Origin of the sequence: Pseudocolwellia sp. AS88 (genome assembly GCF_030551755.1) — a bacterium.
In the GTDB taxonomy this organism is placed as follows: Bacteria; Pseudomonadota; Gammaproteobacteria; order Enterobacterales; family Alteromonadaceae; genus Pseudocolwellia.
Genome location: NZ_JAUPEC010000015.1, coordinates 1 through 111,452 on the forward strand (window position 1 = coordinate 1; position 111,452 = coordinate 111,452).

Here is a 111,452-nt window from a genome sequence, read left to right on the forward strand (position 1 = left end):
TTAAAATATAAAACGCCCAATGAAGTACATCAGGCGTTTTAATTAAATGACTGTCAACCTATATTAGGACGGGTCATAATTTTAAAAGTGATGATTTTGGCAAAGGAACATTAGTTTTTCTTCCCTATGAGCCAACTTATTTAATATTTATTATTGAATTCTGAGGAAATACTAGAGATATATTTTGATTCAGAATATAAAAAATATTAACTAGCCTGCTTCAATATTTAACATTCAGTATATTGAAGCAGGTCAGATCACAATCTATTGGTTCCTAAATAGTTGATACCATAAACTATAATCTGCTCTAGAAATAGTACCATCATTATCTAAATCAGCTGTTGCCACGTAAGACGCGTCTCCATCTGAACTCCCTAAAGCGTCTCGTATTATCATCATATCCATTCTATCAATAGCACTGTCTCCATTTAAGTCACCTGTAGGGGCTGAAATAGTAGTAGGCTCTTCAATTATGAAATTGACACTAAAATTATTCACAGACCATTTATTTCTAGTGTTGTCTGTTGCATTACCAACACCAAGAGTTAACTCTGTCACAGCATCAAAACCACCATATGTTAAGCTTAGTCCGGCTGGTGTATCTGCCATTTTTTCTCCGTCGGTAGAATTACTAACACCATTAGCGGTTACTAAAATACGATCATGAGTTGACTGCCCATTGACGATCTCTACACTGTTGAATGACAACTCAGTAATATCAGTCTCTTTCAAATCTCCGCCATTAGCAGCAAAATTAACAATTCGAAGATTGGAAATCGAGTCAACAAATTCAGTATCACTTCCTTTAAATAAATAGTCATCACCTATACCCCAACTAGTATTTGTAGATACACCTCCTGAACTACCACTGGCAATATTTCCACCATCCATTGGGGTAGCATCAAAGGCAATTTGGAAGGTTGCCAATCCATCAGGTGCCGCTTGAACTCCAGAAATCATAGTCGCAATATTGTTTACACCATAATCAGTGTCAGGTGTTGCAAAAATTTGCGTGTTACCGCTGTAGGGATAAATACTCGGCTCACCGCCCACTACCAGCTTAACCCAGCGTTCAGTTGTACCTGATGCATCTATCGCTTGAATTCTGAATTGATATTCAGTATTTTCAGTTTCTGTTGGCGTGCCTTGCAGTAACCAAGTACCAATATTGGACTCGTCTTCCACAAGTGTTAACCAAGCAGGTGCGCCATCAGCAACATCTAATAAACGTAAAGTGACGGCATCTCCTTCAGGATCCCAAAAGTCCACACCTTCAACCAATTCACGAGAATAAGGTTGAGAAAAAATAGCATCAGGCAATGCGGTATCGGCACGAGCCCAATTAGGCGCACCAGGCTGTTGATATAAACTTAAATGATCATCCATCAAGGTTAACTGTGCAATTCCCCATTCGTTAACAACAAAATTTTCACTAACACCACTATTTTTAGCAACTAATGGTACGCCCCAACTAATTGCGCCACCGGCTTTGGTCGCTTCCAAGTTCCAAAGCTTAAACTCTTCATCAGTTAAGGCTGGTGTATTACCACCATTCCAGCTAGTGGTACTCATTGGTGGATCAAAATGACCAACAACTTTATCGTCCCAATCCCAATCATTGACTTCATTACCTATATGCACATTGCCATTGGTTTCTGTAATTTTTTGAATATGTGCATAGTTTCTGTCATATAAACCGTTGTCATGATTACCTATTACCCGACCGCCATTATATGGATGACCAAACATGTAATCATCATGACGGGTTGCTTCAGAAAATGGATTTAATGATTCGGTAATACGCTCTGGACCATTATTGAATGCAACAGCTGCATGAGAATTACCTGCACGAGCAGCATCGGCAAAAGCTTTAAAAATCAATTGATCATCAGGATTACCATTAGTTGATATATCGCCATAAGTCACCATAGTCTCGCCAGAATCAAACAACCAAGAATCGATTAGATCACCGTATCGCTCTGAATATACTTTAAGCACAAATTCAGCATAAGCGAACATATAAGGTCTATCAGGATATCCTTCTTTATAGTGATAAGTTTGACTATTTAAAAAAGCCTGTACCTCTGGATCAGTATCACAATGTTCTTTCCAACGTTCAGTTATATCAGGAAGCGAATCAGGATTCGGAATATCTTCCTCGCGCTCAAGCATATTAGAACTATTCACATACGCTTGAGTTTTCATGCCTGCGTTTTTGATAGATAATAACATTTCATAAAATGGGTCTGTAGCAGCTTCAGCTCTAGGCACAATAAGGTTGATAATATTACCATTTTCATCGGTATCTCCTTGCCAGAAGCTCTCAAGTAAATCATGGGGCGCAAGATGAACCGGAGAATAAATATAAGACTCACCAAGATGCACTTGAATATAATCTATTGTTTTTAGATCTTTTATTTGGTCAATAAAATAATCAATAACAACACCTTCAGCAACGCCGTTACCTAAAAGAGCAGGCTTCCAATTAATTCCCCAAGATCCCCGTAAAAAATATGCGCGATCTTCGGTCGCGATTCCATCAACAGTCACTTCAACGCTGTCAACAGACCATTTATTCGTTGTTTGATTTGAACTATCACCTGCTTCTAATCTAACAGACGTTATTGAAGGAATAACGCCCTCTAACAACTCTAAATTTATTGTTTCTGAATCAAGCGATAAATTGCCTAAATCATTACTAACCGTATTATTCGTTACAATTTTTACCGCATCTTTATTAGGGCTTTGTCCATTCACAAAAGTGATATGGGTGAAGGCTAAACCTTTAAAATCATCAACGGTTAAAGTCCCGCCATTAGCATTAAAATTAACAATACGTAAATTATCAATATCAGCATATTCTGTGTCACTCCCCTTAAACACAGCATCATCCCCTATTCCCCAACTAAAAGTAGTAGCAGCACCAGCAGAAGAACGACTTCTCACATTTTGTCCTGTAGGAGGTGTTACATCAAAAGCGACTTGGTATGTAGCGAGACCATCCTCTGCTGTTTGAACAGATGAATACATGGTAGCGACCGAATCATTACCATAATCAGTGCTCTCTGTAGCTTGTATTTGAATGGGAGTTACAGCAGCCATTACATTCGTTGTAAAAATGCATGCAAGTGCAATTGACGTTAATTTAAGACAGTTATTCATTTATCATCCTCGTTATTTTTATAATTGGATATTTAAATAATACACATCAAGCATGTGTTTTTAAATATAATAAACACAAATATAAAATTAACATTTAGATAAAAAAAATACAACTTATTAAAAAAAACACATACAAAAATGTATTAGCTATTATTCAACCTGATCTTGGGATAAGCGGATGGAGTCAATTAAAGTGATTATGTACTTATAACTATCTAAACTTTAAGTGTAAATTAAATTTACACTACACTTATCAACCCGAGCTCAGGTTATTTAATTAAACTTCCCATATTAAAAAAATAGATATTATTACTAATAATCATACTGAAAAAAGGTACTAACTAAATGTAAATTAACTCGTTTGAATCATTAAAAATTCATGTCTTTTGTGTTTGAATAAGTTTATTTAATCTGAGAGGAATATCTTAGAGAATTTGGAAGTGGGTTAATGGTATTAACAAATTAACACGTTCACTATCTAATTTAAGTAGGGATTAAAAGCTGGTAAGGGTGAAAAAAAATCATCACATAATTACAAAAAAACACTCGGCCATTCTATTTTTATCACATGTCCTAATATTACCCCCCCTTCTGAGCAATTCTTTTTTGTTCACAAGTAGCCGAATTTTCTTCTGAAACCTTCTCTAATTCTACCTCTGAAGGGATATGGTCAATAATGGGTTTATGTTCGGCTTTAATATCTTTAGCTAGATGGAATTTATTATTGTTTCTTTTTCTTTTATTTGTTTTTTCAGAATCCATCAAAATAATGAATACACCACCTCTAGGTTCAACACTAGTAACACTAGTTGTATGTATAGGGTTTTGTGATATTTGAACTCTACCGCTTTGTGTAGCTACTGCATGACCATACTTTGTAGTTGATCTAGAACAGCCGTCTGATCCCGAGTTACCCTTAATAAAGAACGCATCGTAACCCTGCTCTTCAGCTAAAATAGCAGCATGATATAAGGCCATGCTTTTTGCTTGTTTTCTTGTAGATACTTCATTTAATCTAGCTGTTATACGATATTCTTTTTCACTTATTTTTTCTTGGGTCACTCCCAAAGGAATTTCACGCCAGCTTAATCGATAATCTCTCTCAACGGATTTAGTTAAATGATAAGGTATTGGGGTTTGGCTGCAGGCACTTAAAAATAAACAAATAAGAAGTAATTTTATCGGAGATGATTTCATTTATAATATCCATTTTATTATTTAATGTATTATTCGACTCAGGTTTAAAAATTTCACAAGTTAGATGAATAATTAGGTGCGGAGATTAAAAAGCCAACTTATCTTCTCTGCTCACACTCTTTACTCGCTTCAGCTCGGTTAGACGAAGTAGAATGAATTAGGTTTATTTGCAAAGTGGTTAAAACAGGAGTGCGGTCAATATTGGTTTCAGTGGGTTTCCAGTTTCTTGTCTTCAACGCCACTATAACATATTCATCAAAAGGCCTTTCGGATATGATTTTTGAATTTTATAACTACTCATTTTCCCTTCTTCATTAATAGCAACTAAGACTCTAACACAACCTGACTGCGATTTTTTAGGTCTATTTCTGAAGTAAGTTTATCCGAATAGTTGAACTTTCCAATATTTATGGAATAGCATTTTTTGTTTATTTAAAGGTACCTTCTTTCCATCCTTGGTAGTTAAATCTAAATACTGACTAATGGGGATTAGGTTTTTGTTTTCAGGAGGCGTATTTGAAGAACAAGCCACCAAAAAAACACTTAAGAGTGTTAATAAAACGTGTTTGTTCATCCTTGGTTCCTTGTCATCCTGTTATTATAATTTTTTGATAACATTTAAGATAAATACATCTGTTAAAAGTGTTTAACAGATGTATTTCTAATTGGATTTACTTTTTGAAACGCTCAACATTTTGTTCTTGAGTACCTAGACCATCAATACCTAGTTTCATTACATCCCCTTCTTTCAAGTATTTAGGTGGATTAAAACCAAACCCAACACCAGGAGGTGTACCTGTACTAATAATATCGCCTGGTTGTAAGCTCATAAACTGGCTGATATATGAAACAAGGAATGGTACTTTATAAACCATAGTACGAGTATTTCCATCTTGTACACGCTCACCATTAACTTCTAACCATAAGCCTAATTCGTTATAGTCTTTAACTTCGTCGGTAGTGACTAAATATGGACCAATTGGACCAAAAGTGTCACACCCCTTACCTTTACACCATTGACCTTCTTTCTCTATTTGATATTCACGCTCAGATAGATCGTTAACTACACAGTAGCCAGCAACGTAATCTAACGCGTCTTCTTCTGATACATATCTAGCTTCTTTACCAATGATCACGCCTAGCTCAACTTCCCAATCAGACTTCTCAGATTTTGGCGGTAATAATACAGTATCATTTGGTCCGATAAGTGATGATGTAGCTTTCATAAACAATACAGGCTCTGATGGTACAGCCATACCAGATTCAGCCGCATGATCCGCATAATTTAAACCAACACAAATAAACTTACCAACACGTGCTATAGGTTGTCCAATACGAACACTACTATCAACAACAGGTAAAATACTTAAATCAAGAGCTGCTAACTTTTCAGCAGTACCATCGTTAAAAATATCACCATCAATATCGGCAACATGTGCTGATATATCTCGAATAACACCATCATTATCAAGTATTGCTGGTTTTTCTTGTCCTACGTTACCTACACGAAGTAATTTCATTTTTATATCCTATTTTTACTATTAATTTATTAAGATTTATTACACTAAATTGATCACACTAAAGTGTAAAAATATTTTCCATTAGTAACCATTTCTCATTACCTTTAGCCCATGGCAACTTTTGTTGAAATGTCCACATGAGTTCTTCCCAAGCAACTACTTTTTCGTTGTTCAAATCTGCTTTTTCTTTTGCAGCAAAAGAAAACTTTTCGTTAACATCCATAATCATGAATAAACGATTAGCGATTAGGTAAATCTCTAATTGCTCTATACCTGCACCTTTAATACTTTCGATTATTTCAGGCCAAACACCATCAGGGCGATGAAAGCGTTTATATTCAGCAATAAGTTCAGGGGTATCTTTTAGGTCTAAAGCAAAACAATGTCTAATGGTCACAGTATTTCCTTATTATTTAGGTAAGTGTTTTTGTGAACGTTTGCCATATGTAGCAATGACTACAAAACATAATAATACCCAAACAAATGAGAATTTTGTTGCTGAGAATGTATCAAAAACAACTTTCATATCAATAATTGACGCTTGTAACATAGGTAAGAAAGTACCACCTACAATCGCCATAATAAGACCAGCTGCACCTAATTTAGCATCATCACCAGTACCCGTTAACGCAATACCGTAAATGGTTGGGAACATTAACGACATACATGCTGAAATAGCAACTAACGAATAAACACCTGCAACTCCTTCTAAGAGAATGGTCCCTAATGTAAAGACCATACCGCCAAAAGCCAAGATCATAAGTAACTTACCAGGGTTAATATACTTCAGTAAGAATGTACAAATAAAACGACTTAAACAGAAAATGATCATAGCGTAAATGTTCAACGATTGAGATTTAGCTTCGGCTGCTTGCTCAGTCATACCTAAATTAACAAAAACCTCTGTACCGTAATGAATAATAAAGGTCCAACACATGATTTGAGCGCCAACATAAAACATTTGTGCAATAACACCTTCACGGTAATTTTGATTGGCAAATAAACGTTTAAATGTACCTTTGATATCTAAGCTTTCTGATTTTTCTTCTGTACGTGGCATTTTTTTAATAGCAATAATCACAAACATAACTAACACTACAACGCCAATAGCTAAGTACGGATTACGAATAACCTCAAGGTCGTTAGCGGTAATGGCAGAAAGTTGATTTAATGCTGTTGTAGAACCATCAGCTGCTAAGGCTCTTCGCTCGTCGTCTGAAGCTGGGTTAAGCTTTTGAATAATAAATTGTGTGGCAACAAACATACCTAATAACGAACCGACAGGGTTAAACGCTTGTGCTAAGTTTAATCGTTGTGTGGCTGTAGATGCTGGTCCCATAGACAATACATAAGGGTTTGCACTGGTTTCTAAGAATGAAAGTCCACAAGTCATTACAAAAAACGCAAACAAGAATGGGACAAATTCTTGTGCACTAGCTGCCGGTATAAATAACAAAGCTCCTAATGCATAAAAGGCGAGCCCCATAAGTAAGCCAGCTTTATACGTGAACTTTTTAATAAAAATTGCTGCAGGAATAGCCATAGCACCGTAGCCACCATAAAAAGCAACTTGTACCCATGTACCTTCAGCTGTTGTCATTTGAAGTACTTTGGAAAATGCTTTTACTAGAGGGTTAGTAATATCATTTGCAAAACCCCATAATGGAAAACATAACGTTATTAAAATAAATGAAACAAGATAAGCTTTAGGCACTACTGCTTCTGAAGTTGGCTTATTAACTCCTTGAGTAATTTCACTATCATCTATTGCTGTGTATGGCTTATTCATTTTTTGACCTTTTATAATTATATTTTTATTAATCAATTATTTTTTATAATCACCCCGAATAAAGCTTAATTAGTTATTTAATGTTACAAAACCACCGTCAACAGGGAAGTTACTACCTGTTATAAATGCTGCTTCGTCTGAACATAAATAAACAATTAAACCTGCGATTTCGTCTACTTTACCCATACGCCCTATTGGCTGAGATTTAGATAGTTTTTCAAACATTTCTTCTTTTTCGTTCGGGTAATTCTTTTCTAAGAAGTTATCAACAAATGGAGTATGAACACGACCTGGCGCAATACAGTTACAACGAATACCATCGCTAATATAATCTTTAGCTACTGAGTAGGTCATTGTTAGTACTGCACCTTTACTCATTGAATAAGCAAATCTATCGGCAATACCTACCGATGAAGCAACAGAAGCAAGGTTTAAAATAACACCTGACTTATTTTCTTTCATTGAACCAATAACTGCTTTCATCATGTTGTAGCAGCCTTTAACATTTACTTGGTAAATACGGTCTAAGTCTTCTTCTTCTGTTGTTTCCAAATTACCAATATGAGCAATACCCGCATTGTTAATTAATATATCTATTTTGTTTTCTTTTAATACACTTGCTACAACATCATTAACTTGTTGTGCATTACCAACATTACATTCGTAGACAGAAGCTGTTCCGCCATCCAATGTTATAGCTTTTTGGGTAGATTCAGCGCCTGCCATATCAAGATCCAAAATGACAACATGGGCGCCTTCACTTGCAAATCTGATTGCTGCTGTTTGCCCTATACCGCTTCCGCCGCCAGTAATAATCACTGTTTTTTTGTTAAATCGTTGAGTCATTTTCTTTCCTTATAAAGTAAATTTTTTCTTTGTGCTATGAACAGTAAATTAGACACGTTTTTATCGTTATAATTTATAAAAACGCTTAGCTGCTCCTGACCAAATACTCACTTGCTGTTGTCTTGTTAATTTTTCAATAAACGTTGAAGCAATATCAATCCAAGTAGCATAATCACTATTTATGTTTACTACGGGCCAATCACTTCCCCACATCAATTTATTAACACCAAAACACTTAAACAAATGAGCCATGTAAGGTTCTATGTCATTGTAAGTAGCGGTACTACCTGCTTCAGTAACTAAGCCTGATAGTTTACAAAAAACATTTGTGTTTTTAGCCAACTCTTCAATATCTTGCGCCCATTGACGGTTAACTGACTTGGCAATATCTACACCTAAGGCTTTTGATATTTCAGGTTTACCACCATGATCAATAACTACACGCAACTTTGGGTGACGTGTAAGTAATTCTTTTAAATTAGCTAAATGTTTAGGTAATACTAATGCATCAAAACTTAAATCATTATCTTCTAAAAACTTAAATACTGGAGTTAGTTCAGGTTTAAGCATCCAATCAACATTTTCAATATCTTGGATCATTGGTCTTATCCCTTTAAAATAAGGGTTTTCCATAAACCAAGATAATTGTTCAAAAACATTAGAGGATTCCATATCCACCCAACCAACAACACCTGAAATAAAGTTTTGTGTATAAGCATTTAAAAACATAAATTCAGTTTCAGCGACGGTATCAGCTGCTTGTACTAAAATTGTTTCACTTACATTAGCGTATGTAAGTTCATTTCTTATATCTACAGCCAAATAATCTCGATATAAGACGCCCAAGTCTTTGGTTAACCATGAATAATCTCCACGAGATAACTGCCAGAAATGATGATGGGAATCAATGCGTTTCACTAACTACCTCTCAATACCTGTAGGTACAGGAACATCAAGAGCTAATAAACCTGCATTTTGTAAAGCAAGCCAGAAATCTGACGGGATATTATGTTGCATTTGAGCGACGGTTGTTTCTACACGACTTACAGAGCTTAACCCAGGAATAACACTAACAACGGCAGGATGTGCTAAGGGAAATTGTAACGCTGCAGCCGCTAACGGCACGTTAAATTCTTGACAAATATCTTCGATTTTAGCCACTGTGTTAATTATTTCTTGGCTAGCTGGTTCGTAATTATAATTAGCAACAACACCTTCACGACGAACACCAGTGGCAAGAATGCCTGAATTATAAGGTCCACCAAGAATAATGGAGCTGTTCTCTTTTAAACAGCGCGGTAAAAATGTTTTAAGTGATTCTTGTTCTAGTAAGGTATAACGACCTGCTAATAAAAAGCAGTCAAAATATCCATGATCCATCGCTTGTTCGCATACTTCATATTCGTTTACGCCCAAACCTATTGCAGATACAAGACCTTGTGAGCGTAACTCGTCCATCGCTTTATAACCACCTTCCATCGCTATTTTAAAAAGCGCATCGTGATCATCGCCATGCGTAACTCGACCAATGTCATGCATGTATAATATGTCGATTTTTGACAAACCAAGGCGTTGAATACTGTGTTCGAATGAGCGCATTATGCCATCGTATGAATAATCATATTTAGGCTCAAATGGCATAGGTGAGCAAAAACCGTATTTATCTTCAGCCTTTTCACAAGGCTCTAATATTCTGCCAACTTTAGTTGAAAGAATATAATCGTTTTTATCATACTCTCTTAAACCATTACCAACTCTGCGTTCACTTAAACCAAAGCCATAATATGGAGCAGTATCAAATTGATTTAGTCCTAATTCCATAGCTTTAGCAATACTCGCTTCAGCAGCACCTTCAGGCATTTTATGATAAAGGTTACCAAACGTTGCTGCGCCAAAACCTAATTCACTTACTTGCAGTTTAGTTTTACCTATTTGTCTTTTTTTAAACATTATAACTACTCAACTATCGGGCTGTAGGCAAACATGAAGGGCCAATGCCTTCAAACTTTTTATAAGTTAAAACAAACTCTTGATGACCTAACTCTTCTGATTTAGATAGTTGACCTTGTGCTACTTTTGCAACAAGTTCATAAATCTCATCACCAACCTGTTGTACAGTCGCTTCGCCGTTAATTACTTTACCGGCATTAACATCCATATCATCAGATAAGTTTTCATAAGTTTCAGGATTGGCACAGACTTTAATTACTGGAGATATAGCCGACCCCACAACAGAACCACGTCCTGTTGTAAATAGAATCAGGTGAGAACCCGATGCGATCATTTCAACAATTTCAGCGTTATCCACAATATTGGGGAAACCAAACATTGGATCACCGTCTGGAACAACATCCATCAAATACAATCCACCTTGGCTTGGTATATCGCCTGGTTTTATTAAACCATGTATTTTAGAACTACCAGATTTTGCGTAAGCTCCCATGGACTTTTCTTCTTGAGTGGTTAATCCACCTTCTGCATTACCTGGGGCAAAACTACCGTAGCCCATTCGAGTATAATATTGTTCAGCTTTTTCAACCGACTTCATTATTTCTTCACCAAGCTCTGGTGTTATAGCTCTTTCGGCCATAATTTGTTCACAACCAATAAGCTCACCAGTTTCTTCAAAAATACAAATAGCATCTAGTGCGACTAATTTATCAAAACAATGACCTACAGCTGGGTTTGCGCCAATACCACTTGTTCCGTCTGAACCACCACAGATAGTACCAACAACGAGTTCACTCATATCCATTGGTACTAATTCAAATTGCTCTGCTGCAGAAACAAGCTTTTCGACGCTCGCAATACCGGCTTCGATGGTTTTCTTAGTTCCACCTGACTTTTGAATAACTAAGGTATCAACCGAACGTCCACTAGCTTCAATAACATTCGACAATTGTTCGCGGTTAAACCCTTCACAACCTAAAGAGACAATTAATACGCCTGCCACATTAGGATGAGTACAAAGTCCTTCCATTATTTTTAATGAATATTCGTTAGGATAACAGCCGGGAAAACCAATCAACTGTACATCGTCACTAATCGATTTATTAACTATAGATCGAGCAACATGGTGTGCACATTCAACAAGGTAAGTAACAAGCACCACATTCCGGATACCTTTACGACCATCTGCTCTCAAGTAGCCTTTCATTATTATTCTCCTGATCTTTTTTGACGAGTATGGCTCGCTATATAATCACTTTTCATATTATGCATATGAATATGTTCTCCAAAGACAATATCTTTAGTTGCCGAGCCAATAGACACACCATATTTAATTATTTTTTCACCTTTAGCTACTTTCCTCCGGGCTATTTTATGACCGACTGTGATATCAGCTGTCATAACAGCATCGCTCCCTTCCAGGCCTGTTGATTCACCTGTAAGTAACTGTTTACAACATACAAAAACATTATCCACATCATTCAATAATACAAAGTGTCTATTAATCATTTTAACATCCTACCTAAAATCTATTTATGGCCACTACAAGTTGCGTGTTGTATTTCTGCAAGCCCAATAAGCACTAAAACAAAAACTAAGTTGAGTTTTCACATCAGCTTTAATATAACTTTAATTTAACCATCAATAATAAGTTTCGTCAATAATTTTATGTCTTTTTATATTTAAAAAAACATCTATAAGTATTTTAAAGAATATACTTAACTTTGAGGGATATTTTAAATCATTGTTATTATTACACTTTAAAAATTAAAAAATTAAATAGATGTTTTTTACACCAACGGATGCAGGTATTTTAAATAACAAAATGCAAAAATATATAAACATAAAGTTACTCCAATTAACATTGCATGTTGTTGTTTAGTAAATTCTACAGCGACACATTAAGCAGACTTATTTATTACTATAAAATAACTTTTCTAATGAATATCAGTGAAGAAAGGGCGGGGAGGGAGAAATAATTTCAAGTTTGGTGTAGCGTCAGCGTTTTTTCATGGATTTAATAATTGAAATGATGATAGCTGTACACTAAAAAACAACAATCGTGACATCACTTTAGCTAAAATTCGAGCGTTGTTATTTTTGAACAATAACAGATATTCTAATAAATGAGATTAATACCAATAAATAACAAAAAACTTTTTCTTTTCCTCCATTTTATTCTTAACACAGATAACAATATTGAAATCGTTACCGTACTTTCACACATTAGTATTTATTCCTAATGTTTTAAACACACCGAGTATTAATATTTTTATCATTAAGATCGGTGAATCAAACTTTGTTATCTTTATGATTGATAGCGCTAAGGTAAATGACCCTGCCAATAGTTAAGGGGAATGTTTTATCTTGGTAATATCGATCCTTCTATCATTGAAAAATTGGTATTTATTATGGCCGTTTTTCCTCTATTTATGGAAAGGATATACTTTCAGGGGTCATAAGTATTACAACGTAAAGGTGATAGCGGATGAACTTGCTATTGTTAGTATCCAATTAGGCATTAATAATATGTTAGCTGGAATGTTTCATCTAAATTTGAAATGGAGGTATTATATTAAAAGTTAGCCTAAGGACTTATTTTTAGGCCTTTAGCTAACTCATTATGATTTTAATGAAATCTTTACTGCGAAAGCAACTTAGCGATATCATTGATTGTTTCTTCATCAATTGATGCTGGTAGTTTTATTGAAAGAACCCCCTTATCTGACATTGAAGTTACAACACCTTTTTTTAATTTTATATAACTAAAAGGGTTATCTTTAACCACAGGCTTGTTGTCTGTCGTTTTAACGGCAGCCATTATACTTTTAATTTTATCTTCAAGCTTTTTAACGCCAGCTTTAGCACCATCATCATCAATAGCGACAACTTCAGGTAATGCCTCCAGCACATCGTTAATTTCAACATCGCTTAATGACTCTGTATATTTTGAGAACTTAAGGGCCAACGTTAACGAAGCGTCATTTAGAGATGGGTATTTATTAAAATAAGCTTCTGGTAACTTCATCACATCTTTGGCGTTCTGTGCGGTACCTCTTGAAACGTCAAATAAGCTAGCTAACTCTCTGACCGTATAAGTCTCATCTGTTTCTGATAAAAACTCTTTGATCGTAAGTGATAAATCTATTGTCGTAGGTTCACGGTATTTATCGGCTCTTGATACGATAACAGCTTCATCTTCTGGATGTACATATTCAGTCAACCACACGGCCAGCTGAGCACCTTCGACCGCCCTTACCGCATAAGATCTGCGAAGACCTTCCATAATAACCATATCATCTAATGTGCCATAAGCTTTACATGGATGGTCATTCTTCTTAGCAAGCTTTATGCTGGGTAAAATATCCGAAATAGCGCGTAAATTGAGATGTTTTTCATTTCGCTTATTCAGTTTCGATTTTTTTACCGCACCTTCAACTTTTTCAGCAGGAATATGCACAAGCTTATATTTTATAGGCTCTTTTCCTGTTGGAGAATCTTGAGTATAAAACTGGGCTTTTGATAATTTATTAACTGGCTTACTTCTATTAGAGATGTAACCAGGTTTAATCTCTGTATCTGGCATTATAAGCTCCCATTATTCGATTGGTGCTCAACTAAGCCTAAGATTGCCGTTAGCTCTCTTGTAAAAGCCTCTATACTCGTTTGGGCATCTTGCAACGGCTTATCAGGACAAAGTTTTTCAACTTTTCTTATATCAAGAACAGTACAATAATTTTTCGCTGCAGATTCAAAAGCAATAGAACTTAAACTATCATTTGCCATCATTAAACTACCAAGACCAAGATCAGTTCTTATCGTATTGGCAATTTGAGAATCTTTAAGCGGATTAAAATTAGTGATAGCTACTTTTAACCATTTGATGTTCTCACCCTGATTTGGCAAGTTTTTCTTAATTTGTGCAGGAAGGTTTCTTAAAAATGCACTTGTTGATGACCAATCAAGTTGGTGCGGTGTTACAGGTACTAACATTCCATTACAAGCATATTGTGCTGACCAAACCAATGGATTAATTTGAGGTCCAGTATCGATAATAATACAGTCGTAGTCTTCTCTGATCACATCAATGATTTTTTCTTTAAGGTATTTAACATGGTTAAACTCCCCCGTTTCTGCATAGCTCATCCAAGCATTAGAACTAAAACGCTCATCATCAGTAAAAGCCGGTAATATGTGAAGATTAGGTATATGAGATTCTTGTATAGAGGATTTAAGTATATCTTCATGAGAATGGCCGGATTCAATATATTCTGAATATACGCCCTCTTCTTCATCACCAAGCATAATATCAACTGCTGATAATAAATCTGTATCACTCTCTATTTGCGGCGCTAGAAAGTTTCTTAAAGATCCCTGCGGATCTAAATCGATAATTAATGTTCTCATTCTATTATGCAGAGGTAAGGCTAAAGCCGCTGAAACACTGACGCTCAAAGTCGATTTTCCGGTGCCACCTTTTTGGTTCTGCACGTTTATTACGTGCGTATAGTTATGAGAATCAGACCATTTAGGTATTTCCATGTAGTCCATTATTGCGTGCATTTGACTAAGCGAGAATAACTTTTTAGGCTTCTCTACAATAACAGGCTCAATAAGGCCCTTCTCAAGCATTTCTTCGTAATATTTTTTAAATGTATTGGCAACCACTCCACAAGCTTTGGCAGCTTCATTTTGAGTGAGCGTATGATTTCTAACAATCCTTTCAATACCGCCTTTTTGCCTATCCCTGCAAACTTGTTCGAATCTAGAGATAGAACTTTCCTGTAACTTCAACGATACAGCTTCTAAATCTTCCAATACATTACTCATAACCATTTTCTCATCTCATCTAATATCGTACACATAATACACTTGATTGCACACTTTGCAACACACTAATGCACTTTTTGTGCATCAATCATAAAAAAACATAATTAATCTAATATCATCTAATAACGCACTATTAGCATCACGGTGCATTTCCAGTAAATATTCTTCAGTATTAGACGATCAGTTTTTATAGAAAGTTAGATATATTGCGAAGGGATTTTTATATCTAAGCCCAAGTCACATCTGTTATTTGGGTGTATCTGGTAATTTGCATTTTGCTTACCATCATAACTACCTTCGTTGAATAAAAATAAGACGAATCCCACGGAATAGAATGTATCTATAATCTCTTGCGAGTCAGAATGTATGAATAAGTTTATAGGTTTGATGATTTCGCCTTGTTCAAATACATCAAAAAACTCATAGCAAAGTGTGAAAACCTCCTTTTCATGCTTTGGTATATAACGACCACTTGTTCTTGGGTCATGCTCAAGAGGAAGAGATACATTCCAACCCAATTGACGTATTTTTTCTATACAATTTTCAAATCGCTCTTCTGCAGACTCTTCATAAGCGATATACCTCACCCTTAATGCGCGATAGTCGTTTAAAATTCCTCTTAACTTTTGGCCTAAGCTAATAGAAGGGCCGTTCTTATCATACGTCCTGATCAATGAGTCTAATTCATCATTAATTAAACGTGGGGATTCACGCTTCTTAAACTTACTTTTAAGCCATTTTGCAAGGAACAATGTTTCACTTCTACTTCCCTTTTTATGCTTCCCATCAATACGAGCCAATTCACAAACGATTAATGCATTAACAATAAAGTCATTAAAAGAAGTCACTGATGCATATTCTTTATCAATACTTTCCATCTAAAACTACTTACCTTTGTAATTTACTTGTATATATTTTGGCAGTAGAACAGTAGAATCGTAAAAGATTAATCCCGATCACTTGGATTTATTTCTTGACCGCATAAAAGCACCGCTTTTTTTAGACGTAAAGCTAAGTACTTAATTTTAGTAATATAGCTAAGTGATCGTCTAATACTATGGTTTTTTGTTTTGCCAATATGGGCGATACATTCCATATTTTGAGTGACTTTAGAAAAGTGATCGTCTAATACGGAAGTTTCCAATACTCTAAAACGCTTAAATATCAAAATAAATTAGCCTTAATTTGCTAAGTGATCGTCCAATGCGGAAGGTTATTATTACGAATAAACAACTATTTACGCGTTTTTTGGAAGACCTAAGGGGGAGTTTTAAAAAGTAAAGATCTTAAAAAGTGATCGTCCAATACTGAATAAGGCGCTACAGGCCAGTAAAAACGTTCGAGATATATAAAAATTTTAGTTCTACTTTAGATCCTAAGTGCTATTTGGATCGTTTAATTAGAGCAACCTTTAGAATTAGAGATCACTTTGTTGATAACCTGTTCGTAAGCTGTTGATATCCTGTGTTATTTCAGTATTAGACGATCACTTTTATCGAATTAGACGATCACTTTGTTCCGCATTTAGAGATCACCTTTCAGCATTAGACGATCACTTTTTTTGCCGTTTCCGAATTAGACGATCACTTTGTATTTAGCTGATAACTCTACAGGCATTACAAATAAAGGGCTACAGTTAATAACCAGTATTTACTAAAAGAATATTTAAAAGAATTTAAAATAATATATATAAAAAAACCTAATAGATTAAAGGCCTTTCGTCATAAGTTTTTATTTTAATTATTTATAATAATCCTTGACCTAAGGATCTTTTTTCTTGATTATTTAGACGTCTAAAAACTAGTAATGGAAATATGATGTCTACGGGTCCTGTAATTGTTGTAAGTCTCGAATTAATCAACAACGAGGTTTTTGAAAGTTTATTAAAAAATATGCTTGAGGATAAGCATATTTTAAAATCCGAAAAAGAGATCATAAATACTATTTTGTTTTCAGCTGCATATGAATATGAGTTTAAAAATGAAACTAACGCCTACGTTAGATACTTCACCGTTCTTGATGGATTAGCTAAAACTGATCACCCTGATAAGCCTGGTAAGCTTTTTAAATTAAGTAAAGCAAGCCGATACAACAAACTAAACCACTTTAAAGAACTTGGTTTTTTTAAAGAGCTTACACAAGCTGAATACCCTAAAGAAGTTAGTAACTCTAAAAAAGGTACCAGCATCTTTCAATTACAAAAACCAACTAAGCTCATATCTTTATCAGGTGATGCCTCTAACGTAATTACGGTTAATACTACAGGTTATCGTGATCAACTAATTAAAGAGAAAGCGTTACTCAATAGCTCAACGAGTATCTTGTATGTCACCAATAAAGAAATCAACAGTGTAGCTACTCACGTTCTAGTGTCAGCATTTTTATCTAGAGCTGGTAGGCCTGATAAGTCTTTTAAAGAAAAAACGCTTACAACTTCTTTTAGAGTGCCTTCAACAATTCCTAATGAAGAATATGCAGAGATTAAAATCACAGCTACATCCTTGGCAACGACTGAAATAATCAGTGCTGATCAAATGCTATTAGTTGATTACACCCTTTCTCAAATCAAACAATACGTACAAGAAGAGCAATATAAATTAAAAGCCCCAATCAAGAACGCCTTCACACTCGATTTAGTTGATATCATCAGAGATTTTGATAAATCAGATTCTGGTGGGTACCGAGCAGCACTGTACGCTGATTTTCAGGCAATATCAGGCACTGAATTTGATATATCAGCTTCTGAGGGAGCTAAAGGCCTAATGGCTCAATTTGGCTTTACTGACGAAGATGGCAATGTATTTGATGTTAAAAAAGTTTCATTGTTAAAAATTGATGGGGAAAGGCTTGATGCTGATGAGGATTTATTAAACTTATCAAAGAACAGAAAAGTACCAAGACATATTACCGTTAAATTACCGGACTTTATGCTGGAAGTGATCAATAACTTCCTTAACGGACTATCAGACAATATCTTGCCGATGTTTAATAGAAATACGGACCAACTTACAGTTGATGATGCTGGCTATTGTTGGGTTCTAAATAACTACATCATGTCTATGCTACCTAAAGTTAACTTTATACATGGGCCCATCGATGTTGACAGGTTTCTAACTAACTTTATGCCAGCTGTTAAACAATTAAAATCGTCTATCTTAGTTCGTAACAGATTATTCACCATATTAAATAACTCATCGCGAGTATTATACCGAGAAGATTTTAAGAGCAATGTTAGAAGACAGATCAGCTTTTCACTATTTATATCTCAAATAGAAAAATTCATAATAATGATACGTAATAAAACAACTGTAGCTACTAAACTTTCATCTCAAGTATATACAATATCAATTATACGCAGTGATAAAGACTTGAACGATTTAGTCCAAGCTCAACGACATGCATTGTCATCCTCTGACGATTATCTACAAAACGAAACCTTCAAGGAAGGTGTTCTTAATGCGTTTGAAGTTAACACAAAAGGCTTAGTGTTTGATAAATAAGACTTTGTTGTTAATTTAGATTACAAGACCCCCTTTTCAACCCCCCTCCCCTTTTAGATTAATATTAACGTATTGAAAATTTACGTATTAAAAATTTTAAGGAATTTACCATGAGAATCGAATTAGGCATTAATCAAGTTAAACTTAAATCAGGCCAAACTGCTGAGACACTTACATTAGGGGGTGACTATTTGATCACCTCTGTAAATAACGTACCGGAAGAGTTCACCTGTACAGAACTTTCGGCTAACGAAGCGGTGTTTACGCCTGTAGCGGATAACTCACGCCTTAAGTTTTTTGCTAAGCTTGGACAGGTCCTTACGACTCAAGAAAAGTCGTCTATAACTGCAGCCTTACAAAAAGGTATTAAACTTTCCTATTTGGATTTACTTAATAAAGGTTTAACCATGGGGTTTCTCGCTCTAGATAGAGAATTCGGTTATAGAGTTGCCTAGTTATTGGAGTTAACAATGAAAACATTATTTGATGGCTCTTTAAAAAGCACTGCTAGTGTTAAGTTTTGTGCCTGGTTAAAAGCTAGTAGGAAAGCATTGAGACCCAAAATGTCTTTAAGAAACGCTGGTGAGCTCATTAAAGCACCTCATACCCTGCCCTCAAAAATTGAGAATGGCAATCGTCGTATAGACATTGTTGAGTACGTTATTTACTGTAAAGCTATTGGTTTAGACCCTTTAGAGGGGTTAAAGGTAATACAAGATAGTTTAGACGATGTGGACATTGAAGGTTTATCGGTTCCGAATTAGACGATCACTTTTAGGCTGCTAATTGTGATTGTTTCAAATAATAACACCCTACCCCCACCATTCCATCAACAGTAGCTACACTAGTACTTACACCGCAAAAGCACTACACTTTTTTTAGACGTTAAGTCATGGATACATTAATGATTGGCAATTATTTTCTTGTCCAACGTTGGACAAGAACAATTAATCGATTAAATCAGTATTGGAGTTGATTTAATAAAGCTAAATATTCCTTACGTTTTTCATATAAAAACAGCTTGTCCAACGTTGGACAAGATATTTATGGATATAATAATATGTATAAAACAAGGTGAAAGGCTAAAGGTTCGTATTGTATTCTTACTTGCTATCTAAGGTGTTAATTATCATTAACACAAAGTAGGGCCAGCAACGTTATATATTATCTTGTCCAATGTTGGACAAACTTATTAGGCTCGCAAATACAGTTCACTTTTTTTAGACATATACCTAACTTTAATTCTACATTTCATTTAACGCTTGTCCAATGTTGGACAGCTTCAGAATTAGACGATCACTTTTTTTAGACATATATGTATTTTCAGGCCATTCAATTAAACGTTCCCATGAATAAATTAATATTATCTCTATTTGTTTCTTGTCCAACGTTGGACAAACTTTATTTTTCTATCGCAAAATTAGTTGTTATTAATTTGAGTAATGATCAATTTAAGACCCCCCTTCAGCACCACTATGGGACTTAGGTACTATTGTTTTATACAATATTATTAAGGAATACATTATGTCTCTTCATTTAGAATCACTATCATTAAAAACTACATCAAAAGGCGCTAGAGTTTGGTTGAACAATGCTAGCTCAAAAAACTGTGGTTTTGTTACAGGCGCTAACTACACTGTTAATTACTTTGAATCTTATGTAGACGTTATTCTTGAAGAAGAAGGTAAGCGTGTTGTTGTTGAAGGCAACATCATGGACATTCAAAATAATAGATTGGCAAAAGTTTTTTCTGATACTGACCGTGTTCACGTTGAATACCAGTATGGGCGCGTAAGAATTAAACCTTATTATCATGATGAAAAAATCAAAAGACGTAAAGTTTCTCTTATAGAGCGCGTATCAAAAAACTCTCCTATTCGAATTGGTGAGCTGTTTGCTGGTACTGGCTGGTTGGGTAAAAAAGTTGCTGAAGGTTTATTGATTGCTGGTATATCTTCTTCTTTAGCTTTTGCTAATGAGCATGATAGACACGGTGCAGACTTGATAAATAATTTTCAAGAAACCACTCAAATATCAAATGCGGTTATCGTTCAAGATGATTTATTCAACATGGATAAGTCATTGGTACCTGAATTAGATATTATGGTGATGGGCTACCCATGCGTAGGCTTTACGGGCCAACAATCTGTTAAACGCTCAATGGATATAGAGCACGAAGCAGCAGGCATGTTATTTGTTCCTGTACTTGATGTGTTAAACCGCGCAAACCCATCTGTTATCATTCTTGAAAACTCTGATAAAATGATTGATTCGACGACTGATCACATAATGACTACAGTTCTTTCAAAAGCTGGTTATAAGTTTAGCCATACAATTCTATCAGGCACTGAATATGGCGACTTTGAACAAAGAAAGCGTTTAGCAAAAGTATATTACTCTGAAAATTTAGCGGAATTGGATTTGTCTTTACTTGTACCTACAAAAGAAAAAGTTAGAACATTCAGTGAAGTTCTAGAGCCAATATCTGATGATTCTGCACAATGGCGCGACCTTAGCTACCTAGCAAAAAAGAACGATGAAACAAAGCATGGTCATAAGTTTATCGTATCAAAACCAGAAGACACAAGATTACCAGCTTTTTCAGCTTCATATGGTAAAACCCAAGCAGACTCAGCTTTAATAGAACACCCAACAAATCCAGCTTTACATAGAATATGTTCAGCAGGCGAACACTGTAACGTTAGACGCATTACAGGCAACCTTAAAGCCGCTATCGTTTCAATTGCTGATGGTACTCACCATTTACAGAAAGGGCGCACTAACGCAACGAAAAGCCATTCATTATTAGGTAATTCAATCACACCAACGCCATGGAAAAGATTAGGGGAGTTTTTAGGAAACTGGATCAATGCTCAAACGTCGATTACTAAAGTAAAGAAAAGCTTTGCAGAGACTTTATTTGTATAACCAAGATTACTCATTAGAAAGCTTGTCCAACGTTGGACAAGCTCCGTATTAGACGATCAGTTTTGAAAAGACTTCTTGATTTTATTGGGCTTGAAACTTTTTGTGGGCATGTAACATGTCATGTTCTGATGCTTATTCTATTTGTCCATGTTCCGAATTGGACGATCACTTTAACAACATTTATTGAAGCACCCCCAATTGAAATACACATTGAATTAGTAGGTACATTAATTATGTCACTAATCATTGGAGTTTTAATAATGTTAGATTCAATACAAGAAAAAGCGAAAAATTTAGATCCAAAAACGGTAAGACAGTTACTTAATGAAGAGCATACGCTAGTCACAGAGCTTTCCATCATAAAAAAGAACAATTCAAGTAGAACTAGAATGTCACGAAGACAATCTGAATTTTACAGAGAAAAATTTACCCGAATTCAACGCAAGCTTAAGCTCATTGCTGCGATACATGAATTATATAGCGAAAGACCTTTATTACAGGCTTAGTTAAGTTAAACATAAAAAGGGATGTTAATTGGCATCCCTTTTTATATCCAATGACGTATTTATCGCATTCTATCGAATTGCTTCAAGGTTACGTTCCGAATTAGACGATCACTTTTGATAAAATAGTAACTATTTAGTCGGGATCGGGATTAAAGCGGCTAAAAGATTGAAATGTAGCAATCGGGTTGTCTAATATAAAAACACCAGTGGACAGACTTAAAACTTATCAACCATTGATGGGAAATTATTTGTCATTGAGTATCCTCAATTATTAAAACATTTAGACACCACTAAAAACAAAGACATTAATATTGATAAGTTGTTGTCTACATCTACAACTGAGCTTTCTTGGAATTGTGTAGCCTGTAAAGACACTTATAAGCGCTAAGTATCGTATTTTACTAAGACCGAAAACTCTATGACTTCAGCATTTTGTTTATCGTGTAGTCGTGCAGCGGTAAAGCGCTTTATCTCTCTTGAAAGTGATTATCCAGATCTTGCGTCTGATTATGACACTGATAAAAATCGGAAGAGCGTTACTGAAATAGGCGTTCATAGTAAAACCCCAGTTTATTGGAAATGTCATAATTGTGGTAAAGGATGGCTTGATAGTCCATGTAAACGTGTTTTGTCATCTAAAAGCAAAGGCTGCCCTCATTGCCATGAGAGTGAGCAGAACTCACGGGTGAATCATATGGCGTTAATGGCGAACTGGTTAATCATTCAGATGAGCCTGTAATAGCCATTTATGAAACAACCACGAACAACCTTAATGATAGAGGGGAGTACATTAAATAGCTGCCTTATGATGAATTCATGGGGCTTAAAATCAGAATTCGAGATCAATAGTAGTCATACGCTTGAACATAACAAAACGGTTGTCATCCAAAACACTTTAGATGTCAAATACAATACAGTTTTTTATAGAGGTATATTATGTTCCACATGAAAACAATGAACAAAGACATTAGAACAGAGTCTTGGTTTAAAGGCGCATTAAAAAATGATTTGCTACTCGATCACCTATTTGATTTATACCTAGTGATCGAAGCGCCCAAAGGCTTTACTAATGAATTGGCTGTATTTAACCAGAGAGGCTATATGTTCGTTACTCGCGAATCTGTTTATGTTAGTGTTGAGAACTGGGAGAGCTATACGGAGTTTACTCGACAACTGGCCAGTACAGAAAATCAAGCGCGTGAAATGGTCACGTATCAAATGGTTTACATGAATGATATTGCCATTGGTAAATACAACGAAGGCATTGCAAAAGACATTAGCCACGCAAAAGAAGAGCAGGGGGCATAACCCTCATCGCACGTTCAAACTATCGTTTGATCTTAAAACCATTGAATAATTTGAATAAAAACCTTCCGTGCTAAGCATAACCCCCACTCAAACAACCTATAATTATTAGGTTACCTTAAATACATCTTCAGTATTAAAGAATACAAATATGTCTATATATGTTTTAAACAATTCAGAAATCTCAGGTATTGCACATTTCGCAGCTAAAAATGGCATTGGTCTAGCTAACGTGATTGGCAATATTTTACGTCAAGCAAATCTTGAATGTTGGAATGAACGATATAGCAAAGCAGATGTAAATACGTTTGAGCTTGAATACGTTCCTTATAAATAAAACAAACTGCTATTGTCTGTGCAGCTCAAATTGGCGCTTCATTTTTTCGAGAGAATTTAATGTTTGGCGCGTGATTATTTGACCAACTTCCTTATTAAATATAGGCTCTGCTGATTCATTCGCTCGCTTTAACGCATCAGGAACTTCTACAAACAGTTTTTCTAATATTTCTACCATGATATTTTCAGATAAACCTAAATACTTTGCATGAGATAACCAATGCCTTGCCTGTATACGGTACCAATGATAATGCGTATTTCTACTATGTACTTTCATTGCCATCTTAATTTTTCTCGGGTGCGTATTACCTGTACCGAAGTAGGGGTATGCGCTGATAACATCGTAAAAAGGTGTTAAATGAAAACCATTGGGACGTAAGAATATACTGAAGTTTTTAGCATGACCATCGTTAGCAGCTAACAACCAGAACAACACTTGAGACTTCATAAAAACGATTCTATCTTCAATAGGTCGTAAACTAAATGACAGAAGTTCCATTATTTCTAGGGCACTAGGGCCACCATGCTCTTCATATTTATTATCACTTAAGCGACCTAATGCTTGGCAAAAATCTTCTTGCGGTAAACGTATAATTGAGTCGGCATTTACTTTCCTATCAAAGCGTTCAACGATTAACACACGTTCATCTTCAAACTGTTTAATTTCAGCATGGGCAACTGACAACCCTAATTCTTTTAAAAAAGCTAAACAGAACCATTCATTATCAATACTATTCCTAAAATCAATATTCATCGTTTCATGATGATTAATAGGAGGCTTGAAAATATGTGTTGTTGGTGTTTTGCCTAACGGTTTGTTCCATTGGTCATTCCACCAAGTTAACGCTGTTTTTTCTTGGGCTCCAGCAAGGCTGATACGAAAATCTTCATTATTTTGCATACCTAAAGTATTAGTTGTCCGTGTGTTCTTTATATGACTAGCGATATCATGTTCATTATAAACCTGAATTTCAACAGTAGGGGGCTTTCCTAATGGTGGTTCTGAACTTAACGCTATGGCACCTACACAATCTCGGCCAATCAAGACAAGTAAATCAAAAACAGATGTGCTTCTTGCGCCTAAGCGAGAAACTATATTTTTTCTGATATTCATATTATCAGGTAACAGGTTTTCGAAATAAGCTTCGACAGCTTGATCGTTCAACAATGCACTCATAGGTAAGCTTTGTGAAAGGGGTCGGCTCCCTCTGCGTTCTATCCAACTCTGTGCGTACTCAAATGATAGCGCATTACGCTTATGATGCAATTCTCCAACGAGAACACCATTCATAGAGCAATATAAGGTTTGTGTGTGTGACTTCCTACCCATTAGAAGCCTAACTCATCATTTCCGTCATTAATTTCATTTGTGTTTCTAGGCTTAACAACTAAGTCAGCACCTATTAACGCTAAAGCTTTCATAATGATAATTAAGTCGACCTTAGAGGGGTCAGCTTCAAGTTTGGAAACTTCTGGTTGATATATACCTAGATGTGAAGCTAGTTTACTTTGATTCCAACCTAGGTTTTTTCGACCTTTGGCGATAAGTTGGCCTAAGTCCTTAGGGGTATTGATATACATTATGTCTCTCTATAAAGTATTTACTATAAATCAATTTTATATACTATTTACTATAAATCAAGTTTATATACTATTTACTATAAATCAAGTTTATATAGTATTTTATATAAAAAGGTAGGTTTATTCGTTAATTAATTTTAAGCTTTCTTATTAATTTAGGGGGAATACCAAGAAAAATATTAGCGGTACCTAGATAAGGTAAAATACTCTATCGGTAATAAATAGAGTATTTTGAGGCGTCAATCAGCCTTATTGCAATCATCTATACTGGCCATGTGTTTTATTAACTCGGGCATAACAGATAATTCACGCCGTGCGTCATCAAACACCTTAAGGCGAATAACAACATCGCCCGACAGCTACCCCATTTAATAATAAAACTACTTACCTCGACATCATCTTTGTTGATCAGACAGATATTCAACTCATCAATTTGGTTGTTTGCTAATGGCTGGCCTTTTGAATACTGACTAAAACCTTTTTTGTATCCGTATTTTGATGCGATTATGTCATTCCCCTTAGATAAAATCGTTTAATTGATTGTGTAATTGTTTTTTTGTTATGCCTGCTTGTAATGCCACTAAGCTAACAGACTCTTGGTATTTACTTTCTCCATCATCAAATGAATCCATCACTTCTAATACTCGGTGAGCAAGGATTGTTTTAACAGAAACAGCCTTATCAAACCTAAGTGTTTGAGAAGGGTTCTCTTGTCGTACAAAATCACAACCTGGCATTTGTGTCACTTGCGTATAAACCACATGAATATTTTGAAAGTGTTCTTCCACCATCGCTTTTGCATTAGTAACCGTTTTAGCAATAGCAAATATTTGTACACCATGAGGAATATGACCGTTATTGTTTTTATTTTCGATTTCAATATAAAACGTATAATGGGTGAATTCTTCCTTTGTGTGGTAAGAAACGATTTGATTGCGCGTAAAAGGTGAAGCAGCTGCTGGTAAATAGTCAATCTTTGTCATGGTAAGTCCTTAAATATTGGATAATAGAGCCTTAGCGCTTGTGCGTTACTGCACCAAGCGCCAGCAAAAATAGATTAGGTTTCGCTTGGTAACTCTGTTACAACAAAGCCGGTGAGCTTAAACGTATCTTTCCACTGCGTACCGCATTCATTACATGAAACATCCTGTACTGCATAGGCTCCCTCTACACTTATGCTTTCACCATCAATGTCAGTAGAACGGCATGCTTTATTAGGGTAATGGTTAGGTTGATTGATATAGGCACTGTGCGTTAAAAAATTAGTACTCATAAAAAATTATCTGGGTTGTTAAGTTAAACTTACAGTAACAACACCAACAAACTGTGCAGAAAAAGGGGGGATGTAGTTATTCTTTATTCACACCATATGCAATACGCCGGACACCCCCGATTTAAATCAAATATCTACACTTTTATACGTTAGCTCTACATTAATAAAAGCTAAGGTTTTCACAAGTTAGATTTTTATTCAGTACTTCAAAGCGGCATTACTATTCATAACAATACAGTGACAGTAAATCACCAATGTAGCGAAGATGTTTGGGGGAGTGTTAAACGCTGTTTTCAGGCGTATCGAGGCGAATGGAATGGCGGTAATAATCAGTACGGTTATTTTCCAACTGATGATCAGGTAGCGAAAGGCACCATCTTTGATCATAGTATTGCAAACCCTTATAACTGGAAGCACCTTGAGCGTAAAATTAGAATATTAGAACCTTCAGCAGGGGAGGGCGCACTAGCACTTGAAATACTTGAACGCTTTAAACGTGCAGGTGTCGAAGTTGAACTTATTTTATGTGAAATAGACCCGTTAAACGTATTGGCTCTAGAAGCCAAAGGGCTGAGTGTTCATCAAGGCAGCTTTTTTGATATGGCCTTTGATAACATTGATTTAGTGATCATGACCCCCCTCGTTTAAATCATTAGAATGGTTAAAGCATATTAGACGTGCACAAGCGATGCTTAATGATAAGGGGGCGTTGGTAGGTATTGTGCCAACACATTCACTTTATAATCGCTCACAACAAAGCGTTATTGATTTTCGTAATGAAGTGGCCCTTTATAACTGCGATCAATTAACACTTGATAAAGGGACGTTCGCCAGCGCGCCTAAGACTCAAACAGGCATCATTGAGATCTGACATAGCAAAGTAGTTAACAAAGACTTAGCAAGTGAGTTAAAGATGATTTACCACGGCAACAACTTAAAATTAACGTTAGAAAATGATGGCGACCTTATTAGAAAGAGTAGTTTATATTCTTCTCCTAAAGCTATAGAGATACCGGTCAAGTCATTCACAAAAAATGAAGCGTTTTTAAACTTCAATATGGTGTTAACTAATAAGGTGATATCGCTCGTTACTTTTGCTCTGGCTAAAAATAAACAGCTTTAGAAGGTTATAAGGCTCTTCACTCAGCAACAGTAATAGAAGACAAGCCAACACCACCAAGACGCGCTATTCGCTACTTAGATAAAGACTCGATAAGAGCAGTTACATTTCACTGTGTAGGATATAACTATGTTTATTTAACAGAATGTGTGTAGTGTTTAGCAAATTTCAATTATCTATCTACTGAAGAGGATGTAGGCACGTATTTAGACCATCTGATTTTTCGAAGGTGCAATTGGTACTATCTTTCATTCTTAAAAGGTTTTTTGTACTCGTTTTTTTTCTTCCTATGTTAGCTTCATGAACGTAACAAAAATTTTTTAGAGAAATAATATGTTTAGTTCAAACGATATTTATTGAGAATCATACAGCCTAGAAAATATATAAGTATCGCTGTAGGGACTCTAGAAAGTCTAGCGCACAGGGATCTTCAGCAAAAAAAAAGCCTCTTCAATTCGTTAAATTAATATTTAAGACTAATTGACTATGAAACACTCTAAGACCTGTAACCCGGCATGAGCGCATTGAAAATCGAATAAACAGTCTAGCTCAAGATAAGAGTAGTTGTTCTATATTAGAAGCGCTTTGTTAAGTATTTTCCATAATTTCATCCTAATTTATTGTGTTATTTTTACTAATTCTTTTTCTAATGGTTCGACTTTCTTTGTTGGTTCTATATTTTGCTACTTTAGCTTCGCTAATTGTGCGGCATTGATTCTCTCCAAATTCGTCTTTTTCTGCTGTGTCGACTCTCATTCAATTCGCTTAACTTCAATCTGCTTACTTACGTTCTATGCGTTAACTCACATAATTTAAAAGTGAACACAAAAGGCTCTGAATTTAATAAGCAAGGATCAGTGTATTTAACTTAGCGTGTGTAGTCATACCAACGCAGGATTAAAAGGATGTAAAAAACGTATTGGAAGGTGCTTTACAAGATAATATTGATGTTGAATCCTTAGTTGGACAATTACATCAGTTGTGCCACCCAATTACATTATAACTGCCAGTCATTTCCATTCAACTCTGCCACGTAATCACATTTATAATGATCACTAAATAACATTATGTTGCCACTGATAAATATGATCACTTTGTGCGCATTGAAGACATTAGCTATCGGCCATTCTTTAGGCCAACAGTCTGGTATATAAGTAGATTAAGTGTGTAAAGCTAATGTTTAAATATAACGCACCTAAATTATATTATATATAAAAATGCATCATGGATGGTTTTTCAAAGTATTATAAACATCATATACTTGACTCACTGCTCTTTAATGGCTGTTTGTGAACAAAGTAAAAAGGGTATAGGGTTTGTTGATCTTTCAGGGTTAAACTTTATTCTTTTTAAACAAAGCCTAAGGGTATTAATTGGTTGAAATTTATACGGGATTATTGTGTTTTCGAGTAGCCAGCTACACATCACATAACCCGAACTGTCTAAAAAACTAAATATGTTGCTGTTTAAAGTATCGCTTCTTCTGTGCGGTTCATTGACCAAGGTGATGCCAAAGTTGATATATAATAGTGAAATAGTTTTAATAATGATGAATTATCTGATTAGATTGAAAAAGGCCTCCAATATAATCTCTCTTTAAAAGCTAAAGACCTCAGGCTAATAAGCATAGCAATTTAATCAACCTAAAATAAGTATAGAGACATGTGGCTTATTTATTATCGTGGACATAACAACATCATATATTTTTATAAATATAGTGCTAGATATATACTAAAATTGACTTGCATTGAGTTTATAACGATATAAATATAAATTGATATATTTTTCAATATAACTAGACTTTTTTGGTTGGGTTGACTATGCAATGTATAATGTGATTTTTTATATTATATGTGTTCTCTCATATAGGATTTCATTGATAGGATCTGTTTTATAAAGTTGTTACTCTAATCAAGAAATCTTAATTATATAAATGATATCTTGGTAAAATAAAAACAATACCCATCACTACTAATTCTTGATATTTTCCATTCATGTCTTTATTTACCTGGCTTTCATGTCTTATGGATATAGGATTAGGCAGAGTTCTTATAATACTAAGTTATTAACTTTAAATATCTACAAAGCATATTTTTATCTTATTTTTTGCTGATCTATGAGTCTTTAGTTTTCTCTATTATCACGTTTAAATATATTGTTCTTTTACTGGACAATTATTTTTTACCGGAGTATCTTATATGTAACTATACAGTTAGTTAAAAGATATAGTCGATATTTATAAGAAGTAATATAGTGTTTTATAAACTCTGAGGGGATAGTGATGGATAGTCAAAGTCAAAGCCATAAAAGTAAAAGGTTTCTAAAGAAAAAGCTCGCAATAGCTGTATCTACTGCGTTAATACTTATCACAAATCAGTTAGCATATGCAGCTGAAGAAGCAAAAGAAACTACTGACGCTGAAATTGAAAAAATTAAAAGAATTAGTAATGTAGCGGAAGAAATTGAAGTTATTGAGGTAAGTGGTTTTAGATCAAGTACCACTAAACAATTAAATAACAAACGTTTTGGTAAAAATGTTTCAGATAGTATTTTTGCCGAAGACATTGGTAAAATGCCAGATGCAAACATAGCCGAAGCAATGCAACGTATTACAGGTATAGGTATTGATCGAGTTGATGGCGAAGGTACTAGTATTACGATTCGTGGTGTAGAAGGTGGTCTTAACAATGTTCAGATGAATGGCGTTACGATGACAAACAGTGGTGATGATAACGAAATTGATTTTTCTAGCATGTCAGCAGATATGTTGAAGTCAATTGAAGTTATAAAAACCCCAAGCGCAAATCACGATGAAGGTAGCTTAGGTGGCACAGTTAAGCTAAATACTTGGAAACCACTAGATATTAAAGAACCAAAAACAATATTTTCGGCTAAAACAAAATATAACGATTTATCAGATGAAACAGATCTTCAATTTGGTTTGTCTTTTGGTAAAAACTTTAGTGAAAAATTTGGTATGACGGGTTCTTTAAATTACGATAAAACCAATACTCGTCAAGACAGATTAACTAATTATCGCTGGGAATATCGTAATATAGCTGATGCAACTAGCTTGCAAACAGGTGAAATATTAGACCCTGATGGAAATACACGTTCTTTTGAACCTTTAGGTAATGAGAGAAATTTATCTTTAATAGAAACGGAACGTCTTAGTGCTTCAGCATCTTTTCAGTATAGCTTTGATGACGATACCACTATTTGGCTTGATGCAACGCATTCAGAGAAAGATAAAACTAAACTTCAATATAATAACCGTATTCTTAATACTAGACAGTATGCAGTTATTGATGAAGAAGCACACAGTGCTGTGGTTTCAGGGTCGTCAGCCTCTAGATCTAACTCGGTAACATTTGAACAACCCAATGAAAGTTCAACAACTACTCTTGGATTGAATTATCAACAAGTGTTTGCAGATGGAGCTTGGACGATAGATGCTAAGTTAGGCTGGAGTGGTTCAACATCATATAATCCAATTAATAACCGCCGTATAATTTTTAATTCTAATGCTAGAACTGAGGCTGGAGAATTATCATGGCTTGACGAAAATGGCAATATGCTATTGTCGCCAGAATTCTCATTTGGGGACGAAGGGCGAGGTTACCTTACTACAGATAATTTACGTCCATCAGCAGTAACTTACCTTACTCGCGATAATACAGATGATGCTTATAGTTTCCAAGTAGATTTAGAGGGCGATGTTGATTTTGGACCTATTGTTAATGTTGCTATGGGTGTTAAGGTTGTAGATCGAGACAAAACAAATAATTCGGTTATTTATCAGGCTGTTAGTGATGGTGTGAATGCTGATGGAGTAAGTCTTAATACTATTACATTAACTGATTATGCTTTAGAATTCCCTGTTGATGACTTTTTAACACGAGTTACTGGTACAGAAAGTAATGGTTGGCCAGTTCCTGATTTTGATGCAATTTATGGTTCATTCTTACCAGATCCTGAATCAATTATACCTTTTGAAGATGAAGCACCTGAAACGACTACATTTGAATCATATGCTGGTTATGTAATGGCTGATTTTGAATTTTTTGGTGGTAAATTACTTGGTGACTTTGGTGTACGTGTAGTTAAAACAAAAGCTCGTGCAAAAGGTAGAGCAGGTTATAATTTTACTAATTATGATCCTGTAGGCGGCGAAGATGCTGACGGAAATATTATTGGTGCTTTCAACGATGGTGCTTTTACTATCGATGACAGCACTTTTGGTGATATAGAATATAACAATGTATTACCAAGCTTTAATTCACGATACACATTGACTGAAGATATGTTGTTACGCTTTAGTGTAGCTAAAGTTATGGCAAGACCAAAGGCCTCTGATTTAGTGCCTGGTTACTTAATTAATGCTCGAAATGGTACTGCTACACCAACAGCTGTTGGCGGAAATCCTAATTTAGAACCTGTTGAAGCTATTACTTATGACTTTTCATGGGAATGGTATTTTGATGAAACAGGTATGATGTCAACGGCATTTTTCTATAAAGACTTTCAGTCGTTAGCGTATGAAAAAATTGAAGGTGTAATACATTCTTGTCCTGAAGCAAGTATATTTCCTGAAGATCAACAACAATATAGAGACTTACATTGTGCGCAAATCGCTGATGAAATAGCGACTACCACACCTGTTAATGGTGAAGGCGGTAAGAGCTTCGGTGTTGAAACTATCTATCAACAAGATTTTGTGTTTTTACCTGGATGGTTAAAGTATACAGGCATAACAACTAACTATACTTATACAGATAGCGAAGCAAATTATGTTGATCCAACTCAAGAATCTGAAACGGCTGAGTTGTTAGAAGGCTTTCCGATGAGAAATACATCAAAGCATACATTTAACAGCAGTTTATACTGGGAAAATGAAGGATTGTCTGTTCGTTTAGCGTATAACTATCGTTCTAAGCGTCTTGATTCACCAAATGATTTTGATGGTGCAATTTGGACTGATGATCGTGCAACAGTCGATTTCTCAACAAGTTATAAAGTAAATAAAAATCTTTCGTTTAACTTTTCAGCTACTAACTTAACTGATACATATGACCGTAGTTTTGTTACTCGCTTGCAAGAAGATGAAGCTAATGGATTATTTAGTGAAGGTAACGCTTTAGATGGCAATGCGCCTGAGTGGAGGACTTACGTCTTAGGTCATAACGGACGTAACTTTAGATTAGGCGTTACATACAAACTTTAATTTTTATTTTTTATAAAGTTTAGATGTTAAATATTAAAACAGAGCCTATTGAGCTCTGTTTTTTATTTTATGGTAAGAGTAACGGATATTAATATTAAATAAATTTATAAAGGGTGGTTTGCTTAATGAATGAGAGAAACGAATGAAAAAACTTACTTTAAGGATTTTTAGTACTATTTGTATTCTGTTGGCAAGTTTACAAACAGTTAATGCACAACAATTTAAAGCGTTAGTTTTTACTAAAACTAGTGGTTGGCATCACGAGTCGATTAATGCAGGAGTAACAGCTTTACAAAAAATGGCAAAAGAACATTATTTTGACCTTCAATGGCAAACTAATGCAGATCGTATAACAGACAAACAGTTAAAGAAATTTGATGTTGTTATCTTTCTATCTACCACTGGGGATATTCTTAACCAGGACCAACAAGCTGCATTAGAGAGATTTATACAGTCGGGTAAAGGCTTTGTTGGTATTCACAGTGCATCAGACACTGAATATGAATGGCCATGGTATCAAAAGCTTATAGGGCGAAGTTTTGTTATTCACCCAAAAATACAAACGGCCGTACTTAAGGTTAATAATAGAAAGTTTCCTGGTTTAGCTCGTATGCCAGACCAATTCCTCTGGACTGAAGAATGGTACCAATATAGTGATGCTTATGTAGACAATTTAAGCTACCTATTATCAGTAGATGAAGGCACGTATGATGCAAAAGTAGTAAGAAAAGGAAAAACCTACAATGGAATGGGGAGTTTTCATCCTGTTGCTTGGTATCACAACTATGATGGTGGTCGATCTTTCTATACCGGCTTAGGCCATATGAATGAACATTATAGCAACACCTTGTTTTTAGAGCACTTATATGGCGGTATTTATTGGGCGGCAACGGGCAAAGGGCTAATTAAATAGTAAAATTATTTGAAGAGTTGTTAATTTTTATTAAACATTACTGAGTACAAATTAGCAATATTTGTACTCTCTTCTTTTAACGTCACCTCACAAATATCATTTCCGGATAAGTTCTCACTTATTCATAAAAAAGCTCTATTATTTACAGATAACAGTCTCTCAACTTAGACGTAATTACTTATAATTTAGGTTGTTTTTCAATCAACCAACTTTGTGTTTTCTTATATTTAAAAATCAATTGTGCGTGTGTGTTTTATTATATCTTTAATTGTATTGATTTTTATTTAAGGTTTTGTTTTTTAATTGTTTATTATTTATTTTCTTTTATTTTGTTGTATTTATGTTGATCAGTGTTGAATTACTTGTGATTAGTTGATAATCTATTTTGTAGTTTATTATATACAAAAACACAATAAGAACGACTTAGATTGAAAGTTTAGCCTCAATAATAAGTTGTATAATAAAGGGGAAGATTAATGAAAACAGGTTTTAAAATAACATCAATAGCAGCAGCATGTATGTTAGCAACTAGTGCTATAGCTGTAGACGATATTGTAATAGAAGAAACTGCAGATAATGTTGAATCTCGGGGAGATTGGTTAAGAGGATCGTGGGGGATCAACTGGAAGCCAGTTGAAATGTATAATGGCAGAAGTGAAGGTCTTGAAATTGACAATTTCTTAGAGCAAATTAGCCATCTTAAAACCATTGATTATATTCAGGTTCATTTAGGTGAATCGTCTATCAAATCATCAGTACATATTGCGCCGCATGAATTATTAGAAAGTTTTTGGCAAGGCGATACCGATGCGACTGGTAACCCTATTAACCTAGTAGTTCCTCGTGCGTCAGCCAATGTAGACCCTTTCTTAAAAATGCTCAAAAAAGTTAGAGCTGCAGGGATGAAAACGCAAGTGTATGTAAACAGTTCAAATATGTTACAACGCAGTGAATCTACACCTAATCCGGCTTACATTCCTAATATTACAGAGCGCTGGAAGGCATGGGTTGATACTGATCCACAAGCACAAGCGTTTATTAACAGCCAGCCATACCATACTGGAACTTGGGACACTGAAACACAAACATACGTTGATGCTTCTGAAACTTACCCAAATCGTAAATACATGTTCGCCTATGCTGAATTTGTGCTTAAAGTGTACTCAGAGCGCTACGGTGATTTAATTGATGGTTGGTTATTTGATTCTGGTTCTTTTATGTATAACAACGGTGATAGTGCTACTAACGGTATAATAGAAGATCAAACCCTTTATGGTGCTTTTGCTAAAGCTTCTCAAGCAGGTAATCCAAATGCTCCTGTATCGTTTAATAATAGCCCTGAAAGAGATACTGAAGAGTTAAATCCATTCTCTGAAGCTACACATTACGACGACTATATGTTTGGACATCCATACAACGGTGGTCGAGTTATCGGAAATCATGAAAATGGTTTATATGATCGTAACTACGCGCACATCCAAAAAATAACAGCAACCAATGGTAATGTTCATTCCGGTTCTGTCGCAGCAGGGACAGATGCACACGATTGGGAATTTGACGATAAAGTGATTGGTCATTTTGATCCACCAATGAGCACCTCTAGTTGGAACGGTGGTAATACACCAGCCTTAACAGATGATGAGTTTAAACTTTGGAACTTAGAATCTGCAAAAGGTGGAGGGGCCATTAGTTGGGGCATGGCATTGGTAGGCAAGTCGAGTAATGATAACGAAAGGTTAATTGCTACTGACTGGGCTTTAGCACAATTAAGCGTAATGGATGCTCATTTAGCTGAATTACAAGAACCAGGCGCGCCAAATTGGGCTCGTGCTCATACAGAATTAACTGATGGTTATTATGAAGACGCTTATTCTCATGCTTTAGTAGAAGATAAAGACTTCTGGGATCCTGAAGGTGACGAAGTTACCTTAACTTTATTACCTGAAGGAACTCCTTCTTGGCTACAACTGATTCAAGATGTATCAAACCCAGGCACATGGTTGTTACAAGGTACAACGACTGAAACTACCGAAACATCGTATGAGTTTATTATACAAGCCGCAGATGAATCAGGTACCAGAGAACGTGTGTTTAATTTAACCGTGACAGAATATGTTGAGCCTATCATTCCTGTAGAACCTGAAGGGCCAGCAGAGCCGATATTAGCATCAATTTTTGCAACACCAGAAACTGATTACGGTATTAATACGGTTGCCACTCTAATATCTGATGTACAAACAGCTGGCAGTACAACTTTTCAAATTGCCGTTGATGTTACACCTACTGCAGGATCTAGTATTCAAAGTGGTGACTCAAGTGGTAGTTCAACCGCTACAAGCTGGGGAGTTGGTGCAGATAAACTATTCAAAGGTAGCGATGCTGAATCTATCGAGTCAATTAGTAATCTTCGTATTATTAACTTTAATGGGAATGGCAGTTGTTCAGATATTAGCAACATAACCGACTTATCCTTTAACTATGTTGAAATTGTAAATGGCCAGTCTACTCATGATCGTACTTTAGTAACCTCTAATGGTGTTGTTAATGATGAAGATGGTGCAAAAATGACGGATAACCCAACTCAATATAGCGTTACCTATGGTAGTGAGGGAGCCATAACAGATCTTGTATTAGCGGTTGGAACAGCTAATGACCAAACTAAAAATAAATGGTCGGTTAATAACATTACTGTGTCCTATTTCGTAGATGAGTCAGAAGTTGTTGTAGGTGATTTTGATTGTGATGGTGTATTAGATCGAACTGATATAGCCGTATTTAGATCCGCAATGGGTAGCGAAGTGGGTGACGATACTTATGTTGCTGGTGCAGATTTAGATAACGATGGTGTCATTACTCGTTCTGATTACAATCAATGGTTTAGTTTATATAGAAACCAATAATAGACTGGCTTATTGAGTTGCTCATTATTCAATAAGCCTTAAAAAATAATTTTAATAAAATATTCATACAGAATAATACAAAGGTAATCATTATGAAAAATTCTAATAATAAAAGTTGGTTTTCTCTATTTGCAGGGCTTGTATTTGTATTGCAATCAGGTTTTGCTTCAGCGGCGTTAATGGCAGATTATGAACTTGAGTTTAGTACAGTTGATGGTGTTGCTGTGGGCGAGTCTTTCGATGTAGATGTGTTTTTAGATATAACTGACGGAACTGAACTTACTACATTTGGTTTTGATTTCGAAAACACGTTTACTCATTTAAGTTTTGAAGGTTTTACTGTTCCAATGTGGTTAATTGCAGATAATTTTAATGAAGTTGGCGGTTTAGCTGACCCATTTGAGTTTTTACCTGCTGGAGACAATGTACAAATAGCTACACTTCATTTTACTGCATTGTCTGAAGGTGCTGAAAATATTTCAGCATACGGGGAATTTGCAGCAAATGGCGGTGGTGCATTTATTTATGATTTCATCAATGATGATTTTGTAGATGGCAGCATTGGCGGTTCATTTAATGTAACTGTTCCTGAACCATCTTCACTTGTATTGATGATGTTAGGCGCTTTCGGTATAGCTGTAGCAAGAAGAATAAAACAGTAATTTAATTAATTAAGTGTTAAAAAAAATAGCACCCATTTTATTTAACAATAAATAAAATGGGTGCTTTTTACATAATGTGTTTCTAATTAGCTCTTGTTTTTAAACAGCTAAAGTAAAAAAGTATAGGAAAATTTTTATTATGTACAACTCAGCAAAAAATAGTGTTAATCAGTGTTTCTCGTTCACCAATGTATTGTTTTTCGCTTTAGTTGTATTTTGTTGTTTTTCTAAAGCTCAAGCAAACGATACTTCTCTTTCTAATAGTCGTCCAAATATCATTTTTGTATTGACAGATGATCAAGGAATGGGGGATTTATCAGGAACAGGAAACCCTATAGTAAAAACACCAAACATAGATGCATTTGCTAAGAATTCAGTTCGTTTTAATGATTTTCAAGTAAGTCCAACATGTGCTCCGTCGCGTGCTGCTATTATGAGTGGTCGTCATCCTTTAGAGGTTGGAGTAAGTCATACCATTTTACAGCGTGAACGTATGGCGCTAGATGTGATTACCTTTCCACAAACTTTACAGCAAGCAGGTTATAAAACCGGATTGTTCGGTAAATGGCATTTAGGTGACGAAGAAGAATATCTCCCACAAAATAGAGGCTTTGACGAAGTACTTATGTTCGGTGCTGGTGGTATTGGTCAGTATTCATTAGGAGATTTCAAAGCTAATACAAAAAATCCTTATTTCGATAACGTACTTTTATATAACGACACTATTGTACAAACTGAGGGTTTTTCTACCGACCTGTTTTTTGATGCTAGTTTAGCTTGGATCAAACAACAGATTGATGCTGAGCAACCTTATTTTGCTTATGTATCTTTAAATGCTCCACATGGACCAATGTATGCACCAGATAGCTATAAACGTAGATTTCTAGAACAAGGTTTAGACAAATCATCAGCCGCTCGCTACGGCATGGTTGAAAATATAGATGATAACCTTGGTGATATGATGCAAACCCTTAAAAAGTGGGGGGCACTCAAAAATACTTTAATTATATTCATGACAGATAACGGCATGAGCATGGCGCCTATTAAAAAAGGAAGTCAAAAAATAATGCCATATAATGCGGGTATGAAAGGGCGTAAAAACACCCCTTGGGAAGGTGGAACTCATGTACCATCATATTGGTATTGGGAAGGGATTTTACAAGAAAATATTGATGTTGAATCACTGGCTGCTCATATCGATCTTTATAAAACATTCAGCGATTTAGCTGGCGCAAAAATACCTAAAAGTAAATTACCGCCAACGGGTCGATCATTAGTGCCGTTACTAGAAAATAAAAAAGCTACTTGGCCAGATCGTAAGTTATTTGTTCATAAGGGCAGATGGGACGACAATCGCAAAAACAAAATGACCCGTGAAGAAAATAAATTTAACAATGGAGCTGTTCGCACTGAGCAATGGCGACTTGTATACACCTTAAATAAAGGTGAAGTTGAATATTTCTTATCAGATATAAATAAAGACCCTGCAGAAACTATAAACCTTGCTAAACAGTATCCAGAAGTTATTAAAGAATTAACGGCTGCTTATAACAACTGGTGGGATTCAACCAAGCAATACTTGGTTAATGAACAATTACCTGAAATAACAGCAGAAAACCAACCATTTACACTTAAATATAACAAGCAATTAAAAGAAAAGGGCATTCCAAACTGGAAGCCTAACCTTTAAATTTTAAGCAAAACTAAAATGAAAAACAAATTAATTGTAACTAGCTTAATTTTATTATTAGTACCTTTTTTTAGCGTGGCTCAAGAAGGTACTAAAACAGACAAACCTAATATTATCGTTATTGTTGCTGATGACATGGGGTGGGGAGACTCTTCAACTTATGGCAATAAAGTTATTAAAACGCCCAACTTAGATAAACTTGCTAAGCAAGGTGTTAAATTTACCCAAGGTTATTCAGCTGCGGGCGTTTGTTCACCTTCGCGTTCAGCTATTTTAACAGGGAGAACTCCATATAGAAACGGCGTTTGGCGTCATCTTTCTGGTGCTGATCCTGCTCCAGCACATTTACGGAAAAGTGAAATTACTTACCCAAAACTGTTTCAAGAAGCAGGTTATGAAACAGGTCATTTTGGTAAATGGCATTTATTGTCACGCTATCAATTTAAAAATGAAAAATTTCCGCACCCTGATGATCATGGTTACGACTATTGGTTTGCCACACAAAATAATGCATTTCCTAACCATAGAAACCCAATTAATTTTGTCCGTAATGGCAAACCTGTTGGCAAATTAGAAGGTTATTCAGCGCCTTTAGTAGCAGATGAAGCGATTAGTTGGCTAAATACAAAGCGAGATCCTACTAAACCATTCTTAATGTCTGTTTGGTTTCATGAACCGCATGCACCTATTAAAACCGATATAAAGTTTTCTGAACTTTATCCAAATGAAACTGCAAAAAATAAAGCATATTTCGGCAACGTTACTCAAATGGATTTTGCACTTGGTGAAATAATGAAAACCCTTGATTCTCAAGGCGTAGCTGATAACACCTTAGTTGTTTTTACGTCTGATAATGGTCCTGTTGAACGATTTGGTGGCAATACCGGTGGTTTAAGAGGAAATAAAAGAGACGATTTTGAAGGAGGTATTCGTGTTCCTTTTGTAATGCGTTGGCCGGGTTATATTATAGCTAACACTCAAAGTAATATTCCCGTTATAGGTACAGATATATTTACAACGCTTTTAAGTATAGGGCATTTAGACGTTCCACAAGATCGCACTATCGATGGCGTTAACCTATTACCAGCAATCCAAGGTAAAGAACTTACTCGAACAATCCCGCTGTTTTGGCGGACACATGTTTCTCCTGCTGAAAGTCGAGTAGCAGTACGTGATGGAGATTGGAAGATTGTCGCAGACGAAACGCTAACTAAGTTTATGTTATTTAATGTAGAAACAGATGCTAATGAAGCACATGATCTAGCTGCTACTATGCCCAAAAAATTAAAATTCATGAAAAGCTTATTAATTAAAACTTGGAAAAATATTTCAGCCGAAGGGCCTCATCATTGGTGGGAAGACAAAGTCAAAGGCGAGCTAGGTAAAGACAGTAAATATATCTACTAATTGTTTATTGCTCGAAAAGTTAAAAAATAAATTACCTAAATAAAACGAATAAAAACAAAAAATAAATATTAAGAGAGTACTAATGTTAAAAATTTCAAAGTTATTACTTATATCTGTTTTGGCAGTGGTTAGTATAAACATAGTGTCGTGTTCTGGTATTACTGAATTAAACGCCAATACTGAAAAAGTACTTTATGTTAAAAGCACTGAAAGCGATGACTTGTTCAATATCATTGCTCAGGCTCAGCAACTTGTAGATAAAGGTGATAACGTTGAAGTTAGACTATCACCGGGTACTTATTATTTAGAAAACACGTTAAAGCTTACTAATTTAAGCTCAAATAAGCTGTCGATTGTGGGGTCAGAGTTAGGCCAAACAATGATTAGCGGCGCCACTAAGTTTGCACTTAACTGGGAAAAGCATAACGAACATATTTATAAAGCTAAGTTAAATGTTAGTAATGTTGATCAACTCTTTATAGCTGGCGAGCAACAAGTAAGAGCAAGATACCCAAATTATCAAACGGGCAATAAAGTATTTAACGGTTATGCTGCCGACGCGATATCACCAGAGCGAACAAAACATTGGAACAACCCTGTAGGTGCATATGTACACGCTTTACATAAAGGTAAATGGGGCGGAATGCACTACCAAATTATTGGTAAGTTACCTGATGGGAATTGGGAGTTAGAGGGTGGTTTTCAAAACAATAGACCATCTCCATTACATGCTAAATATCGTTTTGTAGAAAACGTATTTGAGGAACTAGACGATCCTAAAGAATGGTTTTTCGAACCTAAAACACAAACTCTGTATTTGTACCCTGATAAATTAACTATTAACCAAATCAAAACTATTGAAGTTCCTCAGTTAGATCACCTAATCGATATTATTGGTACTGAACAAAAGCCAGTACAAAACATAGAAATACAAAACATAACCTTTAGCCATACCAAGCAAACCTTTATGCAAACTCGCGAACCTTTATTAAGAAGCGACTGGACTATATACAGAGGCGGGGCAATAACAATTGAACACGCTCAAGGTGTTTTAGTTAAAGGTAATACCTTAGTTAACTTAGGTGGCAATGCCGTTTCAGTTAATCGTTTTGCTAAAAACATTGAAATAGACAGCAATCACATATCACAAATAGGCGCAGGGGCCGTTAATTTTGTTGGCGACCCTTCAGCCGTAAGATCCCCAAGCTTTAACTACAACGACTTTATAACATTAGACGAAATGGATTTTGGTGACGGGCCTAAAAACAACTTATATCCAGTAAATTCAACTGTTCATAATAACCTTATTCACGATATAGGACGTGTTGAAAAACAAGTCGCTGGCGTACAAATATCAATGTCCAAATCTATTACCGTTAGCCATAACTCAATTTACAGAGTACCGCGCGCAGGTATTAATGTTAGCGAAGGAACGTGGGGCGGTCATTTAATAGAATTTAACGACGTGTTTCATACCGTATTAGAAACAGGCGATCATGGCGCATTTAACTCTTGGGGACGAGACAGATTTTGGCATCCTAAGCGCGCTAAAATGGAACAAATATATAAATTACATCCAATGCTTCATAAAAAAGATGCTATTGCTACGGTAACTATTCGAAATAACCGATTTCAAAGTGACTACGGTTGGGACATAGATCTTGACGATGGTTCATCAAATTACGACATATACAATAATGTAATGTTAGCAGGTGGATTAAAGCTACGAGAAGGTTATAGACGCTACGCCTACAATAACATAATGATCAATAACTCGTTTCACCCACACGTATGGTTTGAAAACAGTGAAGACGTAGTTAAACACAATATTGTGCTAGTAAGCTATCAACCTGTTTCGAGTTATCATTGGGGCAGCGAAATAGACTATAACTTCTTTACCACTCAAGGTGCTTTAGAAAAAGCACACACATTGGGTTTAGACGAACACTCAACTTATGGAGAGCCTATGTTCATAAATCCCAAAGTGGGTGACTATCGAGTTTCAGAAAACTCTAAAGCATTAATGGTAGGCTTTATAAACTTCCCTATGGACAACTTTGGCGTAGTAAGCCCATCGTTAAAACGATTAGCTGAAACACCTGAATTTCCGGATCTGTTTTTAGAAAACTCAGCCAGTAATACATCAAAGGTATATAACTTTTTAGGTGCAAAAGTAAAATCGGTAGAAACTCTAGGAGAGCAATCTGCTTTAGGTATACCAGAAATATCAGGTGTTATGGTGCTGTCTGTAACAAAAGGAAGCGTAATGGACAGAGAAGGGATAAAAGCTAACGATGTTATATTTACTATTTACGGAAAAGAACAAATAGCTACTGCACAAGATTTATTAAAAGCTTACCAAACGGGAAAATGGCGTAAAAAAATGAAACTCACCATTTCAAGAAATCAATCAATGAAAACATTAACCATTAATACCCATAATGAAAATTAACTAATAATTTATTACTTAACCTAAGCATCAATAACGCTAAAGAATAGTCGTTATTTAAAATCAAAAGCCATGTGATTTCATTGAATAACTCAATGGTAATTACATGGATTTATTATTTTTATAAATAACCAAAACTTTTAATATTTATTAAAGTGATAGAAAAATACGCAGTTAGTTAACCCTATGGAAAATCATCTAGTAGACATGATGGGCTGGTTTTCTAATAAACAATAGCTTACAGATTGGGCAGGGCCAAATTTCAGACATCCATTCACTTTATTGTCTTTTATTAATGACCTGAAACTTAATACTTTAAGTTCATATATCCACTTATCAACAGTTTCTGAACTTTTAGTATTTGACTCATTTTACGAAAGTCTAGGGAGGAGGAATTTAGGACAATTGATCGTAAATCCTAAGTTCCGTGGTAGTGGGATAGCATCAAAATTTATATCTTCTTTATGTTAACTCGGTTTAAAATACCTATAAATCATTAATTTAATAACAATTATTAAGATAAAATTGTTAACTGTTTGATCGGTGTTGTCGCAGGTGAACGTTTTCATTAAATATATTATAAATTAAAGCAGAGGTAAGATTCTCTCTGCTTTAATTGCTTTAATCTTTTATATAAACGTTACCTGTTGTCCAGCGGTCAAGTTGTTCTTCCCACAAAGATACATCCCAATTGAGTTTTTTACCTCTAGCTATTGCTAACCTTAAATGGTTAACGACTTTCTTGAAGTCTCTGTATTCGCCTTTAAGGTGTGATATAGCAACTAAATAGTTATATTCTGGGTTATCACTTTGAATTGACTCAATACTTTTTAAGTAATTAACTGCTGCCTCTTGATCATGTAAGCTTTTATCTTTGGCTAATAATCTTAACTCTGCTGCTTTTAATGTTGCTGTAGGGTGGTTTTGCTGTGCTGCAGATTCATACCAAAAAAGTGATTTCCTTTCGTCATTTACGACCCAAGGGCTATCTTGCAAAATTTTAGCTAAACGGTATTCAGCTTTTGATAATCCAAATTGACTTGCTAGAGATAACCATTTTATTGCTTCTTTAAGGTTTAATTGTTCTCGGTATAAATAAAGACCATATTCATATTGCGCATTAACATGTCCTTCTTCGGCTAGTGTTTTTAACATTTTTATGGCCATACCTTTTTTTTGAGGTGCCCAAGTAAAATATAGTAAGGCCATAGTGTGTTTATATCTGTCGTTGGCAGATTTACTTTGAGCTAACTTTTTAGTTATACGTTTTATCGAATTATATAAGTCTTTATGCTTGTTTCGCATTGTTGCTCTGCTGTATTTGGCAACACCTAAATAACCTCGTTTCATAAAACCAGTGGGTTTATTGTTAAATATAGGAGGTTTTATGTTATTCATTGATAAGTTATATATCGCTGTGTCTATATTCGCTTGCCGACCTATGCTGTGTAACTCTGTGACATTACGTATAGAACCGTCAGCGGCTATATCATAATCAACTACCGAAAAATAAGGTAAATTTCTTGGGTTTTTAACTGTTGGTAGATCATCTGCTGTAATTTCTGTATTGTTTTCATCTAATAGAGCTAATAACACATCATCATCTAATTGACTGCCGTCAAAATCATTAAAACTTTCGACTATTGATTGTTCTTCTTCGTAGCTAATAAATTTTATTTTATTATGAAGTTCTGGGGTGATAATTTCGGGTAGGTATTTTTGGGTAATTATTTTTTTACCATGTTTTGCTTTAAAATTATCAACGAGTTTTTGAACTTCAGGCCTTTGCTCTGGATCTATACTTTCCATTAATTGAGCAACTATATTTTCTGAATCGTTGTATTGATATTCAGCCGCTAAAGAGAACCAAATTAAAGAGCTAAGAAAGTCAGGCTTTATACCTTGGCCTTTGTAATAAATAGTACCTAATTGATAGTATGCATGAGGGCTACCGACTTTTGTTGCTTCTAAATAAGCGATACGGGCTTGTTCAAAGTTTAGCTGACTATATAAGTTGTTAGCGTTAAATACATTTGAAGCTATAGCAACTTGCATCAATAAAGTTGATACGGCAGTAGCCATAATACTATACTTAACAATTTGTTTTAATTGGGTAATAAACTTCATTGTAATCCTTTACTTTTATTTTAATATTATCTTAAAACCGTTAATTATTTCTGTTGGTAAGTGTTTTGGAAGCTGAATGTTTAATCCTGTTTTTGTGCGAGTCCATGTTATTTTTTCATCACTACCTAATAAAGAAATATCACTAATATCAGCATTTAGTTCTCCGCCAAGTGCTAGGGTTTTAATTACTATGTTTTTGTCGGGTTTAGCTAAGAGAAAAGCATATAAATTACCATCTTTAGTGGTAAAACGAATATCCTCTTGAGAGTATTCTTTATTATTCTCTCCTTGACGGCCTGTTTTAATTTGTAATGGACCTTCACCAAATATCTTCCAAGGTCTGCTGCCATATATCCCTTCAGCGTTAGTATTAAACACTTCACCAAATGCATTTAAATAAGCAAGCTGCTTTTCGGGTATTGTGCCTTCACCACGTAAGGCTATATTTAGCATTACTACACCATTTTTACTGATAGCATCGATAGAATTACCTACCATGATAGGAATACTCATTTTATTAACTGCTGTTGCGCGATAAAACCATCCACCAGATAGATCTGTAGCCCAAAGCCAAGGCTCTGGCTGTATTATGCCCGAACCTCCTCGTTCTAGGTTGTAGGTAAACGCACTTCTGTCAGCTTCTTTATCTTTGAATGAAAGTACAACAGATTGTTTGCCGTTATTTTCTTCAAGATCACGATTTATATAGTCAGCAAATAATTTAACACCTAAACCTTTTCCTTCACCTATTTTGGGATACGGAGAGTCTATATTAAACATGTCTGGATCATATTTACTGATGATATCCCAACTTCTTTCAAACCAGTGCTGGTTCCAACTGTCTTGCTTGGCATAGTCTTTTGGATCGTAATCCATATTGAATAAAGACCACTCTGGAGTATCCGCCTTTTGAAATTTTCGAGCATGGTTGAAAAACCGAGGTGACCAATAAAGATGTGTTGAAACACCAAATTTTAAACCTTGTTCATCGGCTGCTTCTTTCCACTCTTTTAATGTATCGCGCTTAGGACCCATTTTTACTGAATTCCAAGGATGCATAGAGTTATACATATCGAAATTATCGTGATGTGTAGCCACAGGCATGATAAATCGAGCACCTACACCTTTTACATATTTTACTAAGGCATGGGGATCCCACTTTTCAGCTTTAAATAAAGGGATCATATCTTCATAACCAAATTCTGATGCCGGTCCATACCGTTTAGCGTGCCACTTAGCAAATATTTCCCATGTATCTTCTTTACCGTCTTTCGTTTTTTTACCTTTTATAGGTGTGTACATACGAAATCCATACCATGAACCGTCGTTCGGGCGGTTTTCATCTGCTGCAGACGGTATTCCCCAATGAAACCAAACCCCCATTTTCCCATCGAGTAACCACTCGGGTACGTGATAATTTTTTGATAAAGATTCCCACGTTGGTTCAACATGAATTGGCGGTGCTGAGTTATCTTGCCCGTATAGTGTTGAACTAGTAAGCGCTAATACACTTATTAATATTGTTTTTGTTAGCATATTAAATTCTTTCATTTCGGTTGTTTAATTAAAGAGTTTTTTATAATATATCTATCTGTGTTTTTATATGCAAACAAACTTTGTTTGTTATTTTAAATATATTCAGTACAATAAATTTAATTCCATTTTTTTATTAACAGTTATCTCAGTTTAAATGTGTTTATAAAGTAAATTCTTTAATTTAATATTATGTTCTATCATTTTTCTATGTTAATAAGAGCTTGATTAATTAAATATAAAGTTTAGTAAAATTAATTTAAGAAAAATAACTAGGTGTTTATTGCATGTAAAAATACATTTTGTTGGGTTTGTCATATGAAAGTAGTTCTCTATTTAAAAATGAACAGTTTTTTGGATTATCCAATGATAGATGATTTATTTACATACATTGAAGGAAATAAGAATGAACTTGATTAGAAAAAAAATAATTGCAACATTGTCGCTCGCGGCTTTGTCATTAACTTGTTCAAATTCGTTTGCTAATGACCGCTTTACAGAGCATTCAACGTCAACAAAAGTATCTAAGATCGCAAAAGTAGCTCCTAGTAAGCCAAATATTATTTTTATTTTCGCAGATGATTTTGGTTGGGGAGATATTAGTAAACATGGTCACCCTGATATACGTACTCCTAATATTGATAGATTAGCTAACGAGGGTTCAGAATTTTATCAATTTTCTGTTTCTAATCCTGTTTGTTCACCAAGTCGAGCTGCTGCTATGACAGGGTTGTATCCTTCAAGAACAAGTATTCATCGTCATCTATCTGGTTTTGAACATCATGAAAATTTTTCAATGGCTGATTGGTTAGATACTGAAGAAGTAAATATGCCAAAAGTAATGAAATCTGCAGGTTATAAAACTGCACATTTTGGTAAATGGCATATGGGCAATAATGGCGGTGCCCCAGAGCCTGTAGAGTACGGTTATGATGAAGCTAAAGTCTTTAATGGTAATGGGCCACAAACCACATTTGCAGATCTTTATGACGATGCCGTTGATTTTATGCAACGAAATAAAGATGAACCATTCTTTATTAATTTATGGATACACGAAACTCATACGCCTCATGATCCAAGTAAAAAATCTTTAGAAAAATATAAGCATTTAAATGAACAAGATCGTGTATACGCTGCTGTTGTTGATGGTGCGGATGTACGTATTGGTAAAGTATTAAAAGCGCTAGATGATTTGAACCTTACTGATAATACGTTAGTTGTTTTTTCTAGCGATAATGGCCCTGAACATACAGGCACTGAAAAAGACAAAAGACATGGTGATGGTAAGTTAAACATTATGCAAGGCCCGTATCCTTTCGGAAAATACTACAGCACGGGCTCTTCAGCTGGATTACGTGGAGGTAAACGTGACACTTATGAAGGTGGTTTACGTGTACCATTTATAGTGAGATGGCCTGCTGCAGTACCTGTAGGACGTGTAGATACACAATCAATTGTAACGGCTGTTGATTTATTACCTACCTTTGCAGAAGCTGCTGGCGCAACATTGCCTGAAGGTTATAAATCGGATGGTCAAAGTGTATTGTCTTTACTTAAAGGCGGAACAAGTAAGCGTGAAAAGCCGATGTTTTGGGAGTGGCGTTATGGTAAAAGCGATGGTAAAGAGCCAATGTTAGCTGTGCGTGAAGGACCGTGGAAGCTTTTTGTTCATCAACATAATAATAGTGTTGAATTATACAATGTAATGCTAGACAGGAATGAAACTAGAGATGTTTCAGAACTACATCCTGAAATGGTTAAATCAATGAAAGCTTTAGCACTTGATTGGAAAAAAACACTACCTGTTGAGCCACGCCCTAATGCGGTATCTGAAAGTCGTTTAAAAAAATCAGTAAAGATGAAAAATAAGCACACTAAAGCATAAGGTTTTAGTTACTCGCATTGTAAATAATTTTGTAATGCGAGATTTTTTAATATTTAAGAAGAATAATATGAAGAATTTATTAAGCTCATTGTTTAGTTTTAAAAAAGTTACACAGAAAGTGATATTTGTTATGTCTGCTAGTATTTTATTTACTAGTTTTTTTACGCAGGCAACTGAGTTAAACACAGCACAAGCCGCTTGGGAAAATTTAGTAGGAGAAAGATTCGTTAGTAGACCTGAATTTGCTTATGTTAAAAATAATCCATCATTACCTAATGTATTGCTATATGGAGATTCTATCTCTATCCACTATACAGAACAGGTGCGTGAAAATTTAGATAATAAAGCAAATGTATATCGTTTATACCGTAATGGCTCTGATTCAGGAGGGGTTATTACAAAGATGAATAAAATGCTTTCGGTTATGCAAAACCCAGAATTAAAAGATCATTGGTCGTTTAGCTGGGATGTAATTCACTTTAACGTTGGGCTTCATGATCTTAAATATGTAGCAAACGGTAAACTTGATAAAGTTAATGGCAAGCTAGTTAGTACAATTACAGAGTATAAAAATAACCTTAGAAATATTGTTATTTATCTTAAAAAACTAGCGCCAAAAGCTCAATTGATTTTTGCAACAACAACACCCGTTCCAGAAGGTGAATTAGGTCGATTTGCCGGCGATGAAGAAAAATATAACACAGCTGCACTTGACGTTTTAAAAGATTTTCCGGAAGTAGAAATTAATGACTTATATCAATTAACTAAGCCTAATCACAATAAATGGTGGTTAAAACCGGGTGATGTTCATTACAACCCACAAGGTACTAAAGCACATGCGAATAAAGTGGCTAAAGTAATCTTGTCACAAAACATATTCAATTAAATCGTTTAGGAATGACTTATGAAACATAATAAAAAGAAAATAGCGACTCAGTTATCAAGTTTATTATTGGTAACTAGTACTTTATGTATGCCAGCATATGCACAAGAAGAGGCAACTAAAAGTAAGCAACTTTCAATGGATGAGCTTTGGGGAGAAAGCGGATTAGATAAGGCAAAACATGCAAACGCTGAACGGGGAGCATGGTTTTCTCAAGATAAATACTCAATGTTTATACATTGGGGATTGTTTTCTATACCTGCTGGCGAATGGAAAGGTAAAACCTATTACGGCATATCCGAATGGTTAATGTCTAATAGAGTTGCCGACATTTCTGTAGATGAGTACAAAGAGTTAACAAAGCAGTTTAACCCTACCGAATTTGACGCTAAAGCTGTGGTACAACTTGCAGTTGATGCAGGCATGAAAAACATTGTTATAACTGCAAAGCATCATGAAGGTTTTGCTATGTATAACTCTAAAAGTAGTAAATACGATATTGAAGATGCAACACCATTTAAGCGAGATCCATTAAAAGAATTAGCAGAAGCTGCTAAAGACGCGGGTATCGGTTTAGGCTTTTATTATTCACAAATGCAAGATTGGTATGAGCAAGGTGGTGCGGGTATCTCTTGGAATGACGAAAATCAAAAGGGTGACTTTACCACTTACTTTAACGACAAAGTTGTACCACAAGTTACTGAATTATTGACAGAATATGGTGATATTAAAACCGTATGGTTTGATACTCCAGGTGGTATGACAAAAGACCAATCAATGCAATTAGTTAATTTAGTGAGAGATTTACAACCTGCAGCCATGATTAATAGCCGTATTGGTAATGGTGTTGGTGACTTTTCAACCCTTGGTGACCACAGTCTTTCTCAAGTTAACCATCCTGGTTTATGGGAAACTATTGACACAACTAACAATAGTTGGGGACACGCTTGGTATGATAATAACTGGAAATCAGGTACTGAAATTATCCATCGTTTAACCTCTACTGTAGCTCGTGGTGGAAATTACATGATCAATATTGGCCCAACAGGTACAGGTGCTGTGCCAGATATGGCGGCTAAAGGTTTACGTAGAGCAGGTGTGTGGCTTAAATCTTATGGTGACACTATTTACGGAGCTAGTGCTTCTCCATGGGGACGAGCACAAGCTTGGGGTGATATCACAGTAAAAGAAAATATGGTTTATTTACATATTTTTGATTGGCCCGAAAATGGTGAAATTAATCTGTCAGGGCTAAATAACAATATTGTATCTGCTCGTTTGTTAAATAGTGATAAACCTGGATTTATCGACAATTTATTAAATGGTGATCAAGGTGAAGTAACTTTCGACAAAGAAAATAATGGTTGGAGCCGTTTTACTTTACCAGAGCACAAACCTAATGTTCTAGTACCCGTTATTGCTGTTGAACTAGATGGTACTCCAGAAGTCACTAAAGTATCGGGTGTTGACCCAAGTATTAGAACAACCTTAAATTCTGCGTTTGCAACGTGTAATGGTTGTAAAAATACCGAAATTCGTTGGATGCAAAAATTCGGTGACTGGAACTACGCAAACAATTTATTAAATTGGGAAGATGGCGGCGAAGGTGTTTGGGATGTAGATGTAGCAATAGCAGGAGACTACTTTTTTGAAGTTGAATATTCTGCGGATGATGTGGTTGATTTTAGTGAGTGGAAGTTTATTTTCGGTGATAAAACTATGATGTTACAAGCTTTAGACACAGGTGAACGCAAAAACTCTAAGCGTCAACCAAAAGGCCGCACTTTATTCCGTTACCGCACAGACGAAGTGGGTGTTGTTAACCTCAAAGCCGGTAAACAAAGCATAAAAGTTATACCTAAAGGTGAAGTTGTTGGTGGTGGTATAAATTTAAAAGCTATTCACTTAACCCCAATTGTTGAATAACAATTTAAATATAAGGAATACATTGTGATAAATAATAACTTTCCACGCCGTCGTTTTTTAAAGCTATCTGGTGCAAGTTTAGCCGTTTCTGCGTTGTCACTACCGTTGATCAGTTGTGCTAATAAAATAATTAGTTCAACACCTGTTATTTCTGATAAAGCAGACTTTTATGTCGCTGTTAATGGTAATGACAATTGGTCGGGTATTGCAGCCGTAAACACCAAAAACACAACTAATGGGCCTTTTGCTACATTAGAGCGTGCTCGCGATGCAGTACGAGTGCTAAAGAAAGCGCAACCTAATAAAAACATTACGGTACTTATTCGTGGTGGCTTGTATAAATTAGATGAAACTGTTGTGTTTGGTCTTGAAGATTCAGCAGCAGACAATTACACCATTACTTACGCAGCTTATCCAAATGAAAAGCCTGTTTTTAGTTCTGGCCGTCATATTACCGGTTGGGAAAAAGCACCTAGTAATATTTCTGGTTTGCCAGATAAAGCAAAAGGTCAGGTGTGGCAAGCAAATATAAATGAAGGCATTACAACATTATATGATGACTTAGGTCGATTACCTCGTACTCGCACAAACGGTTTTATTACCGCTCCTAAAGGTAAAAGAGACGTTGTTAACTTTCCTCAAAATATGTTTATAGATTGGGTTAATCCTAATGATGCTGAACTGTTCGTTCGTCCACATCATGCTTGGATTGTTAACGTTCTTCCTTTTAAATCTATGAATAAAGATAAACGGACTGCGACCACCACTCAAGAAGCAACCTATGCAATGAATGAATTACATTTTTTACCTAAAAATGAAAATGCGTGGGTTGAAAATGTTATTGAAGAATTAAATGCACCGGGTAAATGGGTTGTTGATACTAGAGTAGGTAAAGTATATTTATGGCCTCGAAATAATCAACAAGCAGAAGAGCTTAATGCAAATGTTGTAACTCCTGAACTACTCGAGTTATTCCGTATTGAAGGCGATATAGACGAAGAAGGTTTAAAAGACACTCCAGTTAAAAACTTACACTTTAATGGTTTAACATTTAAGCACGGTAAACGTTTTACAATAGCAAAAGATGATAAAGGCTTACAGCATGACTGGGATTTTCATGATAAAGCAAACTCATTAGTACGTTTTAGAGGCGCTGAAAACTGCATTATAGAAAACTGTCACTTTGTTGATAGTGGTAGTGGTGCTATTCGCATCGACTTACATGGTCAACATAACACCATAAGAAATAATCATATTGAACATCTTGGTGGTGCAGGGATCTTACTTGCTGGGTATGGCCCTGGTATTAAAGACGTTAATCATCATAATACAGTGCTTAATAATCACATACATGATATTGGCGAAATTTATAATCATTCTCATGGCATATTAGTTTGGCAAAGTGGTGAAAACTATGTAGCGAATAATCTGATTCATAATACTGATTATATCGGCATTACTGTTTCTGGATTCATGACTCACTTTTTTGATAAAAAAGGAAATGGCCGGGAACTACTTAGAACTTTACGCAAAAATGAAGTTGTTGCAGCTAAAGGTAATAAATATACGTTAGACGAGGTTCGACCATATCTTCACAGTCATGACAACATCGTTGAAAATAATGAAATACACCATGTTATGCAGAAATTAGCTGATGGCAATGCAATGTATATCCGAGGCTCAGGTGCGGGTAATGTATTTAGGCGTAACTATATTCACCACCTAGTTGGCGACACAGCAATGCAAGCTGCTATTCGCACTGATGGTGGACAAATGGATACATTGATCAGCGAAAATATTATTTTTCACTGTCGTAGTCAAGGCATCAAATTAAAGTTAAATAACCGTGCTGAAAATAACATTATTGTCGATATTTTAAAGGCTAAGCATAACGGTAAGCCAATGCCAGTTACCTTTTTCTCATTAAGAGAAGGTCCAATGACAGGCGCTAGCCTTAAAAACAATATTATGTATTCTACAGCAGATGACTGTGATTTTTATAATGAGCAATCTATGACAGGTGAAAAAACTCAAGATAGAAGAGGTCGTGCTCCAGCTAATTCTAAAGATGCGGATACGGATAATAATATTTACTTCTGTGCCCCTAATCCTAGTTTAGGTGAAGAATTTCTAACTAAGCAGAAATCAGATGGTGTTGATATTCATAGTTTAGCAATTGATCCTCTCTTTGTTGATATTACTAACGGAGATTTACGTTTACGTAAAGATTCACCAGCATTTAAATTTGGTTTTAAAACCATTGATATGAGTAAAATAGGTTTAACTTCTTAATACTTATTTATAAAGTTTTAATGTACTAATTATCATTTATTAGTACATTAAAACTATTATTTTCTAACTCTTTTAAGTCAACTTTCATTCAACTTTCATTCAACTTTATTTTATTGCCCATCATTAAACTTATAAAGATCAGATGCATCTTTCTATCATGTTTTTTCGTCATATTAAGAGAAGCCAAGTTTAACTAAACGTTAAAGTTAGATTACCTTTGAATATTCATTGCTAATATTATTTTTAGTATACATTTAGAGGTATTATTATGTATAAAAATACTTTATATTATTCATTGTTTTTGTTTTATGTGTTATTTTTATATAGATAACAAGTGTTTTTCTGATGGTTTTACTGTTTTTAAATAAATGTCATTGTTTTGGTGTTTTTTTATATGTAATGGTCTTTATTTTTTGTTCAGTTAAAAATGTATGATGAGTATTTTAAAGTTTGTTTGCTCATGATTGAAGTACGTATTTTGGGGTTGTTTAAACTTTATTTATGAAATGTATAAAACTATTTTTTATTATTATTTTGACATCGTGCGCACAGCAAAAAGAAGTTAAAATAACAAAGATTGCAACACCAAAGTTATTTATTGCCCAAGGCACTGATCACCTTGATACAAAATGGTGGAATAGTTTTAATAATAAATCTCTGTCAGGATTTGTTGTTCAAGGGCTTGAAAATAATATTTCTTTAAAAGCTAACGAACTCAGATTAAAAAGCTCTGAGATTGACACCTCAATTGCAAATAGTGAACGCTATCCATCGTTAAGCGCAAATGCTAGTGCTTCATCTGATTTTGATAACTTTGGGAATGTTGATAATGTCTCTTTAGGATTAAGCTCCAGTTGGGAAATTGATTTATGGGGGGGGATAAATGCCAATATTAATCGTTCCCATTGGAATTTACAGGAAGATTATGCTTTATACCGTGGTAGATCTAATTTAGTTGCTGGAAGTATAACTAACGCTTGGTTAGGAGTAATTACAGAGCAAGAAAAAGAACAAGTACTGGCTGAGCAATATAAGCGAACAAAAGATGCGTTAAAAGTAATAACACGACGTTTTGAAATGGGTAAAAACTCTGTTACTAATATTTGGCAACAACAAAGGTTGTTAAAATCGATTGAAGTTCAACAATCTAATAATGAAGCAGATTTATATCTCTACCGACAAACACTGGCATTATGGTTAGCTGTTCCTACTGACCAAATTAATATTGATCAAACATTATCATTACCTAAACTGCCAGCATTACCTGATATTGGAATACCTGCGCAAGTCCTTAAATTTAGACCTGATGTTCAGCAAGCCTTCGCTAAAATTCAAGCCGCTAACGAAAACCTAGCGATAGCCTTATCCAATCAATATCCGCGTGTAACTTTAAGAGCTAATTATTCTACCTCATCCAGCTCTATAAATGATTTACTTGATGATTGGGCTGGAAACTTAATAGCATCATTAGCAATGCCACTATTTGATAGTGGCGTTCTAAAATCTGTTGTAGAACAACGAAAGTTAGAGTTAAAAGCGTTAATTTTAGATTATCAGCAAGTGTGGTTAGAAGCTATCGCTTCTGTTAATCAAGTATTAATTAACGAGTCGCAGCTACTGCAAATACGTAAAAACTTAAATCAACAATTAAATCTAGCCAAGAAAACAGAAAAGCTTACTAAAGTTAAATATTTAAGTGGTAAAACTAATTACCTCGATCTGTTAAGGGCACAAGAAAGTATATTGTCGTTAGAAAGACAAAAAATAGATGCTAACAAAAGAGTAATGACCAATCGAGTTTTGTTATATCGAGAGCTAAGCCATGGGGATTTTTCACTTAACAAGCAAGTTAGTCGTAATCATATTGATGGTAATAATAAAAGCAATCAGGGAATATAATCTTAATGCGTAACTTCTTCTTTTCAAAAAAACTATTACCTCTTTTTATTGTTATTTTAGGCGGAGTATTAGGGTATTTAATTCTTGAAGCTGGAGAGAAAAAACCTAATCAATTTCAAAAAAAGAAAACTAAACGTGTTCGTGTTGTGCAAACAATAGAATTAGAACGAGGCTCGGTTATACCATCATGGGAAGCCTCTGGTTTTGTTATTGCTGCAGAATCTGTTGATGTTAGCCCTCGTGTGGCAGGAAATATAGAATCAATAAACCCTGAAGCCATACCAGGAGGCTTATTAAAAAAAGGGCAATGGCTAGCATCTCTTGAAACAATTGAATACCAACTTGCCTTGCAATCGCAACAATCTCAATTAGCCCAAGCCCAGGCGAATTTAGAATTAGAATTAGCAGATCAAGTGTTAGCGCAAGAAGAATTAAAATTACTTGGTGATCATGTTGTTATTGAACAGTCGCTTGTACTTCGAGAGCCACAATTAACCGTTGCTAAAGCAAGAGTATCAGTTGCTCAAAATAATCTTGATAAAGCTAAGTTAGATTTAGACCGCACTAAAGTACTTATGCCGTTTGATGGAAAAATAGTGAGTAAGAATATAGGTCAAGGAAGTAAGGTTTCTACCAACACGACATTGTTTTCAATTGTTAACACAAACACATATTGGCTTGAAGTAAAAATACCGCATAAATTTTTCAACATTCTTGATGCTGAGCAAATGGCTAAAGTTAGCCAACAGCGTATATGGGGCGATAGCGTTAATCGTCAAGCAAAGGTACTTTCATTCTCACCTGAACTTGATAGTAACGACAGGCAAGTAAAAATTCTTTTATCTATTGAAAATCCACTATCAGAAAATTCAACATTGCCTTCTGTGTTTATTAACGACTTCTTAAACGTCGAATTGATGGGTAAGCCAATAAACAACGCTTGGACGATTAAATATTCTTGGTTGCAAGCTGACAACACCATTTGGGTGGTTGATAAAAATAATACATTACAGAAAAGACCAGTAAAAATACTTTTCAAAGGCCGTGAACTGATTTATATAGATACTGATGTTGAAGATGGAGACAGAGCACTTGCTGAAAAGCCTGGTATAGCAAGTGTTGGATTGAAGGTTAATACGCGTGAAGATCTTGCTCGATCTATAGAGGAAGAAGGCGATAAAAGCTATCAAAAAATAAATCAAACGAGGATGACAAAAGCAATAAAAAATCAGAAAGGATTAAAGCATGAAATTTAGTCCTATCTCATGGATGATCGACCATAAAATAGCCCCTCATTTATTGATGCTAGCCTTGATTTGCGGTGGTTTGGTTATGTCTTTTATTATCCGCAAAGAATATATGCCGGAAACCACACGCGATACAATTTCTGTACGTGTAATTTATCCTGGCGCAGCGCCTAGTGAAATGGAGTTAGCTATTGCTGTTCCTATTGAAGCTGCCTTAGATAGTTTAGACAGTGTAAGTCGAGTTGATACACGTATAGGTACTGGTTGGATGCGAGTTACCGCAGAGTTGGAAGCTGGAGCAAATCCGCAAAAGGTATATCAAGACTCGCAGCAGGCTGTTAATAGAATATCGTCTTTCCCTTCGGGAATGGAGCAGCCTTATGTTGTATTAGATACTAGTGTTGCCGATGTCATGGAGATTATTGTTCATGCCGACTTAGATCGCTTTGCGTTAAAACGTTTAACTGAACAAGTACGAGATCGTATTTTACAATCTCCTTATATTTCACAAGTAAAATTACGGGGTATTCCTGAAGAAGAGATACATATTGAGGTTGCACAATCTGATCTACAAGCCTACGACCTTACGCTCAATAATATTGCATCAATACTTAAAAATAATGTTGTTGAGCAATCAGCCGGTAAAATTAAAGCTGATAATGGCGATATTATTGTGTCGGTTGATCAACGTGAGTTTTGGGCAGAAGATTTAGCCAATGTTCCTATTGTTACCGATGAGTCAGGTGATCAATTACGTTTAGGTGAAATAGCTAAAGTGACAGAGGGTTTTGCTGATACTCGTGACGTGGTTACCTATAATGGACAACTTTCTGCTCAGCTAAATATATACCGAATGGGAGAACAAACACCGTCTGAAATTGCTGATGCAATTCAAGAGATGTGGCCAGAATTATTAGATTTATTACCTCCTAATGCAGGTATATCTATTGTAGATGATGATGCAAAAAATTATCAAAAACGTTTAAGTTTATTACTTAGCAATGCATTTATGGGGTTAGTGTTAGTACTTATAGTGATGAGTTTGTTTCTTCAGTTTAAACTAGCCTTTTGGGTAGTTGCTGGTATTCCAAGTTCATTTTTGGGAGCCATGTTGTTTTTACCATCATTCGACGTTTCAATTAACATGGTGTCTATGTTTGGCTTTATTGTAGCATTAGGTATTGTTGTTGATGATGCCATTATTGCAGGTGAAAATATTTATTCTCATGTGCAAGAAGGGATGTCGTTTCAAGAAGCTGCAATAAAAGGTGCTAACGAAGTCGCTAAACCTTTAACTTATGCCATTTTAACTAATATTGTAGCGTTTCTACCGTTATTACTTTTACCCGGCAGTATGAAGTTATTATTTGGTGCAATCCCTATTGTAGTTGTGCTTTGTTTTGCTGTTTCGTGGGTTGAAGCATTATTTATATTACCGTCTCATTTAGCGCATATTAATGATAAAAACCCTAATAAAATAGAGCAATTATTTAATAAAGCACAGGCTGTATGCCAAGGTAAATTAAATCATTTTATAGAAAATATTTACCTTCCATTTCTTAGTAAATGTTTGCAGCAAGCCGTGTTAACGTTATCGATAGCTTGTTTAATTTTTTGTGTTGTTATTACTTACGCTTTTAGTGGGAAAATGGGGTTTAGTTTATATCCGAAATTAGACGGTAGATGGGTTAAAGCAAGTTACGAAATATCTGAAACAACAACAGAGCAACAAGCACAGGAACTAAAAAACAAATTAGAAAACAGTGCTTATACAATGATCGATGACAACAACATTGAAAATAATGTCGTTAGTGTACGTACTATTATTCGCGAAAACAGTGTTGAGGTTGCTTTATTATTGGTTGAGAGTGAAGAAAGAGAATATTCAACTGAACAAGTAAAAGAAATGTGGCGTTCACATGCAGAAAACTTACCTAATATAGGGAAATTAAGGTTTAGTGGGGCTCGGCGAGGTTCAAGCTCTAATGTTGATGCTTCTCTTACTATAGAGTTGCGCCATAGTGACAGTACAATACTTGCCTTAGCAGCAAAAGATGCCATTGAGTTTTTATCCAATAGTGATGACGTAGTCGCAACCGTTAACTCGATGGAAGAGGGTAAACCTCAATGGAAGTTAACCTTAAATGAAAATGGCAGGGCTTTAGGGTTAGATGCTGTAGATTTATCAACACAACTTCGATCGTCCTTGTATGGCTCTCGCGCACAAAGACAGCATCGTTTACGTAACCAAGTAACAACCTTAGTTAGACTGCCCGAGCATGAACGTGCCGATGTTAATAAAATAGAATCAATGTTAATTAGAACAAAAGGAGGCGGTTATGCTCCTTTAGGTAGTGTTGCCACAATTAACAAGGTTCTTGCACCAGCATTCATATTAAGACGAAAAGGCCAGAGAATAGAAAAACTAGGAGCAGAAATTCTGCCAGTGGAGAATATTCCTGCTGTTACTTTGATGGTTAAAGACTATTTAGTACCTGATTTAGAAGGGCGTTACCCAGGACTTAAAGTCGGTTTTGGGGGCGAACAAGAAGAAATTGCACAAAGTGTTTCTAGTTTACAATTTGGTACTGCATTTGCTTTGGTTGGTATATACATATTACTTGCTATCGCCTTCAGAAGTTATTCTCAGCCTATTATTATTATGGCTATTATCCCTTTTGGTGCTGTTGGAGCCATTCTCGGGCATATGGTGCTAGGTTTTGGTTTAAGCGTGGTAAGTTTAATGGGAATGCTTGCATTAGCAGGTGTTGTTGTTAACGACAGTTTGATATTGGTTGAATACGCAAATAAGAAACTTGAACAAGGTGATAGTGCTTTAGAAGCTGTGAGTGAAGCATGTAGACGCAGAATTCGACCAATAATACTTACTACCATCACAACATTTTGTGGGCTTGCACCTATGGTATTCGAAACTTCACGACAAGCTCAGTTTGTTGTACCTATGGCAGTATCGTTAGGTTTTGGTATTTTGTTTACTACTTTGGTTTGTTTACTGGTATTGCCATCTTTATATTTAGTTATAAATAACAGAAGGAATTTGCCCACAAACAAATTACCTGTTTCAGAAAAATCCTAAATAACGCTTATTAATCGGTATGTTATTTAACATAAATTAGCGATAATAAGTGTTAATTTTGTATACTTAATATTTGAATTATCAACATTAAGTACCATTATTTAGTGTTCTGATTTTATGGCAAAGTAAGATATATTCAGAAGATAAAAAGTTATCACCTGTTACTTAAAATTAATATTCCCAATGACAATCCATTGAAGCTGTATTTAAGGTTAATAAATTTGAATTTTTTAAAAACTTGTTATGTTGTATTTTTATTGGTGTCTATTCAAGCAAGTGCTGTTGAAGAGTATAGCTTTGAAAAAAGTAATCCAATATCCAATCAAACATGTGTTTCATGCCATCAACAGTCACAAAAAGAGTGGCAGAAATCAGATCATGCCAAGGCAATGGCAATTCCAACTAAACAAACAGTTTTAGCCGATTTTAATAATGTTAATGTTAAACATTATGGACAAAGAGCTTACTTTTTTATAAAAGATAATACCTATCAAGTCACTATTTCTTATGACGATAAAAGTGACACTTACCCGATAAAATATACCTTTGGACATTACCCACTTCAACAATATTTAGTAGAAGTTGAAAAAGGAAAGTTACAAGTTTTACCTTTTGCTTGGGATAGTCGAGACAAAAAGCAGGGGGGCCAACGCTGGTATCATAATTATAGTCATGAAGAAATTCGCCCTGAAGATCGACTCCACTGGCGCCAACCATTACAAAACTGGAATGGCATGTGTGCAGACTGCCACTCTGATAGACTAGTGAGAAATTATGACGTAGACAATAATAGTTTTGCCAGCGAGTTCGACAACATCAATGTAGGTTGTTTATCTTGTCATGGAGATATGACAAATCACAATACAACAAAATTTCAATCTCAATCATCTTCACGTAATGTAAGTGCAGATGTAATTTCTGCTAAACACCCTACAGGACAGTGGTTACGTAATATTACCGATAAAACCGCTCATTGGCAGGGTGAAAAACGTGATAACAGTTTTATGGATAACTGTTTTGCATGTCATTCTTTACGTTCACCATTAACTGATAGTTTTAAAGCGAATACCGCATTTTTAGATCAATTTATTCCACAACTACCTTCTGCACCTAATTATCATACTGATGGGCAAATTAAAGAAGAAGTGTACGTTTATGGTTCATTCCTACAAAGTAAAATGTTTACAGCAGGAGTGAACTGTTTAGATTGCCATGATAAACATACAATGAAGGTGAAGGTTGAAGGAAATGGCCTGTGCTTACAATGTCATTCAAACGATGAATACAATGTTAAAAAGCACCATCAACACGAAAGTAACTCAACAGGTGCTCAATGTGTTAACTGTCATATGCCTGAAACTACTTTTATGGGTGTAGATGATAGACGCGATCATAGTTTTAAAATCCCACAACCACATTTGTCGGATGAATTTAATACACCAAACGCATGTATAAAATGCCATGAAGATAAATCAAATAAGTGGGCAAGTGATACTCTGTTAAATTGGAAGGGTAAACACAATGCTATTTTACCGAGCAAGTTATTATTAATGAGATTGAATAATGGTGAAGCAATAACATTAGCGCAGCACTTTAGTATCATTGCAGATGAACAAATTCCGGTTATTAATAGGGCCGCAGCTATACAGTTGTTAAATTTCACTACACCGTCAATACCGGCGGAAGATCTTGTACCTTACTTATCACATAAAGAAGCTTTAATTAGGTTAAGTGCAGCAAGTGCTATCACTCTTTCTACTCCTGAAGAGAGATTAAAATATTTAATTCCGTTATTAAAAGACAAATATAGATCAATAAGAGTTTCCACGGCACGTGGCTTAATTGGAATGAATATACCCAATGTAAATAAAACGGCTTTTGATAACGCTTTCAATGAATTAGTGAACGCTAATAACTTAAATAGCTGGCGCGGTGAAGGAAGGGGTAATCAAGCGCTACTTGCTATGAGTAGTAATAATTTAAAAGCTGCCGAAAAATCTTTAGTAGAAGCTATTAAAATAGACCCATATTTTGAAGCTGCATATATTAATTTAGCTGATATTTATCGTACACAACAAAGAACGTTTCAAGTAAATTCTGTACTTGCTAAAGGCATTAAAAACTTACCTAAGTCTGCTGCTTTACATTATTCGTATGGTTTGTATTTTGTTCGACAGAAGAATATGGAAAAAGCAATTGGCTTATTTGATGAAGCGATGATGCTAATGCCAGATAACTCTCAGTATGCTTATACTTATGTATTAGCTTTAGACGGTATGGGGCAAAGCGAAAAAGCACTAAATACATTAAAAGCATTAATTGTAACGTATCAAGATACCGCTCAATTAAAAGAACTAGGGTTGTACTTGTCACAGAAATTAAGATTAAGATCTGAATACAATTGGTTTATGAAACTTAAATAAAAACGTGAGGATGGATGAGGTACTATTTACTATAAGGAATATTAGGTGACCTGAAGGTTTCTTTTTAGACAAACTTTAATAAATCGCCAAACTAAACAAATAAAGGGGTGGACGCAACACCCCAACAACAAAATTTAGATGCTCCCTCCAAACAAAGGTTGAGGTTGTTAAAGTTATCTAACAACTATTTTAGAGCCCTACATTACTGTGAATGATATTAAAGCGATTGAGCGCTTGCGTATGCAAAAGCTTAGGTCAAGTAAGGCACATGTAGTCCAGTTTAGTACATGTGCCACTTAAGCCATTTTTAAATCGTATAGAGGCTCGCAATCTACGTCCAAATCACTATTAATAAATAAGTCATAGGTTGTCTGTAGGTTCATCCAAAAGACAGCACTAATACCTGTTGCTTTTTCTAACTTCATCGCTAAAGGTGCTTTTACACTCACTTTCCCCATAGAAAAATCAATCAGATGAGAACGGTTAATATGCATCTTTTTAGCTGCCTCAGTGACAGACAATTTATGTGCTAATAAAATACAAGTTTTAAAAATAATGCCAGGGTGCTTAGCTGGCAATTTGATACTTCTTGTAAGTTTAATCATTCACTCCTAGTCATATTCATTCAAGTGTCTGACTCTAAAATAGTTTGAGAATATATAATAAAGTTTGATAATTTATAAAATGGTGGATAGTCGTTTTGCCCAGTCCGATATCTTCGCGCCTAAACATGACGCGAAAACAACAGAGTTTTACTACCGTATTAATAATAAGTTTGGCAAAGGTGCTTTACGTCTTGCGAGTGAGTCACATGATGAGAAATGGGCGATGAGAAGACAGTTCTTATCGAAAAGATATACGACACGATGGTCTGATATTCCCATCATCAAATGTTAAAAAAGAACACATAGATAGAAGTAACTCATTAAAAAAGATGGCTTACATAATCATCGTTCAGTTTTACGAACTAATGAATACTTTACGCTAAAAGGAATATCATGAAATCAAATATACTAGAATGTATCAAAACAGCATGCCAGTGGACTATAGCTCAGGCATACAAGAAAACGACTCACTATGATAAAGATACGCTAGACCGTATTTTCTTAACAGCCCCTAGGATGTATAAGCCTTCAGTTGAAGATAGATTATTACTGAAATGGCAGAATGTATTTACAATTGAAAAGTTCGATTATTTTCCTATCGATCTGGAAGATGCAATACTTGCCACTGTAGTCCGTGAAGAATCTGAAGTTAGAGGGTTTAATTTTGGACGCATACAAAGCATGACTGATTCAAAAGGCTTCGGCATAGGTCACACAGCAAAAGTGAATGGTTCATGGTTTAAGAACGCCTGTGATTGGGGAAGAGCTATGTACCCTTTTGATACATTATCAGGATTAGATGAAGATGATTTTAAAGCAAATATACACTACACAGAAAATACAGAAGGCTTTCTTTTAAGAAAAGAAATGAATGTTCATCATCTGGCATGGTTAGATAGATATGTTGGCCAGCAAAGGGGTGGCTCTCATCATGCGGCCATGTTAATACATCAAATAAATAATCAGAACAGGGAATACACGCGAGATATTACGTTAACGTCATTTTCATTAAATACGAATCCATTACAAGCTTTATCAGAGCACTATTATATGTTTGTCACTTCAGAAGAGGGGTATTGTTCTGTATATAGCAATAGTGAAAGCCAGGTGCGACATATCTTTAGAGAATATGTTTGTGAAAAAATATATACGATTTTAGAAGTTGATTGCTGCAAGAAGCCTGTTGAGTTCATATTCATTAAAAAGACTGACTTGAAGATCAATAGAAAAGTTTTTGATATTTGGTATAAAAAACAAATTAAGCGTGGCGTGATCATCGATCTGTTAAGTTTGCTAAGTGATGCATACACTTACTGTAATGAACCGTATCTTCATGAGTGTAAATCAATCACGTTAGGTGATTATTTTCGAACAAATGATTTACTCGTAAAAGAACAAATGAGCACTTCAAAATAGATAGCAGTAGATTAATAAGCTCATATTGAGATAAAGCAATGATACTGTTCTTTGTAGTATCATTGCCGCATATTCTGTCTTTATTATCTTTCGAATACACAACCGGCATGCATAAAAGGTTGATTTTATTGTGGGACCTATCTGTACCGATGGTATTAGCTTTATCTCCAATTATCGCTTTAATAATTATGGGTGGAGATAATAAAAAAGGTCTTGGTAGGAATAGTCAATGGACTGATTTCTCTTCACTTAACTATCTTAGTCAAATAAAAACAGGGAGAAGTTACACACCCCCAAAGAGAGAAAAATAAGACTAATATCAAAAGAACAGCTGGAACGTGTTAGGAATTAATGAATGCAAATGCACTTAATTCAGTTGTTGAGGATTATGGACATATAATTGAAAGCCTATATTTACCGAATATTGATGATCGGTATGTTTTAAGCTGCAGCAATTCAATTAAATGCTGCAACCATTTTGTTACATTTAACCTGAAGAATTTCCCAAACGAATATTTAGATAAATATCATAAAACTACCGTATTTGTTAATGTTTTTTAAATATAAGCATTTTAGTTTGAGTAATTCCACTTTCAACATTTATATAGGAGTGATAATCCCACCCTTCCTTTAATTGGGTTTTTATAACTCCTTCTAATTTTAAAGCACTATCTTTTGGTGATTGCTGAAGCTTTATATATACTACTTTTACATCTTTAGTCTTTATTTCACTGGAATTAGCTATTTTAGTGTTAATAAAAGAACATACTACAATCAAACCTACCAACATTATTTTTTTACTTATCATCCTACTTACCTCATATATCCATAATTTAAATAATACTGCCAATCTAGAACTTAACTGAAACCTTTCACTTCAGCCATCATAGAGCAATCTTTAGTAAATATCATTGTTGTGCTGATACAGATTTTATACTCTACATATTATCTTTACATTAATTATAGGTGCCTTGAACAAATAAAGGTATTTATCTGTTTATCGCAATCACCCTTAAAAAGCTGTTTGAACTCATTTTACTCACTTAACCCACCATGTAGAGTGCTATTGACTCATTGTTATCCACTATATACAATCAACTCTAAAAGGTTTATTATAGTTATCAAACCTATCCAATCAACTGTTTAAAGGTGGTTATTGTGAATAATGTTACAGCGCAAAGCTTATCTGCTATGTTAGGTGCTCGCTTGAGGACTGCTAGGTTAAATAAAAACTTTACCATGGATGATTTAGCACTTAACTGTGGCCTATCCTATAACGCGATCAAAAGTGTTGAGCTTGGGACTGCAAAGCTGTCCACTGTCATGTCAGTCTTAATAGCGCTCGACCTTGTGGAGCAATTGGACCTATTTATACCACCGCAGGAAACCTCCCCCATACAATTAGCTAAACTCCAAGGTAGTACTCGCCAAAGAGCCACGAAGTCATCAAAAAAGGTTACTAAGGAAAAACACTCATGGTAGACATTACAGCTATTAACGTGTCATACAAAGACAAGAATGTTGGCGCAGTAAGCTACAATGCTAAAACAAAGCTTGGTGCATTTGAATATTCGCCTAAATTCATTAAAACAGGCATAGAACTTTCCCCCCTTAAAATGCCCTTAAGTGATCGCATTTATACGTTCCCAAACCTTAATTCAGACACATTTAAAGGATTATCCGGCCTTATTGCAGATTCATTACCGGATGATTTTGGTAACGCTGTGATGAACGCATGGCTGTCAATGAAAGGTCGCTCAAGCTCTGATATAACACCGCTTGAGCGTTTGCAATACACAGGCCAACGAGGAATGGGCGCACTGACTTATTCGCCAGCCACGCGATTAAAACATATGAACAGTCTTAATTCGATTGAAATTGAATCGCTTGTTAGTGTAGCGCAAAGCGTATTAAATGATCGTGAAGCTTTCCAAGTAAGTCTGCATCAGGAAGATGAAGATAAAGAAGCTATGTTGTCATTATTAAGTGTTGGGATGAGCGCAGGGGGAGCAAGGCCTAAAGCCGTTGTAGCTTTTGACAAGGATTTTAAAAACGTAAAGTCTGGTCAAGTTGATGTCCCAAATGATTTTACGCATTACTTAATGAAATTTGATGGTGTAAGTGAGCACAACAAGAATAAGGAAACGTTTGGCGATCCGCTTGGCTATGGAGCCATGGAGTATGTTTATTATCAAATGGCTACATTGTGTGGTGTTGATATGATGCCGTGTAAACTCTTAAATGAAGGTGAACGTCGACACTTTATCACGCAACGATTTGACCGTATTGGTAATGAAAAGGTACACGTTCAAACGTTAAACGGTATAGCACATGTGGATTATAAAAAAGTCGGATCTTATTCCTACGGTGAATTACTCGGGACTGCAAGAGCACTCGATTTATCTCCGCAGGAAGGGATGCAGATTTTTAAACGTATGGTCTTTAATGTCATTGCGAGAAATCATGATGATCATGCTAAGAACTTTGCCTTTTTACTTGGCGCTAATAATCAATGGAGATTAGCGCCAGCTTATGATTTAGCGTATAGCTATAAACCTGATAGCAGTTGGGTGAGCCAACACTGGATGACGTTAAATGGTAAACGTGACAATTTCACAAGAGAGGACTTTTATGCTTTCGAAGCATTAAGCCCACTATTTTCACGCAGAAAAATTGACGTAATTGTTGATGAGACGATAGAGCGTGTATCGACATGGCGAGCTTTAGCAACACAGCAAGCGGTACCAAAAACATTAATCGATGTCATTGAAAGCAATTTACGTTTGTATATTTAATACTTAGATATTAACTACACCTTTCATTTATATGATGTGAGTTTATTACTTTCGGGGATAATTTAAGATATTTAAAACCTGTTATATTTTTACTTACCGCTAATTTACGAGCATCTTCTTTTTTAATAAAGAGTGGAATACCTAGTGCAATTAACTTAGTCGCTATTTCATCATGGTCATCTTCTAACATTGTATTGCCGTGTTCATCTTTTATATATTGTAAACCAAAATATTCTTCAAAATTGCTGCTTATGAAACTATAAAATCTTAAGTTTACTGACGTACTAATAATTACCCACATTTTTAAAATCCACTTGTTTTAATGGCCGTTACATTTACCTAGAGTATACTTTGTTAAGTGCAGTTCAAGTACTATGCTGTTGGTAATACTTAAGTTATATGTAGTTCTACTTGTTACATGTTCCACTTAAACCATTTTCAAATCGTATAGAGGCTCGCAATCTACCTCCAAATCACTATGTATAAATAAGTCATAGGTTTTCTGTAGGTTCATCCAAAAGACAGCACTAATACCTGTTGCTTTTTCTAACTTCATCGCTAAAGGTGCTTTTACACTCACTTTCCCCGTAGAGAAATTATTCAGATGAGAACGGTTAATATGCATCTTTTTAGCTGCCTCAGTGACAGATAAATTATGTGCTAATAAAATGCGATTTTTAAAAATAATGCCAGGGTGCTTAGCTGGCAATTTGATACTTCTTGTAAGTTTCATCATTCACTCCTAGTTGGAAAATATCTAGCGGCAGTACCACTTAATTGCATTTAACTATACCAGCCAATTACATGTAGCATGTGTCAATAATATTCAATCTTATTAGATCTCTCATCTTTGGATGTATTGAACACTCCTAATGCACACTTTTGCCACAAAGAAGACGTGAGCTTTTACAGTTATTGAACAGGTTGGATTAGATTTTGTACTGAAAACTGACCATAGTCACTTGTTAGGTATGTACTACACAATGCCTCTAAGTTTACCTAGAACAAGATACACTGCCCAAAAGAAATCAGCATGTTTAACTTTTAGTAGCTCTGCAGGCCAAATTTCCTCTTCGATTTTTAATAAAGCTGTATAGGAAGAAATCTCACTATCTATCTCAGCAGAACTTAAGTTATGAGCCATAAGGTTTCTTACTTTATTAAGTTTATTAATAGCACCCCAAACCCAAGATTCGCATTTACTGTTATGAAATGAGCGAACCAAGGCTATTTTATTAGAAAAGGTTAATCTTGATTCAGAAATGTATTTTGGTTTTTCGGCTCCAATAAGAGCAATGCGTTCTAACTCCTTTTCAATAAGAAGGTGGCATTTTAGAAGACTAAGCTCTATGTCATTTATGTTTTCGAGAACATCAACCAATTCTAAAAAAGGATTATCAAACACGATTTACATACCTAACAGTTTATTATGGAGACTTCTCAGTAATGTCCATCCCATAAATATTATTTAATTCACATTAATATCCCATAATTTCAAAGCATTAGAAACTATAATGTTTCTATTTCTGTCACAACCAGCGTATTACTGAGAAGTCTCAATAATATGACAGAAACAATATATTAGAAAATATATGGCAAATAAATTTTGTCTAATGTCTCTAATGCGCACAAAGTGATCATATTTATCAGTGGCAAACCTAATATTATTTGATGGTCACTGTAAATGTTATTAGGTGACAGAGTTGAATGATAATGACTGGCACTTATGATGCAATTGGGTGGCACAACAGATGTAATTGTCCACTAGTCATATTCATTCAAGTGTCTGACTCAAAAATAGTTTGAGAATATATAATAAAGCTTGATGCTTTATTAGGGCGATAATATAAGGCATCATTATATTGAAGACTTATTATCTTTCCTAGATTTTAGAACAACTAACGCCCTAAGTCTTTTGCAATCTTACCCATTCCTGTTAGCCTAGCACTCGCTTTTCTTGTATAAACTACAGGCATTGCTGCATTAGCCCAACGTCCTGCACGTTGTATGTCAAATAATGAAGCGCCTTTCTCAGCTAAAGTAATTGCAGCTCCAACACGACCACTGTGGCCGGTAAAGAAACCGTATTCTTTACCAGCTAATACGGATGCAGATCTAAAAGCATCTAATATAGTTCGATATTTGAGAGGTGCATTTCTAATATCTTTCTTAGGACTTAAACTACGCAATAAATAGCCCGTTTTACGCTTAAGTAGTGGTATCCATTGTTTGATCAAACTTATCGTAGTGTCAGATAAATACAGGTATTCACCTTGTCCTGTTTGGTCCGTTTTACTTGATGGAATATAAACAGTTTCGGTATTGAAATCGATATGTTCAATTTTAATGGCGCACACTTCGCTGGCACGTAACAGCGCATCAAAAGCGATGTTAAAAATGAGCTTATTACGAAATTCTAAAGGGCATTCATTTGAAAGGTTTTCATTGATCATGGCCAATGATTTATGATCCATACCTTCCGCTTGTTTCTGAGCTGCAGGCTTAACTTTTAAAGCGGATTTTAACCAATCACCAAACAAGCTATTTTCAACGAACGGGTTAGCCAGTGACATCGCTTTTAAAATCTTATTAACAGAATCTTTATGCCTAACAATCGTCGCACGCTTTAAATCACTTTCTATCATTTGCGTGAAATACAACTTCAAGACATCTTCATTATTTTCCAAATCTGTATTTAGAACATGCTGGGGATTTTCATTAAACCAGGCGCGCAAACTATTACCATCATATTTTAAAGCGGCTTGACTGTTCTTAGTCGTGAGTTCAAATATTTCAGAAAACCACTGAGCATTACGTTGTGATTTTTTTGCATGTTCGTTTCCACCAATTATATCGATATCACTAGAACCCTGAAAAATTTCAATGTCAGTATCAAGTAATCTGTTTTCCAAAACATTAACGCCTTTTATGTGTTTATTAATACAGCTTGTATAAATATACATTATATATTTACAAAAACAAGCTAAATGAGAATAATTCTCTAACACACATAACTGTAATTATGTGTGGTTAGCAACTATTATCATTTAAAGAGAGTAAAACGGCATTTTATGAGAGTAGGGGGCTTTGATGTTTTTAGTGGCTTTAGGAGGGTGCGCACAGTGAATTAAAGTGGGTAATCTCCCTAAAACAAGTATAAAAAGGACGTAGCGCATCATGATTTTTAATAAAAAACAGGTTTATGCCTTTTATTACAAGGGGTGCAGGGGGATAACAGCTGGAATGAATGGCGGTGTTTTAAGAGGGGTTGTCTCTTATTTTTCGTTACAGGTAATAAACGAGGGGCTGTATTTGTACGATATACTAAAAGGTCCTAGTACTTTCTTATTTCTGTAGGCATATTTAATGCGAAAACATTATAATATTTTCAACAATTAAACATTGAAATCTTACGTATATCGATAGCATAAAGCTGAACATCAAATAACGCTCAAACTGAGGCTATAATTGATGGCTTAAAATAGCGAGCTACAAGCAGTGGCCAGCTATTTTAGTATTTAACTATTCTCTCTAAGCGCCATAATTAAAGGGCTAACCCAGTGCTATTTTTTTACTTTGAAAAGTTCGCTTTTTATCATGAAGTTGTTTTTGTCGATAAGTACGAACATATATTCAACAACTTCTTTTGGTAGTTTAGCGGTTACTGAAGTTTGTGTATTTTCTTTGGCTTCAATATTAGCGCTTAATTTCACATATCGTTTATCTTTTTTCCCTTTAACTAATACATATGCATGGTGAATCGGAGTTTTGTTATCGGCTAGTTGAATAGTAGCGATATGTTTTTTAGCGTTATAAACATGATTTTCAATAACAGGTAGTACTTTTTTGTCAGATTCACTAAGGCCTTTATACTGAGGGTTTTTACTCGGGAATTCGGCATTGTTCTGTGTCAAAAGTTCTTCTAGCTTACTTGAAAGCTTAGCAACAATCGTCTCGTAGCCTTTTACACTTGTTAGATCATTTTGCTCCCCAATATCATCCATTTTCCCATTTTTATATAATCTAAATAATGAGTAGCTGTTATCTTTATAATTTTTGTAGAGCTTAAAATCGCCCTCACGTATTGCTGATTGCATTTGTGAGTCTGAATTGTGTGGGAAGTGCCAGAATAGAAATTCTCTAGGTTTACCCTTTGAATCTGTAACAACTTTGCTCTTGCCATTAAGTACTGGAGTAATATCTAGCCCATTAAGTTTTGACTGTTGCTGTGGCGTTAGAGAAGTACCCGTTAAGTCCATAATGGTAGGGAAGTAATCTAACTGACTAACCATTCCATCAAACTGTGAGCCAGATTTAATAGATGGTCCGCTTATTATCATAGGTACACGAACGCCACCTTCTTGCGCATATTTTTTACCTTTATCAAGCGGTGCATTGTCAGTAATAATTTCAGTGCGACGGTCTTCAGCACCTCCGTTATCTGAGGTCATAAAGATATAGGTGGTTTCAATTAATTTTTTACCTGGGTTACGCGGATCATCGGTAGCCTTTAGTAAATCAATCACTCGACCTAAGCTCCAATCTACCGTTGTTACCATAGCACCGTAATAAGGGTTAGTTTGTCCTGGCGTTGTTATATCTGATTTGTCTTTCGGGAAATCAATGCCTAGCTTATCAGTATAATATTCCAATAAGTTACGGTTACGGGTAATAATTGGGTAGTGAACCATCCAGTGAGCTAAATACAAGAAGAATGGTTTTTTCTCATTGGTACTATCGGTAACAAACTTTAATGCTTGTTCTGTTACTGGCTGATAAGGATATGGTATACCGTTAGGATGTTTTTTACTTGTGGGTGGATACAGTTCTTTACCTAACGGAAATTTTTCGTCGGCGTCATAACCAGAAAAGTCTTTAGAGCGATCATCTAATTGGCTGTGTGCTCCTCGTTTTGTATAAGCAACATCGAACCCTTTTTTAGCACCATGAATATGCCATTTACCTACTTGGGCTGTGCGGTATCCATTCTGCTGTAGTGCTTCGCTAAGGATTATTTCTCCTTCTCCGTCTGGCAATGTATTAATAAAGAATGGTGAAATCATTTTCTGAGCTTTGCTCGATTGTGGGAGCCTATTGCCATTTACATGAGTAAAGTGAGTTCTAGCTGGATATTGTCCTGTTAATAAACCTGCACGTGATGGGCCACAGGTTGGCGCAGGAGAATAGCCTTGTGTAAACAGCATTCCTGAGTTTGCTAATGCATCCATGTTAGGTGTTTCCCATGGGCTAGGCTTATCTATATTATATATATTAGTATCCTGCCAACCTAAATCATCCACGTAAAATATAATAATATTAGGTTTAAATTCAGCACTAACCACACAGCTGAAAAGTACACCAATTAGTACACTTAATATTCTCATTAATTTAGCCTTTCTCTGTTATATATCAAAAATAGTAACGAGCGATATTGTTAAAATAGTTATATTGCCTTGCTCTTACTTTATCAACGTAAACCATCGTATTTTATTTATATATATACACGATTAATTTATGTAATTCGTTGCACTGGTTTGTAGGTTTACACTAAAAAGTTAAACCAAAATGTCTGAAACTATATTCTGACTATCGCCAAAACTATCAGTTTCTACACCAACGCGTTGTAGAATGGTAAGCAGTAAATCATTAAACGGCCGTTCTTCTTCAAACTTATGAAACGCTCCATGTTTAATCCCTAGGTTTTTACCGCCAGCCAAAATTAACGGATAATTTTTACCTACATGGGTTTTACTTGTACCACTTCCATACAACACAATAGTATTGTCTAACAAGCTTCCTTCTGCGATTGGATCAGGTGTTTCTGCCATTTTTGTTAAAAACTCTGATAAACGCTCAGCCATGTATTGATCAAATTTAGCCCAACGCTCCCAACCACCCTCGTCGCGAGCGGCACTGTGTGATAGTTGGTGATGGTGTAATGACAGACCAGCAGCATAAGGTAGTTGATTACCTCTACCTGAACCACCATCAATAGATGTTTGGTACGTTACCACGCGTGTAGAATCTGTAAGCAAAGCCATGTGAATAAGATCAAACATAGTACGCATGTAGTTGGTACCTAATTCACGCGTTGGTTTTGAATCAAAATCAAATAAAGAAGCATCGACCTCAGGCTTTGGTATATTTAACCATTCGTTAGCTCGTTCAAGTTGTTTTTCAAGGGAATTACTCGCTGACAAATAAGCGTTAAGGTGCTTTTGCTCTTCTGTACCAACTCTTACATTAGATTTGGTTAATTGAGAACTTATACGTTCTAAAATACTACGGTCGCGAGCAATAGCTCTTCTACGTTCTTCGGGTCCAGCTTCTTCAACACCAAATAAGCGGTTATAAATTTGTTGTGGTTCAGACAGGGCTGGCATAAGTGCGCCATCACGATTTACAGATAAAGTCGCGGGTCTACCTAAACTACCTGTTCCGCCATTAGCAGATAAAGCCAATGATGAAAAACGTGTTGTACCGTCTATAGCATCTGCAAACACTTGATCAAAGCTAATAGAGTTTGAATACCCTTTTGATTGATCTGCGCCTGTTAAAAATTGCGCGCTACAACTATGAGGTACTATTGAGCGTAAATTAGGATGAGAAAACCCAGATAAAACCGACATATTACTACGGTGCGCTTCGAGCGGTTTCAGGGTATTCGTCAGGGTGTAATCTGTACCTGGATTATGTGGAAACCAGTGCCAATCTTTATGGCTTGCATCGCTTTCAGGCGGAAGTGACACTCCATTTGGAAAGAAAATAGTCACTATTCTTGCGGGTTTAACTGCCTTTGTTGCCTCTTTTGAATCAAGTACAGAGGCCAATGCTGTATTTTGTACACCCATGAGTGAAGCAATAGATGGCAGTGCCACACCAGCTAACCCTGCTTTTAGTAATTTACGTCGAGTAAATACATTTTTAGGTTTCATATTAACGTCCTATTCAGCTTTAATTACGGGATTAGTGTCGAATACTGTCGAATGTTGACTATTAGATACCGTCAATTCGTTTTGTTCTGGTGTTACTTGAAATGCTTCACTTTGTGTAATGGCTAATACAAGCGCCGAAAATTTATAACCTGACGCTCTAAAATGGCTATGAATGGTGTCTAGCTCTTGTTCATCACCAATATTAGGGGCTCTTCCTAATGCGTAAGCCATCATGTGCCAAACTAGCGAGCGAGTAAATTCGTCTTCACGTTCGTTATGTAAATAGGTAACGAGTTCTTTAGCGTTTTTAATTTCTTCGCCTGTAGCCAATACGGTACTGCTATCTATTGGCAAATAAGACTTAGCTGATGTTTCAGGATTGATCACTAAGGCTTTCTCGCGCCATGATCCTATTGCATCAAAACTTTCAAACGGTAGCCCCCAAGGATCAATATTAGCGTGGCAAGCAGCACAGGCACTTTGCGAACGATGAAGCTCAATTTTTTGTTTTAAGGTTAATGGTCCTAAGTCAGCCGACGGTTCTTCTAAAGGAGGAACTGATGGTGGTGGTGGCGGCGGTGGATCATTTAATAAACGCTCTAATACCCAAACACCACGATAAATAGGGTTAGACTCTGCACCATCTGCCGTCATGGTTAAAATAGCTGCTTGTTGGAGTATACCTCCGCGTGATGTAGCATCAGGTACCTTTATTGCTTGCATCTCGCCACCTGTAACTGACGGAAATCCATAATGACGAGCTAAACGCTGGTTAATATAAACAGTGTCGGAAGATATTAATTCTCGTGCATCTTTGTCATCATGAAAAATTTTCTGAAACGTTGTTACTGTTTCGGCCATCATATCTTGACCTAAAGCTTCATCATATAACGGATAAAACTCAGGATTAACAGACACTAAATCAAACTTATCTAAGCGTAGCCATTCACGTGCAAAACGGCTGCTAAATCTACGTGATTTTTCATCTTTAAGAAGTCGTTTAACTTGATTAGCTAATACAGCGGGATCGCTCAAACGATTGTCTAATGCTAGTTTAAGCAGTTGCTCATCTGGCGGACCACTCCACAGAAAATATGAAAGCCTTGAAGCAATTTGGCTGCGTTCTTCTTCTGATACTTCTTTATTTAATTCAGCGGGTAATGGCGCTGAAACATATAAAAATGGGGTAGAAATTAAAACAGAGCTAAAGGTTTCTTTCATCGCATTTTCAACATCATCACCATTTTTACGAAACTCATCATAAAGGGATAACATGTCTTCTAATTCTGTAGACGAAACCGTTCGACGATAAGCGCGTTCCATAAATGATCTAAGAGATTTTTCTGCTGACAGGCGAGCTATATCGTCACCCACATTATCGTCAGGAACATATATTCGCCACGCTTTCGAGTTATCTTCTGCTCCAAAAGGAATAATATCGACTTCCATCGCATCTAAATACAGTTCATTAACCCCAGCTTTTCGCATAGCAGCCTTACCAGCCGTTGCAATTTTACTCGCATCTTTATGTCTTTTTAATAAACGTGTTCTCTTTGGATGCGTATTTAAGCCCTCAGGCGCTAATGCATAAACGGCATCAGGATCACGCGATTTGTTAAATATAAAAACGTCGAAGCTTGTTGATTTTTTCGTAAATTCTACGGGTAATTCTTCTAAAGGTACTTTGAAAGTGCACACCTGCAGATTATTGACAGGAGCAGTTACATCGCACTCTCCTCCAACTATAGCACCCAGTTCAGTACCAATCGTTTTACCCACTTTGAACTCAAGCCGAGGAAGCATACCGTTATCTCCCATTTTAGAAGACACATAAATTCGAGCAATCAATTCACCATTTTTATGCTGTAACCGACTTCTAAATCGTGCGTATATACCATTCAATTTTTGTTTGTAACCTAACTTCAACAAACCTTCACCATCAGAGTTTAATAAAGGCCCGTCAGGTAGTGGGAATAATGTTCTAGGTGCATAAGTAATAGGTTGTGATTGGCGTTGCTTAATTTTTCTCGCTATTTGTTGCTTATTGTAGGGTTTAGCAATTGAGTAACCGCCATCAACACCGGGTCTAAAGTAAACATCTTCAAACTCAACAAGGTAATGTTCACTTTGAGGAATATTTTTATCAAACAATACATACTCATTAACGCTTTCGCGCGCTATGTTAAGAAAGTACTCTAGTTCAAGAGCAGACACACTTAACAATTCGGCATCTCGCGAATACCCATGTTCAGATATAGGAGCTGATGGCAAAGCATTAGCAAACTTAAACTTTGTACCAAAAAGCTCTTGAAGCGTATTTTGGTATTCGTTTACCGTTAGACGCCTCATCGGAGATGCTCTGTTTTCTCTACGCTGCTTTGCAACATGATCAAATGCAGTGTCAATCCAATTAACAATTTGTTGGCGTTCATTGCTACTGGGTTGACGCCCTTCTTCTTTTGGTGGCATTTGATGTGAATTTAACGCATCTCGAACAGACGACCACACATCTACTTCTAAATCTCTTTCCATCACAGGACTAAGTTCATCAAAACGTATTCCAGCATTTTGTTTGCTAGCACCATGACAACTACTACAGTTGCGTTCAATAATAGGTGCAATATCATTATGATAAGCATTAAGTAATTCAGAGTTTTGTGGTTGTTGTGACGAACTATTTACTGTTGAATTTGATGAAGACGAAACATCTGAACTAGATAAATAAGGTTTGATTGATTCAGGCGCATATTGAGATAAATAATTTGAGCCATGAACCATGCTGCCACCATCATGAGCGGCAAACATCATCACAATACAGGTTACAAACAATGTAGCTAAAGAGCTTAAACGTAAAGGCTTGCTATTTTTTTGAACGACTTCAGCAACCCAACGTAAAATAAGGGCGATAATTGAAAGAGCAGCGACAGAAACACCGAGTAGTCTATGCCTTTCTACCAATACTCCCATATGCCCTTCATTAGCGGCTAACAACACGCCAAGGGTTGCGGTAATACAGGCTGACAATACGGCCAAGATAAGAAGAGGAAAACCTAAAGCAGACCAACGAACCCAAGACTTAGAAGAAAACCTTAATAACTCTAAGCTTAAAGCAAGAACAAGTAAGGTAATTGGAAAATGTAAAACTAAAGGATGAAAACGACCAAAAAATCGTAACACTCCATCACCAGACACACCGTCTAGAGGTGAATATATTGTAGCTACTGCAAGTACACCCGCAGCAAGAATTACACTAAGTAAACCTGCTATAAATAAATATGACTTTACTGATTTAGTTTTCATATTGTTTACGAATTCCCCATATGTGACTGAAATTTTATTTTTATTTTTAATTTAATTTACGAACACGAATGTTTTTATAAGCAACTCGCATCACTGTGCCATCGTGCAATTGAAAGCCTATGTTACCTTCGCGCGATGCATTAGGATCTTCATCAATATAATCCATCACTTTAATACCATTGATCCAATACTCTATTCGCTTATCACGCGCACGAATGGTCAAACGATTCCATTCTTGTGGTGTGTAGGTATTTGATATTAAGTTTTGATCTGCAAATATCCGCAATTTTTTACGAGAAAACCAATCACCTAAAGCGCCCCAAAAATTGTGTTTTTCAGGGTTATGTCGTGCTAGATCAAATTCATAACCAGAAGGCGCTTCGAAAGACTTATTACCGCGAGCACTTTTAAATATAAATGTATTTACCCTGAAATATATGCCTGTATTACGACGGTCATCACCCGTAAGTTTTACGTCACAAGTAAACTCAAAATTTTTAAATCGTTGCTTGGTGTATAACCATTCAGGTGTTGATAGTTTTTTATTGCCTGTACTACCAATAATTGTATTGTCTACAACAGACCAGTTAGTTGAAGGTACTTTCCAACCGCTAAAGTTATTTGTTGTTAATAGCTCAATCGTGTCTTTACCTTTAACACCTGGTTCTACTGCATCATTACTTTGCACAGCAAAGCTAAAATGAGGTAAAGCTAATATTAAAAACACAACCACACGCGTTAGGGTATTAGTGGCGTTTGTTATTCTCTTCATCATTATTAATGTCCTTAAATGCCTTAACTACATTTAGGTTTTAGATAAAGCTTTTCTCAACATAAACAGGTAAAAATAAACCCTTTATTATTTTATAAATGGGTTTAATTACTGTGTGTAAATCAACGCTATAAATAACTGCCAAACAAACTAATTTCGTGTATACGCCATGGTTTACGTTTTGCTGTAACTTGGTTGGTAATACGAATAAATTTACCTTTACGACCTAACGTTTGTTCTCTATTAAGTTCACCTGCAGTACGGTTGGTAATCACAGTTTTCCAGTTTATTCCGTCTTCTGAAAATTCAATGGTGTAATGACGAGAATAAAAAGCAGTAAGCAAAGTAGAGTCAATAACCACTTCTGAAATTATGGCTAACTTAGGTAGCTCAATCGTTATGGATTGACCTTTGTCTCTATTACCTTTTGAACTAAAAAATGGTCGTTCAAATTTATTATCAGTGAGATTTTCAATAGTAAACTTTGGATGAATGTCAAAATTGGTGGAAACTTTCCATTGCGGTTTAGCGGTTAATTCATTGGCAAAGTTTTCATCTAACTCGGTTTGAGTCCACATGCCTGTACGAGCGTTATTCATGTTTATTACAGCGGTAACATCTTCAGGGGTGATAATGCTGCCTGTATTACCAAATTCATTACGAATATAAGTTAAAACGTTAGCGACGTATTCGCTGCCATTTGAACTTATAGAAGGCATCATATCGCCCGTATAAGTAACGCCATCAATTTCGCCTTGTAAGCCATGAGTAACGAGGTTAATAAGTGATGCGGTATTACCGATAATTCTAGGGTTATTATGAAAAGATGGGGCAATCAAATCATTTCCAGCATGAGCTCCTTTGCCATCGTCACCATGGCAGGTATAGCAAAAACCTTTGTAAGCTTTTTCACCAGCAATTACCGCTGCTGCAAGTTTTTTATCACCCTCAGCAAGTTTTCGACGCTTCTCATTATGAGCAATAAGTTTAGCCATAGACTGCTCTATAGCGATAATACCTTTTTTATTAGGATGTGCTTGTTTAGCCGCACTTAATATCGCTGTGTGGTTACTGCTATTCGCGTAGTAAGCAGATAAAATAGCTTGTTGAGCTACCTCAACGTCTTTATCACTAGCCAAGGTAAGCCATTTATTGGCTATGTTGTTATCGCCAGCAGAAACTAATGCTTCTGAAATTCGAATGGCTGTAACGCGTACATCACTATTTTTACTGTTAAACAGATCTATTAAAATACTGTTGTCGAGTGCGTCTAAACCTTCAAGGGTCCAAAGGGCATGAATTTGAGCTAAAGGCTTATTGTTATTTTGCGCCACTTTTTTAAGTGCTGGCACCAGTTTTTTATCACCACTTAATACCATTAACTTTTGCGCTTCAAGTCGCCACCAATGGTTTTTATGATTTAAGTATTGAACAAGTTGTTCAGGCTTTTTAGTTAACATTTCAGGCAATTTACTTAAAGTAACGCCGTCTTTTTTTACTCGATATAAACGCCCTCGCCCGATCACTTTGTCGAATCCGTAATTGTCTATAACACCACGTAAATAGGAACCTTCTTGCGTCCAATTACCTTCTTGGATAATGCCTCGGTACATATCTAGTATCATTAAAGAACAATCTGGTGCTGTTGCCGTCCAAACAGGTCTAAAGTTAGCGTCTGTTGATGCGATAAATTCTTTACGCTGACTTTGGTACTTATTACTTAGAACGGTGTAACCATCCTCACGAGTTACTTTTGAACGACGAATTAAATTACCAACTGGCTCTGCAATAATGTAATCACCTTGCATGTCATCAAAAGCACCGCCCATATATACAGACTGCCCACCTCCTCCAGTAAAATGATTTAAGGTATTGTCTGGGCGCAGCATTTTTAAGCCACCTTGCACATCGGGGGTTTTATCAAGTGGGAAAACTTCTCTAAAACCTTTTGCTTGTTCTCCTTCAACAGTTACTTGGCTATAAACACTAGGTGCTTGAAAGGTGAAGGCTGGATTTTGTCCGCCAGCAGTTGAATAATATAGTCGACCGAGGCGGTCTTGAGCTAAGCCCCACTGACCACCTCCGTATGGGATTTCTTGTGCAATAACTTTACCGTCAACAAATTTATAACGTTTGTTGGTATAAGTAACATACAGCCAGTTATCTAAACCATAAATAAGGCCACTGGGTTGATGCTCTAAATTCCCCCCTCGTTTACCGCCTTGATATATAGTTTCTCTTAAATCAGCAACACCATCACCATTGGTATCTGTTAATAGTAATAGGTCTAAGGTATTGGTTTCGCGAACAATAATGCGGCCATCGTCTAATGTTAAAATCATACGTGGTAAAAGTAGTTTATCGGCAAAAACGGTAAAGCTTTCAAAAAGCCCATCGCCATCTTTATCTTCTAAACGTTTAATTTGGCTAATGGAGTTAAACGTACCGCTGCCATCAACGTCTAACATATAAGTAAGCATCTCGGCTACGTAGATGCGTCCGTTACCATCAAAGGCCATAGTTACAGGCTCTTCAATTAATGGTTCAGCAGCAACAATCTCCATCGAGTAACCATCTTGAATAACCATGGTTTTAAGGCTTTCTTCTGGTGACATTGGTAAAATGGTTTCATGCAATTTAGGATCATAATCCTTAGCTGATACCCCTAAACAAATAAAGCTCGATGTTACTATTAACGCAACTAAAGTCTTTGATGATTTAAAAAACATGACTTACCTTTTAATTATTTTAATTCTAGTACTTACAACATGGATATCTGAAAAATTATTTCAAAAATGTCTCAAGCGGAATGCTATGTTCAAATTCTTTAATTTCTATATCGCGATAAAATATTTCAGCCGTTTCAGACTGAAAACCAATAATACCTTCGCTTGGTTTTAAGTGAGTGGCCATATTAACGATCTCGCCATTCAGCTTATGTACTGTGTATTTATCGCCCATAACAATAATTTCAACCTTATTCCATTTATCATTTAATCCATTAAAGTTTTTAGTATCTGCTGCTAAATGAAACCAGCCTTCAACTTTAGTTTCTTTACCACCTTTATTAGGATGTAAAAACGATTCTCCATGCCCTTTACCTTTAGGCTTTTTATTTTTTAATGTGTTTTTACCATCAGGAAACCATAAATAATCAATACTTTTTGGACGAATTAAATCCCCTGAATGATTACGACCCGTTAAATGGTTATATCTAAGTTGATATTCTATGCCTAGAGGAAATACATCGTCTTTGGTAACGTGATAATAAACACCAGCATCGTATTGCCATTGCTTAAAGTTATTGGCAATTCGGCTTCCCCATTTATATTCAAACCTTAAAATATACTTACTGTATTTTTTCTTAGTAAAGAATAAGCCATGCGTATCATTTTCACCGGTATCTACTTTATATTCTTGAGGAAATTCATCATTAAAAACATGGATCATTTCATCTTCAATAGCAAAAACCTGCTTTGCCATTTCATCATCACCACTGCGTATTTTTAAATAAAACCCATCAAAATTCTTACCATTAAATAGAGGTTTAAATCCTTCGTTATTTTCAGTTGCAGCAAGTGAAGTTATTGACAAACTCACAACAAAAACAATATTAACTATATAATTTTTCACGAATATTAACTCTCAACTAAAGTATCAACCAGAACACATGTTATGGTTTTAAATATAAAAACACTCAACAAATCATTCTGTAGTTTTATATTTAAAATAACACTTTATAATGAAAATATAAAAAACACCATATATAATCATTAGAAAACTAAAAACACCACGATCTAAGTATCCTTCCAATAGGAACGATAGGTATTTATTAAGGGTTAACTTGAATAACAATAAATATTTACCTAGGTACCCTTTTAAAATGGATGAATAAAAAAGTGATAAAAAACCTAACCTACAACATTTTTCTGATTAAATTATTTATAGCGCTGATAAGTATTTTCACTTTAAAGAACGTATCAGCACAGGAAATAATAAAAGCACCGTGGACACTCGGTTATAAGCCCGATAAGACCATCATATATTCTACTCCAGCCCAAGGCAGCCCACTCAAACTTGACATCTTTTTCCCAGAGGGGCGTCCGCCTAAGCAACCACTTCCCGTCATTGTGTTCTTTTTTGGTGGTGGGTGGAATAGTGGCAATACTGAACAATTTTATGGCTTCAGCAAATACTTCGCATCCCGCGGTATAACAGCCGTATCAGCACAGTATCGAACTAAAAAGAGCCACAGCGCTACGCCCAAAGAATCTGTTAAAGACGGAAAAACAGCCATTCGCTATCTACGAGACCATGCAGAAGAATTAGGTATTAATCCAAATAAACTCATTGCTGGTGGAGGCTCAGCAGGTGGCCATGTCGCAGCTTGCGCAGTAATGTGTCCAAAGATTGATGCCACTCCAAACTCTCTTACTTCTCGCATTCCCAATACCCTAGTACTTTACAATCCTGTTTACGACAACGGTCCTGAGGGATACGGGCATGATCGAGTAAAAGCTTATTGGAAAGCCATATCACCTATGCATAATATCCGTCCTAACCTCCCGCCAACGATCATCTTTTTCGGCACTAAAGATATTCACGTTCCCGTTAGCACCATTAATGCATTTCAAAATAAAATGGAACAAACTGGCAACGATAGCGAAACACATTTTTATAAAAATCAAAAACATGGATTTTTCCACATCAGTAAAGGCGGTCAAAAAATGTTTGCAGACGTTCTCAGCAAAACAGATACGTTCCTCACCCGATTAGGTTATTTAAAAGGAAAAGAAAACGTTAAAGAGTGGACTATACAATCAATAAAGAAACTCAATAAATAAGTAAATTTTTAACTCTCTTACAACGTAAAATCCCAAAAGTAATAAATGTGTGGGTGTGTCATAAATAATGAAAAATGCTTTAGCTAGCAATATCTTATATAATCTGTTATTAATAATTTATATAAAAAATTGCGTGATGTGTCAGCATAAAAATGCGCAAGTTGCGCACTATTAAATTGTTAGGTGCCTAGGGAGAGGTAATTGGAAGTCTTCGAAGTTAAATGGAAAGAGCTTGCGAAATTTATAACGCGGCAACTGTTTATTATTTTGTCCGTTGGATTTATTCTGTTGATGTTAGTTAGACTAGTTTCTACAGGTTTCGATATAGCCGTAACTTTTGAGCATATAAGGCTTCCTCATGTTCCTATCGTTTTTCTTATTATTTTCGTTTTTAGCTTAACTTTCGCTTTTTTAATCAGTGCACTATTAAAGTGTGCGAGAGTTACTATAGAAAATGGGGTAATAACCGGAAGAAATTACTGGCTTATCAAAAGAAGTTTTGAATTAGTTTCAATTAAAAAAGCGTTTCCATTTAATAGTAACGGAATGCCAGTGGTAATAGTCGATGCAGGTAAAAAAGGCGAAATCCATATCCCTGTTCATATCGAAAAATCAGAAGTGCTTTTTGCTCTATTGGATAACTATCAAAACGGCACCTAACAAAGGTTTTCAAGTCGGACCAATTACAGTTGGTTTTTTATTCGTACCTCACTTATTTTAGTCAATTGTAACTTGCCGCTTAAAGCGGCGTATACGTTTAGTCAATTTATTATTCGGAGTTTAATAAATGAAGTTAACTGTTGGTACTGATTCAACATGGTCATTAAGAGTTTAGATATGTAGTCAATTAGCACAATTAGATGTTGAAGTTAATGTAGTTGATTTAACCAATTCAGATTATAAATCCGAAATATTTAAGTACTCAGAAACAGGATTGGTACCTTGCTTAAATGAAGGTTCATTTGTGATACACGATTCACTGGCAATTGCGGAGTATTTCAATGAATACTCTAAAGGTGAACTTTACCCTAATTCAAGCCCTGAAAGAGCATTGGCTCGTAGTTTGTGTTCGGAGTTACATTCTGGTTTTATGAATCTTAGGTCACACTGCCCATTTTCATTAGAGCAAGTTACTCCCTTATTAGCATTTAATAATGGTATTGATAATGAGTTAACTCGCCTTGAAAAAATCTTTGGGTCAGCACATTTACCATTTATGTTTAATTCTGCTGGAATAGTAGATGCGTTTTATTCAATTCTTGCTTTTAGGTTAAATGCATATGGTATAAACCTACAAGGTAAAGCAGGAGAGTATCAAAAAAGTCTCTTGAATTGGTCTAAGTTAAAAGAAGCTATAAAGCTTGCTCAAAGTTGGAAAAACGCATAAGAAAATCAACAAGAACACGCAACAATTGGCTTCGCTTCAAAATTTTAGCCAACTATTACTTAGCCTGTTATTTAGGTGTTGAGGCTGGAGAATAACTAATTCAATCAAAACGCGAATTTATTGCTCCTATATCGTGCTGTAGAATATTACTCGATATAGGCAGTGCATTTGTTAATTAATTAAAAACGAGTAATTCTGCAGGCTCGTTATATGTTTATCTATTAAGGAGTCATCAAAATGTCAAACTCAGAAACAAACTGCCTTTGTGGTGCTGTAAAAATCGTCGCAGAGGAAGTTAACCCTAAGTTTACTGTATGCCATTGCCAATCATGTAGAACTTGGGGTGGTGCTCCATTCTTTGCTGTGAAGTGCGGTACTAAAGTAAAAATTGAAGGTGAAGATAAAGTCAAAATGTACGAATCATCATCTTGGGCATCTCGTGGTTTTTGTACTGAATGTGGAACTCATCTGTTTTATAAATTTAAAGCAACAAGTGAATATAATATGCCAGTAGGAATGTTTCCAAACTTGAATGGCTTGGAAATGGATATGCAGTATTTTAGTGACATGAAACCTAGCTACTACTGCTTTTCAAATGAAACAAAAGAAATGACTACAGCTGAGATAATGGCTTATTTTGCAGCTGAAGAGTAACTAAATATGTAATTAGATGTTTGGTGTGATTGAAATAGTGTCCCAAAATAACATCGCAGAAGTATTGCCGTTGATTCGTGATTATCAAGAATTCTATAATGTTGCGAGTATTTCAGATTCTAAAAACTAGGAGTTTTTCTCTCAATTTGGTGAATCTAATCCAGCTGGTTGTCAGTTTTTATATCGTGATAACGGACTTGTAGTAGGTTTTGCTACTGTCTATTTTTCTTATGCTTCAAGTATCACTTCAAAAGTTGCTGTCCTTAATGACCTCTTTACGGTTTCGAATCAACGAGGGAAAGGTATCGGACGGAAGTTAGTAGAACATTGCCATCAATTTTCATCAGAAAATAATGCATCAAGGCTTCAATGGACAACAGCTCCAGATAATGAAGTTACACAAAAATTATATGATTCAATGAATACTAGTAAGAGCAATTGGCTCTTTTATGCATACAATACTTAACAAAATTTTTTATGTGTTAATAGCTGATTATTAGTAATAAGCGTAACGCAGTTAGGCGATTAAATAACAAATTACTTATAATGAATTTAGGTTATTTAGGGCGTTGAGCAAAAGGCTGGCGTGATTTGAGAATATTTTGCTTATTAACTTCCCAGTCTGGGTTAGCCTCTGCATGCCAAATGCGAACTCGTTTAATTTCATGCCACGTTGTGCCTAAGGTTAATGAAACTGTATTCTTCGGGCCATTAGCTATTGCATCTAGCTGTGCATAGGCAACTTGATCTTCAAGGCGAAATAAAGTCTCGTCATCAACAATTTCTAATACTGCTGTGTACCAAGTGTTAACCTCAAAAGCCAGTGGTTGATGATCCATTAATACCCCACCGCTATCATTCCCTTTATAGGCTTTGTCAACATGTTCAAGTACTAAACCTGTTTGAGTATATCGGCTATTAGTATTGGCCCATGCAGAAACAATATGCCCGTTTCTTTGAGGGCGTTGATCAGCCGCAATGCGTATAAATCGGTTCTGCCATGGCTCTGTTATTTCTCCCCAACGGAATGTCACTTCAACAATAAGATTATTAGCCTTTAGATTTTTATACCCTGCAACTGGGGGATGTCCCATGCCCTCTTTAAATGTTGAACGCCAAACGTTTTTATCTTCTGTTGAGCGGTTCCAAATACCTAATTTTGCTCTTAGAAATATCCCATCCTCGAAATGGGCGTCGATATCACCACCGCGACTTTGTGAACCACTATCATCTAGAATTAACTTTCCGCGCTTAGCTAATAGTGTTTTCACGACTGTTTCATTTGCAGATACGTAACCAATACTAAAAAACATAGTGATAACACTGATGATAATTAAGCGGGTTAATATTGAATGTTTGCTCATAATAAAAGCTTCTTTTTGTGTATTCGTAAATTTAAGAAGTCATCTATTTCATTTATTAAAATTTAATATGATAACATCTACTTGTTTTATTTTTTATAAAAACAATAAAACTGTATCTTTAAGGTAGTAACCACACGGCTGTGGTGCCTGCATAACTTTCTCTGCCATCACTTCTTACTGCTGTAACTTTAAGAGTTACCTGTTTAGCTTGTTTTAGATCAGACGCTTTATAGTTAAATTCTTTATCTTTAATGCCCGCAGCCACTAATTCGTAATGTGGAGCATTGCCTATAGCACGATACACATTATAAGTTTTAGCATCTTCGCTCGCAGACCAAGATAGTGAAACGTTCGTGCTATGTTCATCCTGCTTAAGCTTAAGATTTGACGGTGCACTAACAGGTGTGAAGGTAGGAATATGACTTACGATATACGTTTGACCTTTAATTGACTTAATACTGAGTTCATCTGTCCCCTTGGCAATAAAGTCTACCTTGTTACCGTCTGCCGTTTTAATAACAGCTTTAGTAATATTTGGGTACCTTAATGCTAATAACCCACCAGCTTTAGACACAACATCTAAATGATTTAACTGTTTATTAGACCACTGCGCTGAAACTTCAAAATTACCACGAGCAAGTAATCCACGGTAACTACCGCTAGCCCATGCGGAAGGCACAGCTACTAAGGGTGATACAACATGATCTTGACTCTGTAATAGCATTTCGGCAACACCTGCAGTAGCGCCATAGTTTCCATCCGCTTGGAATAATGGGTCGCCCCGATGATCATTAAACAAGTTATGCATTAAGTTCCCTTCAAGGAAATCTTTGTAATATGCATAAGCCTCTTCGCCATCGTGAATTCTGGCTAACATAGCAATGCGTTCAGCCCTTGCCCAGCCAATGTTAGACACTCGAGTACGCAAGTTAAGGCTAACTTTTGCAGCATCTAACCAAGCAGGTGTTTTATCATTCACTAATTGACCAGGGTATAAACCTAAAACCATTGAAGCATGTCTGTGATGGGGATCATAAATATCTGAGAAGTCGCCATAGAATTCTTCTTGACGAAACTCTTTGATATGACCTGACTTACCTATTTGAATAGGCTCTAACAAGGGTAATTGATGTTCATATATCGCTAATCGACTATCTGAGCGACCAAGCACCTCCGCAGCAGTTAAAGTATTATGGTGATTTTCATAAAACATTTGTTGGTCGAACGTAGTACCTATAGTATTGCGAATTTTTTGCTCTGGCGACGACGAGGGCTTAGCTAACAATGCGCCATCAATATCTTGTACAAAGCGCGAGGTAAAATTGGCTTGTTCATACATGATTGGATAAACCGTTTCAGCTAATAGTTGCTCATCTCTTGTAAAGTCGTAGTAATCCCAAAACATTTGTGCAATCCACCCACCAGTACCGAAACCTGCCACTTTTGATTTACCCGGAACATTGTATGGATTTGTCCAGAAAGGACCTGACCAACCATTATCACCATTGGCATCAAGTTGAGACGGGTTAAACTCTTTGATGTACTGATTAGCGTATAACTTCTGTTTTGGCATATATGCTTTAAAATAATTTACATAAGAATCAAACAGCTCAGGCAAGTTAGCAGAAAATACTGGGGCATAAGCCATTTGCACATTGGTGTCGTGTAAATACTGTGACGCCCAAGGTGGTTTATCATACACATTCCAAATACCTTGTAGATGCGGAGGAAGCGTACCGGCTCTAGAAGAACAAATTAACATGTAACGCCCAAATTGAAATGCAAGCTCTTCAAGGTAACGGCTTGATTTACCACTTGGGTAAGCATCAACCAATTCATCGGTAGTTATTTTGGGTAATGTAGCGCCAAGGTCTAAACTCACGCGATTAAAAATCTCAGAATAATCTGTTTGATGATTTGCGAGTAATTGTTCGTAAGATTTTTCAGAGGCATCAGTAATATAACGACTTACTTTATTATGAGGGTGTTCAAAGCCTTCAAGCTTCTTACTATCATCTTCAGTTAAAAATACTTGAGAATCGAATTGGTAGTTAGTGCCAACCGCGATCAAAATAATAGCACTGTCAGCATTTGAAACAGAAATGCTACCTTGTGACTGATTATTATTTGTTTTTATTTCTCCGCCCTGTGGGATAACTTTAAATTGACCTTCAAATTCAATATTGTAATGTTTCATTACACCTGAAAGCGTAATCGTGTCATGATTTGCTAAAACAACACCTGATTTATCTTTATTTAAAAAAGGAATGGTTGGACGTAAAGTAAACGATAAAGCCCCCGCTTTAGATGCGCTTAATCGAATAGCCATGACTTTATCAGGGTAGCTCGTAAAATATTCTCTTGAATAATTAACACCATTATTCTCATAATTTACATACGATAGACCTTCATTGAGGTTTAATCCTCGCTTATACTTGCTTGCTTTATTATGGTCGAAATCAATATAAACTTCGGCAAAGTTATTTAAACCTGTACGGCGAAGTCCTTTAGCACCTACTGCATCATAGAGGCTATTTTCAGTAATTTGTATTCTCTCTGTTTTAGTACCACCGAATAAATTAATTCCCATGTAGCCATTTCCCATAGGAATAGAACTATTGACCCAACCTTTATTACTGTCTTCGGCTGGCTCGTCATACCAAAGGTTAAGTGGTTTTTCTAATGACTCACCTACCTCTTGCGAACTGTTGGCAAAAGAAATAATAAACAAACAACAAATACTTAATATTCTTAACATAAATGACTCTTTCATTTTTTTTCAACGGAAACACTACAAAGAATTAACATTAATTAATGTTATTCCAATACCAGTAATTCTTTTTCCCAGCCACCACCTAAAGTTTGATAAAAAGCTACTATCGCATTAAGACGCGCTAGTTTATTTTGTAAATAATTATCCCTTACGGTATACAATGCTTGCTGAGTGGTTAATAACGTTTGAAAATTTTGTACGCCTTCTCTATACATGACTTCTGATATACGAAAAGCCTCAGTTGCACGTTCTAAATCTTTGTTAGCCGTTTCAGCTTGCGAATCTAATAATCTAATATTGCCCAAAGCTACATCAACATCATTAAACGCTTTTAAAACCACTTTACGATACGTTAATAAACTGTTTTCTAGCGCTAAACGACTGCGCTCTTCGTTTCGAAAGCGAGAGCCATTATCAAATATTGTTTGAATTAAATTAGCTGTAATTGAAATAGGATTAGGATTCTTTAAAAGGTTTGTTAGTGAACTATCAGCTGAATTACTGCTTGCAGTTAAAGAAATTGAAGGCAAGAAAGCCAATCTAGCTAAATCTACATTCGCTTTGGCACTGCGTAAATTAGCTTCAGCTTCAACAATATCTGGTCGTCTCACTAAAAGTTCAGAAGGTATACCAGGCTGAACTTTAGGTACTACAATATCTTGTAGCGTGATGACTTCTAGATCAAAGTTTTGCACTGTTCGCCCTAATAACAAAGCTATGGAAGATTTAGAAGCCAATTCACTTTGTTTTAGGTTTTCAATCGTATTCAAGCGTTGTTGAACGGCAAGTTCTTGTTGTAAAGCATCAACAGCAGTAGTTACGCCTGCATCAACTTTAGATTGGGTAATACGTTGAATTTTTTGCGCACTATCTAAATTTTGTTTGGCTGTTTTTATTTGGTCTCGAATAAAGATTAATTGAAAATATGTATTAGCCGTAGTGCCTAAAGTACTTAATACAGTATCCGCTGCAGAAGCTTGAGCAGAATCATAATTAGCTAAGGCGAATTGATGTTCTGAATATTTATTTAAAATGTTTGTGTAAGTGAGTGAACCATTAAGTGAAAAGCTATTACTCCCATGAGTGCTTGAAGAACCAAGCCCAGCGATAGAAGCCATGTTGCCAATAGTTACACTTGGTGTGGGCCAAAGATCAAAACCTGCATCAATCATTGTTAATTGTGCATTGCGTAAATTGTTAGTATTTATCGCTAAATCTAAGTTATTTTCTTCAACATCTTCAATTAAATCAATAAGCTCTTCACTACCAAATTGTACCCACCAATTACGCTCAGGCCATACTGAAGCTCCGTCAGCAATTGGCCCTTGCCAATTGGTAGGAATATCGGTATCCGGTAAGGTTGTATTTAATGGTGTACAAGCCGCAATAGCCGTTAAGCTAAATAGCAAAATGATAACTTTATTAATTACTTTAAATGATTGCATATCAATACTATTCTCATCTCTTTTCTATTAGTCACTCGCAAGCGCAACGACTGGATCTAACTTTGCGGCTTTACGAGCCGGAGCATAACCAAAAATTAATCCTGTAGCGGCAGCACAGCTAAAAGCAAGAATTATGGGCTGTGGCGTAAATTTAACCGTTGTACCTAATAAGCTAATAAGCTGCCCCGCACCAATACCAATTGCGACACCCAAAATGCCACCAACAGCAGTAACAACAATAGCCTCAGCTAAAAATTGCTGAAGTATGTCTCGCTGCCTAGCTCCCGTTGCCATACGAACGCCAATTTCTCGTGTTCGTTCGGTTACCGACACCAACATAATATTCATTACGCCAATTCCACCAACCAATAATGAAATAGCAGCAACAGAGCCGAGTAAAATAGTAAAAGTTTTCTGTGATTCTGAAACATTTTCAATTAATTCAGCACTATTAAAAACACGGAAGTCTTCGGTACCATGTCGTGCGATTAAAAACGCGGTTAGTTCAGCCTCCGTCTCATTAATTAGATTGGTATCTTCAACTGCTACTGTCATTGAAGACAAATAGGTTTGTCCAGACAGACGTAATCCAACCGTTTTTAACGGGGCATAAATAATGTCATCTTGATCGCGCCCGCCAAAGCCAGAAGAACCTTTAGATGTCAATACTCCAATCACTTGAAAAGGAATGCTTTTTATTAAAATATATTGACCAATAATAGTACCGCCATCGGGCAATAAACTTTGAACAACGGTTTGGCCTAGAACCGCAACCGGAGCATATTCTTCACTATCAGCTTCAGTAAAAAACACCCCTTCAGCTAAAGGCCACCCTCTCGCCTCAGGCAGATTTTCGCCTGTGCCAGTAATGGTTGTTTGATAGTCGAGGTTGCCAAAACGAACGGTGCCATTAGAACGAATTTCAGGTAATACGTATTCCACATTACTAATATTATTGGGTACTAACTGCGCATCCTCAATCGTTAAAGTAGCAGAAGCACCACCACGCCTGCCTGATCGACCTCTATTTTGCGGGCTTATCGTCAGCATATTTACCCCAAGCGAACTAATTCGATCAAGAACATCTTGTTGCGCCCCTTCACCAATAGCCAACATTGCCACAACAGAAGCAACCCCAATAACAATACCCAATAAAGTTAATACCGTTCGAAACACGTTAGCCATTAATGAACGTAATCCCATTTGCAATGCTTCGGTAAAGCCTGAGATCATTGCGGGTAAACTATTACTTTCTTCTATGTTACTCAAATCTACTTGTCGGCTTATAGTTGAAGACTCTTGAGTTGATTTATATCCACTGTCACTAAGAACTTCACCATCACGAAATTCAATAACACGATCAGCATGAGCAGCAACATCGGCATCATGGGTAATTAATATAACTGTATGACCATTACGAGCTAGTTCTTCTAACAGCGCCATAACTTCTTTACCACTTTGGCTATCAAGCGCGCCAGTAGGTTCATCGGCAAGAATAACTTTACCGCCATTCATTAATGCTCTAGCTATTGAAACACGTTGCTGTTGACCACCAGAAAGTTGGCTAGGACGGTGATCCATACGTTCACCTAAACCTAGTTTTGTTAATAACTCACTTGCACGCTCTCTGCGTTCTGTATGTGGCAAACCTGCATAGATAGCAGGAACTTCTACATTTTCTTCTGCTGTTGCTGTAGATAACAAATTATATTGCTGAAAAACGAAACCAAAAGCTTCTCGGCGTAACCAAGCAAGGCCATCAGCGTCAAACGATTTAATATTTTTACCTGAAAAGCGATAGCTACCAGATGTTGGACGATCTAAACAACCTAATACATTCATTAAGGTTGATTTTCCCGATCCCGATTGCCCCATAATAGCGAGGAACTCTCCTGGATAAATGGAAAGTGACACACCTCGCAAAGCGTGTACTTCAACACCACCACAGGTTACAAAAGTACGATGAATATCTTCAAGCTCTATTAACGGCTGTTCAAAGTTTTCAGTATTTGTCATAGCTTTCATCCTTTAGATCATAAGCCACGAGGAATACGTTGATTATTCTTTCTTTCATCTTTAACAATACTAGGAGAGTTATGTTGAATAATGCCTGAGATAACACGATCGCCTTCGTTTAAACCTGATATAACTTCTGCTGAAATACGGCTAACAACTCCAACTTTAACTTCAACTGTTTCATAAACACCCTCAGAAACTTCACGCTGAACAGTTGCGCGTCGCGGCTTAGAGCCATCTAAAACTGGTGAGTTATCAGCATTGGGCCCTTTACGACCTCGACCTTTTCCATCTCGTTTACCACCACCATTAGCTCTCGCGGCTCTCATCTCTGCACGTTGTTCATCAGTCATATTAGCTCGTCGGTCTTTAGCTGAATCGCTGGTAGTAATTCTTGATTTATTAGGACTATTAACATCATCAATATAAGTTAAAGCTCCCACAGGAACTGAAATGATATTTCGAGCAGAAGACGTAACAAAAAACACTTGTGCTGTCATCTGGGATAAAAGAGCACTATCGCTGTTATCAATGTCAAATAGAACGGTGTAAAGAACGACGTTATTAGAAATTGTTGGTGTTGGTAAAATTTGTCTTACGCGACTTTTCCATCGACGTTTTCCTCCACCTAAGGTAGAAAAATACACAGGCATATTCTTTTTAAGCTTACTTATATCAGCTTCTGAAACTTCTGCTTCTACTGTCATTACGGTTAAGTCGGCAATCGTTAAAATAGTTGGCGCTTGTTGATTAGCATTTAATGTTTGCCCTTCTTTAGCAGCAATCGTTACAACAGTGCCATTCATAGGAGCATAAATTTTTGTGTAACCTAACTCTGCTTCTTGGCTACTTAAACTAGCTTCGCTCTGAGCTATTTGAGATTTTAATTGTAGCAGTGAGGATTGTGCTTCAATTAACGCGTTTTGCGCATTGTCGTAATCTTGCTCGCTGGTAGCTTTTTCTTTAATCATACGACCTTGTCTTTCGGCCGTTAGTTTAGCTAATTTAAGTTTTGATTCTCTGCTCGACAACTGAGACTTTAACGCATCAAGGCTTGCTCGTGATGCGTTAACTTGAGCAAGTTGTACTGTTGCATCAATCTCTGCAAGTAACTGTCCTTTTGTTACCAAATCACCTATTTCAACCGCTATATCATCTAACTGCCCTGAAACCTGAGCACCAATATCAACCCAATCTTTAGAGGTTAAACTACCTGCTGCAGTTACCGTATTTTCAATATCGCCACGAGTAACCATACTTAATCTTGGCTCTACTTTTAGTTCATCGTTAGCTGTAGGCCTTAAGAAGTAATACGCCATTCCTAAACCAATCAATAAGAATAACAGTAGCCAACGACGATGAATAAAAAATGCCATAAAAGAGGATAACAAAGATGTCGATTTGGTTTGATTGGTGTTGGCCATATGCTAATTTCCAAAAGATTTAAATGATAAACGACTTGTTATATTTATATATAGTTATACACCTTAGACTATATTATAAATATAATAATTACTTTATGTTTTTTACATAATTTTATAAAACTATAGGTTAATCAGCAAAATATAAAGTTCTTCATTAGATGGGCATCATAAATAATAAAAAGTATATTACTGAATAAAAAGATCTAATGCATCAAGCTTCAATTCATAAAACTGAAATTTTAAATTTAATAATTCAGTTTTGAACCTTTCATAGGTGGTTGTGTTTCTGCTTCCCACCATTGATTAGGTCCTTCGGACTTTATATCAGCCCAAGTTTCTAATAGTTTGGCTTTCATGCTATTAAGTTTTTCTGGCATGGTTTTAGCGAGATCGTTTTGTTCTTGCCAATCTTTTTGTACGTTAAATAACATAAATTCGGTTAACGTATCGTTTCCTACAATTTTCCAGTCATCAATACGCATAGCTACGCGATCTTCTGCAGGGGAAACATGAGTACGCCAAAATAAAGGAGTAGTTCGTTTAAGTTTTTGTCCATCGAGGGCAGGTAAAAAATTAACACCATCTATCGTTCTATCTTTAGGTACTTCAATACCTGCTACATTTAGAATAGTGGTAAAAATGTCGGTACCTATAATAGGGGTATCATTTTCAGTATCTGCTGTTATATGACCTGGCCAGCGCACAAGAAATGGAACACGAATGCCTCCTTCAAAATCATTACGTTTGAATCCTCTCAAACCACCAGAATCGCCACCAACACTAACAACAGGACCATTATCAGAGGTAAACATAATTAAAGTGTTTTCGCTAAGGCTTTGCTCGTCTAACACTTTCATTATCTTCCCTAAGGCATGATCCATTTGGCTTATGTTGCCAAAATAGGTTTTGTTTTTCTTAGTTTCATTTGGGTAGAGTTCTGAAAATTTAATATCGGTAGCAATTGGCTTATGTGGCTCATGAAACCACACAGACATAATAAATGGTTTAGTTTTATCTCTACCTTCTTCAATCCAATTTATTGCTTCGTCTGCCACTAGTGGCGCTGAATATCCTTTTAATTCGCCCACTGGTTTATGATTACGAATAAAGTTATTAGGGTTTTTATGGCTAGGTATTGCATTATTTTGGGTTGCAAACCAGTAATCAAATCCATGGCTATCTGGGTGTGGAAAACCTTCTTTATTAAATTGATTTTTAGATAGTAAATGCCACTTCCCAAAATGCCCAGTGGTATAACCTGCTTTTTTGAATAAAGTTGGATAAGTTATTTCGCTAGTGCGTAAATGAGTTTCGCCATTTCCAGAAAGGTGACGCCAAACACCGTTTCTATAAGGTGTTCTCCCCGTTAATATCGACGAGCGTGCTGGCGAACAAACACCGGCTGATGAATAACCTTGCGTAAATTTTACGCCTTGTTTGGCTAGCTTGTCTAAATTTGGAGTTTTAATGGTTTTGTTACCATAAGTTGCTGAGTCGCCCCACCCCATATCATCAGCCATTACTACAATAATATTAGGTTTTGATGTTGGTTCTGCAGTAAAACCAACAAGATGATAGGCAAATAAAAACACGCCAAAAATATATTTTTTACTCATAGTCGTTCCATTCTTATTATCACAAACTTACTTTCAAGCTAAATTTGAGGATTTTATCTGACAGTAATAAAAAGCTTCCTCTAAAGAAGCTTTTTATGTCGGTATGTCCAACTACTTTTTATATTTCTCTAATTTACTGAGTAATTTCTATAGCATAGCCAGCGCCGTTATTTTTCAAGTCAGGTAGTAAAACATGAATCGCATCTGCTGTTTTACTCCAATTTAATAGCTTGCCACTACCAACTAAGCGAATAGATTTAATATTAAGATCTTTAATGGCTTTGATAACAGCAGTACTCGATTTAGGTATTGTTAAAGAAATAACATAAACTTTATTTTCTTTTTCAGTAAACCAGAAATCTTTTTCTGTAAAGTCAAAGTTAGCCTTATTTTCTTTACGATGACTCGTACCTTTCATGTCGATAATTGTTGGACCTTCATGATCAATCACCCAAGGTTTTGAGTCATAAATTGCATCACCATTAACTTTCAGCCACTTACCTACTTCTTTAAGTATGTTGGCCGAAGCAGCCGGAATCACACCTTGCCCGTCAGGACCAACATTCAGTAAAAAGTTTCCGCCTTTACTTACGTTAGCGACTAACCAATACATTAATTCTTTTGGTGATTTCCAGTCATGATCATACGAGCTATAACCCCATGTATGGTTTGTAGTTGCTATACCTTCCCAAGTATTTGCGTTTGATTTATCCGGGATAACGTTATCGCCCGGGGTACCAATATCACCAAAACCATTACCAATACGCGCATTGACTAGAATTTCAGGATTAGCGTCATATACTGTTTTGTAGAAATCCATACTGTATTTAGCAGGAATATAAATAGGTGTATCGAACCATATTTGTGATAAGTCGTAATTAGCTAATAGCTCTTTAACCTGTGGAATAGACTTATTCTTAATGTAGTCATCAAAAGATACTGGTGCTGGATCCCATTCATTAGGCATAGGCGCTCTTCTTGCTTTAACGCCAGGCTTAGGACCATAAGTTTTCATCCCACCATCACCACCATCGCGCCAATCAAGAGAGTTAGAGTAATAAACACCAAAATCTAAACCTGCTTTTTTAGTGGCTATTTCCATTTCTTTAATTGGATCTCTACCAAATGGAGTCGCATCTACCATATTAAAGTCACTTACATCAGACTTAAACATAGCAAAACCTTCATGATGTTTAGAGCCCATAACAATGTATTTCATACCTGCAGCTTTAGCGATAGCTACCCACTCATCAGCATTAAACTGTTTAGGATTGAAATCTTTGGCTAATTCAGCATATTCAGCACGAGGGATCTCTTTACGTCGCATGATCCACTCAGTAATTTGTGGACCTGTGCCGCCATCTTCCATTTTTTTGCCTTTATAAACGCCACCCAGAGATGAATAAAGACCCCAATGTATAAACATACCGTATTTGTTTTTATTGAATTTTTCACGACCACGCTGTTTAGCTTCTGAACTATTTAGCTCTTTCCATTCTGCGGTTAAGGTTTTCATTTCAGCTGAACACGGTATCCCAGAACCTTCAAAACCATAAACAGCTTTTTTTTCAAATTCGTTTAAAGCATTGTGAGCAGCAAGCTCTTCTTCAGTACAAGCATATGTAGTTGCAGAAAATATAGATAACGCTAAAAGAGGTGCATTAATGTAGATATTTTTAGTTTTCATTTTAAATCCTAATTTAATATTAATTTTCATTAAAGCTTTTCAATATAAAGATAAAAAACAGCTAAAGGTTTATCTGTAGAGTCTTCGGTATTATTAAACCATGCTTTAATATCTAAATTTCCTAGTTCAATGTTTGATTCAAAAACAACGTGTGTTGAGTCTGTATCTATTTTCTTAACTAATGACTTACCATTTAAACTGATATGCGCAAATGATTTAGGTATTATTTTATTTGCCGATTTATCATGTAAATACAAAGTGAATCGATATTTACCTGCTTTTTCGGCTGTAACTTTCCATGGCGATATTTCGAAGCTACTTTCTCTACCTAACCATCCTCTATGGGCAAAATGATCGTCACCAAACCCTGGTGTATGTGCCACCTGCCCTGTATCTGGTGCTAACCAATCATGACTAGTGATACGCATAGGATTTTCTTTATCAGAACCAATAATTGAACGCATAGTTGGCATACCATTACTTGTAGTGTAGTCCCACCATTGCTGGTATGAATTCGACAATTCGTTCGCTATTTCAGGGTGTTGTTCAAGAATATTCATTGTTTGTCCTGGATCTAATTCAAGATCAAACAACTCAAAGTTATCGGCTTTACTGTTGCCATGAATATATCGCCATTTATTTTTCATGACCACGTAAGGACGATTTGGATCTGGTGTTAATACACGCTGTGTTGTTACTACTAAGGTTCTATCCGGTAATTGACTGTTTTGAGTTAATGCTGATTTTAAACTAATACCATCGGTATCAAGTTTGTCGGCATCTACTCCAATAAGATCTAATAATGTTGGCAATAAATCAAAGTGTGCTGCTAATCCGTTTATTTCGGTAGGTTTAATAAAACCGCCATTAGGCCATTTAATATAAAAAGGGACTCTGTGCCCACCTTCGTATACATTGTTTTTAGCGCCTTTCATGCCATCGTTAAGAGAGACTATTTTTTGTCCTATCTTTTGTTCAATCAGTGCTTTTGTTTCACCACTCACTAACTTAGCTCCCTTTCCACCCATTACTGAACCATTGTCAGTCATGAAAATAAAAATAGTATTGTCGGTGATGTTCGTTTCCTTCATAGCATTTTGTAAACGATCAACATTTTCGTCTAAGCTGGCAATCATGCCGTAAAATAAGGCAAGCTCTTCTGGAACACCTAAATCTCTGTAAGGTTGAATATACTTTTCTGGCGCTCTAAACGGAGCATGTGGTGCATTAGTAGACACGTAAAGAAAAAATGGTTTTTCTTTATTGGCATTGTCGTGAATAAAGTTTATCGCTTCATCAAACCATATGTCTGTTGCATAACCTTTATATTGTTTTTCTTTACCATTTAAAAAATACGTATCATCAAATTGTGTATTTCCCCAATGATCTGGTGTTTGACCTATACCACCCGCACCATGCATTAATACATAATCAAAACCTTGATCTTGCGGACGAAATGGGTAGTTATCACCTAAATGCCATTTTCCTACCATACCTGTTTTATACCCAGCGCCTTTTAAAACTTCAGGCAAGGTTGTATGTTTATCAGATAATATATGTCTGCCCATAACAGTATGCCAAACACCTGCGCGAAGGGAGTATTGCCCACTCATTAAAGCTGCACGGGTTGGTGAACAGGTTGGATCAACATGAAAATTGGTAAAACGAACGCTTTCATTCGCTAATTTTTCTAATACAGGCGTTTTAACAATAGGATTATTGTTATGACCAAAATCGCCATACCCTTGATCGTCAGTCATTACTATAATAATGTTAGGGCGAGTTTGTTCTACTATCTTCTCTCCGCTCTGTTGCTCTGAACTACACCCAATAATATTGAGCAGGAAAAGAGCCCCTGTCGATATTACTTTTATATGATTACGCATCTTATACCTTCTATTTATATTATTTTCTGGTGACCACTTAACTAATACAAAGCTTTTATTGATTCATTTTATTAATAATAAACCAACATTAAACTGAAATTTTTATTTGGATTTTTTGCCTACGAAGTTTGCCAACATAAATTAAACATAACGAAAACAAGCAAGGTTTAATTAAATATAATAATACACACGTTGATTCAAAGTCAATTTTATCGAGAACATTTATATGTCGTTTGCAGATGAGGTTGATCAAGCTAATAACATTTATTTAAATTAAATAATCGTAATAACCGATGAAACCAAAAAATTTTCATAAAGCTAATGATGTATGGAGGGTTAATGCGTACAGATAAATTTGGGGAACTGACGTTAGCTAAAAAATAGTAACTTAATTTACTAGACTAAAATTAGCAGGCAAGTTTCCTTGCCTGCTATGATATCGTTATAAACGACCTGTAATACCAACCGTCATAGTACGCTCGCGTCTAAAAGAACCATTGAATATCGATTCATCTAAATAAAAGTCGCGTCGTCCTTCTTCAGTGAGATTATTCACATCGACAAAAATGCTAAAGTGCTCGTTAATATTATAGCTTGCATTAATATTTATACGCTCATCATCACCACTCCATAATGGAGTCGCATTTTTAGCTTGAGCTCCTTGTCCAGGTAAGTTACGAAAATAGGCATCGCGATATATGTAACTTAAACGCACACCAAAATCACCTTTTTCAAAGTATATAATTGAGTTGAAGTTATTTTTCGATGAACCTGGAAAGCCATAACCTTGATCACCAACATCTTCATCAAAGCTACTATCAGAATAGGTATAATTTGCTTGTAAGCCTAAACCATCAAAGGGTTCAGGTAAAAAAGTAAATGGTTGGTTAAACCCAAGCTCAAACCCTAAAACATCACCGTCAGAATAATTTTCTGGTCTACGAACATCATAGATTTGATCGCCATAGCCCGGTAAAGTGTCTTGTGTGGTGACAGGGAAAATAAAGTCATTAACATCTTTATAGAAAAAACTTGCAACATAAGCACCTTCCATATCGTTATAGTAGGCAAGCGTTGTATCAAAAATGTATGAAATTGTTGGATCTAAATCTGCATTACCTCGCTGACCCGTTGGAATGTTACCAACACCAAGTGGCTGATTAGCCGCCTCGCGCGGAACCAAATCAGATGGATTAGGACGCGACATAACTTTTGCTGCGGCTAGACGCCACACTAAATTATCAGTGATATCTAAGTTAAAGTTAGCGCTTGGTAGTAATTCAATATAATCACTCGAAGTGGACGTTGGTGTTATGCTGCCATCGGTTTCAACACGAGAACCTTGGCCTGCAAAATCAACATACACTGCACGAACACCAAAATTGGCACTATAATCCATGTCACCAATGACTCCTACCATATTTCCTTCAGCGTATAGAGCAAGCACATCTTCTTGATAAGAAAATGATGATGATGGATCCGAGCCTAAATCAATAGTCTTTCCTAAGTTAGGGATCGCGTCATAAAAAACACTTAAATCACCTAAAGGAAACTCAGAAAACACATTGTCATCAGGATAAAACCCATACGGGGCAGTTCCTGATTGGTCGATGCCCGCTATTGAAATAACTTCTAGTTCAGCATCGGTATAATCAGTTGTAACACTTCCAGTATTACCACGTATTGAATCAGTATCTTCACTTGTCCAACGAACACCAAATTCAACTGACTCTAACCAACTACTATTAAGTGATAGATTAAAATCAAATCTTGCACCATATTGTTCAGCGTCTAAAAAAATATCTCGAATTAAAGACAGTCCCTGTTGTAAACGATATTCATCGAGGGGTACATCACCTAAATCAACACTATATAATCCATTATCATTATTGAAACTGACCTGACTAGCAGGTATGTCTTGTACTAAAATAGGTAAATCTAAATCTTGTTCATAATCGACACCTGAATAGTGAAAGTCTGCATTCATAGTAAGGTCAGAAGTAATATTATATTTGAAATTTATACCTGCAACCGTTGATTCTGTTTTATTCCCATAGAGAAATGGAATAAACTGCGTTGTGATTTCTTGGTCTCCCAAAAATGCACCTTGCTCAATTGACTGTAATGTATTGGAGTCATCAATATAGATTTTACTGGCATCTAAAACACCATTATCGAAAGCACTACTAAATACAGGAGATACACGATTTCGGATAGAAGAATTATCATATGACGTGTAAATAACATCAGCTATTATTTCTAAATTATCTGAAGCTTTCCATTGAAGAGCTGCAGCAATCGATTCACGTAAACGATCTTCACGAATAGGTTCTATATCTATTTTATGAATGGTATAAACATCTTCAGCAACTGTATCTGCTAAACCATCGCCAGTTGTATCAAGGTTTAAATCTCGTTGACTTACTTGTGGAAATAATTGATCACGACCCGGATGAGACTCTGAGTTTAAGTAGGCAACATAGTAACCTAGTTTTCCATCGTCACTACGTTGGCCAAAAAGTCCACTGAAACGAGTTCCCTGCTCTTTACCTATGCTGCCCTTATCTCCTTGTATAGTTAGTGATCCAAAAATATTACTATCGTCAGTATACTGTGCATTGTCTAAAGGTTTACGTGTTTGTAAATCTACACTCCCAGCTAAACCCGATTCAGGGTCAGAAGCCGTTGGAGTTTTTTTAACTATAACGCTAGTGATAACATCTGTAGGAATAACTTCTAAATTAAATGCACGTAAGTTTGACAACCCTTCAGTACCAGAAGACAGTGCAGTACGACCAGATACAGTAGTGGTAACATAGGTTGCTCCTAAACCACGAATTGATACACGATCACCTTCTTGACCGCCATCGTTACGCTCTACTTGTACACCTGGAATTCGCTGCATGGCATCTGATATAGCTGCATCAGAAAACTTACCTAAATCATCTGCCGAAATTGCATCAATAACAGAGTCTGCATTTCTTTTTAAATGTTGCGCTTTAAGTATGCTACTACGAATACCTTTCACTTCAATAATTTCTACTTCTTTTGCTTCTGTTTCCGCAATAGTAGGCAGAGTTGTAATGCCTGCAAGTGCCGATAATACTGCACTCGCTAATGTTGATTTTTTGATCATCATATTCCCCGAATTTTCTTTTATATTTGTATTTATGATCATTTGACCTTTCATATTTATCTTTGCTGTTAACTCAGTATTTTCAACTAGACTTTTTAAAGCATCATTTACTGTATATTCTCCGATAACGCGGTTAGTTATTTTTCCTTTCACATTTTCAAAGTGAAAAATAGAATCAATATTCGCTTGTTCAGCAAATGTTATTAACGATTCTTCTGCTACCATTTTTTTTATATCAAAATGAATTAGTTTTTTTATTTCATTTTGAGTAAAGGCTTCGCAACGAAAAATACAAATTAGAGTTAAAAGTAAAGCAACAAAGGTTTTCATGAACTTTTTACATCAATTAAATATCGACGCACCTATTAAACGATTAAATATAAAAAATCAGCTAAATATTTTTTATTAAATGTAAGTATTCATATAAAATACTTTAAATACAGTAAATTAAATAATATAAATGATAATGGGTAAAGTTAATGCTAATGTGTTTTTAAATACAAAACAACACCATTAAAATGAACGAAAATGTTAAACTAATCTAAAATCATTATTTATTAGCTAAATAATAAATTTTAATTTAGCTGATCAAGTATCCTAATTCGTTTACTAGTTATGTGGATATATGACGAAAGGCTTATATGAAATTTTTTGATAAACAAGCATCTTCAAGAAATACTGAAAATTCGCTTAATGAGACTCTATTCTCATATAGAAAGGTACTGCTAAAATTAGTAGGTAAAATAGCTCCTTCAGCTGAAGTAGAAGATATTGTACAAGACGCCTATGTTAAAATATTTCAGATAACTTCTAATAAAAAACCTATTAGTTATCCCAAAGCGTTCATATACAAAATAGCTAAAAATTTAGCTCATGATTATAATAAAAAATCAGAGGTAAGATTGTCTGATGGAGCTATTAACGAAAGTGATTATGGTTTTAGTAATGATGACACTTTTCAACAAGTATTAACTAATGATGAATTTTGCCAATTTTGTGAAGCTGTAAAAAATTTACCGGTACAATGTAGAAAAGTTTTTGTTATGCGAAAAATTTATGGATTTACTCAAAAAGAAATAGCTAAAGAACTTAATTTAAGTCAGTTTACTGTTGAAAACCATACCGCTAACGGAATGCGAAAATGTAATGACTTTTTGAATAAGAAATTTAATGAAAAACAACGAAAAGCAATTAGTATTGCGTCAGGGTATAAAACCAGGAGCGAGCAATAATGACTAATAAAGTTATCAAGTTACCTGATACCAATAAAATGAAAGGAGAAGGCTCTCTTTGGTTAGCTAAGTTAGACCGTGGTTTATCACTTGAAGAAGAAATTTTGCTAAAAACATGGCTTGAACGATCTCCCGATAACAAAGCTTATTTTGTTGCGTTGGCAAAGCAATGGGATCAGCTATCAGTATTATCTCAATTAGCTGAAATAATCCCTTATGAAACTAAAAAAACCAAAAGTAGTATTTCGTTTTATGCAAAAGCGGCGACTATTGCTTTTGTGTTTGTACTCGGTTCATTATTTTTAAATACAACAAGTGATATGATTTTTAGTAATAATGCCGCTAAAAGTAAATCAGTTTTCATACAAAATTACAGTACCGCCATAGGTGAAAAATCGACTATACACTTACCTGACTCATCAATAATCACTTTAAATACTAATAGCTTAATCAAGGTTAATTTTACCTCAGAAAAAAGAGAACTAACTTTAGTTAAAGGCGAATTACATATCGATGTTGCTCATAATAAAGAACGTAGACTCGTCTTGTTTGCAGGAAATAAATCTTTTGTCGCTGTTGGTACTGCTTTTAACGTTCGTTATGACGAACAATCCTTACTTCAACTTATTGTAACTGATGGAAAAGTTGGTATTACCGATATTGAAAACACTGATGAAGCCAAAACTTTATTCACACAATCAAACATAAATAACCCGCGATTAGTTAATGCAGGAGAACGTGTAATTATCCCTCCCCGAAATGCGTTAACAGATACCGATTTAACAAAAGAAGATATTAAACAAACGATAACAGACTCACTTGCTTGGCGTGATGGTCGAGTAATATTTAAAGGTGAAACATTAGAAGAAGCTATTAATGAGATATCTCGTTATTCTAATGTTAGCTTTGAATTTGAAGATGAAAACCTCAAAAAAATTAGAATTGGTGGACGATTTAAAACGGGTGATATTATTGGCTTTTTAGATGTTTTAGAGCAACAATTTAATATTAAATATAATCGATTAAGTACATCTAAAATCGAGCTGTCACTCAATACTCCCAATTCATAGTTGTTATAGTGAATACTTTTAAACTAACCAATATACTTTGGCATTTTATAGCTAAGTTCCATAAGGGTAATCAGTAAACTAAAAGTGTTGACTAAAATACCTTATTTAAACCGTTACTATTTCAAATCAGGGCTTTGTAGAAATTAAATCCCCTTCATTTTCAATTAACTTTCAAGTATAAATATTAAAGGGCTGTAGGCGTAGTTCGTTCAGAAAACTCGCTACTGTATATTAAACCGTTAGCTTCTATATTAAATACCCATGCTGTAGCTGTTTTGGGTAATGTAGACGCTAATGTAATACCATTTTTTGACGTGTTAATTTTAACGGGTTGCTCATGCCATTTTCTGTCTAAAGTATGGCCTAAATCGTTTGTATAATAGAGTGTTGATGATATTGAGTTTTCGGTATCGTTATTTTGAATATTTTTAACGTTAATACTTACAATTTCGTTCATGATTTTTTCATCATAAAAAGCAGGAAGTAACTTATGATTAAGAACCGAACGAGCAAATATATACGGTTCTTTTGGTGCCCAACCATATTTATGGCTATGTTTTAATGTAGGTTGAATACTTTGATAATGAATACCCTGAAGCAATTTATAAGTATTAGCTTGAGCATCTAAAGAGAAATTGTTTTCTTTAAGGCCAGTTAACCAAAATGTAGGATTTTTAAATTTAGCAATTCTAAGGGCTGGTTCCCATATTTCACGATAATAATTATGTGTAGGTTTTGAAAGTATTTTACCGTATTTGTTTTGCATGGTATCAAGGAATCCACTGCCATAAATAGGGATAGCAAAAGCGAAACGTTGATCAAAACCTATTACTGTTGAAGTAATAACACCGCCCCATGAAATACCTGAAATACCAATTTCATCTTTTTTAACTTCGTTAAAAGATCTTAATAAATTATGAGCCTGAATCGCTGCAGTAATCGATTGATTCATCCATTGGTTGTTTGTAGCTCTTTCTGGATCATTATAAATACCGGGGCGTCTTGGGCCTCCCCATTTGTTTTTTTCCCATTTAGGCTGTTTTTTACCTGTTAAGTAGCCTGTTTGACCTTCTGTCGCAATAGATATAGCGGCAAAGCCCGCATTGTTCCATTTATCTACCCATTCTTTAAATGCACTTCCACCGCCACCGTGCACTAAAACCATTGCAGGAAATGGCCCTTTTCCCTCAGGTGCTTTATAGAATGCAAAGATTCGAGTTTGCTTCCCTTCAAACGTTGCACCTTCAAAATAAATTTCTTGAAAACCATCATCAAGCAATTTATTTGCATAAACTTTCGGAGCTTGTTCAGATTGAGCAAGCTTATCGAGGGCTACAAATACATCATTTGCCAAAACACTGTAAGAAAAAAGCATTAAGGTGATGAGTAAAAGTGTTTGTTTTATGTTTATCATATTTTTCCTCTTTAAGCTTGCTCGGATTATGCTTTATTTATTCTTCGTTATTTTTTTTCTTTTTGTCTTTTTTATTCTTTTTATCTTTCATTTTAGCCATTTCATCTTCACTCAAAAATCCATCGGAATTAGCATCTAATTTTACAAATGCTTTTGTAGATTTTTCTTTCTTTTTAGATTTTATAGTGAATTCTTCAACGCTTACTTTGCCGTCATTATCTATATCTAACGATTGAAAACGAGACTCTTTCGCTTGAACTGATAATATGGTTGAAAATAAAGCAATAAAGGATAAAGCTGTGAATATTTTTTTCATAAGATGTACCTTTAATTGTTAATTAATAATTTTTATTTTACTTTCTGAATATTTCAAAACTTAATAATTAATTTTTAAGTTTTTCTGCATAGACATAAAATGCAGCTAAGCCTTTACTTAAGCCACTTGCATCAGATTTATCATCAAACCAAGCGCGTAAATCTAAATCACCTTTCGTCAATTCAACATTAAAAGTAACTGATAAAGCTCCTTTAGGTATTGGCATCGTTGTAACATCGCCATTTATTTGAACATGAGCAAAGTTTTTTGGAATAACTTTATTTGCTGGTTTATCATGTAAATAAAGACTCAGAGTGTAGTTACCACTTTCAGCTACTTTTAAAGCCCAAGGTGAAACCATAAATTTCTCTTCATTACCAACCCAACCATGGCCTTTACCCCATTTGTCGTTACCAAAACCAGGCCACCACGGCACTTGATCGGTATTAGGAGATAACCAATCCATACCTGTTAACCGAGATGGATTTTCATGTGTACTGCCAATGATAGGGCGAGTAGTCGGTGTTCCTTTACCTATAGCGTGTTGCCACCATTTTTCATAAACTTTTGCTAACTCAGCAACTTTATCAGGATGTTGAGTAGCTATATCATTGCTTTGACCAGGGTCATTAGTAATATCAAATAATTCAGTACCACCCGTTTGAACAGCATGAACATATCTCCAGTTACCTTGCATTACAACATAAGGACGTTGTGGATCAGGGTTTAAAACACGTTGATTTGTAACAACCATAGAACGGTTAGGTAATTTTTCAGCATTCCTTAATGCTGGTACAAGAGAAGTACCGTCAATATCAAGATCTTTTACATTAATATTCGCTAAATCTAGAATAGTTGGAAGCAAATCAATATGTGCAGTTAGATCATTAATATTAGCAGGCGCTTGTAAATTACCATTTGGCCAACTAATGAAAAGTGGTACTCTATGACCGCCGTCATAAACAGAAGCTTTACCTTCTCTCATATAATCATTTAAGGTATTTAGCTTTTTGCCTGTTTTAGCTTCAATAGCTAACTGAACATCTTTAGGTATCCAATTTAATGGCTCACCATTACTTTTTGCTGCAGCAACAGAACCATTATCTGTCATAAAAATAAAGATGGTATTATCATTAACTTTCTCGTTTACTAATGTTTTACGTAATTTTGCAACGTTATCATCTATATTAGTGATCATGCCGTAGAAGTTAGAAAGGTCATCATTTAAACCTAATGCTTTATAAGGAGCACTATATTCTTCCGGTGCTCTCCAAGGTATATGTGGTGCATTAAGAGATAAATATAAGAAAAATGGTGAATCTTTATCAGTTTGTTCTTGCACAAAGTTTATTGCTTCAGAAAACCATATGTCGGTCGCATAACCTTTGTACTTTTTCTCTTCGCCATTTAAATAATAGGTATCATCAAACTGATCGTTTTCCCAATAGTCTGGTGATTGGCCTACACCACCACCACCATGAATAAGTACATGATTAAAGCCTTGATCTTGTGGACGAAATGGATAATTTTCACCTAAATGCCACTTACCAAACATAGCCGTGTTATAACCAGCATCTTTCAATAATTCGGGTAGAATCTTATGTTTATCAGATAACATATGACGTCCCATAACCGTATGCCAAACCCCTGCTCTTAATGAATACTTACCACTCATTAATGCTGAACGTGTTGGTGAACATGTTGGGTCTACATGAAAGTTTGTAAAACGTTGGCTTTGAGACGCTAATTTCTCTATTTGAGGTGTTTGAACAATTGGGTTGTTAAACATACTAAAATCGCCATACCCTTGATCATCAGTCATAAGTAGAATGATATTAGGGCGTGTTTGTTGCTTCGATGATGATTCTTCTGCAACTTTTTGTTTAGACTTATCTGTAGCATTACAACCGCTAACAGCGACAGCGCATATAAATAAGAAACTAATTGTGCTTCGTTTCTTATTCATTAATGACTTTAATAGATTCATAATTTCCCCATTTATATGTAAATAGTATTCTAATTTTTTTAATTAACGTAAGTATTTAGTGGTTCATTACCACGATATTCTTTAACAAGCTCTTTATCTTTTGCTCGTAATTTATTAACGATCATCGAGTTTTCAGGTACATTGATTACGTTATTGATTTCATTTGGGTCGTTTTCAAGATCATATAATTCTTCATAAATGGGTTGTTCTCCATTAATTGATGCAACACTCATTGATGCATAGTCTTGATCTTTTTTCTTATCAAAATAACGTATGTACTTCCATTTATGTGTACGCACACCTTCCATCCGAGGATAGTTTTGAATTGTCATTAGGTTCTCCAAGAAGATTTCTTGTCTCCAATGCGCTTTCTTTTCTGACGTGACATTCATTAGTGGTTGTAAACTAAAACCTTGATAATCTTTCGGAATAGGTGTGTTAGTTAAGTCAAGAATGGTAGGAGCTAAATCAACTAAAGCTACTAAGTCGTTGTTCTTATCTATCTTTTGGATCTTTTCAATTCTAGGGTCATAGATCACCATTGGAATACGAACAGAAGGATCATATAAGTGCACCTTGCCACCTAAACCAAATTCTCCATGCATCAAGCCATGATCTGAGGTAAACACAATAATAGTGTTATCAGCTACTCCTTGATATTTTAGATGTTTAACTAACTTACCTATTAGCTTGTCTATACCTGATATGGTTTGCATTTCTCTAACAATACGTTCTTTTAAACTATCTTCCTCTTTCACATAGTCATAAGTTTCTAGGTACTTACCGTTATATACCGACTTAGGTAATTTAGGCGTTTTTATGTCTTTAGCTGCAGCGTATGTTTTAGGAAGCGCGACATCATTTAAGTGTTCTCTATAAGTCGTTTTATAAAGTTCTAAATCACTATCTCTAAGTTCCATTGAGCCCGTAGAATTAGCATGTGGAACATTAAAATTAATGAGTAAAGCAAAAGGCTTACTTTTAGGACGGCTATCAAGAAAGTTATGTCCTTTTTGAAATGCTTCATTAGGTGTCATGAAGTTTTCAACACCCTCTTCAATAATTTCTATTTGAGTATCTGCTTGAGCATTTTTAAAAATTGCATGACGTGCGTGATCTTTTGGATAGAAACTTAAATGTTTATGGCTGGCATACCAATAATCAAAGCTGTTATCCATCACCCCACTTTTATAACCCGTTACGCCAGATTCGTTTCGTCCTATTGGCGTATGATTCTTTCCTACATAACCCACGAAATACCCTGATTTTTTCAATAACATTGGGTACGTTTTGTTATATGCAGTTTCAGTCATACTGCTATTAGAATTAAAATTAATTCCATGTCTGCGTTCATATAGACCTGTAAGTAATGTTGTTCGACTTGGTGTACAAACAGCGCTTGTAGCAAAAGCTTTCGAGAAAACAGTACCGTTATTAGCTAAGTTATCTATATTGGGGGTTTTAATGATAGGGTTTCCCTCATACCCTGTAACACCAATTTGCATATCATCAGCTAGAATAACAATGACATTAGGTCGAGCCTGTTTCTCTTCCATAACTGTATCAACTGGAGCTTTCGCACAACTCGCTAAACTGACTATAAAGCTAAAAATAACAATTAGATATACAGGTATATTCATTAAAAAATTTCCATTTTTATATTTTCATTTATTTTATTCTTATTTAAAATAAATGTGTCTATTTATATATAGAGTAACCCTCAATATTAATACAAGTCAATATTTATCGATCCGAATCAAATATATTAATAATAAATATGTATTATTTCTGTCAAAATACACACATAATTTGATAAAATACGACATATACTTGTTAAATCATGTAACCTTGAATATAAAAACATCATGATAAATTTTATAAAATATCAATATGTAAGGAAAACAATGTGAGTAAAAAAACTTACTTATTTAAACAGTCTACAAATCGTATGCTTGAGTTAATTGCCAATCTGTCAGACGGCGAAAAGGTTATGCCTAACGATATTGAACTAACTAAATTATTAAAAATAAGCCGTACAACCGTTAGAGCTTGTATTGAGGACTTATGTACTGCAAATATAATAAAGCGTGACGGCGCAAATAAAGTGGTATTACGTCAACCAACTCCAGATGATTATTTCGATATTCAAGATAAAGATTCGACAAAAGACGTACAAATTGAAAAATATTTTTTAGGTTTAATTAATGCTGGTAAATTATTACCTGGTGATAGATTTTCAGAATTAAGCCTTGCTAAAAATTCTGGGTGCACAACGATAACAGTACGTGAGTTTCTAATTAAGTTTTCAAACAACGGTTTAATTGAAAAAATTCCTCGTGGCCGTTGGAAAATGGTTAAGTTTGATGAAGAGTTTGCGAGAGAGCTTGTATCATTCAGAGAAATGGTAGAAATGCGTGCCCTTACTGAATTATTAAAATTTCCTAAAAGTCATGATGTTTGGAAACAGCTTCAACAGCTATTAACAAAACACCAAGAAGTTAGAGCTGATATGGAAAATAGGTATTTAGAATTTCCAGATCTTGATAGAGAATTACATTACATTATTCAACAAAGTGCGAAAAATAGGTTTACTCAGCAATTTTTTGACATTGTCTCGTTCGTTTGTCATTACCATTACCAATGGGACAAAACAGGTGAATTAGAAAGGTTTACTGTTGCTATTGAAGAGCATATCGACTTATTAAATAATTTGATTACTCATAATAATGCTGGTTCTATTCTAAGTATGGAAAAACACTTAAATAGCGCTGAAACAACTTTACTCCGCTGTGTTGAAGGTTTTGAAAGTTAAGCTTAGATTGATGAATCTATTTATATAATTTATTCATCTGTAAAATGATTAATAAAAAGGCAACTCACTGAGTTGCTTTTTTATTAGCAAATGACCCGTCCTAAATAAGGTTGACACTTTTCTTTAAGTAAATTGGAGAGTGTTATGAAATCAACAACTAAGCGTA

The 111,452-nt window shown here is 35.6% G+C and carries 83 protein-coding genes and 1 pseudogene; 37 read left to right on the top strand and 47 right to left on the bottom strand.

The features are described from left to right. Positions 1-264 precede the first annotated feature (264 nt). The 15 genes from Q5N69_RS11535 to Q5N69_RS11605 form a co-directional block, all read right to left on the bottom strand. Positions 265-3,162 carry a dockerin type I domain-containing protein gene (locus tag Q5N69_RS11535; RefSeq protein ID WP_304369081.1) on the bottom strand — a complete coding sequence of 966 codons (2,898 nt, stop codon included), beginning with the start codon at positions 3,160-3,162 and terminating at the stop codon, positions 265-267. Positions 3,163-3,741: 579 nt separating this feature from the next. Next, on the bottom strand, positions 3,742-4,359 hold the full coding sequence (locus tag Q5N69_RS11540; RefSeq protein WP_304369082.1) for a hypothetical protein: 618 nt from the start codon (positions 4,357-4,359) through the stop codon (positions 3,742-3,744). 98 nt (positions 4,360-4,457) lie between these two features. Further along, entirely contained in the window at positions 4,458-4,601 is a 144-nt protein-coding gene (locus tag Q5N69_RS11545) for a hypothetical protein (protein ID WP_304369083.1), read from the bottom strand. Between the two features lie 137 nt (positions 4,602-4,738). Next, positions 4,739-4,933 (bottom strand): hypothetical protein, encoded by a 195-nt coding sequence (locus Q5N69_RS11550; RefSeq protein WP_304369084.1) that lies wholly within the window; start codon positions 4,931-4,933, stop codon positions 4,739-4,741. Positions 4,934-5,030: 97 nt separating this feature from the next. Further along, positions 5,031-5,879 carry a fumarylacetoacetate hydrolase family protein gene (locus Q5N69_RS11555; protein WP_304369085.1) on the bottom strand — a complete coding sequence of 283 codons (849 nt, stop codon included), beginning with the start codon at positions 5,877-5,879 and terminating at the stop codon, positions 5,031-5,033. A 58-nt stretch (positions 5,880-5,937) separates the two neighbouring features. Beyond that, positions 5,938-6,276: an L-rhamnose mutarotase gene (locus Q5N69_RS11560; protein WP_304369086.1), complete on the bottom strand. Its 339-nt coding sequence runs from the start codon at positions 6,274-6,276 to the stop codon at positions 5,938-5,940. Between the two features lie 12 nt (positions 6,277-6,288). Beyond that, positions 6,289-7,668: an L-fucose:H+ symporter permease gene (fucP, locus tag Q5N69_RS11565; protein ID WP_304369088.1), complete on the bottom strand. Its 1,380-nt coding sequence runs from the start codon at positions 7,666-7,668 to the stop codon at positions 6,289-6,291. 69 nt (positions 7,669-7,737) lie between these two features. Further along, complete coding sequence (locus tag Q5N69_RS11570) at positions 7,738-8,514, bottom strand: SDR family NAD(P)-dependent oxidoreductase (RefSeq protein ID WP_304369090.1); 777 nt, start codon at positions 8,512-8,514, stop codon at positions 7,738-7,740. 66 nt (positions 8,515-8,580) lie between these two features. Then, positions 8,581-9,432: an amidohydrolase gene (locus Q5N69_RS11575; protein ID WP_304369091.1), complete on the bottom strand. Its 852-nt coding sequence runs from the start codon at positions 9,430-9,432 to the stop codon at positions 8,581-8,583. A 3-nt stretch (positions 9,433-9,435) separates the two neighbouring features. Then, positions 9,436-10,464 carry an aldo/keto reductase gene (locus tag Q5N69_RS11580; protein WP_304369092.1) on the bottom strand — a complete coding sequence of 343 codons (1,029 nt, stop codon included), beginning with the start codon at positions 10,462-10,464 and terminating at the stop codon, positions 9,436-9,438. Positions 10,465-10,477: 13 nt separating this feature from the next. Beyond that, on the bottom strand, positions 10,478-11,671 hold the full coding sequence (locus Q5N69_RS11585; RefSeq protein WP_304369093.1) for a UxaA family hydrolase: 1,194 nt from the start codon (positions 11,669-11,671) through the stop codon (positions 10,478-10,480). A 2-nt stretch (positions 11,672-11,673) separates the two neighbouring features. Next, the gene (locus Q5N69_RS11590) at positions 11,674-11,973 is read right to left on the bottom strand and encodes a UxaA family hydrolase (RefSeq protein ID WP_304369094.1); all 300 of its coding nucleotides are present in this window, start codon (positions 11,971-11,973) and stop codon (positions 11,674-11,676) included. 1,132 nt (positions 11,974-13,105) lie between these two features. Continuing rightward, positions 13,106-14,050: a hypothetical protein gene (locus Q5N69_RS11595; RefSeq protein ID WP_304369095.1), complete on the bottom strand. Its 945-nt coding sequence runs from the start codon at positions 14,048-14,050 to the stop codon at positions 13,106-13,108. Then, complete coding sequence (locus Q5N69_RS11600; RefSeq protein ID WP_304369096.1) at positions 14,050-15,294, bottom strand: ParA family protein; 1,245 nt, start codon at positions 15,292-15,294, stop codon at positions 14,050-14,052. Before Q5N69_RS11600 ends, Q5N69_RS11595 begins: the two co-directional genes overlap by 1 nt. Positions 15,295-15,491: 197 nt before the next feature. Continuing rightward, a complete protein-coding gene (locus Q5N69_RS11605) occupies positions 15,492-16,172 on the bottom strand; it encodes a DUF2913 family protein (protein ID WP_304369097.1) in 681 nt (226 codons plus the stop codon). 939 nt (positions 16,173-17,111) lie between these two features. Here Q5N69_RS11605 and Q5N69_RS11610 point away from each other — a divergent pair. The 9 genes from Q5N69_RS11610 (at position 17,112) to Q5N69_RS11645 (ending at position 23,870) form a co-directional block, all read left to right on the top strand. Continuing rightward, positions 17,112-18,794, top strand: a complete 1,683-nt coding sequence (locus tag Q5N69_RS11610; RefSeq protein ID WP_304369098.1) for a hypothetical protein — start codon at positions 17,112-17,114, stop codon at positions 18,792-18,794. A 110-nt stretch (positions 18,795-18,904) separates the two neighbouring features. Continuing rightward, positions 18,905-19,249 carry a hypothetical protein gene (locus Q5N69_RS11615; protein ID WP_304369099.1) on the top strand — a complete coding sequence of 115 codons (345 nt, stop codon included), beginning with the start codon at positions 18,905-18,907 and terminating at the stop codon, positions 19,247-19,249. 15 nt (positions 19,250-19,264) lie between these two features. After that, complete coding sequence (locus Q5N69_RS11620) at positions 19,265-19,558, top strand: transcriptional regulator (protein WP_304369100.1); 294 nt, start codon at positions 19,265-19,267, stop codon at positions 19,556-19,558. Positions 19,559-20,318: 760 nt separating this feature from the next. After that, the gene (locus tag Q5N69_RS11625) at positions 20,319-21,722 is read left to right on the top strand and encodes a DNA cytosine methyltransferase (protein WP_304369102.1); all 1,404 of its coding nucleotides are present in this window, start codon (positions 20,319-20,321) and stop codon (positions 21,720-21,722) included. A 62-nt stretch (positions 21,723-21,784) separates the two neighbouring features. After that, positions 21,785-22,228 carry a hypothetical protein gene (locus tag Q5N69_RS11630; protein WP_304369104.1) on the top strand — a complete coding sequence of 148 codons (444 nt, stop codon included), beginning with the start codon at positions 21,785-21,787 and terminating at the stop codon, positions 22,226-22,228. 253 nt (positions 22,229-22,481) lie between these two features. Then, positions 22,482-22,616, top strand: a complete 135-nt coding sequence (locus Q5N69_RS18380) for a zinc-ribbon domain-containing protein (protein WP_369686664.1) — start codon at positions 22,482-22,484, stop codon at positions 22,614-22,616. 30 nt (positions 22,617-22,646) lie between these two features. Then, entirely contained in the window at positions 22,647-22,967 is a 321-nt protein-coding gene (locus Q5N69_RS11635) for a zinc-ribbon domain-containing protein (protein WP_304369105.1), read from the top strand. Positions 22,968-23,164: 197 nt separating this feature from the next. Next, positions 23,165-23,536: a hypothetical protein gene (locus Q5N69_RS11640; protein WP_304369106.1), complete on the top strand. Its 372-nt coding sequence runs from the start codon at positions 23,165-23,167 to the stop codon at positions 23,534-23,536. A 148-nt stretch (positions 23,537-23,684) separates the two neighbouring features. After that, positions 23,685-23,870 carry a hypothetical protein gene (locus Q5N69_RS11645; RefSeq protein ID WP_304369107.1) on the top strand — a complete coding sequence of 62 codons (186 nt, stop codon included), beginning with the start codon at positions 23,685-23,687 and terminating at the stop codon, positions 23,868-23,870. Positions 23,871-23,879: 9 nt separating this feature from the next. Here Q5N69_RS11645 and Q5N69_RS11650 read toward each other — a convergent pair whose 3' ends face one another. The 4 genes from Q5N69_RS11650 to Q5N69_RS11665 form a co-directional block, all read right to left on the bottom strand. Next, entirely contained in the window at positions 23,880-25,199 is a 1,320-nt protein-coding gene (locus Q5N69_RS11650) for a type II toxin-antitoxin system HipA family toxin (RefSeq protein WP_304369108.1), read from the bottom strand. Continuing rightward, positions 25,199-25,450: a helix-turn-helix domain-containing protein gene (locus tag Q5N69_RS11655; protein WP_304369109.1), complete on the bottom strand. Its 252-nt coding sequence runs from the start codon at positions 25,448-25,450 to the stop codon at positions 25,199-25,201. Before Q5N69_RS11655 ends, Q5N69_RS11650 begins: the two co-directional genes overlap by 1 nt. A 518-nt stretch (positions 25,451-25,968) precedes the next feature. Continuing rightward, entirely contained in the window at positions 25,969-26,433 is a 465-nt protein-coding gene (locus tag Q5N69_RS11660; RefSeq protein WP_304369110.1) for a hypothetical protein, read from the bottom strand. A 74-nt stretch (positions 26,434-26,507) separates the two neighbouring features. After that, positions 26,508-26,723, bottom strand: a complete 216-nt coding sequence (locus Q5N69_RS11665) for a hypothetical protein (RefSeq protein WP_304369111.1) — start codon at positions 26,721-26,723, stop codon at positions 26,508-26,510. 237 nt (positions 26,724-26,960) lie between these two features. Between Q5N69_RS11665 and Q5N69_RS11670 the strand changes: the two genes are divergently transcribed. After that, on the top strand, positions 26,961-27,371 hold the full coding sequence (locus Q5N69_RS11670; protein ID WP_304369113.1) for a hypothetical protein: 411 nt from the start codon (positions 26,961-26,963) through the stop codon (positions 27,369-27,371). 1,084 nt (positions 27,372-28,455) lie between these two features. Here the strand turns inward: Q5N69_RS11670 and Q5N69_RS11675 are convergent. Beyond that, positions 28,456-28,599 (bottom strand): hypothetical protein, encoded by a 144-nt coding sequence (locus Q5N69_RS11675; RefSeq protein ID WP_304369115.1) that lies wholly within the window; start codon positions 28,597-28,599, stop codon positions 28,456-28,458. Between the two features lie 1,525 nt (positions 28,600-30,124). Between Q5N69_RS11675 and Q5N69_RS11680 the strand changes: the two genes are divergently transcribed. The 7 genes from Q5N69_RS11680 (at position 30,125) to Q5N69_RS11710 (ending at position 43,091) form a co-directional block, all read left to right on the top strand. Beyond that, positions 30,125-33,067 carry a TonB-dependent receptor gene (locus tag Q5N69_RS11680; protein WP_304369116.1) on the top strand — a complete coding sequence of 981 codons (2,943 nt, stop codon included), beginning with the start codon at positions 30,125-30,127 and terminating at the stop codon, positions 33,065-33,067. Positions 33,068-33,209: 142 nt separating this feature from the next. After that, the gene (locus Q5N69_RS11685) at positions 33,210-33,980 is read left to right on the top strand and encodes a ThuA domain-containing protein (RefSeq protein ID WP_304369117.1); all 771 of its coding nucleotides are present in this window, start codon (positions 33,210-33,212) and stop codon (positions 33,978-33,980) included. 476 nt (positions 33,981-34,456) lie between these two features. Continuing rightward, entirely contained in the window at positions 34,457-36,880 is a 2,424-nt protein-coding gene (locus Q5N69_RS11690; protein WP_304369118.1) for a putative Ig domain-containing protein, read from the top strand. Positions 36,881-36,972: 92 nt separating this feature from the next. Next, positions 36,973-37,542: a PEP-CTERM sorting domain-containing protein gene (locus Q5N69_RS11695; protein WP_304369119.1), complete on the top strand. Its 570-nt coding sequence runs from the start codon at positions 36,973-36,975 to the stop codon at positions 37,540-37,542. A gap of 139 nt (positions 37,543-37,681) precedes the next feature. After that, positions 37,682-39,232, top strand: coding sequence for an arylsulfatase (locus Q5N69_RS11700; RefSeq protein ID WP_304369120.1), 1,551 nt, complete (start codon positions 37,682-37,684; stop codon positions 39,230-39,232). Between the two features lie 18 nt (positions 39,233-39,250). Continuing rightward, complete coding sequence (locus Q5N69_RS11705; protein ID WP_304369121.1) at positions 39,251-40,639, top strand: sulfatase; 1,389 nt, start codon at positions 39,251-39,253, stop codon at positions 40,637-40,639. A gap of 82 nt (positions 40,640-40,721) precedes the next feature. Next, positions 40,722-43,091: a PDZ domain-containing protein gene (locus tag Q5N69_RS11710; protein WP_304369122.1), complete on the top strand. Its 2,370-nt coding sequence runs from the start codon at positions 40,722-40,724 to the stop codon at positions 43,089-43,091. Positions 43,092-43,709: 618 nt separating this feature from the next. Here Q5N69_RS11710 and Q5N69_RS11715 read toward each other — a convergent pair. Together Q5N69_RS11715 and Q5N69_RS11720 are read right to left on the bottom strand one after the other, a co-directional pair. Continuing rightward, positions 43,710-45,215 carry an SEL1-like repeat protein gene (locus Q5N69_RS11715; RefSeq protein ID WP_304369123.1) on the bottom strand — a complete coding sequence of 502 codons (1,506 nt, stop codon included), beginning with the start codon at positions 45,213-45,215 and terminating at the stop codon, positions 43,710-43,712. Positions 45,216-45,230: 15 nt separating this feature from the next. Then, on the bottom strand, positions 45,231-46,751 hold the full coding sequence (locus Q5N69_RS11720) for an alpha-L-fucosidase (protein ID WP_304369125.1): 1,521 nt from the start codon (positions 46,749-46,751) through the stop codon (positions 45,231-45,233). A 403-nt stretch (positions 46,752-47,154) separates the two neighbouring features. Here Q5N69_RS11720 and Q5N69_RS11725 point away from each other — a divergent pair, with 403 nt between their 5' ends. From Q5N69_RS11725 to Q5N69_RS11760, 8 genes are all read left to right on the top strand, one after another. Beyond that, positions 47,155-48,633: a sulfatase-like hydrolase/transferase gene (locus Q5N69_RS11725; RefSeq protein ID WP_304369126.1), complete on the top strand. Its 1,479-nt coding sequence runs from the start codon at positions 47,155-47,157 to the stop codon at positions 48,631-48,633. A gap of 67 nt (positions 48,634-48,700) precedes the next feature. Continuing rightward, positions 48,701-49,519 (top strand): SGNH/GDSL hydrolase family protein, encoded by an 819-nt coding sequence (locus Q5N69_RS11730; RefSeq protein ID WP_304369128.1) that lies wholly within the window; start codon positions 48,701-48,703, stop codon positions 49,517-49,519. An 18-nt stretch (positions 49,520-49,537) separates the two neighbouring features. Further along, positions 49,538-51,442 carry an alpha-L-fucosidase gene (locus tag Q5N69_RS11735; RefSeq protein ID WP_304369129.1) on the top strand — a complete coding sequence of 635 codons (1,905 nt, stop codon included), beginning with the start codon at positions 49,538-49,540 and terminating at the stop codon, positions 51,440-51,442. Between the two features lie 24 nt (positions 51,443-51,466). After that, on the top strand, positions 51,467-53,734 hold the full coding sequence (locus Q5N69_RS11740) for a right-handed parallel beta-helix repeat-containing protein (protein ID WP_304369130.1): 2,268 nt from the start codon (positions 51,467-51,469) through the stop codon (positions 53,732-53,734). A gap of 534 nt (positions 53,735-54,268) precedes the next feature. Next, on the top strand, positions 54,269-55,633 hold the full coding sequence (locus Q5N69_RS11745; protein WP_304369131.1) for a TolC family protein: 1,365 nt from the start codon (positions 54,269-54,271) through the stop codon (positions 55,631-55,633). Between the two features lie 5 nt (positions 55,634-55,638). After that, positions 55,639-56,889: an efflux RND transporter periplasmic adaptor subunit gene (locus Q5N69_RS11750; RefSeq protein ID WP_304369132.1), complete on the top strand. Its 1,251-nt coding sequence runs from the start codon at positions 55,639-55,641 to the stop codon at positions 56,887-56,889. Further along, entirely contained in the window at positions 56,879-59,977 is a 3,099-nt protein-coding gene (locus Q5N69_RS11755) for an efflux RND transporter permease subunit (protein WP_304369133.1), read from the top strand. Before Q5N69_RS11750 ends, Q5N69_RS11755 begins: the two co-directional genes overlap by 11 nt. A gap of 221 nt (positions 59,978-60,198) precedes the next feature. After that, positions 60,199-62,400 carry a multiheme c-type cytochrome gene (locus tag Q5N69_RS11760; RefSeq protein ID WP_304369134.1) on the top strand — a complete coding sequence of 734 codons (2,202 nt, stop codon included), beginning with the start codon at positions 60,199-60,201 and terminating at the stop codon, positions 62,398-62,400. 296 nt (positions 62,401-62,696) lie between these two features. Here Q5N69_RS11760 and Q5N69_RS11765 read toward each other — a convergent pair whose 3' ends face one another. Beyond that, positions 62,697-63,005: a HigA family addiction module antitoxin gene (locus tag Q5N69_RS11765; RefSeq protein WP_304369135.1), complete on the bottom strand. Its 309-nt coding sequence runs from the start codon at positions 63,003-63,005 to the stop codon at positions 62,697-62,699. Positions 63,006-63,084: 79 nt separating this feature from the next. Between Q5N69_RS11765 and Q5N69_RS11770 the strand changes: the two genes are divergently transcribed. From Q5N69_RS11770 to Q5N69_RS11780, 3 genes are all read left to right on the top strand, one after another. After that, the gene (locus Q5N69_RS11770; protein WP_304369170.1) at positions 63,085-63,297 is read left to right on the top strand and encodes a DUF4113 domain-containing protein; all 213 of its coding nucleotides are present in this window, start codon (positions 63,085-63,087) and stop codon (positions 63,295-63,297) included. Between the two features lie 101 nt (positions 63,298-63,398). Further along, complete coding sequence (locus Q5N69_RS11775; protein WP_304369136.1) at positions 63,399-64,421, top strand: hypothetical protein; 1,023 nt, start codon at positions 63,399-63,401, stop codon at positions 64,419-64,421. 38 nt (positions 64,422-64,459) lie between these two features. Continuing rightward, complete coding sequence (locus Q5N69_RS11780) at positions 64,460-64,732, top strand: hypothetical protein (RefSeq protein WP_304369137.1); 273 nt, start codon at positions 64,460-64,462, stop codon at positions 64,730-64,732. A gap of 236 nt (positions 64,733-64,968) precedes the next feature. On the opposite strand, the gene Q5N69_RS11785 is transcribed toward Q5N69_RS11780, so the two are convergent. Continuing rightward, positions 64,969-65,271 (bottom strand): hypothetical protein, encoded by a 303-nt coding sequence (locus tag Q5N69_RS11785; protein ID WP_304369138.1) that lies wholly within the window; start codon positions 65,269-65,271, stop codon positions 64,969-64,971. A 625-nt stretch (positions 65,272-65,896) separates the two neighbouring features. On the opposite strand from Q5N69_RS11785, the gene Q5N69_RS11790 reads away from it, so the two are divergent. Beyond that, positions 65,897-67,216, top strand: coding sequence for a type II toxin-antitoxin system HipA family toxin (locus Q5N69_RS11790; RefSeq protein ID WP_304369139.1), 1,320 nt, complete (start codon positions 65,897-65,899; stop codon positions 67,214-67,216). A 10-nt stretch (positions 67,217-67,226) separates the two neighbouring features. Here Q5N69_RS11790 and Q5N69_RS11795 read toward each other — a convergent pair whose 3' ends face one another. The 10 genes from Q5N69_RS11795 to Q5N69_RS11840 form a co-directional block, all read right to left on the bottom strand. Further along, positions 67,227-67,406: a hypothetical protein gene (locus tag Q5N69_RS11795; RefSeq protein ID WP_304369140.1), complete on the bottom strand. Its 180-nt coding sequence runs from the start codon at positions 67,404-67,406 to the stop codon at positions 67,227-67,229. Between the two features lie 237 nt (positions 67,407-67,643). Beyond that, positions 67,644-67,949 carry a HigA family addiction module antitoxin gene (locus Q5N69_RS11800; RefSeq protein WP_304369141.1) on the bottom strand — a complete coding sequence of 102 codons (306 nt, stop codon included), beginning with the start codon at positions 67,947-67,949 and terminating at the stop codon, positions 67,644-67,646. Positions 67,950-68,192: 243 nt separating this feature from the next. Further along, entirely contained in the window at positions 68,193-68,621 is a 429-nt protein-coding gene (locus Q5N69_RS11805; protein WP_304369142.1) for a hypothetical protein, read from the bottom strand. A 493-nt stretch (positions 68,622-69,114) separates the two neighbouring features. Then, positions 69,115-70,128, bottom strand: coding sequence for a tyrosine-type recombinase/integrase (locus Q5N69_RS11810; protein ID WP_304369143.1), 1,014 nt, complete (start codon positions 70,126-70,128; stop codon positions 69,115-69,117). Between the two features lie 651 nt (positions 70,129-70,779). Next, positions 70,780-72,600, bottom strand: a complete 1,821-nt coding sequence (locus tag Q5N69_RS11815; protein WP_304369144.1) for a sulfatase — start codon at positions 72,598-72,600, stop codon at positions 70,780-70,782. A gap of 171 nt (positions 72,601-72,771) precedes the next feature. Next, the gene (locus Q5N69_RS11820; protein ID WP_304369145.1) at positions 72,772-74,151 is read right to left on the bottom strand and encodes a DUF1552 domain-containing protein; all 1,380 of its coding nucleotides are present in this window, start codon (positions 74,149-74,151) and stop codon (positions 72,772-72,774) included. 9 nt (positions 74,152-74,160) lie between these two features. Continuing rightward, a complete protein-coding gene (locus tag Q5N69_RS11825; protein WP_304369147.1) occupies positions 74,161-77,451 on the bottom strand; it encodes a DUF1592 domain-containing protein in 3,291 nt (1,096 codons plus the stop codon). A 46-nt stretch (positions 77,452-77,497) separates the two neighbouring features. Next, entirely contained in the window at positions 77,498-78,226 is a 729-nt protein-coding gene (locus Q5N69_RS11830; protein ID WP_304369148.1) for a DUF1080 domain-containing protein, read from the bottom strand. Between the two features lie 125 nt (positions 78,227-78,351). After that, positions 78,352-80,952, bottom strand: coding sequence for a discoidin domain-containing protein (locus Q5N69_RS11835; protein WP_304369149.1), 2,601 nt, complete (start codon positions 80,950-80,952; stop codon positions 78,352-78,354). A 55-nt stretch (positions 80,953-81,007) separates the two neighbouring features. Continuing rightward, positions 81,008-81,856, bottom strand: a complete 849-nt coding sequence (locus tag Q5N69_RS11840; RefSeq protein ID WP_304369150.1) for a DUF1080 domain-containing protein — start codon at positions 81,854-81,856, stop codon at positions 81,008-81,010. 254 nt (positions 81,857-82,110) lie between these two features. On the opposite strand from Q5N69_RS11840, the gene Q5N69_RS11845 reads away from it, so the two are divergent. From Q5N69_RS11845 to Q5N69_RS11865, 5 genes and pseudogenes are all read left to right on the top strand, one after another. Beyond that, a complete protein-coding gene (locus Q5N69_RS11845; RefSeq protein WP_304369151.1) occupies positions 82,111-83,067 on the top strand; it encodes an alpha/beta hydrolase in 957 nt (318 codons plus the stop codon). Positions 83,068-83,268: 201 nt separating this feature from the next. Beyond that, a complete protein-coding gene (locus tag Q5N69_RS11850; RefSeq protein ID WP_304369152.1) occupies positions 83,269-83,727 on the top strand; it encodes a hypothetical protein in 459 nt (152 codons plus the stop codon). A 175-nt stretch (positions 83,728-83,902) separates the two neighbouring features. Then, complete coding sequence (locus Q5N69_RS11855; protein WP_304369171.1) at positions 83,903-84,454, top strand: glutathione S-transferase N-terminal domain-containing protein; 552 nt, start codon at positions 83,903-83,905, stop codon at positions 84,452-84,454. A 237-nt stretch (positions 84,455-84,691) separates the two neighbouring features. Continuing rightward, the gene (locus Q5N69_RS11860; RefSeq protein WP_304369153.1) at positions 84,692-85,108 is read left to right on the top strand and encodes a GFA family protein; all 417 of its coding nucleotides are present in this window, start codon (positions 84,692-84,694) and stop codon (positions 85,106-85,108) included. A 163-nt stretch (positions 85,109-85,271) separates the two neighbouring features. Beyond that, positions 85,272-85,574, top strand: a pseudogene (locus Q5N69_RS11865) (GNAT family N-acetyltransferase); the annotation flags it as partial. A gap of 91 nt (positions 85,575-85,665) precedes the next feature. Here the strand turns inward: Q5N69_RS11865 and Q5N69_RS11870 are convergent. The 9 genes from Q5N69_RS11870 to Q5N69_RS11910 form a co-directional block, all read right to left on the bottom strand. Next, positions 85,666-86,472: a hypothetical protein gene (locus tag Q5N69_RS11870; RefSeq protein ID WP_304369154.1), complete on the bottom strand. Its 807-nt coding sequence runs from the start codon at positions 86,470-86,472 to the stop codon at positions 85,666-85,668. A 118-nt stretch (positions 86,473-86,590) separates the two neighbouring features. Beyond that, a complete protein-coding gene (locus tag Q5N69_RS11875; protein ID WP_304369155.1) occupies positions 86,591-89,230 on the bottom strand; it encodes a glycoside hydrolase family 95 protein in 2,640 nt (879 codons plus the stop codon). A gap of 59 nt (positions 89,231-89,289) precedes the next feature. Beyond that, a complete protein-coding gene (locus Q5N69_RS11880) occupies positions 89,290-90,690 on the bottom strand; it encodes an efflux transporter outer membrane subunit (protein ID WP_304369156.1) in 1,401 nt (466 codons plus the stop codon). Between the two features lie 27 nt (positions 90,691-90,717). Next, the gene (locus Q5N69_RS11885) at positions 90,718-92,706 is read right to left on the bottom strand and encodes a MacB family efflux pump subunit (RefSeq protein ID WP_304369157.1); all 1,989 of its coding nucleotides are present in this window, start codon (positions 92,704-92,706) and stop codon (positions 90,718-90,720) included. A 17-nt stretch (positions 92,707-92,723) separates the two neighbouring features. After that, positions 92,724-94,130 carry an efflux RND transporter periplasmic adaptor subunit gene (locus Q5N69_RS11890; RefSeq protein WP_304369158.1) on the bottom strand — a complete coding sequence of 469 codons (1,407 nt, stop codon included), beginning with the start codon at positions 94,128-94,130 and terminating at the stop codon, positions 92,724-92,726. A 245-nt stretch (positions 94,131-94,375) separates the two neighbouring features. Next, a complete protein-coding gene (locus tag Q5N69_RS11895) occupies positions 94,376-95,746 on the bottom strand; it encodes a sulfatase-like hydrolase/transferase (protein WP_304369159.1) in 1,371 nt (456 codons plus the stop codon). A gap of 133 nt (positions 95,747-95,879) precedes the next feature. After that, positions 95,880-97,433, bottom strand: a complete 1,554-nt coding sequence (locus tag Q5N69_RS11900; RefSeq protein ID WP_304369160.1) for an alpha-L-fucosidase — start codon at positions 97,431-97,433, stop codon at positions 95,880-95,882. Between the two features lie 29 nt (positions 97,434-97,462). Further along, a complete protein-coding gene (locus tag Q5N69_RS11905) occupies positions 97,463-99,319 on the bottom strand; it encodes an arylsulfatase (RefSeq protein ID WP_304369161.1) in 1,857 nt (618 codons plus the stop codon). A gap of 442 nt (positions 99,320-99,761) precedes the next feature. After that, complete coding sequence (locus Q5N69_RS11910; protein ID WP_304369162.1) at positions 99,762-102,785, bottom strand: TonB-dependent receptor; 3,024 nt, start codon at positions 102,783-102,785, stop codon at positions 99,762-99,764. A gap of 311 nt (positions 102,786-103,096) precedes the next feature. On the opposite strand from Q5N69_RS11910, the gene Q5N69_RS11915 reads away from it, so the two are divergent. Beyond that, entirely contained in the window at positions 103,097-103,687 is a 591-nt protein-coding gene (locus tag Q5N69_RS11915; RefSeq protein WP_304369163.1) for an RNA polymerase sigma factor, read from the top strand. After that, a complete protein-coding gene (locus tag Q5N69_RS11920) occupies positions 103,687-104,757 on the top strand; it encodes a FecR family protein (protein WP_304369164.1) in 1,071 nt (356 codons plus the stop codon). Before Q5N69_RS11915 ends, Q5N69_RS11920 begins: the two co-directional genes overlap by 1 nt. 184 nt (positions 104,758-104,941) lie before the next feature. Here the strand turns inward: Q5N69_RS11920 and Q5N69_RS11925 are convergent, their stop codons facing one another. From Q5N69_RS11925 to Q5N69_RS11940, 4 genes are all read right to left on the bottom strand, one after another. Continuing rightward, a complete protein-coding gene (locus Q5N69_RS11925; RefSeq protein ID WP_304369165.1) occupies positions 104,942-106,171 on the bottom strand; it encodes an acetylxylan esterase in 1,230 nt (409 codons plus the stop codon). Positions 106,172-106,208: 37 nt separating this feature from the next. After that, positions 106,209-106,487, bottom strand: a complete 279-nt coding sequence (locus Q5N69_RS11930) for an EF-hand domain-containing protein (RefSeq protein ID WP_304369166.1) — start codon at positions 106,485-106,487, stop codon at positions 106,209-106,211. Positions 106,488-106,554: 67 nt separating this feature from the next. Continuing rightward, positions 106,555-108,474 (bottom strand): arylsulfatase, encoded by a 1,920-nt coding sequence (locus Q5N69_RS11935; RefSeq protein WP_304369167.1) that lies wholly within the window; start codon positions 108,472-108,474, stop codon positions 106,555-106,557. Between the two features lie 38 nt (positions 108,475-108,512). Further along, positions 108,513-110,114 (bottom strand): sulfatase-like hydrolase/transferase, encoded by a 1,602-nt coding sequence (locus Q5N69_RS11940; protein WP_304369168.1) that lies wholly within the window; start codon positions 110,112-110,114, stop codon positions 108,513-108,515. A gap of 266 nt (positions 110,115-110,380) precedes the next feature. Here Q5N69_RS11940 and Q5N69_RS11945 point away from each other — a divergent pair, with 266 nt between their 5' ends. Then, complete coding sequence (locus Q5N69_RS11945; RefSeq protein ID WP_304369169.1) at positions 110,381-111,286, top strand: FCD domain-containing protein; 906 nt, start codon at positions 110,381-110,383, stop codon at positions 111,284-111,286. Positions 111,287-111,452: the final 166 nt, after the last annotated feature.

Coding starts and splice junctions, on each gene's coding strand:
- Q5N69_RS11640 (WP_304369106.1), top strand. CDS start 23,165: ATGTTCCACATGAAAACAATGAACAAAGACATTAGAACAGAGTCTTGG.
- Q5N69_RS11910 (WP_304369162.1), bottom strand. CDS start 102,785: ATGAAAACCTTTGTTGCTTTACTTTTAACTCTAATTTGTATTTTTCGT.
- Q5N69_RS11800 (WP_304369141.1), bottom strand. CDS start 67,949: ATGAAACTTACAAGAAGTATCAAATTGCCAGCTAAGCACCCTGGCATT.
- Q5N69_RS11705 (WP_304369121.1), top strand. CDS start 39,251: ATGAAAAACAAATTAATTGTAACTAGCTTAATTTTATTATTAGTACCT.
- Q5N69_RS11905 (WP_304369161.1), bottom strand. CDS start 99,319: ATGCGTAATCATATAAAAGTAATATCGACAGGGGCTCTTTTCCTGCTC.
- Q5N69_RS11595 (WP_304369095.1), bottom strand. CDS start 14,050: ATGCCAGATACAGAGATTAAACCTGGTTACATCTCTAATAGAAGTAAG.
- Q5N69_RS11580 (WP_304369092.1), bottom strand. CDS start 10,464: ATGTTTAAAAAAAGACAAATAGGTAAAACTAAACTGCAAGTAAGTGAA.
- Q5N69_RS11940 (WP_304369168.1), bottom strand. CDS start 110,114: ATGAATATACCTGTATATCTAATTGTTATTTTTAGCTTTATAGTCAGT.
- Q5N69_RS11715 (WP_304369123.1), bottom strand. CDS start 45,215: ATGAAGTTTATTACCCAATTAAAACAAATTGTTAAGTATAGTATTATG.
- Q5N69_RS11680 (WP_304369116.1), top strand. CDS start 30,125: ATGGATAGTCAAAGTCAAAGCCATAAAAGTAAAAGGTTTCTAAAGAAA.
- Q5N69_RS11890 (WP_304369158.1), bottom strand. CDS start 94,130: ATGGCCAACACCAATCAAACCAAATCGACATCTTTGTTATCCTCTTTT.
- Q5N69_RS11550 (WP_304369084.1), bottom strand. CDS start 4,933: ATGAACAAACACGTTTTATTAACACTCTTAAGTGTTTTTTTGGTGGCT.
- Q5N69_RS11600 (WP_304369096.1), bottom strand. CDS start 15,294: ATGAGTAATGTATTGGAAGATTTAGAAGCTGTATCGTTGAAGTTACAG.
- Q5N69_RS11555 (WP_304369085.1), bottom strand. CDS start 5,879: ATGAAATTACTTCGTGTAGGTAACGTAGGACAAGAAAAACCAGCAATA.
- Q5N69_RS11690 (WP_304369118.1), top strand. CDS start 34,457: ATGAAAACAGGTTTTAAAATAACATCAATAGCAGCAGCATGTATGTTA.
- Q5N69_RS11820 (WP_304369145.1), bottom strand. CDS start 74,151: ATGAAACCTAAAAATGTATTTACTCGACGTAAATTACTAAAAGCAGGG.
- Q5N69_RS11925 (WP_304369165.1), bottom strand. CDS start 106,171: ATGATAAACATAAAACAAACACTTTTACTCATCACCTTAATGCTTTTT.
- Q5N69_RS11920 (WP_304369164.1), top strand. CDS start 103,687: ATGACTAATAAAGTTATCAAGTTACCTGATACCAATAAAATGAAAGGA.
- Q5N69_RS11570 (WP_304369090.1), bottom strand. CDS start 8,514: ATGACTCAACGATTTAACAAAAAAACAGTGATTATTACTGGCGGCGGA.
- Q5N69_RS11735 (WP_304369129.1), top strand. CDS start 49,538: ATGAAACATAATAAAAAGAAAATAGCGACTCAGTTATCAAGTTTATTA.
- Q5N69_RS11775 (WP_304369136.1), top strand. CDS start 63,399: ATGAAATCAAATATACTAGAATGTATCAAAACAGCATGCCAGTGGACT.
- Q5N69_RS11770 (WP_304369170.1), top strand. CDS start 63,085: ATGGTGGATAGTCGTTTTGCCCAGTCCGATATCTTCGCGCCTAAACAT.
- Q5N69_RS11675 (WP_304369115.1), bottom strand. CDS start 28,599: ATGAGAGTCGACACAGCAGAAAAAGACGAATTTGGAGAGAATCAATGC.
- Q5N69_RS11765 (WP_304369135.1), bottom strand. CDS start 63,005: ATGATTAAACTTACAAGAAGTATCAAATTGCCAGCTAAGCACCCTGGC.
- Q5N69_RS11880 (WP_304369156.1), bottom strand. CDS start 90,690: ATGCAATCATTTAAAGTAATTAATAAAGTTATCATTTTGCTATTTAGC.
- Q5N69_RS11635 (WP_304369105.1), top strand. CDS start 22,647: ATGACTTCAGCATTTTGTTTATCGTGTAGTCGTGCAGCGGTAAAGCGC.
- Q5N69_RS11845 (WP_304369151.1), top strand. CDS start 82,111: ATGAATAAAAAAGTGATAAAAAACCTAACCTACAACATTTTTCTGATT.
- Q5N69_RS11645 (WP_304369107.1), top strand. CDS start 23,685: ATGTCTATATATGTTTTAAACAATTCAGAAATCTCAGGTATTGCACAT.
- Q5N69_RS11830 (WP_304369148.1), bottom strand. CDS start 78,226: ATGATGAAGAGAATAACAAACGCCACTAATACCCTAACGCGTGTGGTT.
- Q5N69_RS11710 (WP_304369122.1), top strand. CDS start 40,722: ATGTTAAAAATTTCAAAGTTATTACTTATATCTGTTTTGGCAGTGGTT.
- Q5N69_RS11815 (WP_304369144.1), bottom strand. CDS start 72,600: ATGAGAATATTAAGTGTACTAATTGGTGTACTTTTCAGCTGTGTGGTT.
- Q5N69_RS11790 (WP_304369139.1), top strand. CDS start 65,897: ATGGTAGACATTACAGCTATTAACGTGTCATACAAAGACAAGAATGTT.
- Q5N69_RS11750 (WP_304369132.1), top strand. CDS start 55,639: ATGCGTAACTTCTTCTTTTCAAAAAAACTATTACCTCTTTTTATTGTT.
- Q5N69_RS11535 (WP_304369081.1), bottom strand. CDS start 3,162: ATGAATAACTGTCTTAAATTAACGTCAATTGCACTTGCATGCATTTTT.
- Q5N69_RS11585 (WP_304369093.1), bottom strand. CDS start 11,671: ATGAAAGGCTACTTGAGAGCAGATGGTCGTAAAGGTATCCGGAATGTG.
- Q5N69_RS11615 (WP_304369099.1), top strand. CDS start 18,905: ATGAGAATCGAATTAGGCATTAATCAAGTTAAACTTAAATCAGGCCAA.
- Q5N69_RS11875 (WP_304369155.1), bottom strand. CDS start 89,230: ATGTTAAGAATATTAAGTATTTGTTGTTTGTTTATTATTTCTTTTGCC.
- Q5N69_RS11590 (WP_304369094.1), bottom strand. CDS start 11,973: ATGATTAATAGACACTTTGTATTATTGAATGATGTGGATAATGTTTTT.
- Q5N69_RS11895 (WP_304369159.1), bottom strand. CDS start 95,746: ATGAGTAAAAAATATATTTTTGGCGTGTTTTTATTTGCCTATCATCTT.
- Q5N69_RS11930 (WP_304369166.1), bottom strand. CDS start 106,487: ATGAAAAAAATATTCACAGCTTTATCCTTTATTGCTTTATTTTCAACC.
- fucP (WP_304369088.1), bottom strand. CDS start 7,668: ATGAATAAGCCATACACAGCAATAGATGATAGTGAAATTACTCAAGGA.
- Q5N69_RS11620 (WP_304369100.1), top strand. CDS start 19,265: ATGAAAACATTATTTGATGGCTCTTTAAAAAGCACTGCTAGTGTTAAG.
- Q5N69_RS11780 (WP_304369137.1), top strand. CDS start 64,460: ATGATACTGTTCTTTGTAGTATCATTGCCGCATATTCTGTCTTTATTA.
- Q5N69_RS11700 (WP_304369120.1), top strand. CDS start 37,682: ATGTACAACTCAGCAAAAAATAGTGTTAATCAGTGTTTCTCGTTCACC.
- Q5N69_RS11685 (WP_304369117.1), top strand. CDS start 33,210: ATGAAAAAACTTACTTTAAGGATTTTTAGTACTATTTGTATTCTGTTG.
- Q5N69_RS11540 (WP_304369082.1), bottom strand. CDS start 4,359: ATGAAATCATCTCCGATAAAATTACTTCTTATTTGTTTATTTTTAAGT.
- Q5N69_RS11835 (WP_304369149.1), bottom strand. CDS start 80,952: ATGTTTTTTAAATCATCAAAGACTTTAGTTGCGTTAATAGTAACATCG.
- Q5N69_RS11655 (WP_304369109.1), bottom strand. CDS start 25,450: ATGTATATCAATACCCCTAAGGACTTAGGCCAACTTATCGCCAAAGGT.
- Q5N69_RS11720 (WP_304369125.1), bottom strand. CDS start 46,751: ATGCTAACAAAAACAATATTAATAAGTGTATTAGCGCTTACTAGTTCA.
- Q5N69_RS11870 (WP_304369154.1), bottom strand. CDS start 86,472: ATGAGCAAACATTCAATATTAACCCGCTTAATTATCATCAGTGTTATC.
- Q5N69_RS11625 (WP_304369102.1), top strand. CDS start 20,319: ATGTCTCTTCATTTAGAATCACTATCATTAAAAACTACATCAAAAGGC.
- Q5N69_RS11730 (WP_304369128.1), top strand. CDS start 48,701: ATGAAGAATTTATTAAGCTCATTGTTTAGTTTTAAAAAAGTTACACAG.
- Q5N69_RS11610 (WP_304369098.1), top strand. CDS start 17,112: ATGTCTACGGGTCCTGTAATTGTTGTAAGTCTCGAATTAATCAACAAC.
- Q5N69_RS11650 (WP_304369108.1), bottom strand. CDS start 25,199: ATGGGTAGGAAGTCACACACACAAACCTTATATTGCTCTATGAATGGT.
- Q5N69_RS11605 (WP_304369097.1), bottom strand. CDS start 16,172: ATGGAAAGTATTGATAAAGAATATGCATCAGTGACTTCTTTTAATGAC.
- Q5N69_RS11885 (WP_304369157.1), bottom strand. CDS start 92,706: ATGACAAATACTGAAAACTTTGAACAGCCGTTAATAGAGCTTGAAGAT.
- Q5N69_RS11755 (WP_304369133.1), top strand. CDS start 56,879: ATGAAATTTAGTCCTATCTCATGGATGATCGACCATAAAATAGCCCCT.
- Q5N69_RS11665 (WP_304369111.1), bottom strand. CDS start 26,723: ATGAGTACTAATTTTTTAACGCACAGTGCCTATATCAATCAACCTAAC.
- Q5N69_RS11725 (WP_304369126.1), top strand. CDS start 47,155: ATGAACTTGATTAGAAAAAAAATAATTGCAACATTGTCGCTCGCGGCT.
- Q5N69_RS11825 (WP_304369147.1), bottom strand. CDS start 77,451: ATGAAAACTAAATCAGTAAAGTCATATTTATTTATAGCAGGTTTACTT.
- Q5N69_RS11660 (WP_304369110.1), bottom strand. CDS start 26,433: ATGACAAAGATTGACTATTTACCAGCAGCTGCTTCACCTTTTACGCGC.
- Q5N69_RS11935 (WP_304369167.1), bottom strand. CDS start 108,474: ATGAATCTATTAAAGTCATTAATGAATAAGAAACGAAGCACAATTAGT.
- Q5N69_RS11795 (WP_304369140.1), bottom strand. CDS start 67,406: ATGTTAGAAGATGACCATGATGAAATAGCGACTAAGTTAATTGCACTA.
- Q5N69_RS11695 (WP_304369119.1), top strand. CDS start 36,973: ATGAAAAATTCTAATAATAAAAGTTGGTTTTCTCTATTTGCAGGGCTT.
- Q5N69_RS11860 (WP_304369153.1), top strand. CDS start 84,692: ATGTCAAACTCAGAAACAAACTGCCTTTGTGGTGCTGTAAAAATCGTC.
- Q5N69_RS11915 (WP_304369163.1), top strand. CDS start 103,097: ATGAAATTTTTTGATAAACAAGCATCTTCAAGAAATACTGAAAATTCG.
- Q5N69_RS11900 (WP_304369160.1), bottom strand. CDS start 97,433: ATGAAAACTAAAAATATCTACATTAATGCACCTCTTTTAGCGTTATCT.